Raw genomic sequence first — 115,343 nt, 5'->3', positions numbered from 1 at the left:
CGAACATAGCGGATAAGCGATGCCGACATGACAATGGCAATGGTGACGACAGGCAATGTCAGCGATTGAAATGCAGCGGGTGCTGATTGCCATCCACGCGATGGGAAACCACCCGACGGAAACATACGCAATTTCACCGCGAACACCCAGACCAGCAGAATGCCGATCCAGAAAACCGGCACCGCAATGCCCAATTGTGAGATCACTGAAATGATCGAGCCATACCAGCTTTTCTGGCGCACGACCGACAGGATGCCGAGTGGCACGGCGATGATGATCGCCAGCACGAAAGCCATGAGTGTCAGTGGCAGCGTCACGATCAGGCGTTTGCCGATTTCAGTCAAAACAGGTGCGCCGCTGACAAAGGAATTGCCGAGATCAAAGCGCACAAGTGAGCCGATGAACTGTGTGAATTGCTGATAAAGCGGGAGGTCGGAGCCGACCTGTTTACGCGCAGCTTCAATCTGCGCGGCGTCAGCACCAACCGAAACCAATGCATTTGCTGGATCACCCGGCAAAAGGCGCAGCAGCAAAAACAGAACGATAGCTGCAACGAATACCGACAGGATCAGAATAGCCGAACGGCGCAAAATATAGGCAAGAATGGCGAATACCTCTCGGGCATGAGGGGCAGCTTTTTACCCTCTTGAATATGCGATAACGCCGCCGGAAAATAATTCAGGCGGCGCTTCGTGTCGAGTATCAGTTCTCGATTATGGACAGCTGATTAGTTGTCTGTTTTCTCAATATCATAAGCAAAGAACTGTGAGTTCAGACCATTGACCGGATAGCCGCTGACTGACTTTTTTGAAACCACGATCTGCGGATAGAGGTAGAACCAGTTGCTGGCTGCATCTTCTGCAATGATCTTGTTGGCTTCGGTCAGCTTGGCCGTCTGTTCATCGGTGGTGGAGCTTGCTTCGGCTTCCTTGATAAGATCAACAACCTTCGGGTTATTATAGCCCCAATAGAAATCCGGATTGCCGTAGAATACGATATCGCGGTGGTTCACATGCTCCTGCAAGGTCGCCTGGAAATCATGCGCCTTATAGACCTTCGTGTACCATTCATTGGCCGTGATAATGTTGATGTTCACCTTCACGCCGATTTTGGCCAGTTCGCTCTGGATGAACTGTGCTGCAATCGGGTGCGGGTCATAGTTCGGCGTATCGATGGTGAAGCTGAAGCCATCCGGATAGCCCGCTTCCTTCAAGAGCTCCTTCGCGCTTTCAGGATTATAGGCATCGACCCCGGTCAGATCGACGTACCAAGGATCTGTTGGTGGAACGAACGAGCCGATCAATGTGCCATAGTCGCCCCAAACGGCGTTCAGCAACTTCTTGTCGTCGATGGCACGCGCCAGCGCCTTACGAACCTTTACATTGTCGAACGGTGCAACGCGGTCGTTATAAGCAAGAAGCAGCTTGGTCGTGGACTTGCCTTCACTGACGGTAAAATCAGGATTGTCCTTGAACTGAGCCAGCGAATCCGGGCTTTGAACCGAGGTGATGATGTCTACCGAGCCAGTCAGAAGCGCATTGTTGAGCGCGCTTGCATCGGTGAAATACTGGAAGACAACCTCTTCGTTTTTTGGCTTGGTGCCCCAGTAGTCGTTAAAGCGTTTGATGGCGAGCGATGAACCGCGGCGCCAGTCTTCCAGCGCGTAAGGTCCAGTACCATCTTCCTTCGATTGGAAATCGGTCGCTTCGTCATTCACAACCCAGACATAGCTGAGATTGTATGGCAGCGAGATCGAGCGGGACGAAAGCTTGACGACGACAGTTTCATCATCTGGCGTTTCGATGCCTGTAATGGTCTTGAGGCTGCTTTTGCGCGAGCTTTTGGATTCAGGCGCTGCAACACGCTCGATGGAGAACTTGACGTCCTTCGAGGTAAGCGGTGCACCCGAATGGAACTTGACGCCCGGCTGAAGCTTGAACGTGTAAGTCAAACCATCGTCGCTGACCGTGTAGTCCTTGGAAAGAACCGGCTCAACGGTGCCATTGTCGTCCAGGCGAAACAGCGCTTCATAGACGTTGCCGTTAAAGGCTTCATTGATGCCCTGACCTGCGCCTGCAGTGTTATCGAGGTTCTGCGGCTCGTAGAGCGACCCGATATTGATGGTGGCGTCCGGGTTGCCTTGCTGCGCATGAGCCTGAGCGAACGAGCCGAATGCCAGCGCAACGGTAAGTGCCGTCGTCAGACCCCAGTTGCTAAAATTCATTTTGCGATTACGAATGGTCAAACCGCTCATTTTATTCTCCTGCTTCGAGGTCGCCATAAGGCCCTCAGTTGATACAGGTTATACAGCGACCGTCAGAGCATCGATAAGCGGTGCAGCTGTGCTATACGGGGATTCTTTAGAAGATTATTCTATAATAAACAAAATTGGTAGATGATTTATCCTTCACCATAGGCTGATACTCATCAACAGCCAAAATTGAGTTATCAAGCCACTCGCTCTTATATAAACGACTACAAACCAAAGGCTGGCGATGCAAAATTTCAGCCTGTTGGTCCAGTCGCCGAAATTGCATCCTAAATCGCATTGAGAGAACATGATGAGCCAGATTGATCGCGCCAGAAGCCAGTCTCTTCTGAGAGCAGCAGGGCTTGATGCGCTTGCGCTGTTTCAGCCCGAAAACTTCCGCTATGCGACTAGTGTTGCAGCCGGTGTTGCGACGATGTGGGGTCGGGCGGGTTCGGCAATTGCGCTGGTGCCAGCCGATGAAAAGGCAAAACTCGGCGTCGTCATCAGCGATCATGCCTATGCTGCTGCCGCGCATCTTGGCGACAGAATCGATTTCCGCACCCACCGCATCTGGATTGATATGGTGACGGTAGAAAATGCCAGAACAATTGAAGACATCAATGTGGCATACAGGCAGGCAAACAATGTCGGTCCACGCGCCGAGACATTTGATCAGGATGCAGCTTTCAGGCTTTTAGGTGATCTGCTGGCAGAGCGTGGGCTTTCCAAAGCGCGTATCGGTGTTGATCTGGAGTTCATGCCAGCAGCTGATTTTGCAGCTCTCAAAAAAGCACTTCCATCGGTTGATTGGCAGGATGCTTCCATTCTCGTCAAGCGCTTGCGCCTTATCAAGAATGCCCGCGAAATCGAATATCTGCGAAATGCAGCCCATTATGCAGAAAGCGGGCTGGAAAATATGCTGAACACCGCCCGACGTGGTTCCAGCCTGAATGCGCTTTCAGCAGCCTGGCTTGATGGCGCCACACAGGAAGCCAACCGGAATGGTCAGGTCCTTTCCGGGCATTGGGCTTATATCTCGACCGGCCCTGATCTTCAGGACATGAAGGCCGAGCTCAAAGAAGGTGATCTTGTGAAAGCCGATGTCGGCACACTCATTAACGGTTATTCTTCAGATGGTGCGCGCACTTATGTCTGCGGCAAGCCCGATCCGCTTGCGAGCGAGATCTACAAGGTGCTGCAGGAAAGCTTTGCGGTGGGCGAAGCGCTGTTAAAGCCCGGTACGCGGTTCTGCGATGTCCATGCAGCAATGCTTGGCATCATGCGTAAGCGCGGTTTCAGCGAATATTATCGCGGCCACTTTGGCCATTCGGTGGGTGCGGCCGTTGGCATTGAAGAATGGCCGTTTATCTCAAGCAGCAACGAAATGCTGATTGAACCAAACATGGTGCTGGCGCTGGAAACACCGTTTTACGCCAATGGGCTCGGTGCGCTGATGATCGAAGAACAGTTTCTGATAACCGAAAGCGGTGCGCAAAGCATGAACAGGCTTTCGAGGGAGCTGCTATCCATCGGCTAGACAAAGCCGCTCGATGACAATTAGTCGTCGCCTGCGATGTTCCGCTCGCGGCGACGGCGCTTCCATGGCCATTCGCCGTCGATCTCCGCTTCCAGCGAAAAGCTAAGGAAGGTCCTGATCAAAACGATAAGGCCCAGCAAGCCAACGCTTTCCCATGTGAGCGGCGAAATGATGGTGGCGATAATGTCGGCACCGATCAGGATTTCGAGGCCCAGCAGAATGCCACGACCGAGATTTGCGCGGTAGCGGGTATAGGCATTCTCGCCCGACACAACGAGCACATCCTTGAGATAGATAAGCGTTGCAACGGCCACGCCGATAATGATGACGGAAACACCGAAAAACTCAAGCGCGGATGCCATTGGCTCCAGTATTGGCGCAATCAGACTTACAAATTCGCCGCGTTCCGCACCCGCATTCATCCTATCCATCCCCTGCCCGTTGACCCGCAATCAAAACCTATCGCGAAAAGCTTAAAAAGATGCGGCAAGTCTCCCCGCCGCATCTTTTATCATTTCAACATTCAAGCCTGAATGAAAGCCAGAAGATCAGCGTTCAGAACATCGGCATTGACCGTCAGCATACCGTGCGAGAAGCCCGGATAGGTCTTGAGCGTGCCGTTCTTGAGAAGCTTGATCGCCTTGAGTGCAGCATCCGCAATCGGCACGATCTGGTCGTCTTCGCCATGCAGAACCAGTGTTGGCACGCCGATAGCCTTGAGGTCTTCCGTCTGGTCGGTTTCAGAGAAAGCCTTGATGCCTTCATAATGTGCCTTTGCGCCGCCCATCATGCCCTGACGCCACCAATTCTGGATTACGCCTTCCTGCACATTCGCACCATCACGGTTGAAGCCATAGAATGGGCCAGCAGGAACATCGCGGAAGAACTGGGCGCGGTTTGCTGCCAGCGCCGAGCGGAAACCGTCAAACACTTCCATAGGCAGGCCTTCCGGGTTGGCTTCTGTCTTGAGCATCAGCGGAGGAACTGCGGAAACCAGAACCGCCTTAGCAACGCGACCTGCCGGTTCACCATGCTTGGCGACGTAGCGGGCGACTTCGCCACCGCCGGTCGAGTGGCCGATATGCACGACATTCTTGAGGTCGAGTGCTTCGACAACCGCAAAGGCGTCAGAAGCGTAATGGTCCATATCGTGACCTTCGGAAACCTGAGCCGAACGGCCGTGACCACGGCGGTCATGGGCGATAACGCGATAGCCTTTCGAAAGGAAGAACAACATCTGGGCATCCCAGTCGTCCGAGCTCAGTGGCCAGCCATGATGGAACATAATTGGCTGTGCATCCTTCGAGCCCCAATCCTTGTAAAAGATTTCGGTACCGTCTTTTGTGGTGATAAAGCCCATGGTGTTTTCTCCTTCGGATGAGATGTTGGTGGTGTTGGTCTGAGTTGTTTCTGCGATAGCCAAACCGGCTGGCAGTGAAATCGTTGCAGCAAGCGCTGCGCCTGTAAGCAGAATGTCGCGACGGTTGATGATTGTGGAAATGCTTTTCATTCTCTGTGTGCGGACGCTGTAGTAGGTTTTTACGTGCACCTTCTTCTCAAAACCGGTTTCCAATTTTGGGAGAGATGCTGCAGCGTCACCTTTCTGCCTGTTGCGTTGTTCGATGGGTGGATATTGCGCCATTGCATCACTGCAAACAATTGCAATAATTATTTCGATACTATTGTTTAAAATGTAATTATTGACGCATGGTTGGTCGTAATCCGTGCGCGCGGGCTACACAGACCAAAAACTTCAAGCGATTAGTCCTGGATTAGAATTTCGTAAGTGGAGCCATCACGCTGGCTCGAGATAACCCGGGCGCCGACTACGGCGCCCGAGTAATTTGAATCAACGCGCGGCCCAAACCGTGTGAAACGGCTTTCGGAACAAAATGCGCTTTAAACGGCCCAGCAGGCGCAGCCGAGTGCGCCGAAGAAGCCTTTGAGATCGCCAATTGGCAATTGTGAGCCCCAAGCTGCCGCATGATCATGACCATGAACGCCACAGCTGTTCGAGCAGCCACATGTGGAGATTGCAGTGCGGCGAAGACTGTTTTTGCCAGCACCTTCCGGCTCGCCCCATGCCGCATAGCCCCCAAATTTACGCACCGGCGACCAGTCAGGCATTGCAGGCGGAATTGGGTTTTCATCCAGATCCTTGAAGGCGTTTGCACCATAGACAACCTTGCCGCCAACCATGGTCAGATCAGACGTCAGGAATGAAATCTCGTCTTCGCTGCAATTGAAGAAGTCTTTGTCCGGCACCACCAGATCAGCGAACTGACCCTTTTCAATGCGGCCTTTCTTGCCTTCTTCATTGGAGAACCATGTGACCTTTTCCGTCCACATGCGCAGCGCCGTTTCACGATCAAGACAATTGCGGCGCGGATAAAGCTGCATACCGCCAACCGTCTTGCCGGTAATCATCCATGACAGCGAGACCCACGGATTATAGGATGCAACGCGCGTCGCATCCGTACCTGCCGAGACATGCACGCCTTTGGAGAGCATCTTGCCAATCGGTGGCGTCACTTCTGCGGCTGCATGACCATATTGCTCGACGAAATATTCGCCCTGATAGGCCATGCGGTGCTGCACGGCGATACCACCGCCAAGTGCTGCAATACGATCAATCGAGCGATCCGAGATGGTCTCGGCATGGTCGAAAAACCAGTTCAGGCCTTCAAGCGGAATGTCCTTATTGACCTTTTCAAACACATCAAGCGAACGGCTGATGGTTTCGTCATAAGTAGCGTGCATTCGCCATGGCCAGCGGTTTTCAGCCAGAATTCTAACGACATCTTCCAGCTCGTCTTCCATTTCCGGCCCCATATCCGGGCGCGGCTGACGGAAATCCTCAAAATCGGCGGCAGAAAACACAAGCGTTTCGCCTGCACCGTTATGGCGGAAATAATCGTTGCCTTGCTTGTATTTCACCGAAGCCGTCCAGTTGAGGAAGTCTTCCTTCTCTTCCTTCGGCTTCTGCGTGAAAAGATTATAGGCCAGACGCACAGTCATCTGACCTTCATCTGACAATTGCTGAATGACTTCATAGTCATCCGGATAATTCTGAAACCCGCCACCCGCATCGATAACGCCGGTCACGCCAAGACGGTTCAACTCACGCATGAAATGGCGGGTCGAATTGACCTGATATTCCAGTGGCAGCTTTGGACCTTTGGCGAGCGTCGAATAAAGAATGCCAGCATTGGGCTTGGCAAGCAGCAGGCCGGTCGGGTTGCCATTGGCATCACGCAGAATTTCACCACCCGGAGGGTTTGGCGTGTTCTTGTCATAGCCAACTGCACGAAGCGCTGCGCCATTGAGAAGTGCGCGATCATAAAGATGGAGCAAAAAGACCGGCGTATCGGGCGCAATCGCGTTGATTTCTTCAATGGTTGGAAGACGCTTTTCGGCAAACTGATGTTCGGTAAAGCCACCAACCACACGCACCCATTGCGGTGCGGGCGTTACCGCCACCTGCCGCTTGAGCATGTCCATGGCATCGGCCAGCGAGCGCACCCCATCCCAGCGCAGTTCCATATTGAAGTTGAGACCACCACGCACGACGTGGGTGTGGTTGTCGATAAGGCCCGGCAATGCACGACGACCTTTCAGATCGATCTTGCGGGTCGTAGAGCCTGCATGGCCAAGCACTTCTTCATCCGTGCCGACCGCGGTAAAAATGCCGTCCTTGATTGCAACAGCCGAAGCTGCGGGATTTGTGCGGTCAAGTGTCGTGAATTTACCGTTGTAGAGAATGATATCTGCGGTCATGAAATCGTACCTTCTGTGGCCTACGCTGAATTAATCGCAGGAATCGCTCAATGAAATTGCTTGGGCAGTCAGGCTTATCTTGAAAATCTAGAGCGTGTGGCATTTAACATTAGCCGCTGCGCTCGCTCTATCTTCTTATTTTAATGCATGTCGTTATCGGAAAACCGGTTCCCACTTTTCCGCGACATGCTTTACCCATTTCCGCACACGCTTGATAAGCAAATTACACATCACCGTTTTGCTTCGCACCCTTACGTTCTGCGACCGACTGCCCGGATGGCATATGGCCGAATACATGCGGTTTGACCTGATGTAGCCATGAAATAACCGCAGGTTCTTTAGCCATAATGGACTTTGCAAAAGGAATGATCTGCTCGCCAGCCAGAATGCCTAACAGTCCGATCAGCGCCACCATCGGTGGCGCGGGCGAACGAACATTGAGCAAGCTATAGATGACACCAACCAGAATGCCGGCAAAGAGCGATAAAACATAGATTTTCACAGGCACACCTCCAGTTGGCGATAGTTGATCAGTGACCTTCGGAGGCGTTGAACATGGTCTTGGCATAGATGATACCCAGACCATAAGAACCGCCGAACTTCTTGGCGATTCCTGTTGTCATCTCGTAAGTCTGCGTGCGCGCCCAGTCGCGCTGGAGTTCAAGGAGATATTGCAGCGATGTCATCGGCTGTACGCCTGCCTGCACCATGCGGTCCATGGCGCGATTATGAGCCTCATCGGAGACGTCGCCGCAGGCATCGGATATTACGTAGACTTCAAAGCCCTGATCAAGGGCCGACAATGCAGGACCGACAATGCAAACGCTCGTCCAGAGACCGCTGAGAACGATGCGCTTCTTGCCGATGCGGTTGATTTCATCGATGACGGATTCATCTTCCCACGTATTCATGGAGGTACGGTCGAACAGCACCTGACCGGGGAAGGCATCGGTGATTTCGTTGAACATCGGGCCGGAGAAGCTCTTTTCCGCAACCGTTGTCAGAATGGTCGAAACGCCAAAGCCTTTGGCGCCATTTGCGACCAGCGCCGCATTGTTGCGTAGGTTTACAGCATCGATATTCTTGGTTGCAAAGGACATCTGCGACTGAAAATCGATCATGATCAGCGTGTGATCAGACGGCGTCAGCAGTTTCGATCCCGGTGTAGCGGTTGCAGTCAGGGCCATATCTTTCCTCGGCATGAAGCGCATCCTCAAAAAGACGCGCGTTAAAGCTGTTGGTATTCAGGCGCCCATTATGGCTTGCCGAGCTGCTACCCTTCTTGTCATCCAGTCGCAAAAATTGGATGTTTTTATCGCGTGCTTTGTACAAAACTGCTATGGTCCACTTATACCCACCAGAGGAAACCTCACATGTCGCGACACACTTCGGCGAGCAATCAGTATATGGAATATATACGCCCGAAGGAGGATACGACGGTTTATTCAAGCGTGCTCAACCAGGGGATGGTGACGGCCACGCGGATTACACGCAGCGCACCGAATTTCGGCTTTGTCGATCAGCATGTCACTGAAGATGCCTTCATGCTCTCGGTACAGCTCAAGGATTATCACGGTGATCTCTGGGTGGACGGCAAGAAGGTGGATTTCCCTGCAAGCCATAAAGGCAACTTCACGCTCTATGATTATAACCGCATCTGGCAGGCAGATCTGAAGTCGGCCTTCGACTGCGTGAATTTCTATCTTCCGCGCAGCGCACTTGTTGCTCTGGAAGAAGATTTCGGTTCTCGAAAGGTGGAAAACTTCAATGTTCTGCCGGGTGCAGACATTGCCGACAATACCATTCGCGGCCTGACAGAAGCACTTTTGCCCGCATTGGAAAATCCCGCGCAAGCAAGCCGCCTGTTTGTCGATCATGTCGGGCTGGCGCTTGCCATGCACATGGCTGCGACTTATGGCACGGCCGAACTGCGCGCTCCGGCCCCGACCGGCGGGCTCGCGCCATGGCAGCTCAAGCGCGCAATGGCAATCATGGATTCAAAACTCGATGGCGATATCCCTATTGCCGTCATTGCCCAGTTCTGCGGATTATCTCCATCTTATTTTACCCGCGCCTTCAAGATCAGCACGGGAATGCCACCGCACAAATGGCTGCTCAAGCGCAAGGTAGAGAAAGCCACGAACCTGCTGCGCACGACGCGGATGAGCTTGAGTGAAATTGCTGTCGATTGCGGCTTTGTCGATCAAAGCCATTTTACCCGCGTCTTCTCAAAGGCCATTGGTGCTGCGCCCGGCCAGTGGCGCAAAAGCATTAATTCATAAGCTGAGACTTTACGCTTTGCGATAACGCCTGCGCCACATGCCAGGCGCTTCACCGACAATCTCGGAAAAGACCCGCGTGAAGTGGCTTTGGTCTGCAAAGCCACAGGCCAAAGCAATTTCGGCAATCGGTGTGCCCGCAATCAGCATGTCGCTCGCTTGCGCGATCCGATATTCAATCAGCCAGCGATAAGGCGTCTTGCCAAAGGTTTCCTTGAAAGCCCGCATGAAATGACTGCGCGACAGGCTGCAGGCATCGGCTACATCTGAAATGGAAAAATCGGCATTCAGATGTGCAGCGAGAAACTCGGTTGCCCGACGTTCCTGCTTCAGAGAAAGCGTGCCCTTGCGCTCATGGGGAAAATAAAGCCCGCCATAGGTTTGGGTGAGATGAACCATAATGGCGAGTTCGATCTGTTCAAGAAACACTGTACTCGCCAGGTCCGGGCGATCCAGAAAAGGCAGCAAGGCCCGCGCCAAACCGAGGACAACGTTGTCAGTCGCACAATGAACATTCTGCAGCGTCCTGAATTCAGGACGTCCGGCTTCCTCTGCAAAAGCACGAATATCAGCGAAAGGAATCCGGAACTCTATATCGTCAAAAGGAGAAAGCTGGTGCCTTTTCCACTCCCGGCGGAGTTCTGCAATTGCCAGCGAACCCTCGTTTCGCGCCCCTTCATAGACCAGACTTCCACCACACCAGAGCTTCTGCAGTCGAAGGTCTGTGAGCTGAGTGGTGATACTGAAGGCTTCCTCATTGGATAACACATCTTCAAGCGGCATCGCCTCGCCCGGAAAATGGCGGCGCATAACAGTCATCGCCGACATTTGCATCAGCGATTTGGTGATGCCGGGTGTTGCCTGCTCCGGGCGATCCATTGCGTCACTCTTATCTTGGCCCGAATGGCTTTCTTCAAAACTGGACACCATCAGTGATAAACCGACTTTCGCCACAGGCCGGGCGATACACCTGTGGTGTCGACAAACCTGCTTGCCAATGCGCTCTCGCTTGAAAAGCCGCAGCGGCTTGCAACCTGCTTGATTGTCAGCGAACGATCTTTCAGCAGAAGCTTCGCGTGTTCGAGTCTGATTGCCATTAACCAGGCCTCCGGCCCGATGCCTGTGCTGTTGCGAAAACGAATGCTGAATTCACCAACCGGCACACCGATGGAAGCTGCGATTTCGGTCACGGAAATGTCTTCGCCATAGTTTTCCGACATGAACTTCTTGGCGCCTGTTTCCTGCCAGATTGAAAGGCCGGTTTCTTCAGAGATCGCGGCAAGCTCCGGCTTTGCTCCCTCATGCAGAAGATGCGCGCAAAGTGCAGTCGCTATGTGCTGTAGCAATGCCGGATGAAATGTATTGGCATAATCAAATAGCGGCAGAAGGGCTGTTCCCAGATTGGCAATCACCTCATCCGCCTCACCGCGTCTGCATCGCAGATCCCTGGCTCCATCGGAAGCGGTCAGTGCCGAGGTTTCGGTAAACAATGTGCGTGGCAGCACGAAGGCCAATGCGTGCAGATTGCTATGAAGAACAATTGAAGCGCCCTGCTTGATGTCGATCAGGCAGACTGTGTTCTGCGGATAAAGCTTTGGCGCAAGGAAGCGCTCGCCATTCTCGACGTCACCGTGAACGGTATCCGCGAGATAAAGCATCATGAAATAGGCGTCACTGGCCGGGATATCGATCTTCGGCATTTCATCGCGGCCAAGCTTTCTATGCAACTTCGTTACATTGAACTGCGCCGCTTTTAAAGGAACCGTCGTTAGAGCCGGAGCGTCAGGAACACCAAAACGTGAACCGATACAATCATTGTCAAAATGCGATTTCAAAACTCCCCCCAGCCGATACCGCCATTCACCTAAACTTGTTTGGTTGTTGGAGTTCACATTCGGAACCAACGTAGAATTGCCAACATTCCTACCTGAAAGCCCACTTCAAGTCCTGAACAAATAGCACGCAGGAACATGGTTTTATTGTAAATTCCTGACCTTTACAGGCGTTGAGCGCCTCATCAAGACATACCTTATTCTGCCATTTTCCTGCCTCAACACTGTTCACATATACTTGAATAAACCGTGTTGTCTTGGACATTTTGCCCGTTTCAAGGGTTTATTGTCTACTCTTTGAGATACAATCTGTGAACCAAACGGTAGCTAGGCGCAGCCGATTGAAAGGCCTATCTCTTGGTCATCGAAACGACGAACACAACGTCGCTTCACAAAACCAAGGAGATAGAAAATGAAAAAGTTTGCTCTTGCTGCCGTAGCCGTTGCCCTTAGCGCCGGTGCTGCTTTCGCTGAAAATCCAAATGTTGGCACCCCTGCCGATCTTTATGCAAATGACCGCACACCAGTTGCAGCCCAGCAGGTCGATCACACTGCAACCGCTTCGATTGGTCAGTCTTCGTTCCAGGACGGTTCGGCTCATCGCTTCGGTGATGCATCGCCTTCGAGCTTCCAGAACTAAGCCCAGCTTACCAAACCGCGTTTCAATCTGACTACATCAGATCAACGCATACGAGTTATCTCCCCGGTGGATGGCATTGGTGCCACCCCGGTGCCCCGGAAGCACTGATGCCATCCAAAGGGCGATGAAGAAGGAATAGAAAAATGAAAAAGTTTGCTCTTGCTGCCGTAGCCGTTGCTCTTAGCGCCGGTGCAGCTTTCGCTGAAAACCCACATGTTGGTGAACCTGCCGATCTTTATGCAAATGACCGCACGCCAGTTGCAACACAGCAGGTTGATAACACTGCAACCGCTTCTATCGGTCAGACGACCACATATCAGGACGGCTCTGCTCATCGCTTTGGCGACGCATCGCCTTCAAGCTATCAGAACTAATATCGGCGCAAGCCGGTAGAATACAAAAAGGCGAAGCCCTCAGGCTCCGCCTTTTGTTGTTTCTGACACATGCTATTAGACGTCAGATCATCCGGGTAACAATTGCCTTGATCTCGCGCTCAAAGAAATCTGAGAAAGCCGCAATACGCGGCGGCAACTTCTGGAATGGCGGATAATAAAGCGTAAGCCAAAGTTGCGGCGGCGACCATTCCGGCAGGATATGCACGAGACGCCCCGTGCGCAAATGTTCAGCCACGATGAACACAGGCAGCATGGCGACCCCCGCCCCATCCGCTGCCATATTGGCCAGAACTTCACCATTATTGGCACTGATCATACGCCCGGCAGAAACATTGACCGTCGAACTTCCATCCGACAAAGCCCAGTTTTCACGGCGACTTTCCGAGCTGTAGCCCAGACATCCATCTGATGTCAGCTCGCCCGGATGCGCAACATCTATAAATGGCGTACCGGGTGCAGCCACCAGAATGCGTTTGATTTCAATGATCTTGCGCCAGATCGTGAATTTATCCGACGGCGCACCGGAAATGCGGATCGCAAGATCGAAATCCTGCTCGACGATATCGAGCATCTGGTCGGTCAGCGATAATTCAATCTCGATCTTTGGATAAACATCCCGAAAAGCAGAGAGTATTTGCGGAAGGACCTGTTGGCCGAGTGACATCGGCGCATTGATCCGCAAACGCCCTTGATCAGCCTTATGAACATTCATGAGTTCAAGTCGCGCCGTCTCCAGCGCGTTGACTGCTGGTTCGATACGCGCTGCAAAAACAGCCCCATCCGTCGTGAGCGAAACCTGTCGGGTCGTTCGCACGAAGAGCTGAACGCCAAGCTCTTCTTCTAACGCTGCGATGGTTCGCGTTACAGAGGCGGGCGTCATATCCAGCTCTCGCGCAACCTGCGCGAAATTGCGCTTCTCCGCTGCCAGCAGAAACGTCTTGAGGGCTTTGAGCTCGTTCATTCGTTCATTACCGTTGATGCAATATAAGTACGACAATTGCATCAACAGAGATCAACAATCAACCCGCAGAAATTACTTGCTCACTGGCAAGCCATTTCCTGTCCATGCTTCCAGTCCGCCACGATACCAGAACGTCGTCCAGCCGAGTGTGGCAGAGCGCAATGCGGCATTATAGGACGAACGGTCGTTCATACCTTTGCCGAAAAATACCACGCCAACACTTCTGTCTCCGCCAGCTTTTTCGTTCAGCCATTCGTCGAGCGCTTCCTGCAGACTATCTGTAACGCTTCCATCGCGCCCGGCATCCGGCAAAGAAAAAGCATTCTGCATGGTTTCCTGCAGACCGCTGGTATCAACGAACAGGGTTTTGCGGCCATTCGCGATGATCTTGGCAACCTCAACAGTTGTGATTATCGTAGCCCTGGCATGTTTGTTGGGTGTTGGCCCGGTATAAGGCGACTGAAAGAGAACCATGCTCGCCGCAACGCCGTCATCGCGCAATTCATCAACGACTGCACCTGCCGCGCCACCAGAAGCCGGCGCAGAAGCATTAGTTGGTTGCTGGCCTGCAGAATCTGCTGGAGCACTTCCCATTTCAACATCGGAAATCATGACCGCCAGATGTTCGAACAGATCGTAGCACATGGTGATCGATCCTTCTTTCGGATCATACCATGCGTTGAGCTGGTCACAGTCGCGGAACGTGACTGTTAAGGGTCGCGGCAGCACATAAGTCTGGGACAAGTTATCGAAATAGCCTGTCAAAGCGCTTGAAAGTTTACTGGCATAGAAATCGCCAACTCTACGTGAGGATGGCTGAAAGACCGTCTTGATCATTGCACCGGCCGCATTGGCAGGTTGTTCGCCTTCCGGGTGCCATTCGCCAGAACGTGTGTGAGGGGCAAGAATTTTACGCCATGCACGATTTTGCTTGTTGAATTCGTCGGAGCAGCGAAAACGTGTGCGCTCATCCAGTTTTACGCCGTCGGCAATCGAGCTGAAAACCTTCGGATTGCCGCCATACATGATGCAAAGCATATTACGAAAGCGCTTGAGATCGGCTGTATGCTCGTCCTGCCACGGAGAAGGTGAGCTGCCCTTCATCTCATTGATTTTGCCACTATAATACCACTGCAGCGCTGCATAGCTCGCGCTTCCGATAGCCATATCGTCGATTTCTTTGTCACCGGACGGATACATTGTCGGTTCGACAATCTGCAAAGCAGAATAAATATCGACAGCATCTTCTTCGGGGCCAGTCGATGGCAGCTGCAATTCTCCAATCAGCGCATGTCCGAATTCATGCGCAAAAATGCTGCGCACCAATCCGTAATAAACTGCAGCAATGCGGCCGCTGTCGCCGCCAAACTCCGGCAGCGGACCTGAGGGGGCACCAGAGCCTGCTACGGGCTGAGGAGCGTTGCCGCCATTTTGGGGCGCAGTTTGCGCGCCGGTATCAGCAGTCTGCGGCGCTCCACCGGTTTGTTGGCTTGGGGTGACCGGCTGGGTAGGCACATTCTGGCCATCCGATGTGATATTGAAATCGGTAATCGCAAATACGCCGGTGTCATAGGCCATGATGCCGATCTGCGCGCCAAGCGCTGCCGAACCCTGAACGTCGCCAATCATTCTTCCGTTGAGAAGAAACCGCGTTACACCGGGCACATCGACCATTTCGATGACATCCGTGCCGTCAAGTTTGGCTGCATTCGGGATGGTAGCAATGTCCTGGCGCTTGCCGTTCTCCATGCAGAAGAGCTTGGCACTCTTATCGGCAATCACCTCCATCAGGCAAATGGCGCTATTCGCAGGATTTGTCGCAATTAGCCCCAGCGAAGCACCTGGCTTGGAAGAATTGATTGCAATCCTAACGCTGGTAGCACGACCTTCGGCAGGTGCTGGCCCGGCTTGAACCACCAATGTCTGCTCGGTTCCGCCTGCCTGCTGGTTGTTGAGGACAAACCAACCGTCTTGTTTGGTTCCGGTCCATCCCTGAATGATTTGTGAAGACCCTGCCGAGGCGAGTGGGCCGAGTTCCCTCTCAAATTCGGCATGGGCTGGAAGATTGGACGCGATGAAACTCGCGATAAGAACCGCACCCAACAGACGCATTCGAAAGTCCCCATTCCGCTGAGCATAATTCCTTAAACCTGGATCAGTTTAAGGTAAAATCATGCTCTGATTTTAAAGTGTTAGAGCGACCTTTGGACACCCATCAAGACGCCCGGCGCTCTAATATCATCAATATGGAGCGGTTCTCATTTCGGATCATAAAGCATCCGACCGTCCAAAAACTCTGATCTGCCATTCAACTTATTTATTGCAATACGATTCAACAGATTGATGTCAATCAGTAATCGCTCAATAGTCAAAGCAGATAGTGGATTATTTCCCAACAAATTGGCGTTTGGTCTACAGATATGCAGATCGTGACTTGCCTAAACTACCCGCGCTGCAACTCTTTTCGTCCGCGCTGGATCATAATCCAGCCAATAACGGCCAACAGTCCCCCGCCGATCGACATTGGCAGCACGAGGATCAACAGCCAGAAGAAAAATGCTGTGGCTTCACCATTATCCTCAAGCGACCCAAAATCCGACCCCGGTACGAAGAGCGTAGCAAGCAGGCCAAGCAGGATAACAGCGCCAAGAACGAGGCAACCCCATCCAATTTGCAGCTTGCTACTTGCCAGCCGCGACAACAGGATTGTGGAGATCACCACTACAACAAACTGAACGACCAGCTGGATGATAATTACACTATCGAGACCATCTGGATTGACCGTCCGTTCAGGGGAAAGCATCATTACCAGAGGGGCCATGAGGCCAAATCCGAAGCGCGCTATCAGAACACCAAATACGAAACTAATAAGCCATTTGGTCCATGCTGGATTCATCAGATATCTTTCTTAACAGCCCGCCCCGGCACCAGGTGCCTCATCTGCGCCGACACTAGACGGAAGATCGAAGCGCGGTCAATTGAGTATTGTCCACAGCGTAACACATTGACTCATCTGTGGAGGTTTGCCATGCGGTAGAGATTGACCGCATTCGGGGATCTCTCATGAAGATATGCTTTGCAATGACTTTGGCCGCACTAATACCGCTGCCAGCTGCAGCAAACTGTATTCCTCCGTGGCAGACCCAATTTGCGTGCAATATTCCAGAGCGAAATGCGCGTGCAGAGTTTTGCCACCTTGCCGATCCGAAGGCCAATCCGGACAAGAAGGAGGCCTACTACACCTACGCGGCAGGCACAGAAAAAGCCGAGCTCTATTTTGAAACCGACAGCACCTGGTTTTCGACCAAAGACACCAATATCAATCATCCGACCGATCTGACCATGGCACTAGGCTATGCTCGCGGCGACTATGTTTATGCTTTCGTTGTCACGCAAGACAAAGACGATTCAAGCGTCATCAAGAGCGGCGAAATACGCGTCTATCCTTCGACTGATGCCTTCACCAACGAGACCAAAGACACCGAAGTTGCCAAGCTTTATTGCGAGCCGTCGTCAATCCTCGCCGATAGCGACAGCATCAGACCCTGAGCATGAAAGTTCGCAAAATGAATAAAGTCCTGCGCTCACTGATCCTGACGTCATCATTTACTGCAGCCATTCTATGCAGTTCAATCGCCAGCGGAATTGCTGGTCCGGCCGCTGGTGCAGTCGAAGCCGCTCCGCAAGTGCAGTCGCAGGAACAGCCTGCACCAGAAACCGATACGTTCGGGCGCTCGCAATTTGTCCTCTCAGCTAATCCAATCATCCCGCCCCGTGATTACGGAAAAGGGCTAGCGCTGCCCAAGGCTGGCGACTACAGCCCGGACGAGAGTGGGACGATCTACGATATTGCTTTCCTCGGCATTGAAAATGGCGAAATGCAGTTTGAAGTCCGCGGCTATTCAATCGCAGATTTGAACTACCCAGCCTCAGGGCAGACCTTCTCTTTTCCGAAAGATCAGAAGACCGTCGAAATACGTGATATTATTATTGAAATTGAAGAAGTTACTGAAGGTAGTCTGACTTACAGGATCAACTATCGGAAGTGATCCAGATCAGGCCGTGAGCTGTGCCCATTCAGGCGCAGTTCCGTCATCTTCAAGGCCGCCGTTGCGAGCAAACTGCTCAAGCGTCATGGCATCGAGAACGCCGACAATTGCTTCGCGAACAAGCAGCATTGATCGGCGAACCTGACAAGCCTTGTGATCTTCACAGTCTTCGCAAGGTTCATAAGCTGTTCGGCTGGCGCAACGAATAGGTGCGAGTGGACCATCCAGAACGCGGATCGCCTGCCCGATATTAATTTCACTGGCAGGTTTTGCGAGACTATAGCCACCGCCCGGCCCCTTCTTCGACCGCAAAATGCCGTCGTTACGCAGCTCCAGCAGGATCGCGTCGAGAAACTTCTTCGAAATATTGTTTTTGGCGGCAATCTCGGCAACGAATGCGCTCTCGCCGGGAGCAAGCAAGGCAAGGTGAGCCAATGCTTTGAGGCCGTATTTCCCCTTTTTTGTGAGCATGGAACCTCCGCCGATCCGATGAATGCTGCTTTTGCACTAAATCGAGCGGATTAATAGTCTATCGTTACAGACCAAATGTCACATTCGGAAGGGATACGCGTTCGGGCTCACGCGTCTTGACGGCCAAACCGCTCATGCGGATGCTTTGGCGTTGACCTCATAGAGTGTCGCAATCTCAGCTGCCACCAGTTCCTGAAGCTTCCACAAATTGCGATCGCGAATGCCTTTTTCTTCCAGATGTTTGACCGTCAGATAAAGATATTCCGCGCAGGAACCAATATGCCCACATGCTCGCGCCAAAGTGCTTGCTACACATTCCAGCGGCAAGCCGTTCAAAACGCGGTCGCCGCGTGGCCCAGCCCAGAACGTCAAAGCACGCACAGGCCCGTCCGGTGTATCAACGGATACCCAGCGGATACTGGAAGCATCACTTATAGAGCTGATCTCGCGGCGGATCATGCGCTGAATCTGGCCAAGCCGATCCTCTTCAGACAACCGAAACACGATACCGTTGCAGCTGCCGCCGCGTCGCAACGCGAGCATCAACCCAGGCTGGCTTTGCGTGCCACGCCAGCGGGTAAGTCGTAGGCAGAACGAACGATGCCATCCCTTCACGCCGCCGTAACGCCAATCAACGGCATTAAAATCAGGTTTCCAGATAAGAGAGCCATAAGCGAACACCCACAGAGGCGTGTCGCCGCTTTCATGATAAAGCTTTTCAGAAAGTGCCTGCACGTCCAGATCAGTTATCGGAACCCTGTTTGGCTCCGGCCCTCGATCCACTTCTGCCCGAATGCTCAGCGAGACCAACTCCTCAGTCAGCGTCATTCTGGATGCAAAATCAGTCACTACACTTCTTCCTGCTTACCAAATTTTTGCTCATTACGGCGGTTCCAGTTAAGAATGAATCGTTAGAACCGCTGTAACTGTTTGTTTTTATGCATTATCCGACGCAGAACCGCTTCGCACTTTTGCTGGAAATGCTACAATTTATGCGGCAATTATGGAATGAATTGCTCGTTATGCTCAAGCCCTGAAAGACGCCTTTGCATCGTCGAGCTGGCGAATTCTGGAAAATAGGGCTTCACGATCTGATAGGTGACGCTCGAATAATGCGATGAATATCGTATTATCGGCAATGTGCGGCAAAGGAGCCGACTGAGCGCGGCGCAGACTTTCATTTGCAGTCTGTTTTGCTATTTCAACGGCAGCCAGCAACGACGCGATTGTTCCTCGTGCCTGTGCGCCTTCGCCGTAGCCTGATGATGAAGAGTGTTGATAATCGGACTGAGTTTGCATCGTAATCACATCTCCTATCAATAGCGTTCACGAATAACGATTTGGTGGTCATTGTAGTCTCTCTCAAGCGGCGAAAACGAGGCACAGCAGGCTAATTGCCTTTAGCTATGTAAAATTTCAGCCCTTTGAAAAACACGATGGCTGGAAAAACCACCCTCGCCTGTGCGCTAAAACAACAGTGGCGGCCAGAGCCGCCACTGCATCGATTACGCAAATCTTGAATGAAGTTTAGAATGAACGCTGGAAGCGAACTACGCCCTGCCAGGCATCCTGACCTTTCAGGATCGAGTTCTTGTCATCCCACTTGGTGTAGGAAATCTGAGGCGTGATGGTGAAGCCAGGAACCAATTGATAAGCAACGTTTGCACTGGCTGCGAAAGTTTCCGCATCCTCATAGGCCAGCTGAACGTTGAAGACCGCTTTGTTGGTAGCCTTGAATTTAGCTCCACCCCAAACGGCCCAATCACCGCCCCATGTTCCGTAGAAGCTATCAATCACACGAACGCCACGATAAGTGCTGCTGCCACCATCGTGAACAACGGCACCGCTTGCATCGTAATGAACGTAATGATCGTCGTTCGACTTGTATGCACCCTGCACCCAGACCGAGAAGCGGTCGGTTACATTAACATCAAGGCGAACCTTTCCGGCCCACTCTTCGTTGACAGCATCATAAGCTGCAACGCCTGCAATCGAACCCCAGCTCTGCGGATATTTCAAACCAGCAACGACGTGTGGTGTGTAGTCATCAATCACGCCATTCCAATCGACATCGACGTTGTTACCCTGTTCAAGAGAGATAATGGCCGAAAAGCCATTGCCGCCCTTGAAAGTGTAGCTGATCTGATTGGTACGATAACCACCAGCACTGATAACGTCGTCATTCAACACGTCACCGAAATATCCGGTGAATGTGTAGAATGCCGTGTCATCGAGGCCCACGCGCAGACCGCCAAGCTGGATGAACGCACGGTTGAGCGTCGTTCCGGCATCCACACCATTACCGAAATTGAATCGGGTTTCAGTAAAGGTCGAAAGCGTACCAAGCTCCGTTTCGGAAGCCGTCGATGTGCGTAATGTGAAACGCGTATTATTCGTCCAGGTATCATAGGACTTACCACGCGGGCTCAGATTATAAGCACTTCCATCAGGAGCACGGCTGATGCCTGCACCACGATAATAGACGTTATCGCCTCCCCTCAGGTCGTAACGAACATAACCATGGATACGCAGGCAGGTTTCCGTTCCCGGAATGTAGAAATAGCCTGCTCCGTAAGCATCACAGACACGCACATATTCTACAGCCTCTGGCTCCGGCGCTACAATTGCATCGGCTGCATTTGCGTGTGTCACCCCAAGAACAGCAAATGCCGAACCAATTACAGTGTTTTTCAGAATCATAATTATCCCCACTAACAATAAACAAAATCGTTCTATTTCAGAGGGATAATTCGATTAAGGCAATTATATCTAATTATTGTAAAATATATGACAAATAATATTTTATATAATAACATTCAGAATTGATATAATCACACAACTCAACAAAATTATATTCTATTGTTTCAACAAAAAGAACTGATATAAATTATACAATACTGACTACTCGCTCAATATTTTCTTTTTAACTCAATTATGATCGAACCAACCCCTAATCCGCTATGACTGGTTCTTGAAACAGTGACAAATAGCGCTCTCCGCTGTCAGGCAACACGGCAACGATGGTCTTTCCTGCATTTTCCGGGCGCTTTGCAATTTGAAGGGCCGCAGCAATCGCAGCCCCGGAAGACGTACCAACCAGAAAGCCCTCTTCCCGTGCAACCGATAATGCGGCACGGCGCGCTTGCTCCGTCGTCACGGCAACGATTTCATCGACAATAGCCTTGTCGTAGTTTTCAGGCAGAATGGTCTCATCGATATCGGTGACTTTGTGAACACCTTCAATGGTTTCGGCTTTTGGATTATCGGCAGAAGGCACAGAATCTGCCGTCGGCTCCACCAGAATGATGCGAAGGGAAGATTTCTTTTCTTTCAGGTATTTTCCCGCCCCTGAAATGGTTCCGCCAGTGCCTACGGTACTGACCAAAATGTCCACTTCGCCATCCGTGTCTTGCCAGATTTCCGGGCCGGTCGTTTCAAAATGAATTGCCGGATTGGCAGGATTGGACCGCTGACCCGTATAGTAAGCGCCCGGATTTTCGCTGCGAATACGATCGAGCACCTTTTGCAGCGCTCCCGGTTCCAGCAGCTCGTCATTATCAATCAGCACGATTTCAGACCCGAACTGACGCAGGATATTGATTTTGTCTTCGCTGATCGTATCACGCAGATAAAACTTCGTCCGATAGCCCTTTGCGGCAGCAACAGCCGCAATACCAATGCCGGTATTTCCGCTCGTCAGATCTACCAGAAGATCACCCGGCTTAATCTTACCGGCACGCTCGGCATCCCGAATTATCCCCCATGCTGTGCGGTCTTTGATGCTGCCAGCGGGATTGAGATATTCGATTTTTGCGAGAAGCCGCACAGAAACGTCATTGCTTTTCTGAAGGCGTGAGAAAGCAACCAGAGGCGTATTGCCGACAAGCTCCGAAAAGCCATTGCGTATGTTACCCATGATCCACTCCCTCTTGCCAACAGGCATCAAAATTCAGCGTCTAATTTTCACCAACTGCCGAATTTTATTAAGAAAATTATTCACTTAGTTCACCCGGCACATAGATTTGCAATCCATTGCAGGAGGCCTCTTTGCATTTATATTCGCGTAGCAACGCTGCTCGGATCATCATGAATGATGTCCCCTATTCGATAGGCTGACCGGATTCGCACGAGCCTTGCTGATTGCTGTCTCAAGAATTGAAGGTTCTAACCTTTCATGCCCTGACCATCGAAAACGTATCCAGCCATTCTGATCTACGAGAAAGCTCGCTCCATCGGCAGTTGGTGTCAGAAGCTGAATAGCCACAGCCGCAGTCTGGTCGGAAACATCGCATTGTGCCGTGATGCCATTGCTATCGACAGCAAAGGCCTCAAGCTGTTCACCCTTAAGAAGAAGCAGCCAGAAATTGTCGGATTGCCGACCGACCTCATGCCGTCTAGCCCCGCAATAGATCGTAATCCGTGGGCTTGCAGCCGGGTAAACCGCACCATCAGGCGCAGGCATACTGATCGTTCGGGCAGACGCAATCGTGCGGATATAATCCACTAGCGACCACGCGGTTTTCGCATCCAACATTGTTTCAAAACCGGGCATGGACTGCCGACCGTCTTGCAACTCCTTGCCATGCATGATCGTCCAGAAGATTTCGCCGTCACTGCGATCCGCAAACAATGGTGCTGTCAGATCGGGCGGCCATACCGGATCGCCCGTTGCCTGCTCACCGCGTCCGCGCCCGTCATTGCCATGACAGGAGGCGCAATTACCTACGAAAGCCGCAGCGCCCCGCGCAATTGCGATGGACGTATAGGATGTGGGCGAGCGCAGAAAGCTTGCTTCATTAGCATCCTGAAGAAACAATCCGATGCGTGGTGGCTGGAACCAAACGAAACCGATAACTGCCGCGATAACAATAGCTTGCCATCGCCACTTAGGCAGCAAAAGGCACCCAATACCGATTAGAAATGCCAGCAGAAGTGGCTTAAAGCTCCGCCATGCGGCATCGACGAGAAACGCGTCACCCAGAATATTGTCGCGCAAACGATAGGCGAAAGGCCAGATGATGTCTTCATGAACGCCGGGCGGTTGTGTCGCGAGAAGTGACGCCGCGAGAAACACTACAAGACCAATTGTTCCTTCGACGATCAACGCATAACCAAGTCCACGCCCGCTGCTACCATCACGGCTCAGCCAGAAACGATTAAGTGCTGCAAGTGTCAGCATGGCTGCCAGAAGCGCGATCTTCACGATCATGATCCTGCCGTAAGTGGTACCAACCAGCCCCGGCAAACCACCTGTCAAAAGCCATCCTGCAATTGCGGCACCAACAACAAGAACTGCAACAAAAACAACGCCATATAGCGAAAATCGCTGTGCTGCCTGCAAACCTTCATCCCGCGAAACACGTAAGAGAAGATAGAGCGGAGGCAGCGAACCAAACCATAGCGCGCCGGCAATCACATGCGCAGAAACTGCCAGAGGTAGCCAGACAGTATCAGCTGCTGCGGCGTGCCCCATGCGTATCTGAAGACCAAGCGCCAAAACAGCGATCAAAAACAAAAGGATACGTATGGCTTGAGACTTTATCGCATACGGCAAAAGCAAAGCAGCAAGCACGATTGCCAATGCGCGCAGGCACGATGCAACACCGAAGCCTGTGCCTAAAAGTCCGCTTGGGAAAAAGGTAAATGCATCAGAAAAACTACTACCACCAGACAACAGTGAGAACTGAAGTGGTACCCATAGAACCAGTCCAAAAGCACTGATTGCCACAGAATAGACACAAAGTTGCCACCAGAATCTTAATCTTGCCGTCGGTTTGCCTTCGCTTTTTTCGGCTTTCATGAGAAAAATGCGAAAAAATAGCGCCCCTGCGAGCATTGCAAGGCCCGCAAGATTGAGGCATCGCACGAGCGCAATGACGATATCAATTCCAGTCATTGCGCCCGGCAACCTTAATTAGCAATCTTGAATTTGAACGCGCCTTCGGTGCGGTGCGTATCGACCGATGCAGCGCCCCACTCGACCGTATAAGTACCCGGCTTCAAAGCTGGCGGTGTGACCGAGAGCGTCTTTGTGTTGCCGTCAATATGTTCAGGCTTACTGGTTTCGATAGTCGCCCCGCTCTCATCCTTGAGGACAAGTTTGCTAAGGCCGAGTTCCAGCGCTTCGGTATATTCGATGGAAACAATGGCAGGCGTTTTATTGAGCACAGCGTCTTCGGCTGGCTCGGATTGTGCGAGATGCGCATGAGCATAAAGTTGCGTCATCGACCCCAATAATAGGGCCGCTGTAAGAATTGCTTTTTTGAACATTTTTCTTTCCTGATTTTACCAGTCGGCATCGAGCCCAAGATGCGCAAGCGCCTGCCTGCGCAGTTCCGCCAGTCGCGGATCGCCGCGATGGCGCGGATAGCTGAGATCCACTTTAAGTTCGGCTTCGATGCTTGCCGGGCGATTGCCAAAGATGATGACCCGTTGTGCAAGGAAAATCGCTTCCTCGACATCATGCGTGACGAGCAATGTGGTAAAGCCGTTGCGCTGCCAAAGATCGAGAAGCTCAGCCTGCATGGCAAGCCGCGTCAGGGAATCGAGTTTCCCCAATGGCTCGTCCAGAATGAGCAATTTCGGATCATTGACGAGCGCACGCGCTAAGGCCGCACGCTGCGCCATGCCGCCCGAAAGCTGACGCGGATAGGCATTGGCAAAAGCCGACAATCCCACCAGTTCAATTGCTTCATCGATGCGGTGTCCCTGAGTTTTAAGCACGCCACGCGCCTGAAGCCCCAAAGCCACATTGTCCCGCACCGTGCGCCATGGATAAAGTGTGGGGTCTTGGAAGACCACCACGCGCGACGGATTAGGACCGAGGATTTCCTCGCCATCGGCCAGAATCCGCCCTTCACTTGGCGGCTCCAGACCGGCAGCGAGCCGCAAAAGCGTACTCTTGCCGCAACCCGATGGACCCAGAATGGCAACAAATTCACCCGGTTGCACATCAAGCTCAATGTGGTTGAGAACTGGCAATGACTTGCCTTCAAGACCAAAACGGTGGCTTACATTCTCAACCTGAATATGGAAGCCACGGCTTTCATCAGCGGAGGCTGCAGGCGTTTGATTGAGGGCAGCATTCACCATTTCACATCCCCCTTCTGCCAAGTCAGAACGCGATCACGCACCGTAAAGAGCAGCGTAATCAGACCGGAAAACACAATCGCCATGATGATGAGCGCGCCATAGAGATTGTTATAGGCCGCCCAGCCTTGCGCCCATTGCAGATACCAGCCGAGACCGGACTTGACGCCCATCATTTCAGCGGCGACCAGCACCGAGAAAGATGCACCCAACCCCATGAAAAGACCGACAAAAACATGCGGCAATGCTGCAGGAATTGCGACACGCAGTATCAGGAACAACTGACTGGCGCCCAAAGTGCGGGCAACATCGTAATAGGCTTTATCGACACTCGCCACGCCCGACCATGTCAGAACCGTAAGCGGAAACCATGTTGCTAATGCTATTAGGAAGACCGCGGCTGAAAAGCCTGACGGGAAGAAATAGAATGCCATCGGCAGCAGTGCAGTCGAAGGAATTGGCCCCAGAAACCGCAACACCGGATGAACCCAATAGCCGATTGCCTGTACCCAGCCGATGGAAACACCGGTCAGAAAGCCAGCAATCGCACCAAGCACAAAACCCGAAGCCAGCAGCTTGAACGAGTTGTAGAGGCTGTCGAGCAGACGCGGCCAATCATCGAGATAGACTTCGAGCAGAGACGAAGGCGGCTGGAAAAACGGCACAGGGAGCCATGCAAACTTGGCCGTAAGCAATTCCCAAACACCAAAAAATACCGCCAGAGCCGTGAGCCATGGCGACCAGTAAACCAGCCTTTTGCCAAATGCCGGATAGACCGCAACCAATGCTGCACCGACTGCCAGAAGGATCGTCCAGCCGATGAACAAGCCATTGGTTTCACGAACATAAAGCGGCTCAGCAAAACCAACCACTACATTGGGAAGGAAGACGGAAATCGCACTGACGATAGCCCAGGCGATCACCGCCACGAACGGCCATAGCGAGCGACGAAGCGCGGAGGGCAGAGCCTCCCGCGCGTCATCCTTGGACGAGATATAGACTGTGTCAGGTGATGACATTGGCGACGATCTTTTCGGCAAATGCATCCGTATTGGTATTTAGCCGGATGACATTGATGATCTTGAGCTCATCCACGAACAGAGCGACATCCTTGCGCAAGGCATCACCCGTCGAATGATGGTCATGCGTGTGACTGCGCAGGATACGCGCCACGTCCGTTGCAGAGACATTGCCCGGAACGAAAGGCGCAAAGATTTCAGCGCTTTCATCTGGATGCGCTGCAGTCCAAGCCTGTGCTTCTACGATTGCACGCGACAAGGCGCTCGCAACTTCCGGCTCATCACGAACCAGACTTCCGCGCAGACCCAGCACACAGCAGGCAGAATTGACATACTGCCCATCAAGATTGGTCGCGACTTCCTTGAGACCATCACGCTCGCGCTGGAGGAAGGCGTGCGGATCATCGCCAGCCACAGCCTGCACTTCACCCTTCTTCAGGGCTTCCGCAAAGAGATCAGCCGGATATTGCAGCCATTCGATTTCGGTATCCGGATTGATGCCCTGCTTGGCCGCCTGAATGGCGAAGAAGTTGCGGATCGGGCTCGCCTGATCGCTAACGGCAACCTTTTTGCCTTTCAGATCAGCAATCGAATTGATGCCTGAATCGGGTGCTGCCAGTAGGCGCATACAGCCGCCATGCGTTCCGACAGTCAGCGATACGTCAAACCCCTGCTCCAATGGCTTAAGCCAGCGCAGCGCCATGCCGATGCCGCCATCTGCCTTGCCGGTGGCAATTGCCTGAAGCAACTGATCGGTTGGTCCAGAGAAATTGACCGGTTCGACAGTCAGGCCATATTTCTCAAACAAGCCTTTCTTGAGCGCGACCGAAATTGGCGACTGACACACAGCCGTCTGCCCCCAGGCCAGCTTGATCACTCTCGGAGAAGATGAGGTGCTTTGTGCGAATGCCTTGCGCACAAAGCCATCGGAGCCACCAATGGCTGCCGCACCAAGACCAACTGCGGATGCCCCCAGAAAAGCACGCCGAGATAGATAAGATTTCTTATTTTCGGAAGTCATGCAATCACCCTGCTTATAAAGAAAGATGATTGAACTTATTTATATAATTAAAATAATGTCAGGAATTGATATTTAAAATTATAAAGACAGTTGAAAATTATTTCTTTTAAATTTTGCCATAATTTCAAAAAAAGCAAAAGCCGAAGAATATATTCTTCGGCTTTTTATATTATCTATTTAAACTAAATTACAGCCCAAGCAATCGATAACCGCCGCCGTGATAAAGAAGCGGCTCACCGCCGCCGGTCACAATCTTCAGTGCCCGTCCGATAATGATAGCGTGGGTATGGCGCTCAATAACGTCCTCAACCGCACAATCGACCGAAGCCAACGCGCCATGCAACGCCAGCGCGCCGCTTTCGAGAGCGTACCAAGCAGCGCCCTCATATCGGGCAGCGCCCTTCACGCCATCTTTTCCTGCAAAACGGTCCGCAATAGCCTGCTGACCAGCAGACAGAATGTTTACGCAGAAATGGTTGTGCCGGCTGATCACCGGCCAGACCGACGAACCACGGTTGATGTTCACGATGATTGTTGGAGGATCGACAGACAGTGCCGTCGCTGACGTCACCGTTGCGCCCGTGCGTCCTTCGTCAAACCCTGCTGTAACAACGCTTACCCCACCCGCTAGCTGTCGCATAGCGGCCTTGAGTTCACCCGGAGAAACCTCGATATCTACAGGCTCTTCAACATACTGCGGAATACTCTCGCGGAGATATGTTACCGTTGATCCCATGTCTGTTTATTACTCCAGATTTATCAATCCGCCACACGGTAGCAGCGCTTGACAGATTGGCCGAGAATGCGCTTTCTATATTCGACTGATTTTGTAGAAAATTAGAACCAGCAACGGCGCAATTACGCGCCACTGCTTATTGTTCTTGGCGGTTAAGCTGATAAGCCGAGATTATCTTTCAATGTTTCTCCGGCATAATCGCTGCGGAACACGCCTTTGTCCTGAAGGATCGGTACAACCTTTTCAACGAATTCGTCGAAGCCTCCAGGCGTAAGATGCGGCGCAAACACGAACCCATCGGCTGCATCAGCCTGCACATAGGCATTGATTTCGTCCGCTATCGTCTGCGGCGTGCCAACAAACTGCTGACGCGCTGTAACCTTAATAATCAGGTCACGGATGCTAAGCTTGTCACGTTCAGCGAGCTCGCGCCATGCACGCGCCGTATCAATGCGGTCATCATAACGATTGGCGCGCCCGAGAGCCAATTGCTCGTGTGCAACATCCGGCTCCAGTTCCGGAAGCGGTCCATCCGGATCATAGTTTGAAAGATCCCGGTTCCATACCTGCTCCAAAAACGTAATGGCAGATTTCGGGCTGACCTGCTGCAGACGGATTTCGCGCAGTTTTTCTTCCGCATCTTCTTGCGTATCGCCCAACACGAAATTGGCGCCCGGCAGGATTTTCAGCGAATCCGGACTGCGCCCATAATGAGCCAAACGCTGCTTCACATCGCGATAAAACTCCTGCCCCGCTTCCAGTGTACCATGGCGGGAATAGATGACATCGGCGTGGCTTGCGGCAAGCTCGCGCCCTTCCTGCGAGTCGCCAGCCTGCGCAATAACGGGCGCGCCTTGCGGTAGCGGTGCCGGATCTGAGTGACCAGCAATGTCAAAATGCTTGCCCTTGAAAGCAAAATCACCTCCAGCCCAGATTTTTTGCGCGGCATCAAGAAATTCGCGCGCACGCTCATAGCGTTCCTTGAAGGGCAGATGATCGCCTCGCCGGAAATTCGCGCCAGTAAATGCCCCCGGTGACGTCACCACATTCCAGCCTGCACGCCCGCCGGAGAGAGTGTCAAAAGTCGCAAGCTGCCGCGCAAGCGCATAGGGTTCGTTGAATGTGGTTGTTAGCGTACCGATAAGGCCCACATTCTCTGTAATCGCAGAGAGTGCGGTGAGAATAGCCAGCGTATTGGGCCGACCAGCAACATCAAATTCGTGAAGCTTTCCCTTTTGCTCGCGCACGCGCAAGCCTTCCGCAAGAAAGATGAAATCAAACTTGCCGCGCTCGACCGTTTCAGCAAAATGCCTGAACGAAGAAAACTCGATCTGGCTACCCGCTGCCGGATCGCTCCATACGGTGAAATTGTTGACGCCCGGAAACTGCGCTCCGAGAATAACCTGCTTCAGCTTTGTCATTTTCCCGGTTCCTTCGCTCAAGCGGCTGTTGAATAACGATTGATTGCTTCAGGCAAACCAAACCGCGCCCGCAGCGTGGTGCCCTCGCCGTTGTGAACAAGCTTGCGAGCCTGCAATGCGGGCAGCAGTTCTTTGAGAACGAAGTCGCTTTGCGATTGCGGATCAGACAAGAGCAACCTTATGCCCGAAGCGCCCCATGCTTGGTTCTCAATAACGGCATCAATCGTTTCCTGAACACTTAGCTTGTCAGAAAGCGCGATGTCGGCGACGACAACCAGCGCTGCGCGATCATGCACGGATGAGCCAGCAGCCCTGATAAGCTGCTCATCCGCTGTAACAAAAGCCACATCCGCATTACGGGCGACATTCAGCTCATCAAGGTTTGAAAGTGTGGTGGCTACAATCGGCTGGCCCTGCAGTGGACGCGGGGTGATTGAAGGCCCAAGAATTCGGAAATTGTCGCTTTCAAAGTTGATGTAATGCAGTTTGGATGCATCAAGAAAACGTTGCGTTTTCTTATCGCGAATAACTGCATCATCTTCCCAGCTATCCCAAAGCCTGCGGATAACTTCAATTGCGTCTTGAGTGTCCGTTTTAAGCGCCTGTTGATCAAGCGAAGGATAACCATTCAACGCACCCAGCGCTTTGCTGGCTTCCAAATTGCGCTGTTTTGTGAGCTGCTGCACAAGCAATCCAGCACGCCCTTCGCTGACATAATCAAGCGTCGCAATGGCTGTTGAAACGTGAAAAGGTTCCAGAAAATTGACTGGCGCACCAGCGATGATACCAATATTGGTGAGACGCAGTGCAAGCCAGTTTGCCAGCAAGATGGCATCCAGCCCATCGCCGCCCTTGTCTGCGAACTCATCTTCCAGTGTCAGAAATGCAAATGCACCATCGAACGGTTTTGTCAGCTCGGTCCAGAACTGCCGCGATTGCTTGAGGCTCGTTTGAGGTGCGGTTGCGGCGCTGATACCCACGCCTAAGAGCAGGGTTTTAGACTGCGTCATGATTGTATTCCGATCGTCATTGAATGGATTGGATAACTAGCCAGCGCGAACGACGCTCAGCTCTGGCTTGCTTGCGCCCGAGGCAGGAAGAAGCCGCGCAAAGTCTGTGAGAATTTGCGCATAATCCTCGGCGTGAAATTCGTAAGGCAGCTCCAGCCGAAACTCGGAGACAAGCGGGAGAACAGGATCGGCTGCTAAAGTTTCCAGAATTTGCTCTGTCGTGCCCACAATATCGGGCAGAAACAAAGTGCGGCGCGGACCATGGGCGAAACCCGTTCGCTTGTCGCGTTCGGCGGCGAATTCCGCATAGCGACGGCGCGCATCGGGGCTTGCGCTGTCCGTGGGTAGGATCACCCGGCCAAGTGCGACACGCGGCGCACGCTCATGCACCCATTCCTGACGGAACCGTTCTATGAGAGCTTTTTGGGCTATCAGAAAATCGTCCGTGTTCTCACCGCTGACAATGTTTCCCGTCAGAAGATTAAACCCAGCCTGCCCCGCCCAACGTGCTGAATTCTGTGATCCACCGCCATACCACAGGCGGTCGGTCAGCCCTTTGGCAAAGGGTCTTAAACGCGGGATTTGCGCTCCAGCGGCATTGCCTGCTTCGGTCTCGCCCGAAAGTGGCTCTGACCGCAGGGCCTGTGCCAGTTTTTCTGCACGCGCATGACTGTAATCAGCGATGGGAGCAGCATCGACGAAATCTGCGATAAGATGCGCAAAAGGCGGCGCACCAACTGAAACGCCAACATTCAGCCTGCCGTTCGACAGCAGGTCCACAGTTGCAAGATCTTCGGCCAGCCGGAATGGGTTTTCATAACCAAGCTGGATGACCGCAGTGCCAAGACCGATGCGTTTTGTTCGCTGCGAAGCGGCAGCGAGGAAGGTAGCAGCAGATGAAATGCCGCGTTCCAGATGGCGCTGGCGCACCCATGCGCTGTCATATCCCAATTGCTCCCCATGTTCGAAAAGCTGAAGCGTATCCTCTAAACCCCGTGCGGGATCATTCTCGTGATGACTGCCGGGAATGAGAAAGGCGAAATGTTCGATATGTGAAAGGGGCATGGCTTGTTTCCCTTCTCACGCAGCGGTTTCGCGATAGCTTTGAAGTCGCGCAAGAATCTTTGCTTCCTGCACCGCCTTACGTTCCAGCACGCGCTGCGTTGCCTCTTCAAATGAGGCCGATGCGGGATAGAGCGGCGAAGAGATTTGCTGGCCTAGCTTGGAGCCAATGTGCTTTTCAAAAGGCAGCGACCGATATTGCTGAACATCTAAAGATGTGTCGAAGAGCGGGCGATAGCCGAGCGAAATGTAAAGCGCTGTAGCCTCGGGTTGGCGAAAACCCGTCGAGAGATAGGCCCGCGTGTAACCTAGTTCACCGGCACTTTCTTCAAGCGCCAAAACGATACGGCGCGCCAGTCCCTGCCTACGCAAATGCGATGCCGTCCAGATACGCTTGAGTTCGACGGTTTCATCGTCGTGGCTCATATAGGCACCCCCGGCAATGGTTTCCCCATCGCGCTGAATCAGCAGGAAACCGCCGAGCGGCGCCGCAAATGCCTCTGTGGGATAGCGCAGAATTTCTGTGCGTGCGCCGCCCGGTCGGTCCAGATTCGCATAACGGCTGTCATATTCATGAACCAGACCGTCAATAAGCGGCTGTGCCGCCGGGTCCAAAAGAGAAGACTGGACAATAATATCAACCATAGAAAGCCTCCGCTGAAACAAATCCTGTCCGACTTGTGTTGAGTGGAAGCATAAAGCTGCCATCGAACAGTATCTCTCCTTAACGGTGCCTCTTTGCTCGCACGTTTGCACGGCATGAACGTTTAATGAGCGTGCAAATATTGGAAGATCGTTGCTCGATTAATATTCTACAAAAAACATAGATTATCTCCTCATTGAAGTTGTTGGTGAGGATCACATGCCCTACGCGCTCAGTTTTCTCGATAAAAGTCCCATTCATGACGGCGAAGCAGCCCAGGCGGCGCTGACCCGCACGATAAAGCTTGCGCAGAAAGCAGAAGCCGCAGGCTTTCATCGTTTCTGGGTGGCAGAGCACCACAACTCACCGGGGCTTGCCAGTTCGTCACCGGAGGTACTGATCGGCTTTTTGTTGGCTCACACCCATCATATCCGGATTGGTTCGGGCGGTGTGATGCTGCAGCATTACAGCGCGTATAAAGTCGCTGAGAACTTCAATCTGCTTGCATCACTTGCCCCTGGACGGGTCGATTTAGGCGTCGGAAAAGCGCCGGGTGGCCTACCGCTGTCAACCCGCGCACTGCAAGGGGCTTATGACCCGGACCGAAAACCATCCTTTAAACAGCAACTCGCAGAGCTTGATGGCTTTCTCGATCATGGCTCTGAGAAATCAGATGATGAGAACGGCATTGCCGCCTATCCGGTTCCGCCGCAAAAACCTGAACGTTTCCTGCTGGGTGCGAGCGTCGAAAGTGCTGAACTTGCGGCGCAGCTCGATTGGAACTTCGTCTATGCCGGACATATTCAGGGCGATCCGGCAGCCATCAAAGAAGCGGTTGAAGCCTATCGGACAATTACGAACCGCCCTGCCATTTTAGCGGTCAGCGTTATTGTTGCTGAGAGCGATGCCGAGGCGGAAAAACTGGCAGGCGATATTCGTCGCTTCCGTGTTGCGGTCGAGGGCCTGCAGCCGGTCAATGTCGGCAGTCACGAACAGGCGCTTGAATATGTGCGACAGGCGGGTGCCACACAATACAGCATCGAAGAGCGCACGCCTCGCGTGATCCGTGGCACAGCCTTGCATGTTCACAGTGAACTTCAACGCCTGCATCGGGAGTTGGGCATCGCCGAGTTCGTTGTCGACTGTCCTGTTTCAGAAGGCAGCCATCGTCTCAAAACCATTGAGCTGCTCGCCAATAATCGCCCGGCAATCGCGGCATAAACTCTCCCAATTTCCCGACACTGGATATTCAACTTGGTAACAAGACGAGCTTTCCTGGCTGGCGCCAGCGCCCTTACTCTGATCATCGCTGCTGGAGCCGAAATCACTTCAGCCAAAGCGAATGCTGAACCCGTCAGCGGTGGTTCTCTCACATGGGGTGTGGAGACAGAGCCAAGTACACTTAACCCCCATTTGAACGGTCAGGCCAAAGCCAAGCTCATCTTGCGCAACAGCTATGAATCCCTTTTGGCCCGTACACCGGATGGTGGCTATGTGCCATGGCTTGCCAAAAGCTACGAAGTCTCTGAGGACGGCAAGACCTACACGTTCAAGCTACGCGACGGCGTGAAGTTTTCGGATGGTGAAAAATTCGATGCAGCGGCTGTTGCTCTCAACTTTAGCAAACTCAAAGAACCCACTTATTCTGGAAGCATCAGTGCAGGCCATGTCGCGCGCGTCAGCGAAGTCACGGCCGTTGATCCACTGACTGTCGTTATAAAACTCGACCGCGTTTACGCACCTTTTCTGGACGGTGCGGCAGGCATTGAACTGATCTCGCCCAAAGCATTCGAGTCTAGACAGCTGAAGGCTGGTGGAACAGAAGTCGCAGGAACCGGCCCCTTTGTTATCGACCGTTACATCAAGGGTCAGGAAATCCGTTTCGTTAAAAACCCGGATTATAATTGGGCGCCCCAAAATGCCGCGCATCAAGGGCCGGCCTATCTCGATGATGTGACCTATCGTTTCCTGCCTGAATCCTCAGTGCGTATCGGCGCACTTACTTCCGGGCAGATTGATGCCGCAGAAGGTATCTCCGGCAACGATGCGCAACTTTTCAAAGATAATCCGGAATTTAACTACCAAACTTCAATCAACACAGGAACGCCTTATACGCTCTATCTCAACATCACCCGCGAACCCACTTCCGACGTCAATGTCCGTAAAGCAGTGCTGGCTGCCGTCGATGTCGAACGCATTATTCAGTCGGTTTATCGCGGTGAACGCGAACGTGCTTGGGGCATTCTTACGCCCGCCGACACAGACTTTTACGACAAGTCGATTGAAGGCACTTACGGGTTTAATCCAGAACTAGCCAATAAGCTTCTCGATGACGCGGGTTGGACGGAACGCGATGCCGACGGCTTCCGCACCAAAGACGGCAAACGTCTGACAATCGAGGTTGTGCAGTCACAATCCACCGTGCGCGACCAGCGGGATATTCTGTTACAGGCGGTACAGGCTCAGGCGCGGCAGAATGCGGGCATCGATATTGCGCTGCAATATGTCGATGCGGGCACCTATTCCAGCCGTCAGAAAGACGGCGAATACGGCATCATTCCAAACTCGACCACGACGCAAGAAAATGGCGTCACCATCTATTTCCATTATCTGCCACGCGATAAGGGCGGCTCGATCAACTATAGCCGAACAGAAGACCCCAAAGTCTCCCAATGGCTGGACCAAGGCGCTTCCACGCTCGATCCCAAAAAGCGCTTTGAGACTTACGCAGAATTGCAACGTTTTGCGCTGCTCGAACAGGCTTATGGCCTGCCGCTCTACGTGCCAGCCGATCAAATCGTCTCATCATCCCGCGTTCAAGGCATTGGTTTCCGCCCTTTCAAGCGGCTTCCGGAAAACGCCTACGACATCTGGCTTCAAGATTAATTTCATCCTTCTTACGAGAGACCGATACATGCTTAATCGCCGATATTTCCTGACACTCGGAACCGCAGTTTTCGCAGCGGTCGCACTGCCAAAAATCGCATTCGCGGAAGATGCCAAACCCGTTGAAGGTGGCAAGCTGGTCTGGGGTGTTGAAACCCAGCCTGCAACGCTCAATCCGCAGCTTAATGGCCAGGACAAAACCAAGCTTCTGCTGCGCAATGCTTATGAATCGCTGCTCGCACGTACCGCTGACGGCGGTTATGTATCTTGGCTTGCGAAAGATCATAAGATTTCGGACGACGGTAAAACCTACACATTCACGCTACGCGATGATGTGAAGTTTACGGACGGCGAAAAATTCAATGCAGAAGCTGTCGTAGCCAATATTACGGCGCTCAAAGACCCGGCCTATTCCGGCAGCACAAGCACCGGACCAGTGTCGCGCATTGCAGAAGCGAAAGCGCTTGACGAAAACACCGTCACTTTCACGCTCAAAGGCATTTACGCGCCATTTCTTGATTATATTGCCAGCCTGGAAATTCTCTCGCCCGCGGCATTCAAATCAGACGAAATCAAATCCGGCGGACCTCAGATTGCAGGAACCGGTCCTTTCATTTTGAAGCGCTATGCCAAAGGACAGGAACTCAACTTCGCAAAAAACCCGGATTACAACTGGGCACCAGCAAATGCTGCTCATCAGGGGCCAGCCTATCTGGATGAAGTGACCTACCGTTTCCTGGGCGAGTCCTCGGTCAGAACCGGCGCCCTTACGTCTGGTCAGGTTGATGTCATTGAAGGTGTGTCGGGCAATGATGCGGCCTTGTTCAAGGACAATCCTGATTTCACCTATCAGACGGCCTTGAATACCGGCACACCTTATTCGCTTTTCCTCAATGTCGAATGGGGGCCAACGCAGGAGCTTAACGTTCGCAAAGCGCTGGTTGCAGCGATTGATGTCGATGCCGTTCTCAAGTCTGTCTATCGCGGGGAACGCATCCGCGCATGGGGCATCACCTCGCCTATTGATCCGCAGTTCTACGATAAAAGCATCGAAGGAAAGTACGGTGCCAATCCAGAGCTTGCCAACAAGCTTCTTGATGAAGCGGGCTGGACGGAACGCAATGCGGAAGGCTTCCGCACCAAGGATGGCAAGCCGCTGACCATCGAAGTTATTCAGGCACAGGCAACCGTGCGTGATCAGCGCGACGTTCTCTTGCAGGCTTTGCAGGCGCAGGCGCGCCAGAGTGCGGGGATTGATCTCAAGATCGTTTATGTGGATGCCGGAACCTACACAGATCGCCGAAAGACTGGCGAATTTGGCTCGATTGCCAATTCCAACACGCCAACCGACGCTATCGATATCGAGCTGCATTACCTGCCACTCGATAAGGGCGGTTACATCAATTACAGCCGCGCTTCAGCACCTGAATTAGCGCAATGGCTGAATGAAGCCGCCTCAACGCTCGATCAAACCAAACGGTTTGAGCTTTACAGCAAGCTGCAAAACTTCGCCATTTTGGATCAGGCCTATGCCTTGCCGCTGTACGAGCCTGAAGATCAGGTTGCGGCTGCAAGCTATGTCAAAGGCATCAGCTTCCGCCCATTCAAACAACTTCCTGAAAGCGCTTACGACATCTGGCGCAGCGAATAAACACACCGTCCTGCGGACTTCGGCACAGAGGAGCTACAGATCATGGATGCTGAAAATACCACGACCATCGGTCGCGCACCCGCAAGCTGGTTGCCCCGGCGTTTCGGAGTCCCGCGGAACAGCCTTACGGGACAAATCACCCTGCGCATAAGCTCAGGCCTGCTGGTTCTTTGGGCGGCAATCACCCTGAGCTTCATCAGCGTCCATTTGGCACCCGGCGACATCGTCAGCATACTGATTGGCGAGCAGCTGCGCACGCCTGAAGTTGAAGCTGCCATTCGCGCAGAATGGGGGTTGGATGATCCAATCTTCATGCAATACCTGTCCTATCTCGGACGTATTCTGCATGGCGATTTCGGACGCTCTTATTACTTGCAGACAGACGTTTCACAGCTGTTGTTTTCGCAGATGTGGCCGACGCTAAAGCTCGCGGGGGCGGCACTTTTTGTGGCAATCGTCTTTGCTGTGGGCAGCGCTGTTTTGACAGCCGGTAAAAAGCTGCCGCGCTCAATCGCGGCCGGCACAGAACTTGTGTTGATTTCAACGCCATCCTTCTGGCTTGGCATCGTTCTGCTCTTCGTCTTCTCCTTCACTCTCAAGCTGTTTCCGGTGTCGGGGGACAGGAATTTCGCAGCACTCGTTCTGCCAGCTCTTTCGCTTGGTTTGTCTTTAGGCGCGGTGATTGGACAGGTTTTGCGCGAAGGTCTGGAACGCGCACTGGAAGAACCCTTTGCGCTGACAGTGCGCAGTTGGGGCACCAGCAATCTTGTGCTGCGTTTGAGACATGGTTTGCGCCATGCATCGCTACCAGCAGTGACACTGACCGGCTGGCTGATTGGTGGACTTCTTTCAGGCGCTGTTATTACCGAAGCCGTCTTCGGACGTCCCGGTCTTGGCCGCATTACCGTTGATGCAGTGCTTTATCACGACTTGCCGGTGGTGCTGGCTGTCGCTATTTTCTCGGCGTTTATCTATGTGGTGATGAGCACCATCGTTGATGTGCTCTATCTGCTGATTGATCCGCGCCTGAGAACCGAAGGCCGGAGATAGATCATGAGTGTCACCCCCGCACTTGAAACGCACTCGACGGCAAAACCAGCTGGTACAAGCTTACGTAATCTGGCCCGATTGGCCCTTTCGCGCCCGGCACTGGCACTGCCATCACTCTTTCTAACGCTAATTGCCGTTGCAACGCTCTGGCCGGGTTTACTCACAACAGCCGATCCATTGCTGGCAGATCCGCTACAGGCACAATTGCCGCCGTCGGCAGAACATTGGTTTGGCACCGATCATTTGGGCCGCGGCGTGTTTTCACGCGTGGTTCACGGTGCGCGCTATTCCGTTCTGATCGGCTTTAGCGCTGTGGCGATCGGTGCTATCGCTGGCTCGATTTTGGGGTTGTTGGCTGGACTATCGCGCGGCCTGATTGATGAAGCAATTTCCCGCTTTCTCGATGTGGTGTCTTCGTTTCCCGATCTGCTGCTGGCTCTTGTTTTCATCTCGTTCACAGGACCAGGCACCGTCAATCTGATCTTTGCGCTTGGGGTTGCCATCATTCCGCGTTTCGCCCGCGTCGTGCGCGCGCAGACCTTTGTTATTGCGCAAAGCGGTTATGTTGAGCAGGCGAAAACATTTGGGCTGAAGCGTCATATCCTCGTGTTGCGGCACGTATTGCCCCACGCCATTGCGCAGGTACCAATCCTTGCAACCATCGGACTTGGCACAGCAATCATCAGTGCTGCGGGCTTGAGCTTTCTTGGCATGGGACCGCAGCCGCCAGCTCCCGAATGGGGCGCGATGCTCTCAGAAGCGCGCAATTATCTGCGTGTTGCATGGTGGATTGGCGTCTGGCCCGGTCTGGCCATCACACTCACCGTTATCTCCATCAGCATTCTCGGACGCCGTTGGCAGCTTGCCTTTGAAGGCCGGAGGCAGTCATGACAACGCCCCTTGTTGAAATCCGCAATCTATCCATCAACTTTCAACGCGATGACCAGTTGGTCAAAGTCGTCGAAGGCATCAATTTGACCATTCACCCCGGCGAGACGGTAGCGCTTGTTGGAGAGTCCGGTTCGGGCAAGTCAGTGACCGCACGAGCACTGATCGGACTTTCAGGCCCAAGCGCAATCGTCAAGGCTGACCTTTTCGAGATCGATGGTCTGAGTGTCCTTGATTACCGCGATAAGGAGTGGCGCGGTCTTCGTGGCAACAAGATCGGTTTTGTCCTGCAGGATGCGCTGGTTTCGCTCGATCCGCTACGTCGTATCTCGCAACAGCTTTCCGATGCCTTCGGCGTCAAGGGCTTCTTCCGAAGGCCGGATGTCACGGATCGCAGCAAGGCATTGCTGCGCTCGGTCGGCATTCCCGACCCTGATCGCAGATTGCTGCAATATCCACATCAGCTTTCCGGCGGTTTGAGGCAACGCGCCCTGATCGCAACAGCGGTTGCACGCTCGCCGTCACTGCTCATTGCCGACGAACCGACCACAGCGCTTGACGCGACGGTTCAGAAGCAGATCCTCGATCTTCTTGCGGAGCGTCGCCGGGCGGGACACACACTTCTGCTGATTAGCCATGACCTTGCTGTTGTCTCACGATTGGCTGATCGCGTTCTGGTCATGCACAATGGCCGCATCGTTGAGGAAGGCCCAACAAGGCAGATACTTAGTGCGCCGAAGGAAGCCTATACGCGACATTTGCTTGAAGCCGTACCGTCGGCCGGATCGCGCGGCTACCGGCTATCGCCAGCACAGCCGCACCAACCGCAAGTCAGGGTGGCCCTACCAGCAAAGCGTATCGATGAGAGCACCAATGTTCTGGAAGCCAAAGGGTTGTTCAAACATTATGGCAAAGCCAACACGCCTTTGGCCGTCAATGATGTCTCATTCTCGTTGAAAGCTGGCGAAGCGCTCGGCATTGTTGGGGAATCCGGCTCCGGCAAAACCACTGTCGCAAAGATTGTGCTTGGCCTTACAGAACCCGATCAGGGTTCTGTACATATTGATGGCAGGCTCTGGAGCAATCTGCGTGAGGAGCAACGCCGCGAACAACGTGCGCATATGCAATTGATTGCGCAGGATGCGCTCAGTTCGTTCGATCCGCGTTACACGGTTGAAAAGATCGTCGGTGAAAGCCTTGATTCAGTTCATGTCTATGGTGATGAACGCCGCAAGCGCGTGGTGGAAGTGCTGGATGCTGTGCGTCTGGGCGCACCGTTTCTCAAGCGCTATCCCCGTGAATTGTCGGGCGGTCAGCGCCAGCGTGTCGCCATCGCGCGTGCCTTTGCACCGCGCCCGAAATTGCTGGTCGCCGATGAGCCTGTAAGCGCGCTTGATGTATCGGTGCAGGCTCAGGTGCTAGACCTTTTGGCCGAGCTACAAGCAGCTTCAGGCACATCGCTTTTGTTCATTTCCCACGACCTTGGCGTCGTCCATCATCTGACAGACCGCGTTCTGGTGATGAAGGATGGTCGCATCGTTGAAAGCGGCGCTGTTGAACGCGTCTTTTCCCAACCACAGCACAATTACACACGCGCCCTGCTGGATGCCGTTCCAACGATAAGCGCGGCATAAAACACGAGGATACTTCCATGACCAGAACACGTACCCGCCGCTTGAAAACCCTGTTCGGTGCCAGCAACGTTGTTTCCGCGGACAATGACCAGGACAAGACCTTTGGGTTCAAACGCGCGATAGAGTTGGCAAAGAAGGCTGAAGCCGAGAAAATCACCGGTCTTTTTACTGCCGACCTCCTGCAACTTGACCCGGCGGGTCTTGCAGGCACCACCGGCACGCAAGACCCGGTTATCGCGCTTGCAGCGCTGGCACATGCCACATCGCATATCGGGCTTATTGCGACCGTCTCAACAACATTTTTGCATCCTTATAATCTCGCACGCCAGATCGGAACGCTGGATCATTTGAGCGGTGGCAGAACGGGCTGGAATGCCGTGACCTCTTCGGTCGGCGAAGAGAATTTCGGCGGCGATCTGCCAAGTCCGGAAGAGCGCTATGAACGTGCTGCGGAATTTATCGAGATCGTCAACGCGCTCTATGATGCAAATGAACGTGATGCGATCACCCGCAAAGCGTCGGGTAATATCTCTGTCCACCCGGAAAAATTTCACCCCATCAACTATCGTGGCAAGCATTTCAGCGTAGAAGGGCCACTGAATGTGCCACCTCTGCCGCAGGGTCGTCCGGTTCAGTTTCAGGCCGGCCAATCCGACGCCGGTGTCACCGTTGGCGCCCGCTATGCTGAAGTCGTCTATACGTCACAGCCGAAGCTCGAAGATGCTTTGGCCTTTGCCACCGAGCTGCGCCGCAGAGCAGCACAGTTTGGCCGTGGCAACAATCTGCCATTCATCATGAACTCGCTTCATTCGCTGATTGGCTCATCGGAAGCCGATGTTGCTCGCCGTCTGAAAGACAAGCATGAGGCAATCGATTATGAGCAGGGACGTGTCAAACTTGCAGATATGCTCGGCGGCCATATTGATCTGAGCGATCTGCCGCTCGACAAGTCTCTACCGGAAAACCTGCTGCCGGAAGTCACCAGCATTAACCGCCGCCGGGGCCGTGTCGAAGTCTTCCGCCGCTATGCGCGTGAAGGTCTGACCCTGCGTCAGTTGATTATTGAGGCACAGGAAACCGGTCACTGGTCGATTGCGGGTACGCCGGAGCAACTTGTTGATGCGATTGAAGAACGCTTCAATACGGGTGCTGTTGACGTTCTAACACTGCACGGCATTGGTAATCCCGATCAGGAAGATTTGCTTCTAAATGGCCTGATCCCTGAGCTTCGCCGCCGCTCGCTGATTGATACGGATTATATCGGTTCTGACTTCCGCGCCAATCTGGAACTGCCAGCCTTATCCGTTGCAACACCATCTCAGGCCCGGAGCGCCTGAAATGGCAAAGCGTGAGGGTTTTCTGCGTTTTGGCTTGTTCGTCTATCCGGTCGGCCACCATATTGCGGCATGGCGGCACCCGGATGCTGTTGCAAATGCTGGCATCAATTTCGACTATTACCGCAACGTTGCCTCGCTGGCAGAAGCAGCCAAATTTGATTTGCTGTTTCTTGCCGATGGTGCAGGAACCCGCGGCGACAATCTCGAAATTCTGAGCCGCACAGCGCACAGCTATGTAGCACAGTTTGAGCCGCTCACACTTTTGTCCGCGCTCTCGGCTGTCACCAGCCACATCGGTCTTGTTGCGACGGCCTCATCAAGCTTCAATGAGCCTTTTCACATCGCACGAAAATTTGCCTCACTTGACCATTTAAGCGGTGGTCGCGCGGGCTATAACCTTGTTACTTCAGCCAGCGACTTTGAGGCGCGTAATTTCAATCTCGACCGTCATTATGAACATGCCGACCGTTATGAACGGGCGGAAGAATTCGCCGATGTCGTCACGGGGCTATGGAACAGCTGGGAAGATGATGCCTTCCTTTATGACAAGGAGCAGGCACGGTTTTTCGACCCTAACAAGCGGCATGTGCTTGATCATAAGGGCAAGCATTTTTCGGTTCAGGGACCACTCAATGTGCCACGCTCACCGCAGGGGCATCCGGTAACGGTACAGGCGGGTTCATCAGCGGCGGGCAAGGAACTGGCAGCAAAAAGTGCAGATGTTGTTTTCACGGCACAGCAGACTATTGAGGAAGCTTCCGCTTTCTACAAAGATGTCAAACTACGTGCAGCGCACTATGGCCGTGATGCCGACGATATCAAAATCATGCCGGGCATTTTTCCGGTTGTTGGTCGCACAAGGCAGGAGGCTCAGGATAAGTTCGATCAGCTCCAGAATCTCATTCACCCGTCTGTGGGGCTCAATATTCTTTCTTCCGGCTGGTCTGGCCCCGACCTTTCGCAGTTCGATCTCGACGGTCCCGTGCCGGAGCTGCCGGAAACTCAAGGCAGCAAAAGCAGACAAGAGCTTCTGTTTGAATTGGCGCGGCGCGAAAATCTAACCATTCGCGAACTTTATCTACGGGTTGCGGGCGCGCGTGGTCATTTGCAAATCGTCGGCACGGCGACGGACGTGGCTGACGCGCTCGAAGAGCGTTTTGAAACCTATGGCACGGATGGCTTCAATGTGATGCCGCCTATCTTCCCGGCAGGTCTGGAAGACTTTGCCGAGCTGGTGCTGCCGGAGCTTCGTCGCCGCGGGCTTGCCCGCAGCGATTATGATGGTCCGACATTGCGGGACAATCTCGGTTTGAAAATACCGATCTATCCCGCGACATCGGTTCAGAGTTCAGACAGCTTAGCTGCCATCAAAAAAGCGGTTTGAAGGGCGTGGGAGGTCGAGGTGTTCACGCAGTGTGCTGCCCTCGTAATCGGTGCGGAAGATACCACGGCGCTGTAGCTCAGGCACCAGTCTTTCCGCCACATCATCAAGGCCTTGCGGAAGAAAGGGGAATACAACTGTGAAGCCGTCACTGGCATCCTCTTCCAGCCATTTCTGCATTTCATCGGCAACGCTTTCGACGGTTCCGACGAAAGCAAGACCCGAATAGCCGCCGTAACGCTGGGCGAGCTGACGGACAGTCAGCTTTTCCTCTTCGGCCAGTTTAAGCACCTGCGCCCTGCCCGACTTGCTTGCATTGGTTTCGGGAATTTGAGGCAAATAGTCGTCTGGGTCAAAGCCTGATACATCATGGCCCAGAGCAATCGATAGCGATGCGATACCGCTATCATAGTGAACAAGACTATCGAGCTTCGCACGCTTCTGCTTGGCTTCCTCAAGGCTATCGCCAAGGACGATGAAGGCTGCAGGCAATATCTTCAACGACGATGGCGCGCGACCGGCAGCTGCCAAGCGCGACTTCAAATCAGCATAAAGCTTTTTTGATTCAACAATGTCTCGCGGCGCACAAAACACCACTTCAGCGGTTTCTGCCGCTAGCTGGCGACCCGGCTCTGATTGACCAGCCTGAACAATTACCGGCCATCCTTGTACGGGACGCGCTATATTGAGTGGCCCACGCACATTAAAATCATCGCCATGGTGATCCAGAACATGCATCTTGGATGGATCAAAGAAGATGCCGCTTTCCTGATCCCGGATGAATGCATCATCCGCAAAGCTGTCCCAAAGTCCCGTTACAACATCATAGAACTCGCGCGCACGCTTGTAACGTTCGCCATGCTCGACATGCTCGTCCTTGCCGAAATTAAGCGCTGAATCGGGATTGGATGTCGTGACGATGTTCCACGCTGCGCGCCCCTGGCTGATATGGTCAAGCGAGGCAAAACGTCTGGCAATATGGTAAGGCTCGTCAAATGTGGTGGAAGCAGTCGCCGCCAGTCCGATCTTGTCAGTCACCGCAGCCAGAGCTGACAGCAGCGTGAATGGTTCAAACGACGTAACCGTATGACTGCGCTTCAGTGCCTCGACCGGCATGTTGAGGACCGCAAGATGATCCGCCATGAAGAATGCGTCGAATTTCGCCGCTTCAAGTTTCTGGGCGAAAGCCTTCAGATGCTTGAAATTGAAATTCGCGTCGGCATAGGCACCGGGATATCGCCAAGCGCCAGTATGCAGGCTTACAGGGCGCATAAACGCCGTAAGATGAAGAGACTTGTTCAATTGATTGTTCCTGAGGCTATTGCGAAATGAGGTGGGCGCTTCTCGATGAGCGTTTGTCAGATCGGTGATTTTACGACTACGTACTCATTGAGCTAAGAAATATGATTGCGCAGCCTGCGCCACTCAAGGAATTTGCGCTTCATATTTCCGTGATTCATGGATCATCGTGCTAAGCGCCCGTCACAGAGCAATGTTAGACTCCATCCCAATATCTTGCGTTGGCTTTATTGGGTTTTATCGACAAACCCAACATGGCATATTTTCAAAGTGGAACTGGCTTCAGCGTTTTAACGTTGAAGATATTGATCCGATCAGCCTTGGGATAATCAGATTATCCCTTTCGGTGCGGAGGAAAATAACCAAGGGAGGTCAGAAAGATGAAAGCACGCACGGCAAGTGTTGGTGATCTGGAAAGCGTTTTTCACGACCTTTCAGAGCGAATGGCAGCAGAATATATCGCGGCTGGGAAAGACGTAAGATCGGCCTATGATAACCTTACCATGAACTTGCGCGAAGGACGCGCACATGCACTGATTGAAGACGACAAGGTCGTGGCGATCATTGCCTGGCAAGAGGCGGATGATGGAACAGATACGCTGTTTGCAGCGAAGGAAGATTTCTTCAATGCGCGATCCGTCCGCTTTTGCCGGAAGCACATAAAGCAAATTCAGGCGCTTTCCGGCGACCGTCCGATACATTCCAGAAGCTGGCTTGACCGTCCTGATGTCGTTAAATGGTTTCGGATCATTGGTTATCGGGAGATCGATGGCGAGCAAGGTTCCAAGCTTTTTGAGCTTGGTGCCCCAGCTGGAAACAGCCTCTCCAGCCAGTAAAATTAAGCGGCGCCGCGCCTATCAAGCGCGGCGCGATCTACCGCAAGCCTTCAGCAATTATACCAATCGTTGCTCTCACGCGTGACGCAAGAACACGCCCGCCCGGCCATATGATACGGATCGGCAACGAGGGTGTTCTGATATCCGGCAAAACCTGAACCAATGCGCCGGACAAGAGCTTGTCTTCGACCAGCCAGCGGGGTACCTGAACAAGCCCCAAGCCAGCAATACCCGCATCGACGATCATATCAAAAGCAGCAAAGCTATGGTTCGCGCGGATATCGCATCGAACCTTTTCCCCATGCTCGTTTAAAACGACCCATGGTTCATTCCGCCCACCGCGAAACTGCGTGACGCAGAAATGCTCTTGAACGTCACTCAGTTTCAAAGGCTTACCGTAGGCCGATATATAAGAGGGCGATGCACAAATGATGACGTCCTGCTGACCCACGCGTTTAGAAATCAGATCCGTACTATCGGGCAGATCACCGATCCGCACCGCAAGGTCGTACCCCTCTTCGATCAGGTTCACGACGCGGTTTTCAAATGACATTTCAAAATGCAGCTGTGGATGGGCCTGTGCGAGTTGCATCAACAAAGGTGCAACGCATTTCCGGCCAAACAAATCCGGCAGATTAATCCGCACCCGTCCTGACGGAACAGCTATGCGGGAAGAAAGTGCAGTTTCTGCATTCGCAAGCTCTTCAAGCGCCCGACGGCAACTTTCAAGATAAATGCGTCCCTCGTCGGTCAGGCTTAGACTGCGGGTCGTGCGATGAAACAACCGCACACCGAGACGATCTTCAAGCCGAGCAACAGACTTGCTGACCGCAGATTGCGACAGGCCCAATACGGTTGATGCAGCCGCGAAGCTGCCCGATTGCTCAGCCTGAACAAATGCTCTGATACCGTTGAACCGTTCGTTTGAAATCATCTGTCGATAATATTTGTCGTGATTGAATATAAATAATGCCAGAAGTGCGAAATTTTCTCCATGATAGATTGCCTTTCACACAATTTCAGCGCTGTGAAGGGTGAGCAATGTCAGAAGCACTGCGAGATAAGACAATCGTCGTGATTGGTGGAAGTACCGGGATCGGGTTTGCCGTTGCAAAGAAGGCGGTAAAAGCCGGCGGTAAGGTCGTTCTAGGCGCACGCGATCCTGCAAGACTTGAACAGGCTGCTATAACTCTGGGAGAGAGATCAACCGCACTGGAAGTCGATACCTCCGACATTCAATCTCTTGCGACATTTTTCAGAACAATCGGCGCTTTCGATCATCTGTTCGTCCCGGCGGCCACTTACACTGTGGTCGGTCTCGACAGCGACGACATAGAGGCAATTGAAAGCCCGTTTCGTTCAAAGTTCTGGGGCCAATACTGGGCTGTGAAACAAGCTGTTCCGCATCTCAACAAGGCTGGTTCGATCACCTTGATGGCGGGTGCAGCCAGCGCAAGACCAATCAAGGGTGGCGCAGTTTATGCAGCTTGCAACAGTGCAATCGAAGGGCTCGGTCGCGGGTTGGCGATTGATCTGGCACCCATCCGGGTGAACACGATTTCACCCGGTACAATCGACGGCCATCTTTGGCAAAATCGTCCGCGGGAAATACGCGAAATGGCCTATGAACACTATCGTCAAAATTCGCTTGTCGGCAGACCAGGCACTGAATCCGAGATTGCCGATACCGTACTTTACCTGATGGGAAACAGGTTTGTGACCGGATCGAACCTTTATCCGGATGGTGGATACGCGCTTCGCTGACAGCCGATATAGCAACTGGCTGCATTATCTGAAGTTTCTAATGCAGCCATTTGAATTTAATAGGTTTCTCCGCGCAAATGGCTCGCCAGAAAGCCGAGATTATCTTGTCCCCAATAAGTCTCAGTATCGTAAATATAGGTCGGAAAACCAAACACACCCTTGTCGACGGCACGTTCGCGATCCGATTTCCATTTGGCCTGAACGTCGTGATCATTCTCGCGCCCAACCAGATACTGACCGTTGAAGCCAGCTTCATTCGCGACCGCACTGCGGACTTCCGGCTTGCCAATATCCTTAGCCTCAGACCAAAACGCATGTTGAAGCACGCGTGTCAGCTGCAGCCAGTTTTGACCGTCAAGGTAAGCCGCAATTACACTGAATGAAGCAGGTGTGGGATCACTCAGAGCCGGGCGATCATCAATGAAAAGCGGTTTTCCGCGAAACTTGGCCCACCGCTTGAGATCCTGCGTGCCATAAGCGCGACGGGCTTCCGGACGATTGCGCGAAAAGATGCCGCCATTTTCCTCGATGACGGTCGCAAGATATGGCTTGATTTCAACCACATGCCGCTCTGCCAGTTCCTCAAGCGTATCAAGCCCGAGATATGACCAGGGCGAGCCGATGGAAAAGAAATAATCAATCGATTTTGGCACGTTTTATCCTTTTGTATGTGAGTGCATCCCGCAAAGTCGGAACCGGTTTTCGGGATGCGCGTAGAGATGTTATTTGAACTTCGGCAATCCGGGCGGATTGGTCTCCGATTGTTTGAGAGCCTCTTCCTCCAGATGCCAGCGGTCGAGGATGCGGGCATAGTCTCCGCTTGCGATCAGGCTGTTGGTGGCAATGGTCAGTGCATCGGCAAGTCCGCTGCCTTTGCGCGTTGTAATCGCCACATCCGAGCGATCCGGCCAGCCCGCACTCAGCGTGCCGACGCGTTTGATATTCTTGTCGCGGGAGGCGATGAACACGAGCTGCGCGTGGGGCTGCACAATCACATCGGCCCGGCCCGATTGCAGAGCCAGAAGGCTGGCAGCTTCGTCATCGTAATATTGCAGTTCCAGCGGTTTCAGCCCCGCCTTCTCATTCTCTTCGCTCCACTTGACCAGAATGCGCTCCTGATTGGTCCCGGCACCCACGATGATGCGGAGGCCTGCCGCATCCTTTGGTTCCTTGATGGAGGTAACGCCACTATCGGCCTTTACGAAGAAGCCATGCAGGCCTTGCCGATAGGTCGAAAAGTCGAACTTTTCCTTGCGCTCTTCCGTTACGCCAACATTGGATATCACAGCATCATATTTGCCTGATGCGAGACCCAGCGGCCAATCGATCCATGCAACCGGAACGCTTTCAAGTTCAAGCCCAAGGCTTTCCGCAATCGCCGACGCATAGTCTGCATCCGCACCCACAACAGTTTTGGCATCTGTGGCATAGGCCGCCAGCGGCGGACCACCCGGCGCAACGGCAACAGTCAGCTTGCCCGGCGTGACGAATTTGAAATCTGCGGGGATGGCCGCAATTGCCTTGGCATCTTTCTGCACATGAATGCGACCAGCCTGCTCGGGTGATAAATCAAAATCATCCTCCGAAAAGGCCGGCAGAGATGAAGCGCTTACCAACGCCCATGCAGCAACTAACAGAGCACCTGCTCTCATGAACCGTTCTCCATTTGTGTAAACTAAAGCGGGCTGGCATATGCGGTCCCCTCATGTGCCAGCCCAGCCCCTCACGAACCGCTTTTCGGCAGGCCCTGTGGATTTGTCTTGGCTTCGGTGATGGCTTCTGGCCCGAGGTTCCAGGTATCAAGAACCTTGGTATAGGCACCGCTTGCAATCAGATCGTTGAGAACATTGGTCAGTGGAGCTGCAAGCCCACTGCCCTTGCGCGTTGTGACCGCAATCTCAGCGGTGATTGGCCAGCCGCCACTGACCGTGCCAACCAGCTTGGTCTTGCCATTGATACCAGCGGAATAAGCCTGCGTCGCATTCACGCTAAACACCGCATCGGCGCGGCCACTTTGAATGGCGAGATCCTTGACCGCGTCATCATCGTAATATTGCACCTCAATCGGTTTCAGACCGGCTGCAACATTCTGACGATCCCATTCCAAAAGCACCTTTTCCTGATTGGTGCCTGCATCGGTGATGATCTTGAGACCTTCAATATCCTTGGGCTGTTTCAGCTCCTTGATCGCGCTGTCAGCCTTGACGTAAAAGCCAAGCTCATCCTTGCGATAAGTGGAAAAATCAAACTTTTCCTTCCGCTCTTCCGTCACAGTGACATTGGAAATCACCGCATCGAATTTGCCTGAAGCAAGCCCAAGAGGCCAATCGGCCCAAGCAACCGAAACCAGTTCCAGATCGCGCCCGAGACTATCGGCAATGATCTGTGCCAGATCGACATCGTAGCCGATGACGGTCTTGGAATCTGATGCATAGTCGTGCAGCGGCAGATGCCCGCTGGTGCTGATGCCGATGGTCAGCACACCGTCTTTGACGAATTTGAAGTCCTTGACCTCATCGATACGCTTATCGATTTTTTCAACCCGCAAACGGTTTGGCTGTTCTGGACTGAGATCAAATCTGCCCTCACTCCATGCAGCATTGGTCATCAGCAAAGCCCCTGAAATCAGGCTCGCAGTGAAGTATCCCGCTTTTCTGATATAAGTCATATTCCCATCTCCTTGAGTGTAAAACTCTGTGTAATGACCTGATTTCTTTAGATTTTACCCCGTTACGAGCGGATCTTACGATCCGCTTTTCGGCAATCCAGCAGGGTTTGTTTTGGCCTCATCAACGGCTTCTGAACTCAGGCTCCAACGCTCAAGCACCTGATGATATTTGCCGTTCTTGATGAGTTCATTGAGCGAGAGCGTCAGCGTATCGGCCAGACCGCTGCCCTTGCGTGTGGTGATTGCCACCTCGGCCGTCTGCGGCCAGCCGCCGCTTACTGTGCCGACAAGCTTGGTTTTGCCGTGCTGCGATGCAGCATAGGCCTGCACTGCATTGACGCTGAAAACCGCATCCGCACGACCGGAATCAATAGCTAGGCTCTTGACGGCATCATCGTCGTAATACTGAATTTCTACAGGCTTCAGGCCCGCTTCAACGTTCTGCTTGTCCCATTGCACAAGGATGTTTTCCTGATTAGTGCCTGGATCGGTGATGATTTTGAGACCCGCAATGTCCTTCGGCTCTTTCAGCGACGTGATCGGACTGTCGGCCTTCACATAAAAGCCAAGCTCATCCTTGCGATACGTTGAAAAGTCGAACTTTTCCTTGCGCTCTTCGGTTACGGTCACATTTGAAATAACCGCATCGAACTTGCCAGATTGAAGCGAAAGCGGCCAATCCGCCCAGGCGATTGGCACCAGCACAAGCTCACGGCCCAATGTATCGGAAACCAGCTGGATAAGATCGGGATCGAAAGCCACGACAGTCTTTGCATCGGTTGCATAAGTGCTGATCGGAGGCACCCAGGGATTAATGCCGACGACGAACTTGCCGTCCTGCACAAACTTGAAATCCTTGGGAACGGCATTGACGACGGCTTCGCTCTTTTCCGTGCGCAGACGGTTTGGCTGCTCCGGGCTAAAATCAAGCTCTGCGGAAAAGGCTGGCGCGCTGAACAGCGTTGCTGCTGCCAGAAAGCTGCCCAATATTGCGTTCTTGTAGTTGACCGATTTCATTGAATGACTCCTGAGAATAATCTGAATTTTGGACAAACAATCCCTGTCGACTGCCCCGTCAGGGCAATCGTAAGTGTCGGGAGTTGTGGTTTGGATCCTGAGCGCATCCCGAAAAGTGAGAACCGATTTTCGGAATGCGCTTAACAAAGCGGGCGTTCTGACGTCAGAGGACTTTTGCGAGAAACTCCCGGGTTCGGGGATGCGTTGCCGCATTGAAAAGCTGCTCTGGCCTGCCGGTTTCGAGAATACGGCCCTCTTCCATGAAGACCACCGTATCCGCCACTTCACGGGCAAAGCCGATCTCATGGGTTACGATGACAAGCGTGGTGCCAGAGCGTGCAAGCTCCTTGATGACATCCAGCACTTCACCAACCAGTTCCGGGTCGAGCGCCGAGGTTGGCTCGTCGAACAGGATGACTTTTGGATTGAGTGCCAATGTGCGGGCGATGGCGACACGCTGTTGCTGACCGCCGGAAAGCTGGCGCGGATAAGCATTGATTTTTTCGCTGAGACCAACGCGGGCAAGCAGGCGTTTTGCAATCACGGTCGCGGCGTTCCGGCTCAGGCCACGGACAATCATCGGTGCTTCGATGATGTTTTCCAGCACGGTCAGATGCGGGAAGAGATTGAAGTTCTGAAACACCATGCCGACATCGACGCGCTTTTTCAGAATGTCTTTTTCTTTCAACTCGTAGAGAGTGTTACCGCTCTGGCGATAGCCCAGCAGTTCGTCATCAATCGAGATAAAGCCGTCATCCACACGTTCCAGATGATTGATAGATCGCAGCAATGTCGACTTGCCCGAACCCGATGGGCCGAGGATTGCAGTCACACTACCGGGCTTGATGTGCAGGCTGACATTGTCGAGAACCAGATTGTTGCCGAAGCTCTTCGATACCCCGTGAATATCCACCGCACCGCGTCGCGTGCCGGTGAACCCGCTGACAGCAAGTGTTTCGGTAATCCGCGCATCCTGTTCGCTCGATGCAACATTCTCCGCTTTGCTCGATACGGGACTTTTTGCTGGAACGAAACGAGCGAACAGGCGTGTCAGAATGGCTGGCGGCGGATTGCGTAATGCACCGCGCGAGAAATGGCGTTCGATGTAATATTGCGCGATCGAAAGCACCGTCATGATGATCAGATACCAGACGGTTGCGACCATCAGCAGGGGAATGACTTCGAGGTTGCGGCGGTAGATTACCTGCACCGTGTAGAACAGTTCCGGCAGCGCAAGCACGTAGACCATCGATGTGCCTTTAGCGAGACCGATGATCTCGTTGAAGCCCGTTGGAAGGATCGTACGCATGGCTTGCGGAAGCACGATGCGGAAGGCTTGTCTGCGTCGCGGCAAGCCGAGAGCGGCGGCAGCTTCAAGCTGACCCTGATCGACAGACAGAATGCCGCCGCGGATGATTTCGGAAGAGAACGCAGCCTGATTGAGACTCAAGCCCAGAAGGGCGGCAGCGAACGGACTGAGGATCTGAACGGTTGGATATTCGGCAAAAGTTATATCCGTGTAAGGAACACCAAGCCTAACAGTTTCATATAGATAGCCGAGATTGTTCAGAACAAGAAGCAGGACGATCAGTGGAATGGATCGCAGCAGCCAGATATAGGCCCAGGAAAGACCGGATAGCAGCGGCGAGCGTGAAACGCGAGCAAGCGCGAGTGCGGTTCCCAATGCAAATCCCAGCACTGTTGCAAGCGCTGTCAGCCACAGCGTTCGCATCAAACCGACAAGAACGGGCTCTGACAAGAACCATTCTGCAAAGACCGGCCAGCCCCATTTAGGGTTGGTCATGACCGATTGCAGCACGGCGATAATCAGGCCTGCGGCCAGGATCGTGCCAACGACGCGGGCCGGATAACGTGCCGGAACGATGCGATAATGTTTGAAATCGCCGGGACTTACGCGAGAGCCTGCCTCTCTGTCCGTACCCGCAAAATCTGTAGCAATAGCCATGATCAACGCTGCTCCGAATTGCCATTTAACTTATGACTCACTGCAGACGTGTCTGTCATGGAAGTCACTCGACTTGATTTTCGGAGATGAGGCGTCGAGTTTCAAAACAAATAAGTCTATTTAAACAGGCTACAGTGGATGTTTTTTCTACAACACCCACCCTGACGCCACGGCATTTACTTAGCCAAATACCGCCTGCTTTGCAGTCGTATCGGAAGAGTTAAAATCAACTTGTCTGATGTTTTCGATATTCTTCTCGAAAGGCAAAGTCCCGTAAATTTCCGTGTCTGCCGAGACATCAAAAAGCGCTGTGTATCCGTTTCTTAAGTACAGCTCTTTGGCTTCTGGCTGCCGAAAACCAGTGGTCAGATAAACGCGCTTGTAACCCTGACGGTGTGCCTGCACTTCCAGCTCTTCAAGCACCTTTTTAGCAAGACCTTGCCGTCGCAGATCGCTATGCGTCCAGATGCGCTTGAATTCGGCTGTCACATCGTCATAGCGCATGAATGCACCGCCACCGACTGTCTGGCCATCACGGAGCAACAGCAGGAAATTGCCGTGCGGAGGCGCGAAGGCTTCCGGCGGATATTTGTTCATTTCGGCTGCTGCACCCTCTTCATTGAAATAGGTGCCGTAGCGCGTGTCATACTCGATTGTCAGTGCCTCGATCAGCGGCACTGCACGAATATCGGTCGTTGAAGTGTAGAGAAATTCATCCGCCATGATGGCCATCCATGTTGAAGAAATCGTGCAATCTCAGATCAGCGAGGCTTCGGTCAGCCGAACCCAAAACAGCGCGGCTGGAAGCAGGATTTCATCGTTGAAATTATAATTGGGGTTATGCAGGCCCGCGCTGTCGCCATTGCCGACGAAGAAATACGTTCCCGGCTTCTGTTCAAGCATGAAGGCAAAGTCCTCGCTTGCCGTGCGCGGACGGAAATCTTCGATAACTGTGCCGGTGGGGAAAGTGCTGAGCGCGACCTGTCGCGCAAATTCCGTCTCGGCTTTTGCGTTGATCAAAGCAGGAAAGCCCCACTGATAATTGACATCAGCAACAGCACCAAAGCTTTCGGCCTGTGAACGCGCGACGGCTTCAATCCGCCGCCGCAACTCTTCGCGTACAGCTTGCGAGAACGAGCGGATGGTAATGCCAAGATCGACATGCGCCGGAATGACATTCAACGCATCGCCGCCATGAATGGAGGCCACCGTCACCACACCCATGTCAAGCGGATCGAGATTGCGCGCGACCACCGTTTGCAAGGCCAGAACAATGGATGAAGCAACCACAACCGGATCGATCGATTTGTGTGGTTCTGCACCATGACCGCCACGTCCATTCACGCGAATTCTTGCACGGTCCACCGATGCCATCGCCGGGCCGGTCACAAAGCCAAACTTTCCTGCAGGGACACCAGGCCAGTTATGCAGCCCGTAAACGGCATCGCACGGAAAGCGCTCAAAGAGGCCGTCTTCGATCATGCGTCGGGCACCTGCCCCGATCTCCTCAGCTGGCTGGAAAATGAGATGCACCGTGCCGGAAAAGCGACCGGACTGGGCGAGATAGCGAGCCGCTGCCAGCAAAACGGTCGTATGTCCGTCATGGCCACAGGCGTGCATCACACCGGAATTGCTGCTTGCGTAATCAAGGCCAGTTGCCTCGGTGATCGGCAGGGCGTCCATGTCCGCCCTGATGCCAATTGTCTTGTTCGAGTTGCCACGCTTCAATGTGCCAACCACGCCAGAACCGCCAACGCCGGTTGTAACGTCATAGCCCCATTGCTTCAGATAATCTGCCACCAGAGCAGACGTCCGGGTTTCCTTGAACGCCAGTTCCGGATGGGTATGAATGTCGCGACGCAAAGCGATAAACTCATCGATAAACGAGGCAAGACCTGCCTCGATTTCCAGTTTACGGTTTACGTCTGGCGACCGCTGAATATTCATGCCGCACCCTTTTGGTGACTTCCGGCATCATTGTTTTCAACGGGCTTCGCATAGCGGCTCTGCGGATGCTGAAGCCCCAGATTTCCGCGCAGCGTATCGTGTTTCAGGCTGCCTTCATGATATCCGCGCTCTTCCAGAATTGGCAGAACATGGGCAATGAAATCATCCAGCCCTTCGGCAATCACCGGGAAGCCAAGGATAAAACCGTCAGCAGCTTTCTGCTCTTTCCAGAGAATGATTTCGTCGGCAATTTTCTGTGCTGTGCCGATGAAGGGCGTGCGTGGTGTCGCCACATTCAGAGCCACTTCACGCAGACTGAGATTGTTTGCAGCCGCGTCGCGCTTGATGCGGTCGGTTGTCGAACGGAAGCTGTTCTTGCCGACGTCACCAAGATCAGGGAAAGACGCATCGAGATCATAAGCAGTGAAATCATGGTGGTCGAAGAAACGCCCGAGATAGGACAGCGCTTCGTTGATGCTTACGAGATTGCGGATCGCCTGATATTTCTCTTCGGCTTCAGCTTCGGTTCGTCCAACGATGGGGCCGATGCCAGGATAAATGCCGACATCGTCCTGCGAACGCCCATGGGCAACCGCACTTGCTTTGATCTGCGCATAAAATGTTTGGCTATCCTTGATGGTACCCGCATTGGTGAAGACGGCGTCGGCATGTTTGCCCGCAAGTCCGACACCTGCTTCGGAAGCACCGGCCTGAAAGATAACAGGCTGGCCCTGAGGTGAACGCTGGATATTGAGCGGCCCTTCAACCGAGAAGAAGCGCCCCTTGTGGTCGAGCCGATGGAAACCTTCGGGCTTGTAAAACTGTCCGCTCTCACGATCGCGAACGAAGGCGTCTTCATCCCATGAATCCCAAAGACCTTTGGTCACTTCAAGATATTCGTCGGCAATTTCATAACGCAGAGCGTGCTCGGGATGTGGCTTGCCATAGTTGCGGCCTGACCCTTCGAGCGGCGATGTCACCACGTTCCAGCCCGCACGCCCGCCTGAGATGAGATCAAGCGATGCGAACTGTCGTGCAACCGTAAACGGATCGCTATAAGACGTCGAAACCGTGCCTGCGAGGCCAATACGCTTCGTGTTTGCTGCGAGCGCCGAAAGGACGGTCAAAGGCTCAAAGCGGTTGAGAAAATGCGGAATGGAAATCTCGTTGATATAAAGCCCGTCTGCGATGAAGGCGAAGCTGATGCCTGCCTCTTCGGACTTGCGTGCCGCATCAATGAAAAACTGAAGGTTCACGCTGGCATCTGCCGGCCCGGATGGATGTTTCCAGGCATTCATATGCCCGCCTGCACCCTGCAGCATCACGCCGAATCTAATCTGCTTGGAACTCATTTGAGGTACTCCCTATAGCCAGCGACTTTGGATCAGGCGGCAATAGCCAGACGTTCGCCTGCGAGGCTTTCGATGGCAGCTAATCTTTGCTCATGTGAAACGGCGGGGAACTCGAGCACAAACTCCGTCACCCCATATTGCTCGTGCAGCTCATCGAGCTTCTGCTTCACCTGCTTTGCCGAGCCTGCGAGCACATTTGGATGCTTTTCTTCAACCCGATAATCAGTCTCTCCCGCCTGTCGCGCAAACTCGGCAGCGGCCTCCTGTGTGCCAACTGAAACTGATTGCCCGGAGGCGAGATGAACCTTGAAGATTTTGATTTTCGAGACCACGGCATCAACCGCGTCTTGGCTGTCGGCAACGACCGCACCAAGCGCCAGCACCGGCACTTTTCCAGTCACATTGCGATAGGCGTCGAACGTCTTCTGCAGATTGGCGGTATCGCCATTCAAATGACCGGCATAGACAAAATCCCAGCCGGAATGTGCGGCAAGCAACGCGCTCTCCGGGCTTGCGCCAAGCACAAATTTTTCCGCAGATATCTGTGGTTTGGGCGTTGCGGCCAGTCCTTCAAACGGACCCGATGCGATCTTGTCACCGCCAAGAAATGCGCTGAGCTGTTCAAGCTTGTTGTTGAAATCAAGCCGCTTTTCGCTGCCTGTTTCCTGCTGCAAGGCCTTGGTTGATAATGGAAGTCCGCCCGGAGCCTTGCCGACACCGAGATCAACGCGCCCGCGCCCAAGTGCCGCCAGAAGGTTGAAGTTTTCGGCAACTTTGTAAGGGCTGTAATGCTGCAGCATCACGCCGCCAGAGCCAATTCTGATCCGCTTTGTCGATGCCAGAAGATAAGAAACAAGCACCTCGGGCGAAGGTCCGGCCAGTTCATCTGCATGATGATGCTCTGCAACCCAGAACCGCTTGTAGCCCGCCTGTTCGGCAGCTTGAGCATAAGAAACGGTATTTGCAAGAGCGGTTTCCGCACTACCAGCCTGTGCTACCGGGCTCTTGTCGAGAAGACTTAACTGATAGGGCATCGGCACATCCACTTTCGCTGAGCATCGCTTTGGGGCGGAACCTTCCGCGCAACGCGCACGAATATGGACCGGTCTCGAATAGTTTCTCGGCTTCGGGACGAAATCTCAAAGATTAGTCGACTGAAATTGTAGGGTTTGTGGCAAATTTATTCTGCGGTGGTGGAATATGTTGAAACGGCCTGCTTAAAGCCTGCCCAACCCGTCAGCTTCTATGAAAATGGTTTTTGAGCGTTCGCAGCGGCTAAAAATACATTGCCGCTGCGGCAGGATTTGCCTTGAGCCAGGAGGTGGCCCAATTGCTCTAAGTCGCCGGGCACCCCGAAAATCGTCTCAACGCCGTAGCCAATTAGCATTTGCACCAAAATATCCGCGCCGCGCATTCTCTACTCCTTCAGAATCTGATGCGAGCAGAATAGGTGTGATCTGTTTCGGTCTGGACCGGCGGATCGGCGGCCAGACCGTATCAACACCGACGAAACGCAGGGGTAAAGCGGCGTAGTCACAATAAAAAAGCCAGCTCCAATGGGAGCTGGCTGGGCTTGTAGGTTAAATTCCAGCACCGCGTAAAAGGTGCAAACGCGACTTACGCTTCTTCGGCTGCTCCGGCTCCTGAAACCGCAACGAGCGAGCCAACGCACTCAGCAAATCCGTCTGTGAAATAAGTCCCTGAACAACATTATCCTGATCCGTGACGATGACAGCGTGGGAACGACCATCCGTCAGCAAGGGCACCAGCTTTACGACCGGCTCGTCCTTTTGTGCCGTTATCGCTTCAATCATCAGCGCGCCGACCTCGGCAGCTGAGTTGTTGAGCTCCCGCAGACCAACGGTGCCGAGCAGCTTTCCTTGTTCACCAATGACAGGCAAAGTGCGGATATTGTGCTCAAGCAGCAGGCGCCGTGCCTCATCCGGACTATCATGTTCTGCAATGCTGATAACATCGCGCGACATGATATCTTTCGCAGCCACTGTCCCGTGCGTGCGAATGAGTGCCTGTAGCTCCACCTGCCTGAGCAATCGATCCAGATCTCCCGGATCGATATCAAAAGTCTCATCCACCTCTTTCAACGCCGTGGCGATGTCGTCAGACGTAAAGCCGACGCGCAAGGGCGCAGGAAGGTCACTGGTCTTGTGTGTATTGGCAGGCGCTGCCGCTGGCACATGCGGATATTTTCGCCCAGCCAATTTATGGAACGCAATGCCAAGAGCAACAAGCAATACGGAATTCAAACCGACCGGTATAAAAGCAAAGTGATAGCCGAGATCGGTAACGCTCGATCCGCCAATAATAGCTGTCAGGGCTGCAGCACCGCCGGGCGGATGCAGGCAACGCGAAACCGACATGGCTGCAATAGCAAGAGCAACGCCGAGACCAATGGCAATCAACGGATTGCCGACGAAGCGCGCAACCGTTATCCCAACCAGAGCTGAAATCACGTTGCCACCGATGACCGACCATGGTTGCGCCAAGGGGCTTGCAGGAACAGCAAATATCAGCACAGCCGACGCGCCAATCGGTGCAACGATCAGCGGAAGCTCGATGCTCCTGCCCATTACGAGTGCGGTTATCAGCCCCGTCAGGCATATACCGATTAATGCGCCCAGACTGCCGATAAGGCGATCTCGAAGATTGGCACCGGCCAATATGGGCACAAAAAGCCGAAAACCGTTGAACATCATCGGTTCCTGTTTCTAACTGCAAGCTGGGGGATCAGTTTCACCAACATCACCAAAAAGGCTCTGGCAAAGATTGAGTTGTCTTAATCGCTCTGACTTTGGTTGTTTCGCATTTCGGGACGCAAACGGCAGTTCACGCTTTCGCTCGAAATGCTTAGCTGAAGTTGGGTGTGGTGTCGCGCAGGCTTATATCAACTTGTCTTTGATTACGAGAACGCATTTTCGTGATCGGCACAAACCTTGGGTCAATCATCCTGAGTAACGGGCGAACGGCATATCCTGCTCCGTTGTTTGTCTATGAAACAAAAACAAACTCCAGGCCTTAAATTGCAGGAAAACAAAGAGATAGCTTCGGTTCCCCCTCTTCGCTAAAAGCAGGCTTGCTCAGTTGTAAGTATCAAGGACGACTCGCATGAAATCCAGCATCATCACCTCTCAAGGCCGAGTAGCAGATCGCACACCCGGCGCCATTCCAGGCGCTTTAGCGGTCGCGAATGCTTTGGCAGCGCGCTACGACCTTTCCGTCAAAACCGTGGGTACGCCTGCAGCCGCTGTTTCTGATGACTGGAGTGAAGCATTGCCGCAGGCTCATGACACACTCAAAGGCCTTGCTGCTGCGGTTGCTGATGAATTGAAGGCAGGTCGGCGACCGCTTCTGGCTACCAATACCTGCTCGGCAAGCCTTGCAACCATTCCGCAAGCAGCCAGCCAGATTGACGGACTGACCGTTCTTTGGGTCGATGCACATGGCGATTTCAATACACCCGACACAACAGGCTCGGGTTATATGGGCGGTATGGCGCTCGCTGGTATCTGCGGCCTTTGGGATAGCGGACATGGCGGCAATGTCGCCCCTGAAAATGTCGTCATTTTCGGCGCTCGCGACATTGACCCAGAAGAAATGGAAACGCTCGAAAGCAAGGGCGTTACGATTATCAAGCCAGAGGCTGCCAATGCAGAAACGCTGCTGGCTGCCATCGGCACCGGCCCTGTCTGGGTGCATATCGATTGGGATGTGATGGAACCGGGCTTAATTCCAGCCGCCTATGCAATCGAAGCCGGGTTGCTTGCGCCACAGCTGCGCGATGCGCTGGCCGCAATTCCTGCGTCGCAAATCGCGGCTATTGAGCTTGCAGAATTTGAACTGCCTGAAGACAAGCAGGCTACGGAGCGTGCTCTTGAATTGATCCTCGACATCACTGCACCGCTTTATAAAAGCATTGGCGTTTGATGTAGATATCTAGTGGATTTTTCGAATTTGACGTTTGAAACAGCATAAGTGTCAGCCGGGTTTCAAACGTCAAATTCAATCCACTAGAGCGTGTCGCACCTTTTTACGCTTGTCGTTATCGGAAAACCGGTTCCCACTTTTCCGCGACATGCTTTAAGCCAGAGCTGATCTTACAGCGGTAGCAGTTAAGAATGAAACGTTGGAACCACTGTAACTGTTTGCTTTTACGCATTATCCGACGCATCGCAGCAGAAAAAGAAATCAGTCCGCGAACTGATTTCCCTGCGGAGGCGCTTCGCACTTTTGCTGGAAATGCTATAATTCAGCTCTGGTCTCGCTATGCGAGATCAAAAGATCGATGCAATACGCGCCGGCTTTGATGATGACGACATGCTCGTCACGACGATCATCCTGTTTACTTCACCGCGTTTGAATGCGCGCAGGAAGCGGGCATAATCCTTAAACACCACACAACCGTTTGAATCCCCTGCCCGGCGCAACATGTATGTGTGCGCCAACAGGCCGTCGCGGTTGTACGGATTGCGACCATCGGCTGGGAGCAGACGCACTGCTTCGACCCCGTGGAATAGGCTTTCACGCATCTGAAGCTTATAAGTGCTCGGTGGCGTAGCGCCACGCATCTTCTGGTCAACATAGCGCGGATTGTCGCGCATGTGGCCCATGCCCGAATGCGCTTCCAGTTTTTCGCCACTTGGCAGGTAAACCGTAGCAGCAGAGATATCATAAATAGCCGTCTTGTTGTGTGCAGCCTGACCGAACAGACGCCCGAAAAGGCCGCGCTGAATGTTCTCTGTCTGCCCACTTGGCGGCGCATAAGCCAGTTGCGTCTTTTCCTGCTTTTGTGGCTTCGTAACAGTTGGCCTGTCGATTACAGGCTTCTGGCCGGGAAACGGCACATCATCAGGCAGAAAGCTATCTGTGTCATCTTCAATCGGCGCACGCGCGATCTGAGCATCGGGTGCCGCCATCGGAACAGGGATAGCGTCACCGGATGGCAACGCTGCTATTGCGCTCGCGCTATAGTCTTGAGCTGCAGTTTGCGCAGCACTTGTCGCTGAGGCGATAACTGCAGGCGAAACTACATCCTGAGCGGGCGCAGGCGGCGCAACGCGCTCCGCGCGCGGCTCAATTACGGCCGCCATTGCCACAGGCTCAGCTTCAATAACAGCTTCCGGACCCACATCAGCAATGATGGGAGCATCTTCAGCAACCTTGCTGCGCCGCCAATCAAGATTGGAATATGGCGCATCAGCGGTATAGGCTTCGATGAACCGCTGGCGAATGACATGCCCCATGCCGATTTTTTGATCGACAACAGCCAATTGATGTGGGGTTGCGGCGGGAAGACGTCGCATTGCGGGTGCCAAAGGCACAAAAGCAGGCAGAACAGCTTCCACGGTGCTCAGGGTCGTCATCAGGCAACTTCCAGCCAGAAGGCCTGCGCCCAGCAGAGCTGCGACACGTAAAATACCTTTAAATACAAAAGGGTTGGGAATATTAATCCCGCGTGGCAATGCAAAATCATACGTGTCTGTGACGAACGCCATACTACTCGTCCTGAATAATAACTGGTTTTCTCGCTGTCGCTTTGCATGAAAGTTCGGCAGAAAAGCGAAGCAATCATGGCGAAAGTGCTAACTTGAAAGTCGCACTAAGCATGAAGAATTATGGTAACTAAATTCTTTACGATCGCCCGCCTTCAGAAAAGAAAGTATGGCTGGAGCAGCTGAAAGGCTCATTATGCCGTGAGCAGATAGTCGATCTGGCCTGCAGATTTGAACTCGACACCTTCCGCCGCAACACGATTACGACCGCGCCGTTTTACCCTTAGAAGAGCAAGATCCGCGCGCGCTGCTGCATCCCAGACCGTTTCGTGATCCCGTATGACCGCAAGACCAAAACTGCTGGTTACGCTTCGTCCGTTCGGCAGCATCGAAAAACTATAGCGAGCGACATGGCTGCACAGACGATTGGCGAATATCTCGCATTGCTCGGCACCGCCCTTCACAATCAAAACAAATTCCTCACCCCCGACACGGCCGACAATGGCTCCTTTTTCCGATGCCGAACGCAGGAGTGATGAAAACTCAACAAGCACTTGATCACCGATTGAATGACCAAATTCATCGTTGATCGCTTTGAAATGATCAATATCAGCGATAATAACGGCAAGCCTGTTCTTCTCAGCAGCCATAAGGCTTCGCTTCGCAGCTCGCTCCAGACCTCGACGATTAAGAGCCCCGGTGAGAGGGTCTGAATCCCGCTCCGCTTGCAGTTCGTTAATCACATCAGCAGTTGCGACGACCAAAATAACGAGGCCCAGCAACACACCTATGAAAGAGACAGAGATTGTAACCAGTGTCCAATATTGGGACCTTATCAGCTGTTCTGTCGTGCTAATTCCACTAAGCATTTTGACGGTAAGGATGCTTCTAAGGAAGAAATGCGCGGCAAGGATCGTGAGAAAACCATGCAATGTGCGCTCGATCCATTTGCCTTGCATTAGCGCCCGCGACTGCAGACAAAGCGTGGCAATCATTGCGCCAAGCCCAAAATTGGATGCAACGGCCATATATTTATAATCCGCCCCCACCTGAGCCAGATAACCTATTACCGCCAGTGTCAGCACGCTAATCGATGCGCCCGCAAAAGGCGAAAACTGCTTGTCCAGCCGAAGCATGACGGCTTCACAGAAGAAAAGGCCAGCCAAGAGGTAAAGTGCTGTCGCTGTAAATACTGCCGCATTCAAACCCGGTAAGAGCTGCAAGACCTGCAGCAACAAACCAGCAGCAAAGGTTGCGAAGCCCAGCCCGAAGAACAACATATGCCTGCGTCTGGTGTCTAGCATCCATACGCCAGACATTGTCGCCGCAAACAATATAATCAGGAGTGGTGGAACAAATTTCACGACCTATGATACCGTTTAATTAAAAAATTTATGGAAAATCAAATTGAGCATCTTTCAAACGACAATAAACGATTTAAATCAAGAATAAATTCAGCATAAAAGTTTAGGTATTATTTTAATTTACTACATTATAACATAATAATTTTCTGATAAATAACTACAATCAATGCATTCGCAGCAACTGTTATCATGTAAAGAATTTCGAAGGAAAAACTTATCCCCAAATATCGATTTCAAAAAATGACTTAAATACGCCAATAGCAAGCTGAAACACCAACATTACCTGTTACTAAATTTATTGAGGGCTTGGTCAGCAAGCCGTGAAATGCCATTTTATAGCTACGCACAGCCCCAATGCGGAGAAAACATATGCGCCACCAGTTCGACCTCTTTGTCCCTTCTGCCGAAGGCGACGTTAAGCAGGCAGAACTGCGCCCTGCCCGCACCAAACCCGGAAAGACGTCCGGCCCTGATGAAGCGGAAATGGTCCAACGCCTGAAAGACAGCGGGCGCTATCGTATCTTGCAGCGGCTTGACCCACCGCCAACAGTGCCGGATGCAGACACGGTTGCGTTTCCTAGGCTCGGGGTTGTGGTTGACACTGAAACGACGGGCTTGAGTGCTGTGCAGGAAGAAATCATCGAGATTGGCGCTGTGGCCTTCCGCTATGCGGATGATGGCTCCATCGGTGATGTTTGTGCAACTTTTGGCGCTTTGCAAGAACCTTCAAAGCCAATTCCAGCCGATATTACGCGTATCACCGGCATTACCGATGAAATGGTCGCCGGACAGATCATTCCGCGTGCGAAACTTGAAGCACTGATCGGCAATGCGGATCTCATCATTGCGCATAATGCAGGTTTTGATCGGCCCTTTCTGGAACGTTTTTCACCAGTCTTTGAAAACAAGCCCTGGGCATGTTCGGTCAAGGAGATTGACTGGACGGCCCGCGGCTTTGAAGGCACCAAGCTTGGTTATCTGATCGGCCAGAGCGGCTATTTCCATAATGGCCACCGTGCAGAAGATGATTGTCAGGCGTTGCTCGCCGTGCTGAAGGAACAATCCGGCAAGACGACACCTTTTGCAGAATTGCTGAAGGCCAGCCAGAAATCGCGCCTGCGCATTTATGCAGAAAACAGCCCTTTTGAAATGAAGGACAAGCTGAAAGAACGCCGCTACCGCTGGTCTGATGGCAGCGACGGGCGCCCGAAATCCTGGTGGACGGAAATCGATGAAGATGAACTCGAAGCCGAACTCGAATATCTGCGTACAGAGATTTACCCTTGGCGCGATGCAGAGCCGTTGATTCAGAAGCTCACTGCCGTCGACCGCTATAAAGAGCGAGCGCCACTCAGATCAAAATAAAGAAAAGGCCGCATCACGCGGCCTTTCTTCTTATGCAATGATGGGCCAAGGACGCTGAACGGGTCGCATATCTTCATATGCCTGGGCGAGACGCAACACGCCCAGATCATCAAAGCGCTGGCCAAAAATCTGCAAGCCAATAGGCAGCCCCTTGGACGTATAGCCACAATTGAGCGAGATTGCAGGCTGTTCCGACATATTCATCGCAACGGTAAACGCGATGTGCTCGAAAGGACGCTGCGGATCATTGACCGGAGAGGCCCATTCCGCCGGATAGGTCGGCATTGGAGCGGTCGGGGAAATGATGAAATCGAAATCCTTCGACGCCGCAAGAGCTGCATGGCGCATCGCATCTATTTGGGAAAAACCGGAATAGACTTCCTCGCCAGTCAAATCTTCAGCGGTTTCAGTCCATTGATAGATGTATGGCAAGATTTTCGCACGATTTTCCGGCGTCATCTTAGAGACGTCGGCCCAGGAACGTGCGCGCCAGAAGCGATCAAGTCCATCGATCATGGTGCGATTGAGGAATGGAGCAACCGGCTCAATAATCGCGCCAGCATCCGCGAACAGCTTCGCTGCAGCTTCCACCGCCGCGCGTGTTTCATCGCCCGTCGGCTCGCCAAAACCGGCATCGAGCCAGAGGCCGATTTTGAGACCTTCTACATCGATATCAAGGTCCATCCAGTCGATATCCTGATATGGCAGGCTCATCGCGTCACGGCGATCAGGACGGGAAAGCACCGACATATAAAGCGCGCTATCGGCAACCGTACGCGTCATCGGACCAGCAACGCGACCAAGAAACGCCGGATCGATTGGGATACGCCCGAAGGACGGCTTCAGCCCAACCAGACCGCACCAGCCGGCCGGCAGGCGGATGGAGCCACCAATATCCGTACCGATATGCAGTGGCCCGTAACCAGCAGCACCAGCGCTGCCTGCACCAGCACTTGAACCGCCCGGATTGGTGTTCAAGTCCCACGGGTTGCGCGCAAGCTTATGAAAGCTCGAAAGCCCAGAGGACAACATACCGAGATCAGGCATGGTTGTTTTAGCCAAAAGCACGCCACCAGCCTCGCGGGTGCGGGCGGCGGGCGGCGCATCAACGGCTGCAGGATTGAGAGGCAGTGCCGCACAGCCGAGCGGAACAGCAGTACCTTGCGTGGCAATATTTTCCTTGATCGTCAGCGGGACACCGTCAATGGGGCCAGCGGGCTCACCTTTTGCCCAACGTTCTTCCGATGCCTTCGCAGATGCCCTCGCGTTTTCCGGATCATAAGCCCAAAGCGCATTCAGTTTCGGCTCATAGGCCTCGATGCGCTCAATTACAGCTTCCGTAACTTCAACCGGCGAAAGCGATTTCGCCTTATAGGCAGAAACAAGATCGACAGCTGACAAATCGGCAAGTGAAGACATGGCGTTCCCTTATTTCATTCTGGTAGTTTGATTGTAGAATTGAGCTTGCGGGCACGTTTGCGCCGTCCCGAAAATGGCTTCGGCACAGCATCAACCAATGCGCGCGTATATTCATGTTGCGGATTATCGAAGACCGCGTTGGTCTCTCCCTGCTCGACGATATTGCCGTGATAAATCACCGCTACACGATCGGTAATTGCGCGCACGACACCGAGATCGTGACTGATGAAAAGATAGGAAAGGCCGAACTTTTCCTGCAGATCCATCATCAGATTGAGAACCTGCGCCTGAATGGAGACATCAAGAGCTGAAACAGGTTCGTCAGCAACGATGAGCGCCGGTTTGGTAATCAGGGCGCGAGCAATAGCGATACGCTGGCGTTGCCCTCCGGAAAACTCATGCGGATATTTTTCGGCAGATGCTTTTGGGAGGCCGACAGCTTCCAGCACTTCTGCCACGCGCTCATCCCGCTCCTTGCTGCTTGTCCCCCGCTCCAGTGAAACAATCGGCTCCGAAATGATCCGCTTTACCGTGTGGCGCGGATCGAGCGAACCATAAGGGTCCTGAAAGATCGCCTGAAAACCTTTACGCGCTTCACGCAGGCCTGAACGGTCAAGCGCGTAGATATCCTGACCATTGATAAGGATTTGGCCAGATTGCGGTCGTTCCAGCCCCATCACAGCACGGGCAAGTGTTGATTTGCCCGAACCGCTTTCGCCTACGATGCCAAGGCTTTGCCCTGCTTCGATCTCGACATTGACACCGTGGAGAACGCGCAATGATCCCGGCTTTGAAAGGAATGATGGGCGCGGGAGCTGATATTCACGCACGACATCACGAACCTGCAAAATCATCTTGCTCATGCCAGTACCTCGCCATCGCGTGGATGTAGACAGGCAGCGCGATGGGCAATGCCTTCGCTTTCACCGATCAGATCGAGCGGCGGAATGAGCTTTCGACAATCGCCTTCAACGAAGGCGCAACGATCAGCGAAGCTGCAATATGGCGGGCGGGCCAGCGGATCCGGTACAACACCGGGAATAGCAGCGAGGCGCTGACGCGGTTTCGTATGATCGCGAACCAGATTAGCCCCATGTGGAGAAGCCTGAAACAGCCCCCGCGCATAAGGATGCGCCATACGATTGAACACGGCTTCGGTTCGCCCCGTTTCTACAATCCGCCCGGCATACATCACTGCGATACGGTCGGTCATTTCCGACACAACGCCGAGATCATGGGTAATGAGCATCAGCGCTGTGCCTGTTTCGTCGATCAGCTCATCCATGAGATCAAGAATTTGTGCCTGAACAGTGACATCGAGCGCCGTGGTCGGTTCATCAGCAATCAACAGATCAGGCTCGCAGGCAATCGCCATGGCGATCATCACGCGCTGGCGTTGCCCTCCGGAAAGCTGGTGCGGATACAGATCGAGATTAAAGCGTGGTGCAGGTAGTCCCACGCGATCCAGCAACTCACGCGCCTTGCGTTCGGCATCAGTGCGGCTTTCGCCAAGATGCAGACGGCGGCCTTCGGCAATTTGCGCACCAATGGTTTTAACCGGATTGAGCGCTGTCATTGGCTCCTGAAAGATCATCGCCATGCGACGACCGCGCATTTTGCAGAGTTCGGCTTCTGGCTTGTTTGCCAGATCCTGCCCATCAAAACGCAAGGTTCCGCGCACGCGCATCCGGTCAGGCAGCAAGCCCATGGCAGCAAGCGCGGTAATCGACTTGCCACTGCCAGATTCACCCACAACACCCAGGCGTTCACCACGGTTGAGGGTTAATGTAATGCCCGACACGATATCTGCAGTGCGCGTGCCAAATGGCAGCTCGACAGACATATTGCCCATTTCAAGAAGAGGTGTTTTTGGCAAAGTTTTTATCATCTCTGCCTCCTTACGCGCGGATCAAGTATGTCGCGCAGACCGTCACCCAGCATGTTGAGACCAAGGACTGCGAGTGTAATGGCAAGACCAGGGAAGATCGCCAGCCATGGTGCATCATAGATAAAGGTCTGTGCATCGTTGAGCATCTTGCCCCAGCTCGGCATTGGCGGCTGTGTACCAAGCCCCACATAGGAGAGACCTGCTTCCGCCACGATGGCGAGTGCGAACTGGATCGTCGCCTGTACGATCAGCACATGATTGATGTTGGGCAGAACATGCAGCAGCGTGATCGAGATATCGCCGCGCCCTGCGCAACGCGCTGCCTGCACATATTCGCGCTTCCAAAGCCCAAGCGATGCACCACGCGTAACACGGGCAAAGACGGGAATATTGAAAATACCGATTGCAATCATGGCGTTGACCGCACCGGGGCCAAAAATAGCGGTGATAATGACTGCGGTCAGCAGCGCCGGAAATGCAAAGGCCAGATCGGTCATACGCATGACAAAGCCATCGACCAATCCACCCCGCGCTGCAGCAAAGGCACCGAGAGGGATGCCTATACCCGCGCCAACAAGCACAGCAATAATCGACACGGCAATGGAATTGCGCGCACCGACCATAATCATGGAAAACACATCACGACCAAAATTATCCGTTCCGAACAGATGACTGAAGCTCGGCTCCTGCAGCTTGTCGCGGAAGTTCATGGCGGTGGGTGAATAAGGCGTCCAGAAATAGGAGACGAGAGCCATAGCCACCAGAATAGCGGTAACAAGCGAACCGATCACAAGGCTGCGGCTTAAAAACAGCGTCCGAAAACGGCTTGGCTTTGCAATTGTCTGAACCTCACTCACCGGCTGCCTCCCGTCGAAAGACGCGGATCAATGAAGCCATAGACAAGATCGACAATGAAGTTGACCGTAATCACAGAAGCCGCAAGCAGCGTCACCAGCGACTGCACCGTTATCAGATCGCGCTGGGCGATTGCCTGAAACACCAGCCTTCCAAGGCCGGGAAGATTGAAGACATTTTCGATGATGATCGTTCCAGCCAACAGAAATGAGAATTGCAGGCCAATAATCGTGACAACCGGGATTAGCGCATTTGGCACCGCATGGCGCCAGAGTGCCGCGTTACGGGTAAGACCTTTTGCGCGCGCGGTCCGCACGAAATCCTCACCCAGCGTTTCGATGACGGCGGAACGCGTCACGCGGGCAAGAATAGCGGCAAGCGGCAGGGCAAGAGCCAGCGCGGGCAGAAACAGCGAGCGGATACCGTTCCAGAATCCACCTTCCCAGCCAGCAAAGCCAGAAGCTGGAAACCAACCGAGCTGCAAAGCAAACAGCAGGATCAAAAGCAGGCCGAGCCAGAAATTCGGGATAGCGACACCCACCTGCGCCACACCCATCGAAAGCACATCGCCGGTTTTGCCGCGTTTGGAGGCCGCATAAACGCCCACGGGAATAGCTACCGCGACCGACAGAACCATGGACAAAAGCGCCAGCGGCAGCGTGACCATAATGCGTGGTCCGAGCAATTCACTGATCGGCACTGAATAGGTGTAACTGGTGCCGAAGTCTCCCTTTAGAAAACCACCAATCCACGAAAGATACCGCCACCAAAGCGGCTGATCGAGGCCGAGCTGTTTGTGAAGCGCTGCCAGTGTTTCAGGTTGCGCGTTGATGCCGAGGATAACTGCGGCAGGGTCGCCCGGCAGCACCTGCATCAACAGGAAGACGATGACGGAGGCCGCAAGCGTCGTAAGCAAGAGCGAAACTATTCGCCCGGAAATATAAGCCAGCAAGGCGACCTCCTAAGCACAATCCCGAAAACTTGTCCGGCTTTTCGGAAAAGATTGTGCGTCATAAAAATGCAGGAATGAGCGCTTCACGCCATTCACTCCACATTCCATTTCTTGCCGTGCCGCAGCCCCTTGATTGTTATCGCTGCACGGCTATTCGCGTAAAACCGCCCCGCCAAAAAAGCCGGGGCGGAAATGTTCTTATTCGGCCCAGTAAGCCTGTGTCAGATCATCAGCCGGGATCGGCATGTTCTTCCACAGACCTTTGACGTTCTTATTCCAAACGCCGATTTTTGGCAGCGCATAGAGGAAGATATTCGGCTCGTCTGCAGCAAGCTTTTCCTGAAGCTTCTTCACCAGTTCGAGCTGTTCTTCGTCGCTACCTGCCTCGGCATAAGCTTTATAGAGCGCCTTATATTCCGGGTTGTTGTAGTTGAAGTAGTATTTGTCGCGAGCATAGATATCGAGATCACGCGCTTCGGTATGTGCAATGATCGTGGCATCGAAATCCGAGCGCTTGAATACCTGATCCAGCCATTGTGCAAACTCGATTGGAACGAGATTGGCCTGAATGCCCACTTCTGCCAGCATGGCCGCGATGATTTCACCACCGCGACGCGCATAGGCCGGAGGTGGAAGCGTGATGGTTATTGACGTGCCAGCCGGAACACCCGCCTCTTCCAGCAGCTGCTTCGCCTTTGCCGGATCATACGGATAGGTCTCCGAAAGATCGACATAACCCGGATCGACCGGCGCATAATGCGAGCCGATTGGCGTACCAAAACCGGAATAGACACCTTCGATCAGCGCCTTGCTATCGATGGCATGAGCCAGTGCCTGACGCACCTTCACATTGTCGAATGGAGCCTTGGCATTGTTAAGCGAAAGCAGAACTTTGCCCGCAGTATCACCGACTTCGACCTGCAACTTATCATCGCTCTTGAAGCGACTGATCAATTCCGGCGCCTGGAACATCGGGAAGACATCAATGTCGCCAGCAAGGATTGCAGCGGCTGCTGCAGAAGGATCGCTCACAAAGCGGAAAGTGACCGCAGAAAGCTTTGCTGGCTCGCCCCAATAGTCCGGGTTACGGTCGAGCTCGACACGATCACCCTGCACCCAGCGCTTGAACTTGAACGGACCCGTTCCGACAGGCTTGGTCTTGTTATCGGCTGCCGAATTCGGAGCGATCATAACCGCGTCGCCCCACCCCATATTGAACAGGAAGTTCGAGGTTGGCCGCTTCAGCGTTACAACTGCAGTCGCTGGATCAGGACACTCGGTGCTGGCGATTGGTTCAAAAAGACCCTTTTGCGCATTGGTGGAATCTGGAGCCACCGCACGCTCATAGGAGAACTTTACAACCGTACAATCGAATGGCGTCCCATCGTGGAACTTCACGCCCTGACGCAGTTTGAAGGTGTAAGTCTTCTTATCGTCAGAAACTGTCCAGCTTTCGGCCAGCTGTGGCTTTACTGTGCCGTCTTCGACGATACGAACCAGGCCTTCATAGAGATTGGCGTAAGTAACCTGCCGGATACCGGCAGCAGCATTTGCCGTCGGATCAAGGCCCGGCGGTTCCAGCACTTCGCCGACCACCAGCGTATCCTTTGCGAAGGCACCGTTGATCGATGCAAGCATCGTGGCTGTAATAAGCCCGGCTTTCAGCAGTTTACTCATCGTTTCTCTTTGGCTCCCCTTATCAATTTTTTAAATCGAACGCCCGCCATCGACGTCGAGCGCAACCCCGGTGATCATAGAGGCTTGAGGCGAGCAAAGGAAAGCCGCAGCTTCAGCCAAATCATCAGGTTTCAACAGGCGGCCCATCGGAATGGAATCGCGGAACTTCTTGCGGATTTCCTCGGTATCCTCGCCCATGAAGGTGGTGAGAAGCGGTGTCTCACCGGCAACCGGGTTCAAAGCAACCACACGAATCTTCGCTGGCGCAAGCTCGATAGCGAGCGCCTTGGTCACAGAAACCACCCAGCCCTTGGTCGCATTGTACCAAGCGAGATTCGGGCGCGGACGACCTGCGCCAGTCGAAGCGACATTGAGAATGACGCATTCCTCTCCCTTGGCACCATTGCTCTTAAAATGTGGGATGAGTTTGCGCGTCATCAGATAAACGCCACGCACATTGACGCCAAGAATGCGATCAAACTCTTCCGGCTCAACCAGCTCAGCATTTTGCGGCTTATGGCCGATGCCAGCATTGTTGATGAGAATATCGACTTTACCGAACTTCGACAGGGCGGCTTCTACTGCTGCATCAACATCTGCTTCCTTGGAAATATCGGCAGCGATCGCCAGTGCTGCATCTCCAATTTCGCCTGCGACGCGCTCGGCACCTGCCTTGTCGCGGTCAACGATGACGACCTTGGCGCCGTCTCTGACAAAGCGCTTTGCCATGCCCTCACCAAATCCCGAACCAGCTCCAGTGATGAGCGCGACCTTACCTTCAAGCGACACTGCAATTCTCCCAAATTCTAACTTCAGCACATTTTCGGACGGGAAACCGGTTCCCACTTTCCCTGAAAATGCTATTTCAGCCGTGATACACGGAAATCGTCTTCAGCGAGGCAAATCCGTAGAGCGCCTCAAAACCCTTTTCACGGCCATGTCCGGATTTTTTCACGCCGCCGAATGGCAATTCGATACCGCCGCCAGCGCCGTAATTATTGATGAATACCTGACCGGAATGGATAGCGCGGGCCAAACGGAATTGGCGTCCGCCATCATTGGTCCAGATCCCGCAGACGAGGCCATATGAAGTCCCATTGGCAATCGAAATGGCTTCTTCTTCGGTATCGAAAGGTAGAATGACCTGAACAGGACCGAAAATTTCCTCCTGCGCCAGACGATGGTCGGCAGGCACATCACGGATCAGTGTTGGCAGTACATAAGCACCACCTTCCGGCGCATCGTCCACCAACACACCTTGCGCCGCAATCGCCAGACCACTTTCCTTTGCAAGATCAAGATAGCCGTCAACAATCGCCTTCTGGCGCTGCGATACAACGGGACCGACAGAAAGATCATCGCCTGCCGGGCCAACCTTCAACGCGCGATAGCGTTCGCTCATGCGAGCCACGACATCTTCATAAACGCTGCGTTCGACCAGAATGCGCGAGGATGCCGAGCAGGTTTGGCCGGCATTCTGAATGCCTGCATTGACGAGGAACGGAATGGCACGGTCGAGATCAGCATCCGCGAAAACGATCTGCGGAGACTTGCCACCAAGCTCCAGCGTTACCGGAACAGTGTTTTTTGCGGCTGCCGCCTGCACTGCTTCGCCTGTACGCACCGATCCGGTGAATGAAATGTGGTTCACGTCCGGGTGCTCTGAAAGCGCTGCACCTGCTTCTGCACCAAGTCCGGTTACGACATTGAGTGCGCCTTTCGGCAGACCGGCTTTCTCAGCAATCTTTGCGAATTCCAGAATGGTCAGGCAGGCTTCTTCCGCAGGCTTGACCACAGCAGCATTGCCCATCGCCAGTGCTGCGCCGAGGCTGCGGCCCAAAATCTGCATTGGATAGTTCCACGGAATGATATGGCCCGTGACGCCATGCGGCTCATAGATCGACAGAACGGTGAAACCGTTCTGATAAGGCAGCGTGTCGCCATGAACCTTGTCGGCGGATGCACCATAGAATTCAAGATACCGCGCCAGCGCCACAACATCGGCGCGCGCCTGAGTTACAGGCTTGCCTACATCCTTTGATTCAAGATCAGTCAACAAGTCGATGTTTTTTAACACTTCTTCTGAAATGCGGTGCAAGACACGACCGCGCTCGGTCGCGGTCAACTTGCCCCATTCACCGGAAAGTGCGGCACGGGCTGCAGCCACAGCCAGATCGACGTCGGCTTTCGTGCCGCGCGCGATGAGAGCCAGATCGCTACCATCGGAAGGATTGCGAAGCGTAATGTGCTCGCCACCCAAAGCGTCCTGCCATTGACCGCCAATGAAATTGCCATAACGAAGAAGGCCTGAGCCACCCGACTTGTTTTCATGCTTCATTTTCATTCTCCCGCAGAGGCATTTCCGCCTCCAGTCTTGCCGTGGTTGCGCGGATATGTGCCCGCGCCAGCCGCTCGGCCTCTTCCCCATCACGCGAAGCGATGGCTTCAACAATTGCTCCATGTTCGCGAATTGCATCGCGTGCGCGGTCTACCGACAGAGAAAAGGATGGCGCGAAAACCTGCGATGTCATGCGCAACAACGGAACGAATGCGATCAGCGAGGCGTTGCCCGCCGTGTTCATCACCGCCATGTGAAAATCGACATTCGTCTGCGTATAAGCTTTCGGGTCCCATGGATCGACGACCGTTGCCTGCCCGGCAACATGGGCGCGCAGCTTTGCAATGTCCTCATCTGTTGCGCGTTCAGCTGCAAAACGTGCAGCAACGCCATCGAGAACTTCTCGAACAGCATAAGCATCAATCAGGCGTGTAAGATCAGCGGAGGCCACACGAACGCCCCTGCCCGGCAAGTGGATAACCAGACCGTCACGCTCCAGAACACGCAAGGCTTCGCGCAGTGGCGTGCGGCTAATGCCAAATTCGGCAGCGATATGTTCTTGTCGGAGAATCGCACCCGGCGCATAAACGCCCGCATAAATTCTCTCACGAAGCGCTTCTGCTACTTCGTCCAGCAAACGGGTCTGACTGCGCCATTCAAAAGCCGCCAAAAGAAAAGCCTCCCAACTTTTCTGAGTACAATATCCTGGATACAAAATCAGTCAATCCGAAATTCGACGCGCTTTCTGAAAAGATTTATGCGTGCTGGCGAAGGATAATTTCGGATAACAACCGTCGCGCGAAACAAGGCGCAAAACACAAAAACGCCGCGACGAGCGCGGCGTTTTTTAGGGCATAAGTCCTCTCGGCGTGAAACGAGGACCGATAAGATTATGATTCAAATAGAGAGGCTTAGATCACGTTAGCAAAGAGATAGAGGCTGCAAGATTTGGAGACACATCGAGCCGAAAATGGTGGGGTTCGAGAACCGGCGCGCAGCGTGCTTATGTACGTGAGCACCGGAAACACAGTCCCGAACGCCATTTACAGGCGGCGAGAGCCCAAATGCTGGCTGTCTCTAGAGGAAGCTTTCCGGTATCGGCTTCCACTCGCCATCCTGATTATCGAACTGCGGAATGTGTGCGAGGCTGTGAAGCAATTTCACATCATCGCCAAGCACTTCCTGCCAATCCTTGGCTTCGGTGAGGATGACACCAATTCCAACGACTTCGCCACCAGCCTTGCGCACCAGCTCTGCCGAGCCCTTGATGCTTGATCCGGAAGCAACGACATCATCCACCACGACAACGCGCTTTCCTTTAAGAAGCGGGATTGCCTGACGATCAAGAAGCAGGCGCTGCTCGCCTTTAGAGGTGATGGATGAAATCGTCTGCACGAGTGCATCGCCAAGATGGATCTTAGGCGATTTCTGCAAGATAACGTAGTCATCGAGGCCAAGAGCCCGCGAGACTTCAATCGCAACAGGAATGCCAAGTGTCGCAGCGCCAACAATCACATCCGGCTTCAACGGCGCAAGCTTTTCCGCCAGTGCCTTGCCTGTATGTTCGCCAAAACGAACGCCAAGATCGATGACCATCATCAATGAAATAGCGAAATTCGGATTGATCGGCACAATCGGCAGATCAACCTTGCGGCCCGCCACATCAACGGTCCAGACCTGACCGTTTCCAGAGAGTTTCGCGCTGTCTTCAGTCATCGTTTTGCATCCTTGGGATTATAGCATTTCCAGCAAAAGTGCGAAGCGGTTTTGCGTCGGATAATGCGAAAGAACAAACAGTTACAGCGGTTTCGTCGGTTCATTTTTAACTGGAACCGCTGCAAGTCTCGATTCGACCAGCAGGCCGACATTACGCCATGTTGTGCGCTTCCGCTTGGTGTCAAAGCCATAAATGGCAAGGGACAGCGAAATCGCGTGGGCCATGCGGATAGCCTGAACCAGCAATGGCACTCCGCGCGCCAGCGCAAAGCGCAGACGCATTGGGAAGGAAACGTCGTCAATTTCCATTCCGCGTGCGCGCTGAGCATCCGCAATACGCTCGAAATCCTCACGCAGCATCGGAATAATGCCGAATGTGAGCGACAAGACGAGTGTCACCATCGGCGGTAGGCGCGCAGCACTCGCAGCAGCCAGAATGGAGCCGGGCGTGCTGGTTTCCATAACGAAATAGAAAGCTGCAGTCGTTGTCACCAGACGCGCAGCCATACCGGCTGCAATTGGTAAAGTATCAACGAAAGCAACGCCTTGCAGGACGAGATTGAGAATCCAGCTTGCCATGACAAGCAGTGTCAGAAGCACGGCACCTTTGAGATAGCCACGCAAGCCCGGCACCTTAACCAGCACCAGAAAGGCGACCGTGACCAGCGCCAGTGGCACACCGTATTTCCAACCCGGCACGAGCCAGGCCGCAAGCATGACCAGAAATGCCGCCGCGAGCTTTACGAAGAAGTTCAGATCATAAAAGATTTTCATGCTGCTTCTCCTGTCTCGACAATACGCGGCTTGGGCCAGCCCAGCGCACGATAGGCATCGGAATCCCAGGATGCATCCACATCGCCATCAAAGGTGACATGACCGCGATCCAGGATCATGACGCGGGACGAAACGTCATCCACGAGTTCCAGATCGTGAGAGATCAACATGACAGCACGGTTTTCGGAAAGCGCCGTTTCGAGGAACAGTTCCAGCATTCGACGACCATTGAGATCGCGTGCCAGAAGCGGCTCATCTAGAATGGCAACCGAAGCGCCTGCTGCTTCCGCACAGGCAAGGCCCAGCAGAGCCTGCTGACGAGACGAAAGCGCAAATGGGTTGGTTTCCTCATGGCCACCAAGTCCATATTTTTGCAGGCAGGCCGTTGCACGCGCAGTCACTGCATCGTCCTTTGCTGCACGGGTCGCGGCGGTGATCGCAAAGACCACTTCTTCCAGCACGGTCATGTTGAACAGAATGCGGCGCATGTTCTGCGGCAGGTAAGCCACCGAGCGGGCACGCTTTGCAGCCGTCCACTTGTCGGCATTCTCGCCGCCAATGATGATTGAGCCTGCTGCAATTTTCTGAAGCCCGAGGATCGATTGAAACAGCGTGGTTTTGCCCGCACCGTTTTTGCCGATCAGAGCGACGACTTCGCCGGCGCGGATCTGGAAATTCACGTTTTCAAGAACCGGCTGGCCGTCCCGGCGCTGAAGCTGCGTCTTAATTCCTGAAACGGAAACAAGAACTTCACCGCCGCTCTTCACATCTGCCAGACGTTTGCGTGCAGCAATTGGCGGCAGAACCCCCGCATCTTCCCACGCAGCAGCATCGTTGATGATCGACGCAAGCGGCACGACAGGTGCTAACTTACCGTCTTTAACCAGACCGATATCGGTGACGACGGCCTGCAGCGATGCAGGGTCCTGTTCGGCAATCAGCAAGGCTGGAATTTCTGCACCAAGCTTTTTCAGAACCCGCACAAGACGCTGACGCGCTGCAGGATCAAGTCCGGTTGTCGGCTCATCAAGCACAAGCAGTTTCGGCTCGGCCGCAAGTGCCGCAGCCATCGCCACCATGCGCCGTTCGCCGCCCGAAAGCGTCAGGACGCGCCGCCCTCGCAATGCGTTCAGCTCAAGCTCGTTGAGCAGCTCGTCGATACGAGCACGAACAGCATCCTTGGCAAGTCCACGATTTTCGAGTGGAAAGGCAACCAGATCTTCAACGCTCAGATCCCAGAGCTGATCTTCAACATTCTGCGAAACGACGCCGACTGTGCTGAACAGCTCATCCTTTGGCATGGAAGACATGAGCTTGCCATTGAGCGAGACTTCGCCATCGAAGACTTGTGGGGTAATGAGGCGTGGAACGATGCCCGATGCAGCGTTGAGCAGCGTGGTCTTGCCACTGCCGCCCGCGCCACACACCAGAAGCCGTTCGCCGTCGCGAATTTCGAGGTTGGCTTCGGCGATTGCCAGAACGGAATCGCCAAAGCCTACTTTTACATTCTGTAGTTTGAGCACTTTTACTGCTCTCTATCAGAAACGTGTGAAACCGGACGGGTGAGCGCCCTTGAGAATCTTGAGGGCTGGAACAACCAGCAACGGCGTACCAATCAGCATTGGAACGATGTCCGAAAGGCCGAGATACATTACCGCCCACCAGTATGGGAAAATGCCGAGATAAGCCAAGCTGGCCGAAACGGCGGCAACCATCAAAAGACCAACAACAAGGCAGGTTGCTGCAATTTTAATCAGCATTGTGCGATTAAACGTTGTCGTCTTAGGATCAAACAACATGCCCGGAATCAAGCCTGTAAGACCGACCATGAAGCCGTCAATGATCAGCGAATGCGCAGGAATGAACGTGCCTGCCAGAAGCGACCAGATCACGGTGCCGAGATAACCGCAGATAAATCCGCTTTTGCGGCCCAGAAGGATGCCGACCAGCGGTGGCAGAAATGCAAAAATTCGCCACTGGATCACGCCCGGAACGAGCTGGATCGGATTGGCATAGGCCCAGAGAACGCCGGTTGCAGCAGCTGCAACGATGGAAAGAACGATCGGAAACAGCGTATTTCCGTCGTTATGCGTGATCGTGGTGTTGGACATTGTCGTATTCCCGTAAAGTGCCTCCCGTCTGCAACAAGCAAAAACCGTGCCGCCTGGTGATTGCAGCAAACGAAGGGAACTTTGAGATGAAGGTGGTGGAGCTATCCTGTCGGCATTTCTGTAGCGCTATCAACAGGCAAAAACACCGCGTTTGCGGTAGAGTCAAACAGATTCAGTGCTTCTGACGCAATGAGTCACATCAAAACTGACTATTAAAGCAATAATCGATCATTCACCCACAATATCGGCTAGCATCTGCACAAGTTGCCGCATTTGATCCGGGCCATTCTCCATGTGCTGGATGACGATTTCCATCGGCTCTACAAATGGTAATCCGGCTTCTTTTGAAACAATGCGGTGCGACGGCAGTGCGACACGCGCAGGCAACAAGCTGACACCCAGTCCTTCAGCAATTGCACTTTGAACACTCGCGAGGCTGGAACTCGTAAAAACGACATGCCACGGCCTGCCAATATGGTCGAGCGCCTCCATCATGTCGCCCCGATAAAGCCCGTTTGGCGGGAATGCGACGAGAGGCAGTGGATCGACGTCTGAAACTGGATAATCAGCACTTTCCAACCAGGATAATGGTTCAGGCCAATGCATGGTGCCAAGCGTTTCACCGCGCTTCTGTTTAATCATCACCAGATCAAACTCGCCCGTTTCAAAACCTTTCTGCAATTCGCGGCTTAACCCGCTCGTCACTTCAAGTTTCATCTTGGGATGTGCGCGCAAAAATGCGGCAAGCGTCGGCGTCACCAATCTTGCTGCAAAATCCTCTGCCAGACCAAGGCGAAAGACTGCCGTGAGCGCACTGCCAGTCATGGCAGCAGCAGCCTCATCATGGAGGTGAAGCATCCGCCGTGCATAGCCGAGCAGCTTTTCACCCGCATCAGTTGGCCGAACATCATGCCTTGCCCGCTCCAGAAGCGATTGTCCGGCAGCTTCTTCAAGGCGCAAAATTTTCTGGCTGACCGTGGATTGCGTCGAATGCAGCTGCAGCGCTGCAGCCGTGAAGCTGCGGCTGTCGACGACAGCCACAAATGCACGCAATAGTTCGAGGTTGAATATTGTATTCATAATTCAAATGAATGCCAGTTGAACATTTAATTTCTAAATATGTCTTATTGCAACTATTTTAGCAACGAATAAGGAGCACCGCCGATGCGTCAAACAATATTCAGCTTGAGTGCCTTGGCATTGATTGCAGGGACAATAGTCATGACCGAACCAGTTTTACCGGGCAGCCATGCCGTCGCACGCGCTGAAACACCGCTCATTCAATCCGCTTCAGCGGGAAATCTTGCTGCGGTTAAAGAAGCGATCAAGGCAGGCGTCGATCTTGAAACCAAAGGCAAGGCTGGTGAAACAGCGCTTCTTGCGGCCACACACGCCAATCATGTCGATGTTGCCCGCGCATTGATCGAAGCTGGCGCCAATGTGAATGCTAAGGATGCGATTAAGGACAGTCCCTATCTTTATGCAGGCGCAAGCGGACATCTGGAAATACTGAAACTCACGCTTACGCATGGCGCCGATCTTAAAAGCACCAATCGCTATGGCGGCACAGCACTCATTCCGGCTTCGGAACGTGGGCATGTTGAAACCGTCCGCACGCTGATTGAAGCCGGCGTAAAGGTTAATCACGTCAATAATCTCGGATGGACGGCTTTGCTTGAGGCTGTGATCCTGGGCGATGGCGGTCAGCGCCACGTCGACATCGTAAAACTGCTGATTGATGCCGGTGCTGATGTGAACCTCGCGGACAATGATGGCGTTACGCCATTGCAGCATGCGCGCCAGCGCGGCTTTGCGCCCATGGTTGCGATGCTTGAGAAAGCAGGCGGCAAATGAGCAACGACAAGGAGTTTTTGCAAAAGGCAATCGCACTTGCATTCGACAATGTCGATCTCGGTGGTCGTCCCTTTGGAGCCGTTGTCGTAAAGAATGACAAGATTATCTCCATCGGCGTCAATCGTATGCAGGCCGATTGCGATCCGACTGCCCATGCGGAACTTCTCGCATTGCGCGCGGCAGGCAAGGTTTTGCAGTCGCCTCGGCTAGATGATTGCGCCGTCTACGCGAGCGGCCAACCCTGCCCTATGTGTTTCGCTGCAATGCGGATGTCAGGCGTCAATAAAATCATATTTGCCTATTCCAACGAGCAGGCAGAACCGTTCGGCCTTTCGACAGCAAAAATTGCCACGGAACTCGCCAAGCCTGTGACAGAACAAACTGGCGTTCACTTTGAACATTGTTCGCCAGACGATGATGCAGCACTTTATCGGCGCTGGCAGGAAAAGAAGAAATAAAAGACTGAATTCATCATGCAGACCCAGCAAACCAATGGCAGCACGCAAGCCGCACCCGTAGCCCTTATCGCCCTCGTTGTTCTGATTGGCCTTAATCTAAGACCATTCCTGACCGCACCGGGACCAGTGCTTTCCGATATTGTCACAGATACCGGAATGGGCTTTGGCATGTTGTCTCTGCTAACATTCCTTCCCATGATGCTGATGGGCCTTGGCGCATTCATTGCACCACACATTCAGTCGATAATTGGCACGCGCCGCAGCATGTTCGCAGCACTCATCATTCTTGCATTGGGTTCTGTTTTGCGGGGCTTCGTGCCAGATGGTTTTTCTCTCGTGCTGACCGCTGTTCTGTGCGGCGCAGGCGTTGCGATGATACAGGCGCTGATGCCCGGCCTGATCAAAGCAAATTTCCCAGCAAGTATTGCAGCTGTTACCGGCCTTTATTCCGCAATGATTATGGGAGGCGGTGCGCTTGGTGCGCGCCTGACACCGTGGCTTGCGGGCACTGAACACAACTGGCGTTTCGCGCTATCTGTTCTTGCAATTCCTGCCGTGCTTGCGTTGCTTACTGCTATTCCAATTCTTAAAGAAACGGCGTCTTCTGGTTCAAAATCCGGCATCACCGGAAAGCTGCTCCGTCGCCCACGAACATGGATGCTGATGGCGGCTTTCGGCCTCGTCAATGCAGGCTATTCATCCATGGTGGCCTGGCTTGCGCCTTACTACCAATCATTGGGCATGGAAGCGGCAGAAACCGGCAATCTGGTTGCCGTCATGGCAATAGCGCAGGCTTTGTCGGCCTTTGGCCTGCCCTTGCTTGCCAGACATAGTGTTGATCGTCGCCCTTGGCTTTTCTTAACACTGGCGATGCAAGCGACAGGCTTTGCTGGTCTGGCTTTTGCACCGCAGCTCTCGCCTTATTTCTGGTCCGCGATCTGCGGCGCAGGTCTTGGTGGCAGCTTTGCGCTCGCCATGATTACCTCGCTTGATCATCTGCCCAAACCTCAAGAATCAGGCGCTCTGGCCGCGATGATGCAAGGCGGCGGCTTTCTGATCGCAGCTCTGGGCCCGGTGGCAACGGCATTGCTACACAATTTAACCGGCACCTTTGCGTCGGGCTGGATCATGCATCTGGTTCTGGTTGCAAGCATCTGTCCGCTCTATCTGAGCTTTAATCCGCGCCATTACGCGCTTGTGATGAATCTGGCGCTTCCTGCTGAAAGCGGCACACAATAGCGTTACCTGACGCGATAATGCGGGGTTTATCTATGTTCTGCGGGCAATTCTGAGCTAGATGACTTGCTGTCCTTCCCATGAGGGTTAAGGTTGCTAGAAATTCCGCATTACTGGTCAATTGAATGAAGCACGAAGCAGTTATAGAGCCGAACAAGTCCACAATTCAGGACGGTTTGCCCAAGCCAAGAATTTATTGGGCGTGGGCGACCTTGATGGTCGGTCTTACACTCGCAGTTATCGACGGTACTATTGCCAATGTCGCGCTTCCCACCATTGCGGCCGATTTCTCGGCAGGACCGGCTGCCTCCATCTGGATTGTGAACGGATATCAGCTCGCCATCGTTATCACTTTGCTGCCATTTGCAGCTTTGGGCGAGATTTACAGCTACCGTCGCGTCTATCTGCTCGGCGTGTCGCTCTTCACACTTGCCTCGATTGCCTGCGTTTTTGCGCGGTCGCTTGAAGCGCTCACGATCGCACGCATTATACAAGGCTTTGGTGCAGCAGGCCTGATGAGCGTTAACGCTGCTTTGCTGCGCTATACGGTGCCGCAAGCAAAGCTTGGCACCGCAATCGGCTTGAACGCACTTTTCGTGGCCCTCTCCTCGACCATAGGTCCAACGCTCGCAGGTATCATCCTGCATTCGCTCACATGGCCCTGGCTCTTTGTCATCAATATTCCACTCGGCGTTCTGGCGGTGGTTATGGGAATGAAAAGCCTGCCCTATAACGAACTCTCATCACGTCGGTTCGATTATCTGAGCGCTATCCTCACTGCCTTCACGCTCGGCCTGCTGATTACGGTCATTGATAGTGCAGGTAATGGCGTCAGCTCGACATTTCTGGCCTTGCAGGCAATCGGCTGCGCCGTCGCAGCAACATGGCTGATACGACGCTCAATGCAGACGACCAACCCGTTGCTACCGCTTGATCTTCTGCGTATCCCAGTGTTCAGCCTGTCGCTCTGCACTTCAATCATGTCCTTTCTCGCACAGATGATGGCATTCATATCGCTGCCATTCCTGTTTCAGAACGTCTATGGCTTCCAACCCATCGAGGTTGGCTTTTTGATGATGCCTTGGCCGATTGCCCTGGCAATCGTTGCCCCGCTATCCGGCAAATTCTCGGACAAATATTCGCCTGCCACGCTCGGTTTGGTTGGGCTTGTGTTCTTCGCTGCCGGGCTTGCACTGGTCGGAACGCTGCCAGAACAACCGTCCGTGGTCGATATCTGCTGGCGCATGGCGATTTGCGGCATCGGGTTTGGCTTCTTTCAGGCTCCGAACAATCGCATGATTATAACCTCGGCCCCACGCGCAAGAAGTGGCGCTGCAAGCGGTATGCTTGGAACGGCTCGCTTGCTTGGTCAGTCGCTTGGTGCTGCATTCGTAGCATTTTTGCTCTCGCATTGGGGCATCAACAACATACCTCGCATCCTGCTTGTTGCTGCTGGATTCGCGGCTTTTGCATCAATCATCAGCATTTCGCGCCGTAAACGCTAAACACCCCGGCAAGATTTTGGTGATATGAAACTCAAAAATGAACAAGCCTGTGAATCTTTTGAAATATCTTAGTCGACACATGAAATTCCCTATTGCAATCCGGATTCCGTTGGTTCATATACCGCCTGCCTAACGGAAACGACTTCTCTCAGAGAAGACTGGCGCGAGCGGGTGTAGCTCAGGGGTAGAGCACAACCTTGCCAAGGTTGGGGTCGAGGGTTCGAATCCCTTCGCCCGCTCCAGTTTTTCCGAGGTATTTCCCAACAGCGTCATAATATTGAGCCGTGAAGGCTTTAGCTGTGCCTCTCTACCGCAATACGCATAATCAGACTGAGACTGCCTCATGATCCGTAGTGTACTTTTGTTGATCGTTGGTGTTGGCGCCCTCGTGCAGGGGATTTTGCGCCTGGGAAAACCCGCTCAAGCCGTCGAGCGAACCGGCTGGCTATATCAACAGTTCGGTGATCAGGGCGTCGCTTATGGCATGATGGCTATTGGCTTGGTCGCGCTGGTTGTCGGTGTGATCTTGTTCAACAACACTTGGGTCAGAGCCATTCGCGAACGCAGAAAAAGCTGAAACTCTATTCATTAAATAAAAGAACAATGACAGAATTCAGCTTTTAATTACTAGGCTCAGACCATCAATCGCATGCCAGCTATGCTTTATTATTTATTGTCCTCTGCTGTTTTTCGCCCCATATGCGAGATCAACGTCACAGGACGATTAATTCCATGAAACCGGATACTGTTGTCACCGCCGTTCTGGCGATGTGCCTGTTGTTTTTAACATGGGCCATTGCTCAACGTGCTTTCGATGAAATGGCACATCTGCAAAATGGTGCCAGCGGACTAGACTTGCCCGCTGCCTCCATTCAGCATCCTACAGCAGATAAAAGCCGGATAAACTGACCTCCCCTGCCAGATGCGGGACTCAGCGTTTAAGTGTTATTTGCAGGCTTGTTGAAATTAAATCCGATAATTCGGCGTGGATGTCTTTCCGCGCCCTGCCAGTTTCCTCGCAAATAGGATCAATTTCCCCCACCGACTTGAGGAATGCGCGCGCATCTTCCTTACACTCAGGCAAAAAACTGAAGTGATCCGCTCCACGGACAGTGACATAAGAGCTGCCTGGTACCAGCGCCGCCACTTCATCAGCTTTGACTGATAAAGGCACCTCACCTTCATTACCCAGATTGATAAAACTCAAAGGGATTTTGATATTCTTGAGGCTATCTTCGTCGTAGGCTTGAGCCATCCCCGGATCGACAAGCACCGCGGTTTTGACGCGCTCATCAAGATTGGACTGCTCAAAAGCCGTTTTATCAACGGCGCGCAAATCGAGCTTTGGCACTGATACCGGCTCCATTTTGGCATAGCCGCGACCACCAGCATACCATGCGCAATCCCACTTCGTGTAAGTGTCGCAATATTTGGCATAAGCCTCGAGATTTGTGCGAGCGCCAGCAAGTTTCAGTGACGCAGCACCACCAAGCGAAAACCCAACAACGCCGATATGTTCAGCATCGATGTGAGACTTCCAGTCTGCGTTTGCGGTCAGATAGCTGATAACGGTCGAAAGATCGTCAGTTCGCTTCCACAGTTTTGGTGTTTCATCAGGCAGCGAGTCGCCTGAAGTCGTGCCCGGATGGTCAGGTCCGGCAACGATAAAGCCCGCCTTTGCTAAATCTGTCGCAAGCCAGTTTATGGCTTCAGCGCGCCCACCCGAACCATGCGAGAGAATGACGAGAGGAAAGCGACCATTGCCAAGTGATGCATCTTTCGCAGCCTTTGTTCCTTTAAAAATTCTATCGTCACCAAAGAGTTCGGGCGAACCTCCACCCGAGGCGGGATACCAGATCGTTACTGCCAGATTTTGCCCCCGCATTGCAGAGGGCACTTCAATAGTGCGAACGCCAACCTCTGCGGCCATCGCAGCAGAACTGAAGAGGGTCGCACCGAGTGCGACGCTCGACCAAATAAAACGAATTTTGCTCATCTTGTATCTCCGTGCTTGCAAGATGAGCCAGGTTTTTCAAATATCCTCCGATCCGGCGTTCTAAATCACGATTCAGGTCGTCCAGAATCGCGATATAGATCATTGATCGGCGATCTTTCGCCCTTTAGATCGCGAGAACGCTTTTGATTTTCGTACCATTACCCTTTGTCGTTGCCCTTCTTCAGCTGATCCTTCTGGTTGCCATGTGGCGCAATCAGGATAAAGCGATTGCAGGCAACCCGTTCCAACTGCTGGTCGCTTTGTGCGCCGTGCAGTCAGCAGCCGTTGGTGTTCGCTGGGGTTATGGCGTCGAGGAAGTCCGCTATCTGATGCCGATTATCGCAAGCTGCTTGCCACCGCTCGTTTACGCAAGCTTTCGCAGCCTAATACATAACGATAACAAGCGTTTGAGCGACCGCAGTCTCTGGAAAGTCGCGGCTTTCCCGATAGCGACATTATTCATATTGCTCATTGTGCCTGCATTGCTGGACGCAACCCTGATTATCCTGTTCGTTGGTTTTGCTATTGCTCTGCTTAATCTTGCACGCGCCGGTCCTGATGCCTTGGATGAAGCACGATTTGACAGTGCAATTTCTGCTCATCGAGCGCTAATAATTGCCGCTGTTTCACTATGCATTTCTGCTTTATTCGACTTTGCAATTCTGATGGATTTTGAATGGGCAAACGGCAGAAATTCGGCGCTGATTGTGAGCAACGCCAATCTTCTAGGGCTCCTGTTTGTGGCACTCACGGCTCTGGTCGCAAGCCGCGCTCAACCTGCTGCATCCGGTCTGGATGAGCGACCCCTCGACAAGAATGATATCGAACAAGACCGAGATACTTTGGCTCGCGTCGAAAACATCCTCGCACAGAACAAGCTCTATCTGGATGAAAACCTGACGCTTATTCGGCTGGCGCGAAAAGTCAGTCTGCCAACGCGTCAAATATCGGGCGGTATCAATCGGCTAACCGGCAAGAACGTATCTCAATATATCAATGACTTTCGTATTGCCGAGGCTTGCCGACTTTTACGGGAAACCGAAATGTCAGTGACGATGATTATGTTGGAATCAGGCTTTCAAACGAAGTCTAACTTCAATCGAGAGTTTCGCCGTGTCACTTCATCAAACCCTGCCGCTTGGCGAGAGCAAAACAGCTTAGAAAGGAGAAAGCGCAAGCTCGTCGCATAAGATGCTACACGAGCCTGCGATAGTTTAACCAAAAATGCTTCTTCCGCCAAGGAATGGCTGTCCACTAGCCGGTCCGGTTATGGTTCCCGGCCGGCTTTTACCTACAGCCAATTGAATCAAAGTTGCGTCCCACTGCTTTTCAGCTTTAGACACCGTCTCAATACTCGCAGGTGCGGCAGCCAGCGCAGAACTTGCGATCATTAATGATGCAATCGTCGTTAGTGAAATCGTTTTCATTTCGCCCTCCAATATTGGCTGAAGCCAAACGCGCCATGAGTCGTTACTAGGAGATCATGCTGGCGCGCGATACGCACAACCCAGCGCGACCTTAGTTGGAGACCAGCAACCGGCACATACGTCATATGACGTATTTCGTTATGAAAGACGCTCGATACACGACTGCGAAATGGGGAAAATGGCGGGACGTGCGGGATAGCGATGAGAACTATGTCTACTCCATAGCCCTCTATACCCCTCCAAAGTAGGTACGAAAGGACGGCACAAGCTTACGCTGCACATCAGACTTCCGCTTCGCCGCCGTTAACCCAGCGCTTCTTCTATGGCCTTTTCCACTAGCTCTGGCGTCACTTTGAACCATTCGGTTGCACTGAAGGATCGTCCGTCAGGTCCCGTAACCCTCAGGGCGACGTGATACGATCGAAGCGCTCGGTGGATAAGCTGTTCAGCTTCCTTTGCCGAGTGCCCCACCAGTTCGAAGGTAACTAGAATGTCTACTGGTGCGAACAAGAATGTCGACTGCGTTTCAGCGTGCGCAATGCGGTCCTCGACTGCTCCCGATGTGGTGCCTACCTTAAGCAATCCTTGGACTTCAGGTTTCTCCGATAGGGAGCGCAGGACGTATACGAAGCCGGTCCGAGCGCCGCTAAACAGGGGGCCGGCGTCCGTAGTGCCGATTCGGCGGGCATCCTTATCCTCGTAAAGCCGCCGCACGAGCGATGACATCAGCAGGTTCGATTCCGTGCCGTTGTCGAAGATGACGCGCAGGCGAGCGTCAGGTTTGCCATTGCGCCGGTGCTCGTCGCGAAGATCAGCAACATGGACGAGCTGACCCTTGAGGACAAAGAACTCGCCCAGTTCGACGCGCTCTTGCCGAAAAGGCTGGGGCTTGCGCGCGCCCTGCTCAACGGCCTTTCGAATGTTTTCGAACAGCGGCTCGAAACGCTCGAAATCCGGACAAGGGCGACGGTCGGCGACAAAGTCGGGTCGTGCCATTGGCCTCAGTTCGTCCCGCACCTCGAAGATGTCGAGACCATCGGAAAGCAAAGGATCATCGAGAGGATCGGCGACGCTCGCCCCGCCGAACACGAGGTTGCGCGTATCGTACGGTGCGAGCCCATCGAGGTCCGCCTTCGATGCCCGCAGTCCAGCCAATTCATTGGCGAGCATGCGCTCTCGAACACTGCGCCCTGGCTCAGAGACCGGCTCGGCACCAGTCTCGTCCATGAAGGCATTGATGCGCTCGATCACCTCGACCGCGCGATCAAGGACGGGCGTTCGTGCTGCCTTCGGCTTTTCGTCAGGTGTGAGGAGAAGTTCGTCGTTTAAGTAGTCGATCGTTTCACGCATCGACCTGCCCCTCATCTGCGCCCGCCATGGCAGCACGTTTCTCTCGCGAAATCTTGCGCAGAAACGCCAAAGCTTCCGCTAGCCTGACTTCGCGGCCATTTGGGGAATTCAGATTGGGCTCGCGGCTCTCACGGTGGATGAATTCCTTGATGCGAGAATACAGCTTTTCGGCCTCATCTTGCGTCATGCTCACGGTGAGGGCGCGAACCTCGCCGTGAAGGCGTGCGAGCAACTCCTCGGAGAGTTCCTTTGACAATAGCTCGTAGGCATCATCGAAGTCGCGGCGACCGCCGAGCAGATCGACCTGTAGCTCCCTCACGTTGATGAACCGCTTTGTCTGCTGTACGAAGCGGTCGCCGGCGTTTGGACCGGTCGTGTCGCGATCGCCATCGCCTTCCTCTTCGTCTGGTCCTGTGAAGGCCGGCTGCTCCCCTTCGGACATTCCTAGCGTCTGAATGATGCTCGGGTCCTTGGCGACCTCACGGCCCAGCCCGGCGCGAACACCAAACAGGCCTACCGCGTCCTGGACCTGCTCTGCCGAGAAGCCAGGGTAGCGCCGCTTGATCACGTCTGTGACCACGAGGTCGTAAATCACGTCGGTGTGGTGGTCGTCGGGGTTGATCATGACCGTTAGCGTGCGCGGGTCGTTCTGTACATCCGCGAACAGGTCGTTGAAGTCGTTTTCGATCGCCTCGACAGCCTTCTCGTCGATCTCCGGCATGCCGATAATTTCGATCTCGCCAGCGTTGGTCACCGGTCCCGGATTAGACTTGTCGCCGGGCGAGCCGTCGAATTGGTCCGCGCCTTTGTGCGTGCGGAACTTGAAGACGGGCGCCATCACCTGCTCCATCAGGAGCGACACCGAGATGGCCTTGAGCATATCGTTGACGGCGCGGCTCACCGCCTCGTCATTGGCGAAGGGCGCAGAGACAAGATTGGTGAACTGCGCCTCCGTTTTGCCAGGTGCATCCCGCGTCGCTCGGCCAATGATCTGCACGACCTCGGTCAACGAGCCTCGGTAGCCAACCGTGAGAACGTGCTCGCACCACACCCAGTCGAAGCCCTCTTTGGCCATGCCAAGTGCAATGATGATGTCGACATCGTCGCGGTCTTTTACCGCGCGGAGGCTCGCCAGCACCTTCTCGCGGTCGGCGCTGTCGTCCACGAGGTTCGCGATCTTGAGCGTACGACCGCCTGCCGTGAGATGCACAAATCCGGTCGTGGGATCGGTGCTGGTCTTAGGATTTTTGCCCAAGCGGTCGCCAATCGCATCCACGATCGCATCTACCGCGAACATCTTGTTGACTCCGCTGCCCTCGGCCGAGCCGACATGAGGGATATGCACGATGGTCTTCATGTGCGGGTCAAGGGCTCCGCCGATCGCGTCGAGATACTTGCCTTGGTAGAAACGGAAGTTGATACGCAGCGTCTTTAGGTACTCGTAGCCGTTGAGCTGCTCATAATAGGTGTAGATTACCTTCTCGAAACGGGCCTCGTCCTGTGGATGCAGCACCGCAGTGCCGTCGCCCCGGAAGTACGAACCCGTCATGGCGAGGATGTGCGCGGCGTCGTGCCCCACTTCGCCCGCCCGGTCGATCAACCCGCGCAGCAGGTTGCCCAGCCTACTGTTCTCGTCTGACGAAGCGTGGTGCAGTTCGTCCACGCAGATAAGCGCACGGTCGAATAAGGTCACATCATCCGTCTTGGCATGGGCGGCGCGCAGGGTGGAGTGGGTGCACAGTGTCGTTCGCCCATCACCTTCTCCGCGAAGGAACCCGATCAATTCGTCCACCTTGCGGCCGGTCTCCGAGCCGACGGTGCAGAGGTCGAGGTCAAGCTGCCAGTCCGAGTGGAAGCCGCCCGCCGCGAGGCCCGTGTCCCGGAACGAGGCGCCAATGGAGCGCTCGGGCACCGCGATCACCACGCGATCGACGGCTTTGGTGCGCAGCTTCTCTAGTCCCACGAACATGGCCGCACGCGACTTGCCCGAGGCAGGTGGCGACTTCACCAGCAGGTGCTGCGCGTCCCGCTTATCCCACACCCGAGCCTGCATGGCGCGCATGCCAAGACTGTCTGTCGTCTTGGACGCGCCCGTTCCGTCATAGGTGAGCGTGATGGAGCCGAGACCGTTCTCGCCCGCCTTGTTCTTCGTCTCGCTCATGCGCTCACCTCTTCTTCCTTGATCTTGGATGGCTTTGCTTTTCCCACCACCATGCGTGCATAGAGTTGTAGCATGTGCTCGACCCGATCGGCGTCCGAGCGGTAGCGACGCGAGCCGAAGATCGTCTCCATCGTCTCGTCCAGCTCTTCATGAGCGCGGCGCAGGGCGTGAGGCATCTTGGCAGGGGCGTAAAGCTCGCCGAGAGCGCGCCCGAACCCCGCTTCCTTGCGCGCCTCGTCGATTGCCCACCAGTGCTCCTCGAGGTCCGCCTTACGACGATCCGACAGGTATGGAAGGGGGAAGGTGTTCCATACAAGAGTATTGGAATAGCGCACTCGCGTTTCAAGTTTTCCACCAACGAGTTCAAGCCATAACCGATGAAGCCGTGAGGACAGAACCGCAGCCTGCCAGATATCGCCGTCGAAGATCGCGAATGCTTCACTGGACGTAATGTTAGTTTGATCCACTACATCGACGGGCAGATAAAAGCGGTCCTCACTTGAAGGTCGTGGTACCATGATCGTGTGTGATGTCGCAGCGCCCGCCCTTTGCAGGAAGCGATGAGGTCGATCCGCAAACGCCTTCGAAATGTCCGACGCCTTTTCCTTGGACCGATCCCGTGCCACGGCCTCGAATCGTCGTGCCAGTTCTGGGATGGACTTTGCCTCCTCGACCTCGTCGTCCCCCACCCACAGGCAATATCGCTCGATTCCCTTCATCAACTCCTGAGAGCCGTAGAGCCGCCGCACGAATCGCGCCGCATCCGGGTGCACCTCCAGCAGCGCATCTCGCTCGTTGCGATCGAGAATTAGGTTGCCGCCGTCGGTTGGCTTGTTGCCGAACACCATCGGTTCGAGATCGGGTGCCAGCGGCCTGCTCGCCTTTTCCACGATCGCCGTGGTGCCAGGCGCGAGATAGGGACCGATCACCTCTACGTCGCGCACGGTATCGCCATCGAACAGGCGCTTGGGCGCGCTGCTGGGCGGCCCCATGCCGATAATCACGCAAGTCACGCCCGCATTGTGGGCTGCCAGGTTCGACCACTTGAACGAACGATGCGCAAAGCGAATTTCGAGGTTTTCCAGCAGGTGGGGCCAAAGCTCGGGCACCTGCACGCCCTGCACGATGGAGTTCGTAGCCACGAAGGCGAAGGGCGCGCCGGTCGCCAGCGAATAGTCGCGCGCCTTCGCGAACCAGAGCGTCACGTAGTCGAGATTGCCCCAGTTCTTGACGCGCCCCTTGAAGACGCGGGCCATATCCGCCTTCTGCTCGGGCGACCAGTAAGATGAACCGCGGAACTGCGGATTCCCGACCACGACCGTCTCCGCGCCCGTGACCGGGGGGCAAGCCTCCAGCCAGTCTCTCTCGGCCGCGTTGCCTGTCACGATCACGCCGGCCTTCTGGAGCGGCAGGAAGTCGGTGCGCTGGCCGAGGTCCAGTTCAAGCTGCTGGTCGCATTGATACTTCGCGATCCACAGGCCCAGCCGTGCTGCCTGACAGGCGAAATCGTCGATCTCGATTCCGAAGAACTGTTCAAGCGCAATGCCCGACAGGCGCGGCGTGGCGAGACGGCGCAACGCTTCCGTTTCCAGCGCCCGCAGTTCCTTGTAGGCGAGGATCAGAAAGTTGCCAGAGCCGCAAGCCGGGTCGAACACGCGGATGCGGCCAAGTCGCTCAAGGAAGTCGCGCAGCCGCCCCTTGTTCGCTCCAGCCCGTTCCAGCTCCGCTTGCAGTGAATCGAGAAGGATGGGCTCCAGCACCTTCATGATGTTGGCTGGCGATGTGTAGTGCATCCCCAGTTCGCCGCGCTTCTCAACGTCAACGACGGCCTGAAGCATCGAGCCAAAGATGTCAGGATTGATGAGCTTCCAATTCAGCCCTGCACAGTCGAGCAGCAGCTTGCGGCAACGCCCATCCAGCGCTGGCATGGGCACGTCTTCTTCGAACAAGGAGCCGTTTACATACTTCAGCTTCGACCAAGGACGCGTCTCTGACGATCGCTTCTCTGGTGGTGTGTCCATGTACTTGAAAGCGCTGTCCAAAAATGCGGCAAGATCACTGCCATCCACGTTCGACTGCCGCACAGCGGTTTCAAACACGTCCTTATCGAAGATGCCGACATCATCCGAGAACAGGCAAAATAGTATGCGCGCCATGAAGATATTGAGCGCGTGACGATCCACCTCCATCGTCCAGCTCGGATTAGCGTCGCGCACCGCGTCATGAAAGCGCGAGATGAATCGGGTTGCCCGTACGTCGGCCATGCGCTCCTTCTTCGGAACGTATCTCTCATGACCGCCAAGTGGAAAGAAAACGTCGCCTTCCAGAGAGAGCATGTCGAGGCCGACACGCAGCGGCTCCTCGTCGAACTTCGGGCTCGTATCACAGGCAGCGATCCGCTCACCATCATAGGCGAGCAGTATGCGTGGACGCCGTCCCTTGGGTAAAGCCTCAGCTTCTGAGCGCATCCGGTCCAGCGCCGCGTCCGCTCCTCCCAATGCAGTGGATTCGAAGCGGAGCATTCGTGCCCACAAGAATGCTCCGTCTTTAGCGGTATCGCGCAGTTTCGTGATCGTAGCACGCGGCGCGCCTACCGCCTCCATCAACGCCAAGCCAAACTCGCCTCCCGCTGGAGGTTTCCCCGCGAGGTCGTCAAGATTGGAGTATATTTCCCCCGGGGTCAGCATATTCTTCTATTTGTTCCTCGCATTGGTGCTCTTCACGCGTCTCGCTGCCGAATCGATAGACGGCGGATGACATATTTTTTCATTTTGATTTTAGTGCATTCTTCTACAGCATTCGACCAATCAACAGCAGATCACATGCGAGGGACCATAACGGGCTCAGGCCCCATGGCCTCATTATGGTTGTCGTTTAGACGATCAGCATTCTAACTTCGTCATCCGCATCGGGAATGCGCTTCATGCGCGCGTCGGCGGTCACGAAAACGAGTTCACGCTCCTTAGCCTGAGCGCACATCCACAGATCATTTTCGTCAACGCCGAGTTTTTTGCCTGTGGCCTTGTCTACCCATTCTTCAATATATTTAGGCCGATCCTTTCGTAGAACCTTGGCGAGATACTTTTGCGCGATCCGAGCTTTCAGATCGGCGTAGGCAGCCGCAGTATGGTGGGTGAGATCTAGGACGGCGTAGGTCCGCGCCTCTGCAAGCATGGCGTCAAGTGCGGGAAGATTTCCCTTGCCGATAACTGCCGCGAGGCGCGTCCCGAACGCGAGTTCGGCAAGCGCGACCGTAGAAACGAAGCGTGGCGCTTCGGCTGGCAACGCGTTCAAAGATTGGCTCTTCTCAGCATGGAGCGGATGCGTCGGATCAAGATAAATCGACAAGACGGTCGTATCGAGGAGATAGGCGTCCATCCTGGTCAAGCCACATAGTCGCGTAGCAGCGTGATCTCTTCATCGGGCAGTGCACGAAAGACCTTTCTGACCCAGTCGCCACTCGCACGGAACCGGCCGGAGATTCGCTCGGCAAGCGTCAGTCCCGGCACCGGAAACAAGTCGTCCCAATGCGCCCATTGATGAGGAACCGGGCGTTCGGCACCCCGGAAAAAGTTCAGCAACTGGCGCTCCTGCCGCAGCGGCAGATCGTACCCACGAAGTACAGCGGCATCGATTGACGCGAGCAGATGGGCAAGATCCGCGCCGTCTTCTGCAAAGAGACGACCCTTGGTTAGGACCTTCAGATAGTCGCGGACAAGCTCGGGTAATTCCTTCGGAATGTAGCTCGGCATCGGAGCCTGTGCGACCACGTTTGAACGGAAGCGATCCCTTGGTGAATGAACAGCAAGATAGGCATTGACGATCGGACCATTCATAACCGCGCTAAAAGCAAGCAGACTTTCTGGCGTCATGTCGGTGAGCGGCCACAGCCCGAAGAACTGCTGCGAGTAGAGGTGCGATTCCAGATCGGCGACCGCACCTACCCGCCAGGGACCTCGGCTAAGCCGTGTCGCATTCATGATGAGCTTCGGCTTCGACCAATCCTGATCATAGCCCTCACGCAGATTCTCTAGATTAAAATCGAGCCAAGTAGCGCGAACGCCAACATATTGTTGGAAGCGTCGGGCATTCAGATACCCTCTGCGAAAGCCTTTCTTCTCAACATCGCTTGCAGCCAGATCCTGTTCATAATTCCAGCGCAGCCCCCATCTTGGTTTGAAAATCGTTCCGAGCTGCGGAGCTTCTGCAAGATAGATCCACAAATCGTGCAGGGGGGGAATCCAAAGCTCCCCCTCCGGTCGGACGACTTCCCGAGTGGTCTCGCGCTGAACCGTCGTGCGGCCAGTTTTCAGGAAAGCCGCCCGATCTTGGTCGGCAACTTCTGTCGACCGGATTGTAACACGCGTCGATCCTTCGGCTCGCAGATCGCGGGCGATCAATGCGGCGGACTCCACGCTCGATGCGCCAAAAATCCGATCCGGCAGTTCAACAATCTCGACGAAGCCGTAAAGATCTTCGATGCGGCGACGCTGTTCCGAGAACTGCTTCTCTAGTATGAAGGACCGCGGCAATACGAACCCGATGGCGAGTGGCTGCGCATCAATCACCGCGCTGAGCACTGCGACCGCCTTCGTCGGTTTCCGGCTCGCTTCCGGATAACGCTCCTTTTCTTCTTGGGTGAAGGCTTCAAAAGGAGGGTTGCAGACGATCACATTCTTGCCGACCAGCGCCTTTGCCAACACACCGTCGACGAATAGATCTGCTTCACGTATGTGCCAGCCATTGTGGTTGGGATAGTCAGCAAGGATCAAAGAAAGCGTGGCCACCTCGCAGGCGAAGGGATCGATTTCATCACCCGCGATGTGCTCGATCAGAAAGTTGTGACGCTCTTGATCCGACCATCCCACGGGAAGCAAGTCGCGCAAGTGTCTGAGCGCCGATACTAGAAAGACGCCTGCACCAGCGCATGGCTCGTAGATCTGGAGATCGATCGGATTATAGCGGTGCAACTCTAGTCGCTGAACAATATATTCAGCCACTTGGCGCGGCGTGCTGTGCGTCCCGAATAGCTTGCGGGCCTCAGGCGTCACCAGCGTATTCTCATACACGAATGCAAGATCGTCCGAGGAGATGTTGGAAAAGTTAATTCCAGCGCGAAGATGTGCCCATGCCGCACCAAACATACGCGTCAGTATGGGATTCGTCCGTCCGTCGATTTGTGACAAGCTATAATAACGCTCGATAGCCGTCAGAACCGAAGACAGATTGTCGGCATTCCACTCTGCCGAGAACGGGTGGCGGCGATCCTCTAGAACCTTAGCGGCCAACAGGCGGAACACCACCCTGAACATGGTTCGCACATCGAGCCGACCCCCACCAGGTGCCTTGCGGGCCAGATCGAGCGTCTCGATAAGCAGGCGGTCAAGCTTGAGATGGATTTCCCCTTCAATCGCCGGCAGCAGCCCTAGGTCGACGAAGTCAAGCTGATGGCCGGCTGCGGGGCTCCCCACCGCCTTTGCGCGATGGATCGCGTCAGGATGCCAGTCCGCCTGGTTGCGTTCGAATAGGTCGGTGAGCTGGCCAACCTTGACCTTCTCGATCGCTCGCGGCGGTCCTTCGCTGCGAACCTGCCAGACCGTGACATCATCGCGGTCGATGACAAACAATAACGGTGCACCGAGCGCACGGTGCGACTGGACGAGCTCGATGGTGGAACGTCCGTCACTTTCAACTACGCCAAAGGCAGCCGAACGATAAGACGGGGGGGTTCGTGTGAACGCAACCAGTGGCACGGTACGCGTATCGTTGCCTTCTGCAAGCACATCAGCAAACGCATAGTCCCGCACCACGGCTTCGGCACGATACCCCGCGCGGTGTGCAGCCCAGGCGATCTGATCGAGCGCGCTCATGGCTGACCTCGTTGCGCCGTTGCAGCGCTCGTGATCGGGATGGGTGGAAAGAGCAAAGATCGTTGCTCCACATGATCGGTTGCTGCAAGCAATTGCTCGCGCAAGCGCGCAACAATCGCTCTCAGAGGAATGATTATCAGCGGTTGATCGCTGTGCGCTTCCGCCAGTTCTTCAGCGAGGCGCACCTCCGCCCCCTGCAAATTTAAGACAACCTTAGTACGTTCGAGAACCGGCCACGGTGATCTGTTGCACAGCTCAAAAAGTGTTTCCGCCATTGGAGCCAGTGCACCAACACGAACCGAAAGGTCGATAGCAAGCGCTCGAATGACCGACGCGGCGACCATGTCGCCTGAGCTGAAACAGGGGCTATGTCCGCGACCGCGATCAAGCGAGGCGATTGCCTTTTTCCAGTGCCGATATGTCTCCGGCGCGATCGAGACAGCGCTCCTTAACTGGCCTGGTGTGTAGAGAACTGTCATTTCGCGGCGCCATCAACTTGTTGTTGACCACAAGATGCCCTGTTTGCTTCCGGTGCGCAAGCCCTGCTAGAGATGTTGACACTGCTGCGAGAGCGGAGTGGCGGTGGCGGTGCAACACGACGAGGGTTACGGAATTGATAGGGCGTGCGAGAACCCGTGTCGGCAGGGTAGCCACAAAAAAGACGCCACCTGGTTGATAATCAAAGAGATAGCTGACCAATTTGTGCGGTAATCGGCGGTGTTTGGCGGGCCGTGCGAGATACCGATGAGAACTATGTTTACTCCATAGCCCTCCATACCCTTCCAAAATAGGCGCCAGGCCGTGACCCGCCTAGCCTTAACAATCTACGTCGTCGAAGATCGACTGAATGTTTGAGCGTGCGGTGACGGCTCGGCCGACTGGCGTTTCCACTCGATCTTCGACATCAGGGTCACGGGTCTCATTCAGTTCCTCAATCGCCTTTCCTATAGCTATTCGTCCACTCTCGATTTTAGCGCGATAAGGGTCATCAATCGGAAGCGTATCCTCGAAACCACTTAAGAAACTCGACAACTCATCGAAGTGACTATCCGGATCGCTACTCTCACAATTCGACTTCCAATCAGACACATGGGCGTCGATACGATCAAGAACGTCCCCCCTTACTTGTGCCGCAAGATTTTCGAACTCGGCGTCAGTCATGAGAGAGCGCAAAGATTCGTCACGAAAAATACCACCATCGGGAACCGTGAGGGTCGTATCAATAATGTGTTCTACGAGCTTATGGCGCTTTTCCTCGGGCAAAAGTTTCGCCTGATGCAGCTTCGCCAATAGTCTGTTTTCGGAGGAGTACGCCATGAACGCGCCAGGACGAAGATCAAGAATATTCGGCACCTGATCCACCACCAGCCGCAAGAATGCTTCGTCGCAGCGCTGCCCAAGAAAATAGCGTATGCGATAATCAACGGGATGAACGAGCAAACGATTCAGAAGCGCAGGGTATAGCGAAGGGCCGACGCGCACGCTCGCACCCCGTAATTCAACTCCACCACAAACGACCTCTTCGAGCAGCCGTTCGAACTTTGCGCCGCGCAGGTAGATTTCAGTCAGTTCGGGTGAATTGGCGACGAGTGCAGCATATGCATCGCCGATCGTGGGATGCTTGAACGTCCATTTTGGACCTTCGGCCGTATCGACGAGCAGGGCAAGACTCCCGCGGAGCGAATCCAGAGAGAGTCGGATCTCGGCTGCTGTGACGCCAAGGAGTTCCGAGATTAGGGCTATACGATCGTCGTTTTCGATCGGCGAAGCGAGTTGCCCCCCGTGCATAAAAACCAGCGCAACTGCCGCCGCTTCGCTCCGGTCCAGATTGCGTAGCACGTCTTTAAGGAAGTCGACCGGCCGTCGTGCAAAATCGAGCAAGCCTTCCTCGTCGGGCGCTACTTTCTCCGTAAAGAATGCTGAACCGAGACGACGCGCCGTCTCGGGGAGAAAAGATGCATCTTCGGCAAGCGTCGACAAGTGTGGCTTGATGGCCATCTTGAACGAAGCCGGCTGATCGCCACGCTTGATGTGATTATACAGGATTTGCGCCTTTTCGGCGGTCGCCAAGCCTTGGACGTTGATGACCACCTGCGATTTGTCGAATAGCGGAAACGCGCCGGTCTTGAGATCGCGATGGGCTGATCGCCAGATATAGGTGCGGGATGTAAGTAGAAAACGTGCGCCTTTGCGCAACGCCGCTGCCATCAGCGGCATTTGTCGATTCCAAGCATCGGCAATATGTCGTTGGTACTGAGTGGCGCCAAAGGCGTCATCTATCCAGAAGAACTGCTTGGGATCGTCGGGATTCCAATGTCGCATGATATCTTCAGGACTGGTTACGCGGATAGTCGGCGCATGCCAGTGATCAAGCGCCCCTAAAGCGAGGCTTGCTGCGATGGTCGACTTTCCGGAAGCTGGATCCCCAAGCAGCAAGACAAAATTATGATCGAGTAGCGCGTCTACGCTCTGACGATGTGCATCGGTGACAACGAAACATGCCAGATCGTCCCCAAGCGCGCTCAAGACGGCGCGAGATTGCGCATAGGCCCGCTCGTCAAGAATCTGGGAAAGATCTCCCAATCCGTAAACCCTCGGCACCATCACCCGTAGCCGGGATGATTCCCGAATTTGCTGTGCGATCCAGTCACGCCCAAGAATGACACAGTTCTTCACACCAACCGCTTCGAACGCCGCAGCGATTATGCCCGCCTGCGCACCCGACACGCCATGGTTTGTGAGAAGGATGTAGTCTTCAGCCAACCCTCTGGCTGCGAGCTTTCCAGCCTTGGTCAGTTCGCTCTTCACGGCGCTCAGATTTAGTGGTGCATCGGCCTTGCTCGTAAATTTACATTGGATTGTCGAGCGACCGGCTGAACTTTCATTGGACCAACGACCGAGAAATGCACCATCTCGCCCACCATCCTTTGACGGCAGAAATGTCTCTACCGGCCGTTTGAGCACTTCCTGGGCGATAGCCACACACAGGTCTTGAAAGGACTTCCAGCCTAAAGTGTGAAGAGCGTAATCGACTAATAGTCCTTGCGCTGATGGCGTAGTTGAGCTGTCTACCCCTGTAGATGCTCGCTTGGCTTCTTCATTTTCGATTTCCAATGACACCTCTATTATCACGTGCTCGACATAGCTGACTGAACGGCCAGCTATCCAAAAATTCTTGCAAGGTCATTGAGCCAAAGAAATACGCCCGTCTTTTAGGCGATGTCGGTTCGCTTGGGCCAAATTGACGGTATTGCGCACGAGATCAAGCCGCGCCACGGACGAGTGGTAAGATCGAAACGCTTGGGACAGCATCTGATCCGTCACCTCTGGGGAGACCTGATCATCCTGCCCGGTGGTGAGTGGAATGTCATTGAGGCAGAGGCCACGACTGCAAAGAAATGTGGTCACGATCACCTCGAAGGTCATCGGTGGCCGATGATCCATATGGGCATCTTCACGGGTGATCCGCTCTCCCGTCGCCGCGCAAGTGGCGTTGCCGTTAGCGTCGCCATGCGTTGCGAAGAAGGCATCGCGCGCCTTATACAAATCGAAGCGCACAGCCCGCCGAAATGCCTGCGAAACCTCCTGCTTACGGCTGGGCGGTCGCTGGGTGATACAGTGCGGATAGGAAAAATCCGTGCCGCTACCGTCTGTGCGGATGATGCGAAAACACTGCGTGCCATGCTCGGTCATCATCACCTGAAAGTGGCTGACACCGCAGCCGACTTTCGCGACATATTCCGTATGGCGTTCGAGCAGAGCCGCGACGTCCAAAGCATCTTCTTCGTTGACTCGCTCACCTGGACGGTAGCGATTTAGCATCGCCTTAAAGAAGGCCATAGCGTCGCCCTGCTTTTCAAAGTTGCGCGTTGCCAACTCAACGGGTTTCGATCGCCCTCCCATTATGCTGCTCCTGCTCCTGCTCCTGCTGCTGCGAACTCGAACTGGGCCTCACATCCGCCATGGGCGCATACCGGCTTCTTTAACGTGAGGGGCCGCTGGAATTTCGTACGGCTGCATTTTTTGCAAGCGAACTGGCTGCGGAACGTCTTGAACTCTTCCCAGCGCGTCTTCTCGTCACCGATAGAGCCGTCGCCGTAAAGGACATCCTGAAAATGGCTCCCAAAATTTTCGATCGTGCCCGTCGCCAAGCTCGTGAGAAAGCGGTTGTTGACGCCAGGCACCAGCGCCGGTTCCAACTTGGCGTCCTTGAGTAAACCGCCAAGCGCGGACGCCAACTCGCTGCGCTCGTAGGAATAGGCCTTCTCCAGCGGGCGGATACGAACGCTGACTCCAAAATCCCGGCATAGGCCGAGCAGCCACTCCTCTTCTGCTTGGCGCATCTCATTGGCCGCCGACTGTCCGTCCGCCCAGCGGGCCTCGATCATCTCGTCGCTTACCTTGTGGTCGGCAAATCGAGGTCCATAGGCCGGATCAAGGCCGATGATCCGGGTGAAGTGCCAGGTCTTCGCTTCGAGTTGATCCTTTAGATAGTTGAAGAACCGCTCGTCATGGGTCGTAATCAGAATCTGGCAGTCACCAAACATGGTAGCAATCAGCGCGGCAATGGTGCGGCGATGATCGGCGTCGTAAGAGGTGACGATGTCATCCAGCGCGATGATGGGCGCGTTGGCATTGAACTGCTTGATCGCGGCCATCCGCAGCGCTAGAGCCACGGAATGGATCTGGGAGTCGCTCAAATAGCCGCCCGGCTGCACACCTGTCCGGTTCGCGGCAAAATCGATTAGCAGATTGAGGCGCTGCTGGTTGCTGTCGTCTTCTCCCGGCAGTTCCAGCCGAATCAGCTTGGCTCCAGCACCCTGGATCATCTTGTAGATGTCATTCATCGGGGCCTGGAGCTTATCGAGCAGCGCCTGGATCTTCTTTCGGATCTCGGCCGAGATTGTTGCCGCCTGCACCGTCAGCGCATCGGACAGCGTCCCCAACTCCTCATTTGTCCGCAGCGCCAGATCGCGTTCGCCATCTAGCTCCAGCAGGCGATCAATCTTCGCTTTGGCCTTGATATAGGTGTGATCTCCTTGTTTCACCTCGATGTCGGAAATGGCTTTATCAAGGGTGGTCAGCAATTTGGAAATCGAAGCGACAATGCTGGCCGACGATGCAGCGGCACTTTTGGGCCATCCGGCGACGCCGGCCTGATACGCAACCAGATCGGATTTGAGCGCCGCGTCACCATCTCCAAGCAAACCAATCAGCGCAGGAAGCGACGCGACCAGTTGGGTGTGAGCCTTGGTCGCCGCCGTCTTGGCATCGTCGCGCGTTTTTTTGGCGGCTGCGTAGTCGGCCAGTTCTTCGAGATGTTTGGCGACATGATCTCGGATCACCTCTGGGCCTCCCGCCACTGTGTCCGCGATCGGTGTGATGCAGACCGGGCAAACTTCTGGTGCAGGCGCACCTTCGGCGAAAAGCGGTTCAGCGGCTTTCCACAGCGCCTGAAATACTGTTCCGGCTGCTTTGTCGCGCTCCTCAGCTTCCTTGCTTTCGGCCGCCATAAGCATGGTCACGGCAGAATCGAAGGTCGAAATTGCGCCAATGACGACGATCTCATCACTATCGGCGCCCTTCGTCTCCAGCCACAAGCCAGCCGCCGCGCTGCGAATCTGTCGCAAGCCAGCGAGTCCGATCTTGTTCTCCTCTGCCTTGGCACGAGTCTCCAATTCGACATAGGCCGGATCGAGTGCTGCCAGGGTGGTGAGGACGAGCGCGGGATCAAGTGGCCCAATGATAAGCGTATTGGCGTGGGAGAGAACCGCCGCTGCATCCCAGGATTTGACCGCTTGGGTCGTTTCCTTAGCAAGCTGTGCATCAACGCGCTGGAGCGCCGTCTGGTCTTCGGCGGCGGTCTTAATCTGCGTGCGCAGCGAACGAAGGTTCTTCTGCACATCGACCAGCGGGCCGAGCTGTAACCAATTGGCGACATCCGCGTAGCGCTGCTCCGGCGTGTGGATTTCTACAAAGGTGCGGAGCGCGTGGCCGCGAATAATCGGCGGCACTGCAAAACAGGTATTGATGGTAGTCGCCACTGCCGGAATCGGGCGCTTTGCACCTGCCGCCGCGCGACTGCCGTTCGTGAGATCCTTGCCCGAGATGACACCAATCGCCACGGCTGGGACAATCTTTGCTTCCTCGGCCAGATTGTGCGCCAGAGCGATCGGACCAGCCTGATTGTTGATGGTGCGCTGCCCCAAACGATCCAGCGTGCCCTCCTTCGACAGCATGAACTCCAACGCATCGATGAAGCTGGATTTGCCACTGCCATTGGGCGCGAAGATCGCCAGGCATCGCTTTTTGCTGAAATCAAAGGTCTTCGGCTGAAGGTAGGCCCGGAACCCGGTCAGACTCAGAGACTGAAGAAAGTAAGGATCAGCCATTGGCCACCTCGACCTTCGGTGGGTTCGCCCGCTCAGCGGCGAGTTTCACAATGGCGTCCTTCGCTTGAACGACAGCGTTTGGCGCTGGAGCGGCCTTCAAAATGTGCGTGGTTAGGATACCAGCGAGGTCGGTATCGACGCCTTCCTTTGCCTTTAGACTCTCTCCCAAGGCCTTGAGGAACGCATCCGGCGTTTCCAACGGCTTTGCTTCACCATCCATGATCGCTCCCCCCAAATATTGTAGTTTCGACTTTACGTTGAGACGCTCTGAAAAAGAATACTGCACCGAGATTAATGTTGGTGATTGGAATGGAAAGTCATTCCCTGCAGTCACGCCAAGGACTTGGCCGCTCCCTTTTGTACATCAGGATACGAGGGTCCGCGGCCTGCCGCGCGGATATGTGCTCTCGCACCCTCGTCATGACTTCGATCCGCTTTGTGCAGACCGGGTGATCCCCCTCCGCGCGCCCCCCTTGCGCCTTGCCTCCCGGTCTCGACGACCGCCAGCCGACGCCGGGATCAGAGTGAGAGGAGGAGTGGATTTTTCGTGACGGGTTGGAGGTCGAGAGAAAGGCTCTCGGCGCCCGTCGCGGAGTAAGACTGATGGCCACTGCCGTTCAAAAGATCGTCCTCGCGTCCTCGCGCGACATTCCCTTCAACAAGCTGGTGTTGAGCCAGTCCAACGTCCGGCGGGTTAAGGCCGGTATCTCGGTAGAGGAGCTGGCCGAGTCCATCGCCCGCCGCGGCCTGATCCAGTCGCTGCATGTCCGTCCCGTTCTCGATGCCGAAGGCAAGGAGACCGGCATGTTCGAGGTGCCCGCCGGAGGGCGTCGCTATCGGGCGCTGGAACTGCTGGTCAAACAGAAGCGCCTCGCCAGGATCGCCCCGGTGCCCTGTGTGGTCTCCGAAGCGAACGGCGACATCCTCATCGACGAGGTTTCACTGGCCGAAAACATCGAGCGCGCACCACTGCATCCGCTCGACCAGTTCCGCGCCTTCCTGGCCATGCGCGAAAAGGGCATGACCGAGGAAGCCATCGCCGCCGCCTTCTTCGTCGACGTCAAGGTCGTCAAGCAGCGCCTGCGCCTCGCTTCGGTCTCGTCCGTGCTGCACGACGTCTATGCCGAGGACGGCATGACGCTAGAACAGCTCATGGGTTTCACCGTCACCCAGGACCACGCCCGTCAGGAACAGGTCTGGGATGCGATCAAGGATAGCTGGTCGAAAGAACCCTGGCAGATCCGCCGCATGTTGACCGAGACAGCGGTGCGTGCCTCGGACAAGCGGGCGCAATTCGTCGGCGGCGAAACCTATGAGGCCGCTGGCGGCTATGTGCTGCGCGATCTCTTCCAGCAGGACGATGGTGGCTGGTTGCAAGACCCGGTGCTGCTCGACCGGCTGGTCTCCGACAAGCTGAAGGCAGAAGCCGAGACAATCGCCGCCGAGGGCTGGAAGTGGATCGAGGTTGCCGTCACGTTTCCCTATGGCCATGAGCACCGCATGCGGGAGCTTGATGGCGCTCCGACAGATCTGACCGACGAGGAGCGCGCTGCTCGCGAGGCGTTGCGCGAGGAGTACGATCGCCTTGAAGCCGAATATGCCGAGGCGGACGATCTGCCCGATGAGGTCGACGAGCGGCTTGGCGAGATCGAGCAGGCACTGAACGAATTCGAGCGCCGGCCGATGGCCTACGATCCGGCGCAGATCCCGCAGGCGGGTGTCTTCGTCAGCATCGACTCCGATGGAACCTTGCTGATTGAGCGCGGCTTTGTTCGCCCCGAGGATGAGGCTCCCGTCACCATCGATGGCGAGAGCGATGCTGGCAACGACGAGCCTGGCAGCGAAGGCGGCGCGGTCGCGGCCCAGGCCAGCGTGCAGCGCGCCGTCATCACCATCGGCGGCGAGCCGGTGGACGCTGAGGACGAAGAGGATGACAGTATCAAGCCGCTTCCCGAACGGCTTGTGATCGAACTCACCGCCCATCGCACGCTGGCGCTTCATGACGCGCTCGCCAACAACCCGCGTGTCGCGATGACAGCGCTCCTCCACCGCATGGTCATGCAGCGCTATCAGTATGCAGCGCCGACTGGCTGCATGGAGATTTCCGTGCATCAGCCGAATTTCGGAATGCAGGGCAGCGATCTCAGCGACAGCCCATCGGCCAAGGCGATCGGCGAGCGCTTCGACGCATGGAAAGCCGATATTCCGTCCGACGAAGGCGCGCTGTGGGACTGGATCACTGAACTCGACGATACGAGCCGCATGGTGTTGCTCGCTCATTGTGTCAGCTATGGCGTCAACGCCCTCTACGAGCGGCCGAATATCCATAGCGGTTCCGGGGTCTCGCAATTCGGCCTCGAACGCCGCCTCTCCGGCGCAGACCGCATCGCTCGCGCCACCGGCTTCGATATGGTGGCCGATGCGGGCTGGAGGCCGACGGTCGGCAACTATCTCGGCCGTGTGACCAAGCCGCGCATCCTTGAAGCCGTTCGCGAGGGTGCTGGCGAGCGGGCCGCCGAACTGATCGGCCATCTGAAGAAGGGCGACATGGCCAAGGAGGCCGAACGCCTGCTGGCCGATACCGGCTGGCTGCCCGAGCCGCTGCGCCTGGCCGATCCGGATACCGCAACCGACGACGCCGAGGCGCTGCCGGACTTTCTGACCGAAGACGACGAGGATACTACCATCGACAAAGAGGAAGAAACGCATCATCTCGCTGCAGTGGAATGAACATCTGCGGGGCGGCTCTGGTCGCCCCGCAACCCGCACCAGCTTTGAATTCCGTTTCCGTAACTCGCCCGGTCCTCGTGGCCGGGCATTTTTTTGCGGCCCGCGTCCGGCCCCAAGGCCGTCATGCCGGTGGATCGTCTTTTAAGTGTAACGGTTTTGCTGCCCGATGACATAAACGGTTGCGGCAAATGGCTGCCTTGCCATGATGGGCTTGTTTCAAAGCCAAGGGATCGATTTCGATTTCCACCAGAGCTGCCATCAATTGTCGTGAGCGAGGGATGGATTCCGCCCCCAACCTGAACAACGTCGATCAGGATGAGACCGGGATGGAGGTGAAGCTGGCACGACGATGCCGTCTGCGACGGGTTTCCGGCTCCTGTCAGATGCGAAGCACCACCCCCGCTTCCATTCGCTGACCATGGTCTGATCCGCCTCTTCATCNTCGCGCGGGGGATGGTCCCCCGCCTCCCAGAGACAGGAGCCGGAACCCATGTCCTACGCAGATGCCACCGCCTTCGCCGCCAGCCTTGCCACCACCCTGATGGTCTCGATCGTCGTCTTCCAGGCCGGAGACGGAACCCACGGCGCCATGCCGGCCGCCGAGTTCGATGGCGACGACGACATGGTGGAATTCGAAATCGATCCCTTCGGTTGAGGCGCGCAAGCGCCTCAGCCCTTTTTCGGCCCAGGAGCGCGCAGCGCACCGGGCCTCGTTGCCGTGCGGCGGGTCCGGCCCCGCCACCCGCAGCAGCGCCGGGACAAAATGCCCCGGCAAGAGAGAGTGAGAGGGCGGGCCGTTCGGCCGTGACGGGTCAGAGGGTGAGAGAGAGGCTCTTGCCGCCCGTCGCGGAGCGTTTCCGATGACCCATGCAACCCAGACTTCCTTCACGCCGATCGGCCAGATACTTGCAGCGCAGGTGCTACCCCACCTTCGCCTTGCCCAGAAGCTGCCGCTGCGGATCTCGTGCAATGGCACAGCCAGCTATGGCGGTGCTGACGAACCGGTCCAGTTCGACCAGACCATCGCGCTCGGCGAACGGGCATCGTCCGAAGAAGCCATGGCCTTCGCATCCCTGCGCGTATCGCGCAGCGATATCCGCATTGGCGCGGATGAGATGCTGCGCTTTCAGCCCCGCGTTATCACCCTTCAGGATCGTGACCATGGACTGGTTCTCGGTGGCATCGTCCGCGCCGGGATCATTCTCTGGCAGCAGCCCGTGGCCTCTGACGGCGAAGCCCGTCGCATCGTCACCGAGGCCAGCCGGCTGCGCGGCATGGCCTTTGCTGCGGCCGGACGCGGCGACGATGTGCAAGCGCGCGATCTCCGCTTCCAGGCGTGTCATCTCGAAGCGCGATTGGCCGATCCCTTCTGGCGCGCTTCCTCGGCGGAACTGCTTCGGATGCCGCAGGCCGCCTGATGCCGTCCACTTCCTTCATTCAGCCCGGCCAGCGCGCGGGGCCTTGTCGTTTCAGGAGGCTGATATGGCCGAATATTCTATCCCTTTCTCGTGTCTGCCGCAGGAAGGTGATCCCGATGCCTGAGATCGTCGAAACCACGGTTTATCGGCTCGCGGAGCTTTCCGACGCGGCCAAGGACAATGCCCGCGGCTGGTATCGCGAAGGCGGCTTCGACTATGACTGGTACGATGCGGTGTACGAGGATTTCCAGCGCATCGCGGAAATCCTCGGTATCCGCCTCAAGACCCGCACCGTTGGCCTCATGGGCGGCGGATCACGACAGGATGCCTGCATCTGGTTCCGGGGCTTCTGGTCGCAGGGGGACGGCGCGTGCTGGGAAGGCTTCTACACCTACCGGAAAGCCGCCTCCGCCGAGATCCGCTCCTACGCACCGCAGGATACGACGCTGCACCGGATCGCCGATGCCCTGTCGGCGGTTCAGAAGCGGAACTTCTACCAGCTTCGCGCCGAGGCCAGCCATCGCGGCCACTATTATCACGAATATTGCATGTCCATCGCGGTCGAACGCGACAGCCCGACCTGGCAGGACATGACCGCCGACGCGGAGGACGTCGTGATCGAGGCGCTGCGTGATCTGGCGCGCTGGCTCTACCGCCAGCTTGAGCGCGAATACGAATATTTGTCGTCAGACGAAGCCGTCGACGAGACCATCATCGCCAACGAATATACCTTCACCGACGCGGGTCGTCGTTTCGGCTGATCGCTCAAAGCGCCCCACCTGACGGTCGGGGCGCTTTTTTCATGCGGATGCATTCGAGAGTCAGAGGTGGACCGGGACCGGGCGAGTTCGGGCGGTTGAGAGAGCGCTGTCCGGGCTTTCCCTGATCCGCTCTCGAAGGTGCTTTCCCATGAACAACCTGTCCCCCGCAACGGCCCCGTCCGCGGCCCCGTTGTCACTCGGCTCCGCATCACTTGATCCCGCCAAAGCCATCCATGCCGCCGCCGGCCTGCTGCTTCCGCATCTCGAACGCGGCGCGCGTATCGATGCCGCGATCCTGCGCCGGGCCATGGAGACCGGTTTCGGCGGCTCCGATGCCACCGGCCTCTGGAGCTGGAAGGATGCCTATGAGGCATGCGAGGTCGCGACCGTCCTTTTCCTCACCAAATACGGAAAGGCGCTTTTCCGTAAAGCCGCTTCGCCGGCTCAGCGGCTTTCCGTGCTGGCGAAGATCGCCGGGCTTCTGCCGACGCATACCCGCCGCTCCGAGGAAAGCCAGGCCCGGCAGCAATTCTCAACCCCGCTGCCGCTCGGTCTCGCCGCGCTGACCGCCGCCGGGATCGGTCCCGATGATGTGGTGCTGGAACCTTCCGCCGGAACCGGGCTGCTCGCCATCCTGGCGCAGGTCGCAGGCGGTTTTCCGATCCTGAACGAACTGGCCGATACCCGTGCCGATCTCCTGTCCTGCCTCTTTCCGGCCTACGCCGTGACCCGCTTTGACGCGGCGCAGATCGACGATCATCTCGATGCCGGCGCCATGCCGTCCGTGGTGCTGATGAACCCGCCATTCTCCGCCATGGCGCATGTGTCGGGCCGCATGGCCGACGCCACCTACCGTCATATCGCCTCGGCATTGGCGCGGCTTGCGCCGGGCGGTCGGCTGGTCGCGATCACCGGGGCGAACTTCGCGCCCGATGCGCCCGACTGGCGCGATGCCTTCGTCCGCCTGCAGGAGCGCGGCCGCGTCGTCTTCACCGCTGCTATCGACGGCTCGGTCTATGCCAGGCACGGCACGACATTCCCGACCCGGCTGACGGTCATCGACAAGATCGCCGCCGAAGACGCTATGGTTTTTCCCGCTTCCGCTGGCACCGCGCCCGATATCGCCACTCTGCTCGGCTGGATCGAGGCCAATGTTCCACCGCGCCTGCCGGTCACGCTGCCGAAGGTGGCAGTGCCTGCCGCCCCAAAGACGGTGCGCGGCAATCTCGCGCGCACGGCTGCGTCGCGGCCAGCGCCCGTCGCGGTCGCCGATCCCGCAGGCGTTGAACTCGCCTATGAGACCGTCGATTGGACGCCGCCTGAAGGCGCCCATCTGACCGAGGCCATCTATGAGGCTTACGGCTTGCAGTCGATCCGTATTTCCGGGGCCGAGGCCCATCCGACCAAGCTGGTGCAATCCGCCGCCATGGCCTCGGTCGCACCGCCGAAGCCTTCCTATCGGCCGATGCTGCCGGAGAATATCTGCGCGCTTCTGTCCGACGCCCAGCTTGAGACGGTGATCTATGCCGGTGAAGCGCATGGCGAGTATCTCGCCGGTTCCTGGGCGCTCGACGAGACCTTCGACACGATGACGGCCGCGGCAGAGGGGGCGGCAGGCGCTGTCCGCTTCCGGCGTGGCTTCATGCTTGGCGATGGCACCGGCGCGGGCAAGGGTCGCCAGTCGGCCGGGATCATCCTCGACAACTGGCTGCGTGGGCGCCGCAAGGCGGTCTGGGTCAGCAAATCCGACAAGCTGATCGAGGATGCGCAGCGCGACTGGTCAGCGCTCGGCATGGAACGGCTGTTGGTCACGCCGCTGTCACGCTTTCCCCAGGGGAAACCGATCACGCTCTCCGAAGCTGTCCTGTTCACCGCCTATGCCACGCTACGCTCCGACGACCGCGGCGAAAAGGTTTCGCGGGTGAAGCAGATCGTCGAATGGTTGGGCTCCGATTTCGATGGAGTGATCATTTTCGACGAGAGCCACGCCATGCAGAACGCCGGTGGCGGCAAGGGAGAACGCGGCGACGTCGCCGCTTCGCAACAGGGACGCGCCGGCCTTCGGCTCCAGCACGCCCTGCCAGATGCGCGCGTGGTCTATGTCTCGGCCACCGGGGCCACCACCGTCCACAATCTCGCCTATGCGCAGCGCCTCGGGCTCTGGGGCGGCGAAGACTTCCCCTTCGCGACCCGGGCCGAATTCGTCGAGGCGATCGAGGCCGGCGGCGTGGCGGCAATGGAGGTGCTGGCCCGCGACCTGCGCGCGCTCGGCCTCTATACCGCCCGGTCGCTCTCCTATGATGGCGTCGAATACGAGCTGGTCGAGCATCAGCTCACCGACGAGCAGCGTCGCATCTATGACGCCTATGCCGGGGCCTTTGCCGTGATTCACAACAATCTCGACGCAGCGATGGAGGCCGCCAACATCACCGGCAGCGAAGGCACGCTGAACCGGCAGGCCAAATCCGCCGCCCGCTCGGCCTTCGAGAGCGCAAAGCAGCGTTTCTTCGGCCACCTGCTGACCTCGATGAAGACGCCGACCCTGATCCGCGCCATCACCGGCGATCTGGAGGCTGGCCATGCCGCCGTCATCCAGATCGTCTCCACCGGCGAAGCGCTGATGGAACGCAGGCTGGCCGAGATCCCGACCGAGGAATGGAACGACGTCCGCGTCGACATCTCGCCGAGGGAATATTGCCTGGACTACCTCGCGCATTCCTTCCCGGTGCAGCTCTATGAGCCTTTCACCGACGGCGACGGCAATCTCTCCTCGCGTCCGGTCTATCGCGATGGCCAGCCCGTCGAGAGTCGCGAAGCCGTCGCCCGGCGCGACGAGATGATCGAGCATCTCGCCTCCCTACCGGCCGTGCCCGGCGCGCTCGACCAGATCGTCCAGCATTTCGGGACGGGTATCGTAGCCGAGGTGACAGGCCGCTCGCGCCGGATCGTTCGCCGGGGCGACGGCGCAAACATCCGCCTTGCCGTTGAGAACCGCGCCCCTTCGGCCAATCTCGCGGAAACCGCCGCCTTCATGGATGACCAGAAGCGTGTGCTGATCTTCTCGGACGCGGGCGGCACAGGCCGCAGCTATCATGCCGAGCTTTCCGCGAAGAACCAGCGCCTGCGCGTGCATTATCTGCTGGAACCGGGCTGGAAGGCCGACGCCGCCATTCAGGGCCTTGGCCGAACCAATCGAACCAACCAGGCACAGCCGCCGCTCTTCCGGCCCATCGCGACCGATGTGAAGGCCGAAAAGCGCTTCCTGTCGACCATCGCCCGGCGGCTCGACACGCTCGGCGCCATCACGCGGGGCCAGCGCCAGACCGGCGGTCAGGGGCTGTTTCGCCCCGAGGACAATCTGGAAAGCACCTATGCGCGCGATGCGCTGCGTCAACTCTACCTGCTGCTCGTGCGCGGCAAGGTGGAGGGCTGCTCGCTCGACCGGTTCGAGTCCGCCACCGGCCTGAAGCTGATGGATTCGAACGGCATCAAGGACGAGCTGCCAGCGATCACCACCTTCCTCAACCGCCTGCTGGCGCTGACCATCGAGCTTCAGGGCATCCTCTTCACCGCCTTCGAGCAACTGTTGGAAGCGAAGATCGAGGGAGCAATCGCCAGCGGCATCTATGATGTCGGGCTGGAGACGCGGACCGCCGAAAGCTTCATCGTCACCGATCGCACCGCCATCTACACCCATCCGGCGACCGGCGCAGAGACCCGGCTCCTGACCATCACCGAGCGCAAGCGCAACCGGCCCATCCTGCTCGATGCCGCCCTGGCCGAACTTGCCGATCCGCGCGCCAAGCTCCTGATCAACGAGCGATCGGGGCGTGCCGTAGTGCAGGTGCCGACCACCAGCGTCATGCTTGACGATGGCGAGATCGAGCGCCGCATCCGCCTGATCCGACCGATGGAAGCGCAGAACATGCCGCTGCGCATGATGGGCGATACCCATTGGACCGAAGCGGATCGCGACAGCTTCGCCGCCGTCTGGAGCCGCGAACTGTCCGAGGTGCCGGAGTTCACCGACGGCACCCTGCATATTGTCGCGGGGCTGCTCCTTCCGGTCTGGAAACGTCTGCCCCAGGAATCGAGCCGGGTTTACCGCCTTCAGACCGATGACGGCGAGCGGATCATCGGCCGCCGCGTCTCACCGGCCTGGGCCGCCAATGCCGGGGCGACCGGCAGCACCAGCCTCACGCCGGAACAGGCGCATGCCGCCCTGTTGGAAGGCCGGACCATTCTCGATCTCGCAGAAGGTCTCCAGCTCCGGCGGGCACGCGTCATGGGAACGAACCGGATCGAACTGTCCGGCTTCACCGACGCCATGCGCGAGCGCCTGCGCGCCTATGGGCTCTTTACCGAGATCATCTCGTGGAAGCTGCGGTTCTTCGTCCCCGTCGATGCAGGCGGTATCGCCGTTCTCGGCAAGCTCATCGACACCTATGCCATCGCCCGTATTTCCGAGCGGGAGGCGGCGTAATGGCACGACACGACGCTTCCAAACTGGCGCAACGTCTCGGCGGGCAGGCCGAGGCGGTGTGCCGCCACTATCTTTCCAACGGGCGCAAGCAGGGCAATTACTGGCAGGTTGGCGACGTGCACAATACACCCGGTCGCTCGATGTTCGTCCGGCTGACGGGACCGGAATCCGGCAAGGGCGCCGCCGGCAAATGGCAAGACCCGGCCGAAGGGGCGCATGGCGACCTCCTCGACGTGATCCGCGAAAGCCTGGGCCTGGTGGACTTCGCCGATGTCGCCGAAGAGGCACGGCATTTCCTCAGCTTGCCGCAACCAGACCCGATGCCGGATCAGCCACGGTCGAATCCGGCGCCCGCACCGTCAGGATCGGCGGAAGCCGCGCGGCGGCTCGTCAGCATGGCGCGACCGATCGCAGGCACGATCGTCGAGACGTATTTGCACGGACGCGGCATTACGGATTTGCACGGAACCGGAAATCTGCGCTTCCATCCGAACTGCTATTACAGGCCGGAAGGGCATGGCCCGACGCAAGCCTGGCCCGCCATGATCGCTGCCGTCACCGATCTCAAAGGTCGGATCACCGGCGCGCATCGCACCTGGCTGGCGCGCGACGGCTCGAACAAGGCGCCTGTCGAGACGCAGCGCAAGGCGATGGGAGACCTGCTCGAACACGCCGTCCGGTTCGGTATGGCCGAGGATGTCATGGCGGCAGGCGAAGGCATCGAAACCATGCTGTCGCTTCGTCAGGTTCTGCCACTGATGCCAATGGTTTCCGCTCTCTCGGCCGGACATCTCTCCGCCATCCTATTCCCGGCAAACCTGCGCAGGCTCTATATCGCGCGAGACAACGATCCGGCAGGCGACCGCGCTTTGGCCTGCCTGGTCGACCGGGCGAACGAGGCCGGAATCGAGGCGATCACCATCTCGCCCATGCTGGGGGATTTCAACGAAGATCTCTACCACCGCGGGCGGGAGGCGCTTCGGGCGCAGATCCGGGTGCAGATCGCCCCGCAGGACGTCAGCCGCTTCATGCCCGTCATGGCATAGCCGGTCAGGGCCGTGATCGGGCGGGTGATCCCGGTCATGCGCGAAGGACGCCCATCACGTCGTCAAGGGGGCCGCGCCTTGGCCTTCTCAGAGGGCGATCGGCCCACAAACGATCCGGCCCGGCAATGGCGGCGCCCGACTGATTTCCGTCGGCGGGCAAGCCCGCCTTTACAGCGCGAAACAAATCAGCCGGGCTTTGCCATCAAGGCCCTTCGCCAGGGCTCGGGCTGCCCGACCGGATCGCCCGTGGGCTTTCGTCGCCATGAAGGCCGCGACGGTCGCGGTCCAGACGACGGAGCATCCCATGTACGCGCATGACGAATTCGAACCCGATCACAGCTCTTCCCCGACCGGCCATGTCATCGACGAACTTCAGCTCTACGGCTATCGCCCCGCCGAGGACGAGGCCGATCCCCGGATCACACCCGAAGACCACACCATCCAGGGTGCGGTAGCCGACATCTTCGACGCCCTGATTTCCACCATGGCCGACACCAGCCTCGATTTCGACCTCGACGAAATCCTCTGGTCGACCGTCAACACCTTCCACCGCGCGGTCGAGCGGATCGAGACCAAGCTCGACGGCAACGAGCAGGCACAGAAGCGCCTCCAGCGCGAACAGGACGGCTCCGAGGTCAAATCCGTCCAGTTGGAAACGCTGATCGGCATCGGCCAAAGCCTGATTGAACGGCGCGACAGCATGGAGGTCTTCCGGGAGACCGCCGCTGACATCTACCTCAAGACTACCGGCACACCCTGGTCGCCGCGCAACGGCTCGAAGGTCAACCATCGCAAGATGACCGCCGCGATGATCGACAGCCGCGATTTCCTCGCCGCCAAACGACGCGCAGACAACGAGGTGCTGCTGCCCGCCGGCCCGAAGATCGCCTTCACCGGCGGCGACACCACCGATCACCGGCTGATCTGGGACAAGCTCGATCAGGTCCATTCCAAGCACCCCGACATGGTGCTCCTGCATGGCGGATCGCCCAAGGGCGCCGAACGCATTGCCGCCACCTGGGCCAACAACCGCAAGGTGCCGCAGGTCGCCTTCAAACCCGACTGGTCGAAACATGCCAAGGCAGCGCCCTTCAAGCGCAACGACCTGATGCTCGACACCATACCGATCGGCGTCATCGTCTTCCCGGGCACCGGCATCCAGGACAACCTGGCCGACAAGGCCCGCAAGATGGGCATCCCGGTCTATCGCTTCGGAAAGGGCGGCGCGTAAAGCGCCGCCCCAATACCAGCACGGATGCGACCGCATCCACTCGAACAGATGCAGCACTTCTGCTATTCTCCGGTTTGCGCCGTGGTGGTGGTGGAAGGCGCGACCGTCAGAGATATTCGCACGGAGACACCACCATGATCGTTCTCGGCATTCTCGTATCCATTGCAGCCATCGGCGCCATGTGCTGGCTGCTGTTCAACCTCGCGGTGTTCGCACTGCCATTCTTCCTCGGCCTTACTGCCGGAGGATGGGCCTATGACACCGGCGCGGGCTGGCTCGGCGCGATCTTCGTCGGCTTCGCGGCGGCGGGGCTGACACTGGCTGCCGGTCAAGCCCTCCTGATGCTCATCCGTCCTGTCTGGGCGCGGCTCCTGATCTCGCTCATCTTCGTTGCCCCGGCGGTAATGACCGGGTTCCATGCGACGCACGGCATCGTCAAGCACACCATGCCCTCGGAAACTTGGCAGATGATTTTCTCCGTCATCGGCGCCATCGTTGTCGGCATCACGGCGTTTGTACGGGTTGCCGGAATGGCGGCAGCCGGCCCGGCGAACGGCGGCGTTGTTCGCGCCTGAGACGCTGCGGCATCAATATCGGCGCCCGTTCAATCGTCCCGTAGCGACCGCTTCATTTCGTCTGCCAGATCGAGCAGGTTTCGGAGGGCGGCGCTTCGGTTGAAGGGCGACCATATGGCTGGAGAACATCGCCGCCGGCAGGCTGGTTCCGGTGCTCTCTCACCTCGCGGCTGGCGAGAAGGAGGCGATCCATGCGGTTTATGTCGGCCAGGGAGGGCCACTGCCTTCGCGCGTCCGGGCATTGCTCGACTTCCTCGCCGAGCACGGCAAGGTCAGTTGACGGATCATGCACGTCTTACCGTCCCCGTCGTCGAAACGGTCAGTATCGAACCGCCATGACGGATCGGCATGAGGCCGGGCGTCACGGCTCGATGAAGCGCAAGGATTTCTGGCGGAACGGTCTGGCAATGAACCAGATCCCGGTGGCTGAGGGCGTGGGCGGGAGGCAGGCAGGAAACGGGCGGAACGCTGGCCCCGGAACGGGAGGGAGGGACGAAGCCGGTGATCGTGCCGGTTATGTCTTTCTGTGGGTGTCTCGGGTTGCCTTGATCTCCGTTGCTGCCCCCGTATCTCGACCGCTCCAGAACGGCCTCTTCAATGGCCTGATCTGGCCGAAGACCGGCTTTGCCTCGACCGACTTGCCGCAACGGCCGCGTCAAACTTTCTTCCCCTGACGGCAGGACCGTCATTCCTCGCGCAGCAAGAAAGTTCTCCTTGGCCGTCAAGCCCCTGAAGGGGTGCGGCGTCGGTCGTCTCCGTCCCACCGATCGCCATCGAGGCCGCAATGGTGCGGGCTCGGAAACGGAAAACGGAGATCAAAAATGGCAACCATCGGCACCTTCAAGAAGACCGGCTCGAACGAATTCACCGGCGATATCGTCACCCTCAGCGTCCAGGCCAAGGGCGTGCGCATCGTCCCCGACCTGCGCGCCACCGGCGAAAACGCCCCCAGCCACCGGGTTCTGGTGGGCCGCGCCGATTATGCCGAGAACGGTATTATGCGGAGTGCCAGGTC

Annotated in this window: 105 protein-coding genes, 1 tRNA gene and 1 pseudogene (1 of these 107 running past the window's edge); 38 read left to right on the top strand and 69 right to left on the bottom strand. The window is 55.2% G+C overall.

All coding sequences use genetic code 11. From position 1 onward, the window contains the following. Both CEV34_RS10965 and CEV34_RS10960 read right to left on the bottom strand, forming a co-directional pair. Window positions 1-590, bottom strand: the 5' portion of a protein-coding gene (locus tag CEV34_RS10965) for an ABC transporter permease (RefSeq protein ID WP_007879071.1). The gene continues 361 nt to the left of window position 1, outside the view; 590 of the gene's 951 nt are visible here — the first part of the coding sequence; its start codon is at window positions 588-590; its stop codon lies beyond the left edge, outside the window. A 137-nt stretch (window positions 591-727) separates the two neighbouring features. Then, window positions 728-2,254, bottom strand: coding sequence for an ABC transporter substrate-binding protein (locus CEV34_RS10960; RefSeq protein WP_007879070.1), 1,527 nt, complete (start codon window positions 2,252-2,254; stop codon window positions 728-730). Window positions 2,255-2,561: 307 nt separating this feature from the next. Here CEV34_RS10960 and CEV34_RS10955 point away from each other — a divergent pair, with 307 nt between their 5' ends. Then, window positions 2,562-3,788 (top strand): M24 family metallopeptidase, encoded by a 1,227-nt coding sequence (locus CEV34_RS10955; protein WP_007879061.1) that lies wholly within the window; start codon window positions 2,562-2,564, stop codon window positions 3,786-3,788. 20 nt (window positions 3,789-3,808) lie between these two features. On the opposite strand, the gene CEV34_RS10950 is transcribed toward CEV34_RS10955, so the two are convergent. The 5 genes from CEV34_RS10950 to CEV34_RS10930 form a co-directional block, all read right to left on the bottom strand. Continuing rightward, the gene (locus CEV34_RS10950; protein ID WP_094543630.1) at window positions 3,809-4,210 is read right to left on the bottom strand and encodes a DUF1622 domain-containing protein; all 402 of its coding nucleotides are present in this window, start codon (window positions 4,208-4,210) and stop codon (window positions 3,809-3,811) included. A gap of 101 nt (window positions 4,211-4,311) precedes the next feature. Further along, window positions 4,312-5,148 (bottom strand): alpha/beta fold hydrolase, encoded by an 837-nt coding sequence (locus CEV34_RS10945; RefSeq protein WP_007879059.1) that lies wholly within the window; start codon window positions 5,146-5,148, stop codon window positions 4,312-4,314. 539 nt (window positions 5,149-5,687) lie between these two features. Next, window positions 5,688-7,565 carry an amidohydrolase gene (locus CEV34_RS10940; protein ID WP_094543629.1) on the bottom strand — a complete coding sequence of 626 codons (1,878 nt, stop codon included), beginning with the start codon at window positions 7,563-7,565 and terminating at the stop codon, window positions 5,688-5,690. A 223-nt stretch (window positions 7,566-7,788) separates the two neighbouring features. Then, window positions 7,789-8,067 carry a XapX domain-containing protein gene (locus CEV34_RS10935; protein WP_007879055.1) on the bottom strand — a complete coding sequence of 93 codons (279 nt, stop codon included), beginning with the start codon at window positions 8,065-8,067 and terminating at the stop codon, window positions 7,789-7,791. A gap of 28 nt (window positions 8,068-8,095) precedes the next feature. Then, window positions 8,096-8,746 carry a hydrolase gene (locus tag CEV34_RS10930; protein WP_200860682.1) on the bottom strand — a complete coding sequence of 217 codons (651 nt, stop codon included), beginning with the start codon at window positions 8,744-8,746 and terminating at the stop codon, window positions 8,096-8,098. A 192-nt stretch (window positions 8,747-8,938) separates the two neighbouring features. Here CEV34_RS10930 and CEV34_RS10925 point away from each other — a divergent pair, with 192 nt between their 5' ends. Next, window positions 8,939-9,847 carry a helix-turn-helix domain-containing protein gene (locus tag CEV34_RS10925; RefSeq protein WP_007879052.1) on the top strand — a complete coding sequence of 303 codons (909 nt, stop codon included), beginning with the start codon at window positions 8,939-8,941 and terminating at the stop codon, window positions 9,845-9,847. 9 nt (window positions 9,848-9,856) lie between these two features. Here the strand turns inward: CEV34_RS10925 and CEV34_RS10920 are convergent, their stop codons facing one another. Next, entirely contained in the window at window positions 9,857-10,723 is an 867-nt protein-coding gene (locus CEV34_RS10920; RefSeq protein ID WP_235819031.1) for an AraC family transcriptional regulator, read from the bottom strand. A gap of 50 nt (window positions 10,724-10,773) precedes the next feature. Then, complete coding sequence (locus tag CEV34_RS10915; protein ID WP_007879050.1) at window positions 10,774-11,679, bottom strand: AraC family transcriptional regulator; 906 nt, start codon at window positions 11,677-11,679, stop codon at window positions 10,774-10,776. A 409-nt stretch (window positions 11,680-12,088) separates the two neighbouring features. Between CEV34_RS10915 and CEV34_RS10910 the strand changes: the two genes are divergently transcribed. Further along, entirely contained in the window at window positions 12,089-12,316 is a 228-nt protein-coding gene (locus CEV34_RS10910; RefSeq protein WP_007873677.1) for a hypothetical protein, read from the top strand. Between the two features lie 143 nt (window positions 12,317-12,459). Next, window positions 12,460-12,690, top strand: coding sequence for a hypothetical protein (locus CEV34_RS10905; protein WP_064320232.1), 231 nt, complete (start codon window positions 12,460-12,462; stop codon window positions 12,688-12,690). Between the two features lie 82 nt (window positions 12,691-12,772). Here the strand turns inward: CEV34_RS10905 and CEV34_RS10900 are convergent, their stop codons facing one another. The 3 genes from CEV34_RS10900 to CEV34_RS10890 all read right to left on the bottom strand — a co-directional run bounded on the left by CEV34_RS10900 (window position 12,773) and on the right by CEV34_RS10890 (window position 16,568). After that, the gene (locus CEV34_RS10900) at window positions 12,773-13,672 is read right to left on the bottom strand and encodes a LysR family transcriptional regulator (protein WP_007879049.1); all 900 of its coding nucleotides are present in this window, start codon (window positions 13,670-13,672) and stop codon (window positions 12,773-12,775) included. A 72-nt stretch (window positions 13,673-13,744) separates the two neighbouring features. After that, window positions 13,745-15,784, bottom strand: coding sequence for a DUF4344 domain-containing metallopeptidase (locus tag CEV34_RS10895; RefSeq protein WP_007879048.1), 2,040 nt, complete (start codon window positions 15,782-15,784; stop codon window positions 13,745-13,747). Between the two features lie 331 nt (window positions 15,785-16,115). Continuing rightward, window positions 16,116-16,568 carry a hypothetical protein gene (locus CEV34_RS10890; RefSeq protein ID WP_007879045.1) on the bottom strand — a complete coding sequence of 151 codons (453 nt, stop codon included), beginning with the start codon at window positions 16,566-16,568 and terminating at the stop codon, window positions 16,116-16,118. A gap of 167 nt (window positions 16,569-16,735) precedes the next feature. On the opposite strand from CEV34_RS10890, the gene CEV34_RS10885 reads away from it, so the two are divergent. Together CEV34_RS10885 and CEV34_RS10880 are read left to right on the top strand one after the other, a co-directional pair. Further along, the gene (locus CEV34_RS10885) at window positions 16,736-17,221 is read left to right on the top strand and encodes a hypothetical protein (protein ID WP_007879044.1); all 486 of its coding nucleotides are present in this window, start codon (window positions 16,736-16,738) and stop codon (window positions 17,219-17,221) included. A gap of 17 nt (window positions 17,222-17,238) precedes the next feature. Beyond that, window positions 17,239-17,721: a hypothetical protein gene (locus CEV34_RS10880; RefSeq protein ID WP_007879038.1), complete on the top strand. Its 483-nt coding sequence runs from the start codon at window positions 17,239-17,241 to the stop codon at window positions 17,719-17,721. 6 nt (window positions 17,722-17,727) lie between these two features. Here CEV34_RS10880 and CEV34_RS10875 read toward each other — a convergent pair whose 3' ends face one another. The 15 genes from CEV34_RS10875 to CEV34_RS10800 form a co-directional block, all read right to left on the bottom strand. Next, on the bottom strand, window positions 17,728-18,192 hold the full coding sequence (locus CEV34_RS10875; protein ID WP_007879036.1) for an RrF2 family transcriptional regulator: 465 nt from the start codon (window positions 18,190-18,192) through the stop codon (window positions 17,728-17,730). A gap of 132 nt (window positions 18,193-18,324) precedes the next feature. Further along, entirely contained in the window at window positions 18,325-19,020 is a 696-nt protein-coding gene (locus CEV34_RS10870; protein WP_039860756.1) for a gamma-glutamylcyclotransferase, read from the bottom strand. Between the two features lie 198 nt (window positions 19,021-19,218). Continuing rightward, window positions 19,219-19,491 carry a hypothetical protein gene (locus CEV34_RS10860; RefSeq protein WP_007879030.1) on the bottom strand — a complete coding sequence of 91 codons (273 nt, stop codon included), beginning with the start codon at window positions 19,489-19,491 and terminating at the stop codon, window positions 19,219-19,221. A 228-nt stretch (window positions 19,492-19,719) separates the two neighbouring features. After that, a complete protein-coding gene (locus CEV34_RS10855; protein ID WP_094543627.1) occupies window positions 19,720-20,892 on the bottom strand; it encodes a porin in 1,173 nt (390 codons plus the stop codon). Between the two features lie 250 nt (window positions 20,893-21,142). Next, window positions 21,143-22,108 carry a PLP-dependent cysteine synthase family protein gene (locus CEV34_RS10850; RefSeq protein ID WP_007879022.1) on the bottom strand — a complete coding sequence of 322 codons (966 nt, stop codon included), beginning with the start codon at window positions 22,106-22,108 and terminating at the stop codon, window positions 21,143-21,145. 168 nt (window positions 22,109-22,276) lie between these two features. Further along, entirely contained in the window at window positions 22,277-24,088 is a 1,812-nt protein-coding gene (locus CEV34_RS10845) for a CopD family protein (protein WP_094543626.1), read from the bottom strand. Window positions 24,089-24,102: 14 nt separating this feature from the next. Continuing rightward, window positions 24,103-24,462, bottom strand: coding sequence for a copper resistance CopC family protein (locus CEV34_RS10840; RefSeq protein ID WP_007879018.1), 360 nt, complete (start codon window positions 24,460-24,462; stop codon window positions 24,103-24,105). Window positions 24,463-24,477: 15 nt separating this feature from the next. Then, window positions 24,478-25,284, bottom strand: coding sequence for an ABC transporter ATP-binding protein (locus tag CEV34_RS10835; RefSeq protein WP_007879017.1), 807 nt, complete (start codon window positions 25,282-25,284; stop codon window positions 24,478-24,480). Beyond that, window positions 25,278-26,300 carry an ABC transporter permease gene (locus CEV34_RS10830; RefSeq protein WP_007879016.1) on the bottom strand — a complete coding sequence of 341 codons (1,023 nt, stop codon included), beginning with the start codon at window positions 26,298-26,300 and terminating at the stop codon, window positions 25,278-25,280. The genes CEV34_RS10835 and CEV34_RS10830 overlap by 7 nt, the downstream gene beginning before the upstream one ends. After that, on the bottom strand, window positions 26,287-27,321 hold the full coding sequence (locus tag CEV34_RS10825; protein WP_094543625.1) for an ABC transporter substrate-binding protein: 1,035 nt from the start codon (window positions 27,319-27,321) through the stop codon (window positions 26,287-26,289). The genes CEV34_RS10830 and CEV34_RS10825 overlap by 14 nt, the downstream gene beginning before the upstream one ends. A 187-nt stretch (window positions 27,322-27,508) precedes the next feature. Further along, window positions 27,509-28,057, bottom strand: a complete 549-nt coding sequence (locus CEV34_RS10820; RefSeq protein WP_007879012.1) for a flavin reductase family protein — start codon at window positions 28,055-28,057, stop codon at window positions 27,509-27,511. A gap of 152 nt (window positions 28,058-28,209) precedes the next feature. After that, entirely contained in the window at window positions 28,210-29,478 is a 1,269-nt protein-coding gene (locus tag CEV34_RS10815; RefSeq protein ID WP_007879009.1) for an LLM class flavin-dependent oxidoreductase, read from the bottom strand. Window positions 29,479-29,495: 17 nt separating this feature from the next. After that, the gene (locus CEV34_RS10810) at window positions 29,496-30,488 is read right to left on the bottom strand and encodes an LLM class flavin-dependent oxidoreductase (protein WP_007879007.1); all 993 of its coding nucleotides are present in this window, start codon (window positions 30,486-30,488) and stop codon (window positions 29,496-29,498) included. Window positions 30,489-30,524: 36 nt separating this feature from the next. Beyond that, a complete protein-coding gene (locus CEV34_RS10805; RefSeq protein ID WP_007879006.1) occupies window positions 30,525-31,553 on the bottom strand; it encodes an LLM class flavin-dependent oxidoreductase in 1,029 nt (342 codons plus the stop codon). Between the two features lie 15 nt (window positions 31,554-31,568). Then, complete coding sequence (locus tag CEV34_RS10800) at window positions 31,569-32,195, bottom strand: GNAT family N-acetyltransferase (RefSeq protein WP_094543623.1); 627 nt, start codon at window positions 32,193-32,195, stop codon at window positions 31,569-31,571. 217 nt (window positions 32,196-32,412) lie between these two features. On the opposite strand from CEV34_RS10800, the gene CEV34_RS10795 reads away from it, so the two are divergent. Genes CEV34_RS10795 through CEV34_RS10760 form a run of 8 tightly spaced genes read left to right on the top strand, consistent with a single transcriptional unit; the run spans window position 32,413 to window position 43,023 of the window. Beyond that, window positions 32,413-33,414 (top strand): LLM class flavin-dependent oxidoreductase, encoded by a 1,002-nt coding sequence (locus tag CEV34_RS10795; RefSeq protein WP_007879005.1) that lies wholly within the window; start codon window positions 32,413-32,415, stop codon window positions 33,412-33,414. A gap of 33 nt (window positions 33,415-33,447) precedes the next feature. Continuing rightward, window positions 33,448-35,079, top strand: a complete 1,632-nt coding sequence (locus CEV34_RS10790) for an ABC transporter substrate-binding protein (protein WP_007879004.1) — start codon at window positions 33,448-33,450, stop codon at window positions 35,077-35,079. Window positions 35,080-35,107: 28 nt separating this feature from the next. Next, on the top strand, window positions 35,108-36,730 hold the full coding sequence (locus CEV34_RS10785; RefSeq protein WP_007879000.1) for an ABC transporter substrate-binding protein: 1,623 nt from the start codon (window positions 35,108-35,110) through the stop codon (window positions 36,728-36,730). A gap of 42 nt (window positions 36,731-36,772) precedes the next feature. Continuing rightward, window positions 36,773-37,780, top strand: coding sequence for an ABC transporter permease (locus CEV34_RS10780; protein WP_007878999.1), 1,008 nt, complete (start codon window positions 36,773-36,775; stop codon window positions 37,778-37,780). 3 nt (window positions 37,781-37,783) lie between these two features. Next, window positions 37,784-38,671 (top strand): ABC transporter permease, encoded by an 888-nt coding sequence (locus tag CEV34_RS10775; RefSeq protein WP_007878998.1) that lies wholly within the window; start codon window positions 37,784-37,786, stop codon window positions 38,669-38,671. Then, the gene (locus tag CEV34_RS10770) at window positions 38,668-40,302 is read left to right on the top strand and encodes a dipeptide ABC transporter ATP-binding protein (RefSeq protein ID WP_007878997.1); all 1,635 of its coding nucleotides are present in this window, start codon (window positions 38,668-38,670) and stop codon (window positions 40,300-40,302) included. The genes CEV34_RS10775 and CEV34_RS10770 overlap by 4 nt, the downstream gene beginning before the upstream one ends. 17 nt (window positions 40,303-40,319) lie before the next feature. Further along, the gene (locus CEV34_RS10765; protein WP_007878996.1) at window positions 40,320-41,639 is read left to right on the top strand and encodes an NtaA/DmoA family FMN-dependent monooxygenase; all 1,320 of its coding nucleotides are present in this window, start codon (window positions 40,320-40,322) and stop codon (window positions 41,637-41,639) included. A 1-nt stretch (window position 41,640) separates the two neighbouring features. Beyond that, entirely contained in the window at window positions 41,641-43,023 is a 1,383-nt protein-coding gene (locus CEV34_RS10760) for an LLM class flavin-dependent oxidoreductase (protein WP_094543620.1), read from the top strand. Here the strand turns inward: CEV34_RS10760 and CEV34_RS10755 are convergent. Continuing rightward, window positions 42,997-44,292, bottom strand: a complete 1,296-nt coding sequence (locus CEV34_RS10755; protein WP_051063990.1) for an LLM class flavin-dependent oxidoreductase — start codon at window positions 44,290-44,292, stop codon at window positions 42,997-42,999. The genes CEV34_RS10760 and CEV34_RS10755 overlap by 27 nt on opposite strands. Window positions 44,293-44,699: 407 nt before the next feature. Between CEV34_RS10755 and CEV34_RS10750 the strand changes: the two genes are divergently transcribed. After that, on the top strand, window positions 44,700-45,155 hold the full coding sequence (locus CEV34_RS10750; RefSeq protein WP_007878990.1) for a hypothetical protein: 456 nt from the start codon (window positions 44,700-44,702) through the stop codon (window positions 45,153-45,155). Between the two features lie 37 nt (window positions 45,156-45,192). On the opposite strand, the gene CEV34_RS10745 is transcribed toward CEV34_RS10750, so the two are convergent. Further along, a complete protein-coding gene (locus CEV34_RS10745; protein ID WP_007878989.1) occupies window positions 45,193-46,089 on the bottom strand; it encodes a LysR family transcriptional regulator in 897 nt (298 codons plus the stop codon). A gap of 107 nt (window positions 46,090-46,196) precedes the next feature. On the opposite strand from CEV34_RS10745, the gene CEV34_RS10740 reads away from it, so the two are divergent. Continuing rightward, window positions 46,197-46,919, top strand: a complete 723-nt coding sequence (locus CEV34_RS10740) for an SDR family oxidoreductase (protein WP_007878988.1) — start codon at window positions 46,197-46,199, stop codon at window positions 46,917-46,919. A gap of 56 nt (window positions 46,920-46,975) precedes the next feature. On the opposite strand, the gene CEV34_RS10735 is transcribed toward CEV34_RS10740, so the two are convergent. From CEV34_RS10735 to CEV34_RS10690, 11 genes are all read right to left on the bottom strand, one after another. Then, window positions 46,976-47,572 carry a 2-hydroxychromene-2-carboxylate isomerase gene (locus CEV34_RS10735; RefSeq protein ID WP_007878987.1) on the bottom strand — a complete coding sequence of 199 codons (597 nt, stop codon included), beginning with the start codon at window positions 47,570-47,572 and terminating at the stop codon, window positions 46,976-46,978. Between the two features lie 69 nt (window positions 47,573-47,641). After that, window positions 47,642-48,571: an ABC transporter substrate-binding protein gene (locus tag CEV34_RS10730; protein ID WP_007878986.1), complete on the bottom strand. Its 930-nt coding sequence runs from the start codon at window positions 48,569-48,571 to the stop codon at window positions 47,642-47,644. A 71-nt stretch (window positions 48,572-48,642) separates the two neighbouring features. After that, window positions 48,643-49,527, bottom strand: a complete 885-nt coding sequence (locus tag CEV34_RS10725) for an ABC transporter substrate-binding protein (RefSeq protein ID WP_374891760.1) — start codon at window positions 49,525-49,527, stop codon at window positions 48,643-48,645. 135 nt (window positions 49,528-49,662) lie between these two features. Then, entirely contained in the window at window positions 49,663-50,604 is a 942-nt protein-coding gene (locus CEV34_RS10720) for an ABC transporter substrate-binding protein (RefSeq protein ID WP_007878984.1), read from the bottom strand. A gap of 163 nt (window positions 50,605-50,767) precedes the next feature. Continuing rightward, window positions 50,768-52,570 (bottom strand): amino acid ABC transporter permease/ATP-binding protein, encoded by a 1,803-nt coding sequence (locus CEV34_RS27625; RefSeq protein WP_007878983.1) that lies wholly within the window; start codon window positions 52,568-52,570, stop codon window positions 50,768-50,770. 180 nt (window positions 52,571-52,750) lie between these two features. After that, the gene (locus CEV34_RS10710) at window positions 52,751-53,302 is read right to left on the bottom strand and encodes a GNAT family N-acetyltransferase (protein ID WP_094543617.1); all 552 of its coding nucleotides are present in this window, start codon (window positions 53,300-53,302) and stop codon (window positions 52,751-52,753) included. 24 nt (window positions 53,303-53,326) lie between these two features. After that, complete coding sequence (locus CEV34_RS10705; RefSeq protein WP_007878981.1) at window positions 53,327-54,517, bottom strand: M20 aminoacylase family protein; 1,191 nt, start codon at window positions 54,515-54,517, stop codon at window positions 53,327-53,329. Then, window positions 54,514-55,869: an LLM class flavin-dependent oxidoreductase gene (locus tag CEV34_RS10700; protein ID WP_007878979.1), complete on the bottom strand. Its 1,356-nt coding sequence runs from the start codon at window positions 55,867-55,869 to the stop codon at window positions 54,514-54,516. The genes CEV34_RS10705 and CEV34_RS10700 overlap by 4 nt, the downstream gene beginning before the upstream one ends. A gap of 32 nt (window positions 55,870-55,901) precedes the next feature. Beyond that, complete coding sequence (locus CEV34_RS10695; protein ID WP_007878976.1) at window positions 55,902-56,903, bottom strand: MsnO8 family LLM class oxidoreductase; 1,002 nt, start codon at window positions 56,901-56,903, stop codon at window positions 55,902-55,904. 209 nt (window positions 56,904-57,112) lie between these two features. Next, window positions 57,113-57,283: a hypothetical protein gene (locus CEV34_RS27000; RefSeq protein ID WP_007878975.1), complete on the bottom strand. Its 171-nt coding sequence runs from the start codon at window positions 57,281-57,283 to the stop codon at window positions 57,113-57,115. 166 nt (window positions 57,284-57,449) lie between these two features. Continuing rightward, window positions 57,450-58,583, bottom strand: a complete 1,134-nt coding sequence (locus CEV34_RS10690) for an HPP family protein (RefSeq protein ID WP_007878974.1) — start codon at window positions 58,581-58,583, stop codon at window positions 57,450-57,452. Between the two features lie 409 nt (window positions 58,584-58,992). On the opposite strand from CEV34_RS10690, the gene CEV34_RS10685 reads away from it, so the two are divergent. Continuing rightward, entirely contained in the window at window positions 58,993-59,811 is an 819-nt protein-coding gene (locus CEV34_RS10685) for an arginase family protein (protein ID WP_007878973.1), read from the top strand. A 347-nt stretch (window positions 59,812-60,158) separates the two neighbouring features. On the opposite strand, the gene CEV34_RS10680 is transcribed toward CEV34_RS10685, so the two are convergent. Next, complete coding sequence (locus CEV34_RS10680; protein WP_094543614.1) at window positions 60,159-61,379, bottom strand: DUF2778 domain-containing protein; 1,221 nt, start codon at window positions 61,377-61,379, stop codon at window positions 60,159-60,161. Window positions 61,380-61,570: 191 nt separating this feature from the next. Beyond that, entirely contained in the window at window positions 61,571-62,740 is a 1,170-nt protein-coding gene (locus CEV34_RS10675; protein WP_039860738.1) for a GGDEF domain-containing protein, read from the bottom strand. Window positions 62,741-63,109: 369 nt separating this feature from the next. Between CEV34_RS10675 and CEV34_RS10670 the strand changes: the two genes are divergently transcribed. Continuing rightward, window positions 63,110-64,105 carry a 3'-5' exonuclease gene (locus CEV34_RS10670; RefSeq protein WP_007878965.1) on the top strand — a complete coding sequence of 332 codons (996 nt, stop codon included), beginning with the start codon at window positions 63,110-63,112 and terminating at the stop codon, window positions 64,103-64,105. A 30-nt stretch (window positions 64,106-64,135) separates the two neighbouring features. On the opposite strand, the gene CEV34_RS10665 is transcribed toward CEV34_RS10670, so the two are convergent. The 14 genes from CEV34_RS10665 to CEV34_RS10600 form a co-directional block, all read right to left on the bottom strand. Next, window positions 64,136-65,524 (bottom strand): amidase, encoded by a 1,389-nt coding sequence (locus CEV34_RS10665; RefSeq protein WP_007878964.1) that lies wholly within the window; start codon window positions 65,522-65,524, stop codon window positions 64,136-64,138. Window positions 65,525-65,538: 14 nt separating this feature from the next. After that, window positions 65,539-66,387 (bottom strand): ATP-binding cassette domain-containing protein, encoded by an 849-nt coding sequence (locus tag CEV34_RS10660; RefSeq protein ID WP_007878963.1) that lies wholly within the window; start codon window positions 66,385-66,387, stop codon window positions 65,539-65,541. Continuing rightward, on the bottom strand, window positions 66,384-67,412 hold the full coding sequence (locus tag CEV34_RS10655) for an ABC transporter ATP-binding protein (protein ID WP_007878962.1): 1,029 nt from the start codon (window positions 67,410-67,412) through the stop codon (window positions 66,384-66,386). Before CEV34_RS10655 ends, CEV34_RS10660 begins: the two co-directional genes overlap by 4 nt. Continuing rightward, on the bottom strand, window positions 67,409-68,269 hold the full coding sequence (locus CEV34_RS10650; protein WP_007878961.1) for an ABC transporter permease: 861 nt from the start codon (window positions 68,267-68,269) through the stop codon (window positions 67,409-67,411). Before CEV34_RS10650 ends, CEV34_RS10655 begins: the two co-directional genes overlap by 4 nt. Then, window positions 68,266-69,219, bottom strand: a complete 954-nt coding sequence (locus CEV34_RS10645; RefSeq protein WP_007878959.1) for an ABC transporter permease — start codon at window positions 69,217-69,219, stop codon at window positions 68,266-68,268. The genes CEV34_RS10650 and CEV34_RS10645 overlap by 4 nt, the downstream gene beginning before the upstream one ends. Window positions 69,220-69,417: 198 nt before the next feature. Then, window positions 69,418-70,896: an ABC transporter substrate-binding protein gene (locus tag CEV34_RS10640; protein ID WP_007878957.1), complete on the bottom strand. Its 1,479-nt coding sequence runs from the start codon at window positions 70,894-70,896 to the stop codon at window positions 69,418-69,420. Window positions 70,897-70,926: 30 nt separating this feature from the next. Continuing rightward, window positions 70,927-71,685 carry a glucose 1-dehydrogenase gene (locus tag CEV34_RS10635; RefSeq protein WP_007878955.1) on the bottom strand — a complete coding sequence of 253 codons (759 nt, stop codon included), beginning with the start codon at window positions 71,683-71,685 and terminating at the stop codon, window positions 70,927-70,929. Between the two features lie 76 nt (window positions 71,686-71,761). Next, complete coding sequence (locus CEV34_RS10630) at window positions 71,762-73,234, bottom strand: aldehyde dehydrogenase family protein (RefSeq protein ID WP_007878952.1); 1,473 nt, start codon at window positions 73,232-73,234, stop codon at window positions 71,762-71,764. After that, window positions 73,224-73,904: a GntR family transcriptional regulator gene (locus tag CEV34_RS10625; RefSeq protein WP_007878950.1), complete on the bottom strand. Its 681-nt coding sequence runs from the start codon at window positions 73,902-73,904 to the stop codon at window positions 73,224-73,226. The genes CEV34_RS10630 and CEV34_RS10625 overlap by 11 nt, the downstream gene beginning before the upstream one ends. 407 nt (window positions 73,905-74,311) lie before the next feature. Continuing rightward, window positions 74,312-74,950 (bottom strand): phosphoribosyltransferase family protein, encoded by a 639-nt coding sequence (locus CEV34_RS10620; protein ID WP_007878947.1) that lies wholly within the window; start codon window positions 74,948-74,950, stop codon window positions 74,312-74,314. Window positions 74,951-75,031: 81 nt separating this feature from the next. Then, window positions 75,032-75,724 carry an energy-coupling factor transporter transmembrane component T family protein gene (locus CEV34_RS10615; RefSeq protein ID WP_007878945.1) on the bottom strand — a complete coding sequence of 231 codons (693 nt, stop codon included), beginning with the start codon at window positions 75,722-75,724 and terminating at the stop codon, window positions 75,032-75,034. Then, window positions 75,721-77,247, bottom strand: a complete 1,527-nt coding sequence (locus CEV34_RS10610) for an ABC transporter ATP-binding protein (RefSeq protein WP_007878944.1) — start codon at window positions 77,245-77,247, stop codon at window positions 75,721-75,723. Before CEV34_RS10610 ends, CEV34_RS10615 begins: the two co-directional genes overlap by 4 nt. 15 nt (window positions 77,248-77,262) lie before the next feature. Further along, entirely contained in the window at window positions 77,263-77,835 is a 573-nt protein-coding gene (locus CEV34_RS10605; protein ID WP_094543611.1) for an aminotriazole resistance protein, read from the bottom strand. 228 nt (window positions 77,836-78,063) lie between these two features. Continuing rightward, entirely contained in the window at window positions 78,064-78,915 is an 852-nt protein-coding gene (locus tag CEV34_RS10600; RefSeq protein ID WP_007878942.1) for a LysR substrate-binding domain-containing protein, read from the bottom strand. Between the two features lie 141 nt (window positions 78,916-79,056). On the opposite strand from CEV34_RS10600, the gene CEV34_RS10595 reads away from it, so the two are divergent. The 7 genes from CEV34_RS10595 to CEV34_RS26995 all read left to right on the top strand — a co-directional run bounded on the left by CEV34_RS10595 (window position 79,057) and on the right by CEV34_RS26995 (window position 83,797). Next, complete coding sequence (locus CEV34_RS10595) at window positions 79,057-79,689, top strand: ankyrin repeat domain-containing protein (RefSeq protein WP_007878941.1); 633 nt, start codon at window positions 79,057-79,059, stop codon at window positions 79,687-79,689. Next, the gene (locus CEV34_RS10590) at window positions 79,686-80,147 is read left to right on the top strand and encodes a nucleoside deaminase (RefSeq protein ID WP_007878939.1); all 462 of its coding nucleotides are present in this window, start codon (window positions 79,686-79,688) and stop codon (window positions 80,145-80,147) included. The genes CEV34_RS10595 and CEV34_RS10590 overlap by 4 nt, the downstream gene beginning before the upstream one ends. Before the next feature lie 15 nt (window positions 80,148-80,162). Further along, on the top strand, window positions 80,163-81,386 hold the full coding sequence (locus tag CEV34_RS10585) for a cyanate transporter (protein ID WP_007878935.1): 1,224 nt from the start codon (window positions 80,163-80,165) through the stop codon (window positions 81,384-81,386). 122 nt (window positions 81,387-81,508) lie between these two features. Then, window positions 81,509-82,888 (top strand): MFS transporter, encoded by a 1,380-nt coding sequence (locus CEV34_RS10580; RefSeq protein WP_007878934.1) that lies wholly within the window; start codon window positions 81,509-81,511, stop codon window positions 82,886-82,888. 167 nt (window positions 82,889-83,055) lie between these two features. Continuing rightward, window positions 83,056-83,130, top strand: a tRNA-Gly gene (locus tag CEV34_RS10575). A gap of 101 nt (window positions 83,131-83,231) precedes the next feature. Next, on the top strand, window positions 83,232-83,465 hold the full coding sequence (locus CEV34_RS10570; protein WP_007878927.1) for a hypothetical protein: 234 nt from the start codon (window positions 83,232-83,234) through the stop codon (window positions 83,463-83,465). Between the two features lie 155 nt (window positions 83,466-83,620). Continuing rightward, on the top strand, window positions 83,621-83,797 hold the full coding sequence (locus CEV34_RS26995; protein ID WP_161624152.1) for a hypothetical protein: 177 nt from the start codon (window positions 83,621-83,623) through the stop codon (window positions 83,795-83,797). A gap of 22 nt (window positions 83,798-83,819) precedes the next feature. Here CEV34_RS26995 and CEV34_RS10565 read toward each other — a convergent pair whose 3' ends face one another. After that, a complete protein-coding gene (locus tag CEV34_RS10565) occupies window positions 83,820-84,884 on the bottom strand; it encodes an alpha/beta hydrolase family protein (protein WP_007878926.1) in 1,065 nt (354 codons plus the stop codon). A 143-nt stretch (window positions 84,885-85,027) separates the two neighbouring features. On the opposite strand from CEV34_RS10565, the gene CEV34_RS10560 reads away from it, so the two are divergent. Beyond that, window positions 85,028-86,074: a helix-turn-helix domain-containing protein gene (locus CEV34_RS10560; protein WP_007878924.1), complete on the top strand. Its 1,047-nt coding sequence runs from the start codon at window positions 85,028-85,030 to the stop codon at window positions 86,072-86,074. A gap of 24 nt (window positions 86,075-86,098) precedes the next feature. Here CEV34_RS10560 and CEV34_RS10555 read toward each other — a convergent pair whose 3' ends face one another. From CEV34_RS10555 to CEV34_RS10505, 11 genes are all read right to left on the bottom strand, one after another. Continuing rightward, a complete protein-coding gene (locus tag CEV34_RS10555; protein WP_094543608.1) occupies window positions 86,099-86,311 on the bottom strand; it encodes a hypothetical protein in 213 nt (70 codons plus the stop codon). A gap of 303 nt (window positions 86,312-86,614) precedes the next feature. Next, window positions 86,615-87,661, bottom strand: a complete 1,047-nt coding sequence (locus CEV34_RS10550; protein WP_179253493.1) for a GIY-YIG nuclease family protein — start codon at window positions 87,659-87,661, stop codon at window positions 86,615-86,617. Beyond that, window positions 87,654-89,822 (bottom strand): DEAD/DEAH box helicase, encoded by a 2,169-nt coding sequence (locus tag CEV34_RS10545; protein ID WP_094543603.1) that lies wholly within the window; start codon window positions 89,820-89,822, stop codon window positions 87,654-87,656. Before CEV34_RS10545 ends, CEV34_RS10550 begins: the two co-directional genes overlap by 8 nt. Continuing rightward, window positions 89,819-92,509 (bottom strand): DNA methyltransferase, encoded by a 2,691-nt coding sequence (locus CEV34_RS10540; RefSeq protein ID WP_143853341.1) that lies wholly within the window; start codon window positions 92,507-92,509, stop codon window positions 89,819-89,821. The genes CEV34_RS10545 and CEV34_RS10540 overlap by 4 nt, the downstream gene beginning before the upstream one ends. A 187-nt stretch (window positions 92,510-92,696) precedes the next feature. After that, window positions 92,697-93,200 carry a type II toxin-antitoxin system VapC family toxin gene (locus tag CEV34_RS10535; RefSeq protein WP_094543599.1) on the bottom strand — a complete coding sequence of 168 codons (504 nt, stop codon included), beginning with the start codon at window positions 93,198-93,200 and terminating at the stop codon, window positions 92,697-92,699. Between the two features lie 5 nt (window positions 93,201-93,205). Next, a complete protein-coding gene (locus tag CEV34_RS10530; protein ID WP_094543597.1) occupies window positions 93,206-95,692 on the bottom strand; it encodes an N-6 DNA methylase in 2,487 nt (828 codons plus the stop codon). Beyond that, a complete protein-coding gene (locus CEV34_RS10525; RefSeq protein WP_094543596.1) occupies window positions 95,689-96,171 on the bottom strand; it encodes a hypothetical protein in 483 nt (160 codons plus the stop codon). The genes CEV34_RS10530 and CEV34_RS10525 overlap by 4 nt, the downstream gene beginning before the upstream one ends. A 337-nt stretch (window positions 96,172-96,508) precedes the next feature. Beyond that, window positions 96,509-98,806: an nSTAND3 domain-containing NTPase gene (locus CEV34_RS10520; protein WP_143853339.1), complete on the bottom strand. Its 2,298-nt coding sequence runs from the start codon at window positions 98,804-98,806 to the stop codon at window positions 96,509-96,511. Window positions 98,807-98,875: 69 nt separating this feature from the next. Further along, a complete protein-coding gene (locus tag CEV34_RS10515; RefSeq protein WP_094543593.1) occupies window positions 98,876-99,595 on the bottom strand; it encodes a DCL family protein in 720 nt (239 codons plus the stop codon). Next, window positions 99,595-102,084, bottom strand: a complete 2,490-nt coding sequence (locus CEV34_RS10510) for an AAA family ATPase (protein ID WP_094543591.1) — start codon at window positions 102,082-102,084, stop codon at window positions 99,595-99,597. The genes CEV34_RS10515 and CEV34_RS10510 overlap by 1 nt, the downstream gene beginning before the upstream one ends. Next, entirely contained in the window at window positions 102,077-102,304 is a 228-nt protein-coding gene (locus CEV34_RS10505; protein ID WP_094543589.1) for a hypothetical protein, read from the bottom strand. Before CEV34_RS10505 ends, CEV34_RS10510 begins: the two co-directional genes overlap by 8 nt. Window positions 102,305-102,687: 383 nt before the next feature. Between CEV34_RS10505 and CEV34_RS10500 the strand changes: the two genes are divergently transcribed. Continuing rightward, entirely contained in the window at window positions 102,688-104,814 is a 2,127-nt protein-coding gene (locus CEV34_RS10500) for a ParB/RepB/Spo0J family partition protein (RefSeq protein ID WP_094543586.1), read from the top strand. A 121-nt stretch (window positions 104,815-104,935) separates the two neighbouring features. Here CEV34_RS10500 and CEV34_RS26990 read toward each other — a convergent pair whose 3' ends face one another. Continuing rightward, window positions 104,936-105,073 carry a hypothetical protein gene (locus CEV34_RS26990; protein WP_179253489.1) on the bottom strand — a complete coding sequence of 46 codons (138 nt, stop codon included), beginning with the start codon at window positions 105,071-105,073 and terminating at the stop codon, window positions 104,936-104,938. 231 nt (window positions 105,074-105,304) lie between these two features. On the opposite strand from CEV34_RS26990, the gene CEV34_RS26985 reads away from it, so the two are divergent. From CEV34_RS26985 to CEV34_RS10450, 11 genes and pseudogenes are all read left to right on the top strand, one after another. After that, entirely contained in the window at window positions 105,305-105,469 is a 165-nt protein-coding gene (locus CEV34_RS26985) for a hypothetical protein (RefSeq protein ID WP_179253487.1), read from the top strand. A 205-nt stretch (window positions 105,470-105,674) separates the two neighbouring features. Then, window positions 105,675-106,232, top strand: a complete 558-nt coding sequence (locus CEV34_RS10495) for a hypothetical protein (protein WP_094543584.1) — start codon at window positions 105,675-105,677, stop codon at window positions 106,230-106,232. A 116-nt stretch (window positions 106,233-106,348) separates the two neighbouring features. Beyond that, complete coding sequence (locus CEV34_RS10490) at window positions 106,349-106,993, top strand: antitoxin of toxin-antitoxin stability system (RefSeq protein WP_094543581.1); 645 nt, start codon at window positions 106,349-106,351, stop codon at window positions 106,991-106,993. Window positions 106,994-107,141: 148 nt separating this feature from the next. Further along, a complete protein-coding gene (locus CEV34_RS10485) occupies window positions 107,142-111,476 on the top strand; it encodes a strawberry notch family protein (RefSeq protein WP_094543578.1) in 4,335 nt (1,444 codons plus the stop codon). Beyond that, complete coding sequence (locus CEV34_RS10480) at window positions 111,476-112,522, top strand: DUF7146 domain-containing protein (protein WP_094543577.1); 1,047 nt, start codon at window positions 111,476-111,478, stop codon at window positions 112,520-112,522. The genes CEV34_RS10485 and CEV34_RS10480 overlap by 1 nt, the downstream gene beginning before the upstream one ends. 36 nt (window positions 112,523-112,558) lie before the next feature. Beyond that, window positions 112,559-112,840: a hypothetical protein gene (locus CEV34_RS10475; protein ID WP_094543575.1), complete on the top strand. Its 282-nt coding sequence runs from the start codon at window positions 112,559-112,561 to the stop codon at window positions 112,838-112,840. Next, window positions 112,827-113,753 carry a DUF2493 domain-containing protein gene (locus tag CEV34_RS10470; RefSeq protein ID WP_094543574.1) on the top strand — a complete coding sequence of 309 codons (927 nt, stop codon included), beginning with the start codon at window positions 112,827-112,829 and terminating at the stop codon, window positions 113,751-113,753. The genes CEV34_RS10475 and CEV34_RS10470 overlap by 14 nt, the downstream gene beginning before the upstream one ends. Window positions 113,754-113,887: 134 nt before the next feature. Then, window positions 113,888-114,328, top strand: coding sequence for a hypothetical protein (locus tag CEV34_RS10465; RefSeq protein WP_094543572.1), 441 nt, complete (start codon window positions 113,888-113,890; stop codon window positions 114,326-114,328). Window positions 114,329-114,449: 121 nt separating this feature from the next. Next, window positions 114,450-114,608 (top strand): annotated as a pseudogene (locus CEV34_RS10460) (LysR family transcriptional regulator); the annotation flags it as partial. A 55-nt stretch (window positions 114,609-114,663) separates the two neighbouring features. Then, on the top strand, window positions 114,664-115,002 hold the full coding sequence (locus CEV34_RS26980) for a hypothetical protein (protein WP_179253485.1): 339 nt from the start codon (window positions 114,664-114,666) through the stop codon (window positions 115,000-115,002). A gap of 147 nt (window positions 115,003-115,149) precedes the next feature. Continuing rightward, window positions 115,150-115,343 (top strand): DUF736 family protein (locus CEV34_RS10450; protein WP_143853337.1); only part of this gene is annotated, 194 nt, incomplete at its 3' end.

It is taken from the genome of Brucella pseudogrignonensis (assembly GCF_002252525.1).
In the GTDB taxonomy this organism is placed as follows: domain Bacteria; phylum Pseudomonadota; class Alphaproteobacteria; order Rhizobiales; family Rhizobiaceae; genus Brucella; species Brucella pseudogrignonensis.
Note: the sequence above shows the minus strand (reverse complement) of the source record. Positions and strands in the feature narration are given on the sequence as shown.

Bases quoted from the DNA above. Each gene is read 5' to 3' on its own strand.
- CEV34_RS10550 (WP_179253493.1), bottom strand. From the start codon at position 87,661: ATGCGTGAAACGATCGACTACTTAAACGACGAACTTCTCCTCACACCT.
- CEV34_RS10950 (WP_094543630.1), bottom strand. From the start codon at position 4,210: ATGAATGCGGGTGCGGAACGCGGCGAATTTGTAAGTCTGATTGCGCCA.
- CEV34_RS10530 (WP_094543597.1), bottom strand. From the start codon at position 95,692: ATGAGCGCGCTCGATCAGATCGCCTGGGCTGCACACCGCGCGGGGTAT.
- CEV34_RS10665 (WP_007878964.1), bottom strand. From the start codon at position 65,524: ATGTCTTCACTTGCCGATTTGTCAGCTGTCGATCTTGTTTCTGCCTAT.
- CEV34_RS10730 (WP_007878986.1), bottom strand. From the start codon at position 48,571: ATGAGAGCAGGTGCTCTGTTAGTTGCTGCATGGGCGTTGGTAAGCGCT.
- CEV34_RS10955 (WP_007879061.1), top strand. From the start codon at position 2,562: ATGAGCCAGATTGATCGCGCCAGAAGCCAGTCTCTTCTGAGAGCAGCA.
- CEV34_RS10510 (WP_094543591.1), bottom strand. From the start codon at position 102,084: ATGGCTGATCCTTACTTTCTTCAGTCTCTGAGTCTGACCGGGTTCCGG.
- CEV34_RS10880 (WP_007879038.1), top strand. From the start codon at position 17,239: ATGAATAAAGTCCTGCGCTCACTGATCCTGACGTCATCATTTACTGCA.
- CEV34_RS10905 (WP_064320232.1), top strand. From the start codon at position 12,460: ATGAAAAAGTTTGCTCTTGCTGCCGTAGCCGTTGCTCTTAGCGCCGGT.
- CEV34_RS10515 (WP_094543593.1), bottom strand. From the start codon at position 99,595: ATGGGAGGGCGATCGAAACCCGTTGAGTTGGCAACGCGCAACTTTGAA.
- CEV34_RS10830 (WP_007879016.1), bottom strand. From the start codon at position 26,300: ATGTCATCACCTGACACAGTCTATATCTCGTCCAAGGATGACGCGCGG.
- CEV34_RS10570 (WP_007878927.1), top strand. From the start codon at position 83,232: ATGATCCGTAGTGTACTTTTGTTGATCGTTGGTGTTGGCGCCCTCGTG.
- CEV34_RS10890 (WP_007879045.1), bottom strand. From the start codon at position 16,568: ATGAATCCAGCATGGACCAAATGGCTTATTAGTTTCGTATTTGGTGTT.
- CEV34_RS10785 (WP_007879000.1), top strand. From the start codon at position 35,108: ATGCTTAATCGCCGATATTTCCTGACACTCGGAACCGCAGTTTTCGCA.
- CEV34_RS10780 (WP_007878999.1), top strand. From the start codon at position 36,773: ATGGATGCTGAAAATACCACGACCATCGGTCGCGCACCCGCAAGCTGG.
- CEV34_RS26990 (WP_179253489.1), bottom strand. From the start codon at position 105,073: ATGGCAGCTCTGGTGGAAATCGAAATCGATCCCTTGGCTTTGAAACAA.
- CEV34_RS10580 (WP_007878934.1), top strand. From the start codon at position 81,509: ATGAAGCACGAAGCAGTTATAGAGCCGAACAAGTCCACAATTCAGGAC.
- CEV34_RS10845 (WP_094543626.1), bottom strand. From the start codon at position 24,088: ATGACTGGAATTGATATCGTCATTGCGCTCGTGCGATGCCTCAATCTT.
- CEV34_RS10720 (WP_007878984.1), bottom strand. From the start codon at position 50,604: ATGAAATCGGTCAACTACAAGAACGCAATATTGGGCAGCTTTCTGGCA.
- CEV34_RS10485 (WP_094543578.1), top strand. From the start codon at position 107,142: ATGAACAACCTGTCCCCCGCAACGGCCCCGTCCGCGGCCCCGTTGTCA.
- CEV34_RS10600 (WP_007878942.1), bottom strand. From the start codon at position 78,915: ATGAATACAATATTCAACCTCGAACTATTGCGTGCATTTGTGGCTGTC.
- CEV34_RS10605 (WP_094543611.1), bottom strand. From the start codon at position 77,835: ATGTCCAACACCACGATCACGCATAACGACGGAAATACGCTGTTTCCG.
- CEV34_RS10615 (WP_007878945.1), bottom strand. From the start codon at position 75,724: ATGAAAATCTTTTATGATCTGAACTTCTTCGTAAAGCTCGCGGCGGCA.
- CEV34_RS10505 (WP_094543589.1), bottom strand. From the start codon at position 102,304: ATGGATGGTGAAGCAAAGCCGTTGGAAACGCCGGATGCGTTCCTCAAG.
- CEV34_RS10795 (WP_007879005.1), top strand. From the start codon at position 32,413: ATGCCCTACGCGCTCAGTTTTCTCGATAAAAGTCCCATTCATGACGGC.
- CEV34_RS10875 (WP_007879036.1), bottom strand. From the start codon at position 18,192: ATGCTCACAAAAAAGGGGAAATACGGCCTCAAAGCATTGGCTCACCTT.
- CEV34_RS10475 (WP_094543575.1), top strand. From the start codon at position 112,559: ATGCGCGAAGGACGCCCATCACGTCGTCAAGGGGGCCGCGCCTTGGCC.
- CEV34_RS10470 (WP_094543574.1), top strand. From the start codon at position 112,827: ATGTACGCGCATGACGAATTCGAACCCGATCACAGCTCTTCCCCGACC.
- CEV34_RS10760 (WP_094543620.1), top strand. From the start codon at position 41,641: ATGGCAAAGCGTGAGGGTTTTCTGCGTTTTGGCTTGTTCGTCTATCCG.
- CEV34_RS10815 (WP_007879009.1), bottom strand. From the start codon at position 29,478: ATGACAAAGCTGAAGCAGGTTATTCTCGGAGCGCAGTTTCCGGGCGTC.
- CEV34_RS10495 (WP_094543584.1), top strand. From the start codon at position 105,675: ATGACCCATGCAACCCAGACTTCCTTCACGCCGATCGGCCAGATACTT.
- CEV34_RS10745 (WP_007878989.1), bottom strand. From the start codon at position 46,089: ATGATTTCAAACGAACGGTTCAACGGTATCAGAGCATTTGTTCAGGCT.
- CEV34_RS10710 (WP_094543617.1), bottom strand. From the start codon at position 53,302: ATGGCCATCATGGCGGATGAATTTCTCTACACTTCAACGACCGATATT.
- CEV34_RS10855 (WP_094543627.1), bottom strand. From the start codon at position 20,892: ATGATTCTGAAAAACACTGTAATTGGTTCGGCATTTGCTGTTCTTGGG.
- CEV34_RS10920 (WP_235819031.1), bottom strand. From the start codon at position 10,723: ATGGATCGCCCGGAGCAGGCAACACCCGGCATCACCAAATCGCTGATG.
- CEV34_RS10925 (WP_007879052.1), top strand. From the start codon at position 8,939: ATGTCGCGACACACTTCGGCGAGCAATCAGTATATGGAATATATACGC.
- CEV34_RS10680 (WP_094543614.1), bottom strand. From the start codon at position 61,379: ATGGCGTTCGTCACAGACACGTATGATTTTGCATTGCCACGCGGGATT.
- CEV34_RS10895 (WP_007879048.1), bottom strand. From the start codon at position 15,784: ATGCGTCTGTTGGGTGCGGTTCTTATCGCGAGTTTCATCGCGTCCAAT.
- CEV34_RS10755 (WP_051063990.1), bottom strand. From the start codon at position 44,292: ATGCGCCCTGTAAGCCTGCATACTGGCGCTTGGCGATATCCCGGTGCC.
- CEV34_RS26980 (WP_179253485.1), top strand. From the start codon at position 114,664: ATGACGGATCGGCATGAGGCCGGGCGTCACGGCTCGATGAAGCGCAAG.
- CEV34_RS10640 (WP_007878957.1), bottom strand. From the start codon at position 70,896: ATGAGTAAACTGCTGAAAGCCGGGCTTATTACAGCCACGATGCTTGCA.
- CEV34_RS10630 (WP_007878952.1), bottom strand. From the start codon at position 73,234: ATGAAGCATGAAAACAAGTCGGGTGGCTCAGGCCTTCTTCGTTATGGC.
- CEV34_RS26995 (WP_161624152.1), top strand. From the start codon at position 83,621: ATGAAACCGGATACTGTTGTCACCGCCGTTCTGGCGATGTGCCTGTTG.
- CEV34_RS10535 (WP_094543599.1), bottom strand. From the start codon at position 93,200: ATGGACGCCTATCTCCTCGATACGACCGTCTTGTCGATTTATCTTGAT.
- CEV34_RS10740 (WP_007878988.1), top strand. From the start codon at position 46,197: ATGTCAGAAGCACTGCGAGATAAGACAATCGTCGTGATTGGTGGAAGT.
- CEV34_RS10705 (WP_007878981.1), bottom strand. From the start codon at position 54,517: ATGAATATTCAGCGGTCGCCAGACGTAAACCGTAAACTGGAAATCGAG.
- CEV34_RS10500 (WP_094543586.1), top strand. From the start codon at position 102,688: ATGGCCACTGCCGTTCAAAAGATCGTCCTCGCGTCCTCGCGCGACATT.
- CEV34_RS10940 (WP_094543629.1), bottom strand. From the start codon at position 7,565: ATGACCGCAGATATCATTCTCTACAACGGTAAATTCACGACACTTGAC.
- CEV34_RS10465 (WP_094543572.1), top strand. From the start codon at position 113,888: ATGATCGTTCTCGGCATTCTCGTATCCATTGCAGCCATCGGCGCCATG.
- CEV34_RS10670 (WP_007878965.1), top strand. From the start codon at position 63,110: ATGCGCCACCAGTTCGACCTCTTTGTCCCTTCTGCCGAAGGCGACGTT.
- CEV34_RS27625 (WP_007878983.1), bottom strand. From the start codon at position 52,570: ATGGCTATTGCTACAGATTTTGCGGGTACGGACAGAGAGGCAGGCTCT.
- CEV34_RS10750 (WP_007878990.1), top strand. From the start codon at position 44,700: ATGAAAGCACGCACGGCAAGTGTTGGTGATCTGGAAAGCGTTTTTCAC.
- CEV34_RS10850 (WP_007879022.1), bottom strand. From the start codon at position 22,108: ATGGGTAACATACGCAATGGCTTTTCGGAGCTTGTCGGCAATACGCCT.
- CEV34_RS10690 (WP_007878974.1), bottom strand. From the start codon at position 58,583: ATGATGTTCAACGGTTTTCGGCTTTTTGTGCCCATATTGGCCGGTGCC.
- CEV34_RS10960 (WP_007879070.1), bottom strand. From the start codon at position 2,254: ATGAGCGGTTTGACCATTCGTAATCGCAAAATGAATTTTAGCAACTGG.
- CEV34_RS10685 (WP_007878973.1), top strand. From the start codon at position 58,993: ATGAAATCCAGCATCATCACCTCTCAAGGCCGAGTAGCAGATCGCACA.
- CEV34_RS10480 (WP_094543577.1), top strand. From the start codon at position 111,476: ATGGCACGACACGACGCTTCCAAACTGGCGCAACGTCTCGGCGGGCAG.
- CEV34_RS10945 (WP_007879059.1), bottom strand. From the start codon at position 5,148: ATGGGCTTTATCACCACAAAAGACGGTACCGAAATCTTTTACAAGGAT.
- CEV34_RS10655 (WP_007878962.1), bottom strand. From the start codon at position 67,412: ATGATAAAAACTTTGCCAAAAACACCTCTTCTTGAAATGGGCAATATG.
- CEV34_RS10885 (WP_007879044.1), top strand. From the start codon at position 16,736: ATGAAGATATGCTTTGCAATGACTTTGGCCGCACTAATACCGCTGCCA.
- CEV34_RS10770 (WP_007878997.1), top strand. From the start codon at position 38,668: ATGACAACGCCCCTTGTTGAAATCCGCAATCTATCCATCAACTTTCAA.
- CEV34_RS10775 (WP_007878998.1), top strand. From the start codon at position 37,784: ATGAGTGTCACCCCCGCACTTGAAACGCACTCGACGGCAAAACCAGCT.
- CEV34_RS10700 (WP_007878979.1), bottom strand. From the start codon at position 55,869: ATGAGTTCCAAGCAGATTAGATTCGGCGTGATGCTGCAGGGTGCAGGC.
- CEV34_RS10585 (WP_007878935.1), top strand. From the start codon at position 80,163: ATGCAGACCCAGCAAACCAATGGCAGCACGCAAGCCGCACCCGTAGCC.
- CEV34_RS10860 (WP_007879030.1), bottom strand. From the start codon at position 19,491: ATGCAAACTCAGTCCGATTATCAACACTCTTCATCATCAGGCTACGGC.
- CEV34_RS10545 (WP_094543603.1), bottom strand. From the start codon at position 89,822: ATGAGCGAGACGAAGAACAAGGCGGGCGAGAACGGTCTCGGCTCCATC.
- CEV34_RS10590 (WP_007878939.1), top strand. From the start codon at position 79,686: ATGAGCAACGACAAGGAGTTTTTGCAAAAGGCAATCGCACTTGCATTC.
- CEV34_RS10870 (WP_039860756.1), bottom strand. From the start codon at position 19,020: ATGACGCTGACTGAGGAGTTGGTCTCGCTGAGCATTCGGGCAGAAGTG.
- CEV34_RS10835 (WP_007879017.1), bottom strand. From the start codon at position 25,284: ATGGTGAATGCTGCCCTCAATCAAACGCCTGCAGCCTCCGCTGATGAA.
- CEV34_RS10825 (WP_094543625.1), bottom strand. From the start codon at position 27,321: ATGACTTCCGAAAATAAGAAATCTTATCTATCTCGGCGTGCTTTTCTG.
- CEV34_RS10565 (WP_007878926.1), bottom strand. From the start codon at position 84,884: ATGAGCAAAATTCGTTTTATTTGGTCGAGCGTCGCACTCGGTGCGACC.
- CEV34_RS10660 (WP_007878963.1), bottom strand. From the start codon at position 66,387: ATGAGCAAGATGATTTTGCAGGTTCGTGATGTCGTGCGTGAATATCAG.
- CEV34_RS10525 (WP_094543596.1), bottom strand. From the start codon at position 96,171: ATGACAGTTCTCTACACACCAGGCCAGTTAAGGAGCGCTGTCTCGATC.
- CEV34_RS10490 (WP_094543581.1), top strand. From the start codon at position 106,349: ATGCCTGAGATCGTCGAAACCACGGTTTATCGGCTCGCGGAGCTTTCC.
- CEV34_RS10595 (WP_007878941.1), top strand. From the start codon at position 79,057: ATGACCGAACCAGTTTTACCGGGCAGCCATGCCGTCGCACGCGCTGAA.
- CEV34_RS27000 (WP_007878975.1), bottom strand. From the start codon at position 57,283: ATGCGCGGCGCGGATATTTTGGTGCAAATGCTAATTGGCTACGGCGTT.
- CEV34_RS10765 (WP_007878996.1), top strand. From the start codon at position 40,320: ATGACCAGAACACGTACCCGCCGCTTGAAAACCCTGTTCGGTGCCAGC.
- CEV34_RS10810 (WP_007879007.1), bottom strand. From the start codon at position 30,488: ATGACGCAGTCTAAAACCCTGCTCTTAGGCGTGGGTATCAGCGCCGCA.
- CEV34_RS10900 (WP_007879049.1), bottom strand. From the start codon at position 13,672: ATGAACGAGCTCAAAGCCCTCAAGACGTTTCTGCTGGCAGCGGAGAAG.
- CEV34_RS10820 (WP_007879012.1), bottom strand. From the start codon at position 28,057: ATGGGATCAACGGTAACATATCTCCGCGAGAGTATTCCGCAGTATGTT.
- CEV34_RS10555 (WP_094543608.1), bottom strand. From the start codon at position 86,311: ATGAAAACGATTTCACTAACGACGATTGCATCATTAATGATCGCAAGT.
- CEV34_RS10725 (WP_374891760.1), bottom strand. From the start codon at position 49,527: ATGACCAATGCTGCATGGAGTGAGGGCAGATTTGATCTCAGTCCAGAA.
- CEV34_RS10695 (WP_007878976.1), bottom strand. From the start codon at position 56,903: ATGCCCTATCAGTTAAGTCTTCTCGACAAGAGCCCGGTAGCACAGGCT.
- CEV34_RS26985 (WP_179253487.1), top strand. From the start codon at position 105,305: ATGTCCTACGCAGATGCCACCGCCTTCGCCGCCAGCCTTGCCACCACC.
- CEV34_RS10620 (WP_007878947.1), bottom strand. From the start codon at position 74,950: ATGACTGAAGACAGCGCGAAACTCTCTGGAAACGGTCAGGTCTGGACC.
- CEV34_RS10840 (WP_007879018.1), bottom strand. From the start codon at position 24,462: ATGTTCAAAAAAGCAATTCTTACAGCGGCCCTATTATTGGGGTCGATG.
- CEV34_RS10805 (WP_007879006.1), bottom strand. From the start codon at position 31,553: ATGCCCCTTTCACATATCGAACATTTCGCCTTTCTCATTCCCGGCAGT.
- CEV34_RS10540 (WP_143853341.1), bottom strand. From the start codon at position 92,509: ATGCTGACCCCGGGGGAAATATACTCCAATCTTGACGACCTCGCGGGG.
- CEV34_RS10910 (WP_007873677.1), top strand. From the start codon at position 12,089: ATGAAAAAGTTTGCTCTTGCTGCCGTAGCCGTTGCCCTTAGCGCCGGT.
- CEV34_RS10800 (WP_094543623.1), bottom strand. From the start codon at position 32,195: ATGGTTGATATTATTGTCCAGTCTTCTCTTTTGGACCCGGCGGCACAG.